Source organism: Actinomyces timonensis DSM 23838 (assembly GCF_000295095.1).
Lineage (GTDB): Bacteria > Actinomycetota > Actinomycetes > Actinomycetales > Actinomycetaceae > Actinomyces > Actinomyces timonensis.
The window spans coordinates 586,233-701,575 of record NZ_JH806632.1; the positions used below are offsets into that span (position 1 = coordinate 586,233).

General features: G+C 71.5%; 90 protein-coding genes and 1 tRNA gene (1 of these 91 only partly in view). 41 read left to right on the forward strand and 50 right to left on the reverse strand.

Features of this window, described 5'->3' with window-relative positions:
* Nucleotides 1-787: 787 nt before the first annotated feature.
* On the reverse strand, nt 788-1,723 hold the full coding sequence (locus A1QA_RS0102685) for an HhH-GPD family protein (RefSeq protein WP_017177387.1): 936 nt from the start codon (nt 1,721-1,723) through the stop codon (nt 788-790).
* A gap of 410 nt (nt 1,724-2,133) precedes the next feature.
* Here A1QA_RS0102685 and A1QA_RS13150 point away from each other — a divergent pair, with 410 nt between their 5' ends.
* Both A1QA_RS13150 and A1QA_RS0102695 read left to right on the forward strand, forming a co-directional pair.
* Complete coding sequence (locus tag A1QA_RS13150) at nt 2,134-3,219, forward strand: sensor histidine kinase (RefSeq protein WP_017177388.1); 1,086 nt, start codon at nt 2,134-2,136, stop codon at nt 3,217-3,219.
* Nucleotides 3,207-3,866, forward strand: a complete 660-nt coding sequence (locus tag A1QA_RS0102695) for a response regulator transcription factor (protein WP_017177389.1) — start codon at nt 3,207-3,209, stop codon at nt 3,864-3,866. The genes A1QA_RS13150 and A1QA_RS0102695 overlap by 13 nt, the downstream gene beginning before the upstream one ends.
* 24 nt (nt 3,867-3,890) lie before the next feature.
* On the opposite strand, the gene A1QA_RS0102700 is transcribed toward A1QA_RS0102695, so the two are convergent.
* The 8 genes from A1QA_RS0102700 to A1QA_RS0102735 all read right to left on the reverse strand — a co-directional run bounded on the left by A1QA_RS0102700 (nt 3,891) and on the right by A1QA_RS0102735 (nt 13,021).
* Nucleotides 3,891-4,487 carry an amino-acid N-acetyltransferase gene (locus A1QA_RS0102700; RefSeq protein ID WP_017177390.1) on the reverse strand — a complete coding sequence of 199 codons (597 nt, stop codon included), beginning with the start codon at nt 4,485-4,487 and terminating at the stop codon, nt 3,891-3,893.
* Between the two features lie 81 nt (nt 4,488-4,568).
* A complete protein-coding gene (locus A1QA_RS0102705; RefSeq protein ID WP_017177391.1) occupies nt 4,569-5,510 on the reverse strand; it encodes a sugar-binding transcriptional regulator in 942 nt (313 codons plus the stop codon).
* Nucleotides 5,511-5,654: 144 nt separating this feature from the next.
* Nucleotides 5,655-7,373, reverse strand: a complete 1,719-nt coding sequence (locus tag A1QA_RS0102710; RefSeq protein ID WP_017177392.1) for a ribulokinase — start codon at nt 7,371-7,373, stop codon at nt 5,655-5,657.
* 92 nt (nt 7,374-7,465) lie between these two features.
* Nucleotides 7,466-8,854 (reverse strand): sn-glycerol-1-phosphate dehydrogenase, encoded by a 1,389-nt coding sequence (locus A1QA_RS0102715; RefSeq protein ID WP_017177393.1) that lies wholly within the window; start codon nt 8,852-8,854, stop codon nt 7,466-7,468.
* Between the two features lie 33 nt (nt 8,855-8,887).
* Nucleotides 8,888-10,450 carry an FGGY-family carbohydrate kinase gene (locus A1QA_RS0102720; protein WP_017177394.1) on the reverse strand — a complete coding sequence of 521 codons (1,563 nt, stop codon included), beginning with the start codon at nt 10,448-10,450 and terminating at the stop codon, nt 8,888-8,890.
* A 76-nt stretch (nt 10,451-10,526) separates the two neighbouring features.
* Nucleotides 10,527-11,420 (reverse strand): HAD-IIA family hydrolase, encoded by an 894-nt coding sequence (locus A1QA_RS0102725; RefSeq protein ID WP_017177395.1) that lies wholly within the window; start codon nt 11,418-11,420, stop codon nt 10,527-10,529.
* A 107-nt stretch (nt 11,421-11,527) separates the two neighbouring features.
* Nucleotides 11,528-12,493, reverse strand: coding sequence for a DUF7973 family transport facilitator (locus tag A1QA_RS0102730; RefSeq protein WP_026048634.1), 966 nt, complete (start codon nt 12,491-12,493; stop codon nt 11,528-11,530).
* A gap of 69 nt (nt 12,494-12,562) precedes the next feature.
* The gene (locus A1QA_RS0102735; protein ID WP_017177397.1) at nt 12,563-13,021 is read right to left on the reverse strand and encodes a ribose-5-phosphate isomerase; all 459 of its coding nucleotides are present in this window, start codon (nt 13,019-13,021) and stop codon (nt 12,563-12,565) included.
* A 337-nt stretch (nt 13,022-13,358) separates the two neighbouring features.
* Here A1QA_RS0102735 and tkt point away from each other — a divergent pair, with 337 nt between their 5' ends.
* Nucleotides 13,359-15,449 carry a transketolase gene (gene tkt, locus A1QA_RS0102740; protein WP_017177398.1) on the forward strand — a complete coding sequence of 697 codons (2,091 nt, stop codon included), beginning with the start codon at nt 13,359-13,361 and terminating at the stop codon, nt 15,447-15,449.
* A gap of 138 nt (nt 15,450-15,587) precedes the next feature.
* Here the strand turns inward: tkt and A1QA_RS0102745 are convergent, their stop codons facing one another.
* Complete coding sequence (locus A1QA_RS0102745; RefSeq protein ID WP_017177399.1) at nt 15,588-16,709, reverse strand: sugar-binding domain-containing protein; 1,122 nt, start codon at nt 16,707-16,709, stop codon at nt 15,588-15,590.
* 238 nt (nt 16,710-16,947) lie between these two features.
* Between A1QA_RS0102745 and A1QA_RS0102750 the strand changes: the two genes are divergently transcribed.
* The 17 genes from A1QA_RS0102750 to A1QA_RS0102830 all read left to right on the forward strand — a co-directional run bounded on the left by A1QA_RS0102750 (nt 16,948) and on the right by A1QA_RS0102830 (nt 37,697).
* Nucleotides 16,948-18,720 carry a glycerol-3-phosphate dehydrogenase/oxidase gene (locus A1QA_RS0102750; RefSeq protein ID WP_017177400.1) on the forward strand — a complete coding sequence of 591 codons (1,773 nt, stop codon included), beginning with the start codon at nt 16,948-16,950 and terminating at the stop codon, nt 18,718-18,720.
* A 100-nt stretch (nt 18,721-18,820) separates the two neighbouring features.
* Nucleotides 18,821-19,585, forward strand: coding sequence for an MIP/aquaporin family protein (locus tag A1QA_RS0102755; RefSeq protein ID WP_017177401.1), 765 nt, complete (start codon nt 18,821-18,823; stop codon nt 19,583-19,585).
* 72 nt (nt 19,586-19,657) lie between these two features.
* Entirely contained in the window at nt 19,658-21,184 is a 1,527-nt protein-coding gene (gene glpK / locus A1QA_RS0102760; protein ID WP_017177402.1) for a glycerol kinase GlpK, read from the forward strand.
* A 248-nt stretch (nt 21,185-21,432) separates the two neighbouring features.
* Nucleotides 21,433-21,837, forward strand: a complete 405-nt coding sequence (locus tag A1QA_RS0102765) for an ArsR/SmtB family transcription factor (protein WP_244266052.1) — start codon at nt 21,433-21,435, stop codon at nt 21,835-21,837.
* Nucleotides 21,830-23,821, forward strand: coding sequence for a heavy metal translocating P-type ATPase (locus tag A1QA_RS0102770; RefSeq protein ID WP_017177404.1), 1,992 nt, complete (start codon nt 21,830-21,832; stop codon nt 23,819-23,821). Before A1QA_RS0102765 ends, A1QA_RS0102770 begins: the two co-directional genes overlap by 8 nt.
* A gap of 228 nt (nt 23,822-24,049) precedes the next feature.
* Nucleotides 24,050-25,744 (forward strand): L-lactate permease, encoded by a 1,695-nt coding sequence (locus tag A1QA_RS0102775; RefSeq protein WP_017177405.1) that lies wholly within the window; start codon nt 24,050-24,052, stop codon nt 25,742-25,744.
* Nucleotides 25,745-26,187: 443 nt separating this feature from the next.
* On the forward strand, nt 26,188-26,505 hold the full coding sequence (locus tag A1QA_RS0102780; RefSeq protein WP_341858219.1) for an ankyrin repeat domain-containing protein: 318 nt from the start codon (nt 26,188-26,190) through the stop codon (nt 26,503-26,505).
* Nucleotides 26,486-26,824 (forward strand): DUF2185 domain-containing protein, encoded by a 339-nt coding sequence (locus tag A1QA_RS0102785; protein WP_017177407.1) that lies wholly within the window; start codon nt 26,486-26,488, stop codon nt 26,822-26,824. Before A1QA_RS0102780 ends, A1QA_RS0102785 begins: the two co-directional genes overlap by 20 nt.
* Before the next feature lie 336 nt (nt 26,825-27,160).
* Nucleotides 27,161-27,958 (forward strand): (Fe-S)-binding protein, encoded by a 798-nt coding sequence (locus tag A1QA_RS0102790; RefSeq protein ID WP_017177408.1) that lies wholly within the window; start codon nt 27,161-27,163, stop codon nt 27,956-27,958.
* A complete protein-coding gene (locus A1QA_RS13155; protein WP_017177409.1) occupies nt 27,955-29,508 on the forward strand; it encodes a LutB/LldF family L-lactate oxidation iron-sulfur protein in 1,554 nt (517 codons plus the stop codon). Before A1QA_RS0102790 ends, A1QA_RS13155 begins: the two co-directional genes overlap by 4 nt.
* Nucleotides 29,508-30,158 (forward strand): LutC/YkgG family protein, encoded by a 651-nt coding sequence (locus A1QA_RS0102800; protein WP_017177410.1) that lies wholly within the window; start codon nt 29,508-29,510, stop codon nt 30,156-30,158. The genes A1QA_RS13155 and A1QA_RS0102800 overlap by 1 nt, the downstream gene beginning before the upstream one ends.
* A 164-nt stretch (nt 30,159-30,322) precedes the next feature.
* Complete coding sequence (locus tag A1QA_RS0102805) at nt 30,323-31,174, forward strand: DeoR/GlpR family DNA-binding transcription regulator (RefSeq protein ID WP_017177411.1); 852 nt, start codon at nt 30,323-30,325, stop codon at nt 31,172-31,174.
* Nucleotides 31,175-31,521: 347 nt separating this feature from the next.
* Entirely contained in the window at nt 31,522-33,000 is a 1,479-nt protein-coding gene (locus A1QA_RS0102810; RefSeq protein WP_017177412.1) for a mannitol dehydrogenase family protein, read from the forward strand.
* A gap of 256 nt (nt 33,001-33,256) precedes the next feature.
* Nucleotides 33,257-34,525, forward strand: a complete 1,269-nt coding sequence (locus A1QA_RS0102815; RefSeq protein ID WP_017177413.1) for an alpha-hydroxy acid oxidase — start codon at nt 33,257-33,259, stop codon at nt 34,523-34,525.
* A 292-nt stretch (nt 34,526-34,817) separates the two neighbouring features.
* The gene (locus A1QA_RS0102820; RefSeq protein ID WP_017177414.1) at nt 34,818-36,386 is read left to right on the forward strand and encodes a peptide MFS transporter; all 1,569 of its coding nucleotides are present in this window, start codon (nt 34,818-34,820) and stop codon (nt 36,384-36,386) included.
* Between the two features lie 182 nt (nt 36,387-36,568).
* Nucleotides 36,569-36,907, forward strand: a complete 339-nt coding sequence (locus A1QA_RS0102825) for a DivIVA domain-containing protein (protein ID WP_017177415.1) — start codon at nt 36,569-36,571, stop codon at nt 36,905-36,907.
* A 115-nt stretch (nt 36,908-37,022) separates the two neighbouring features.
* Nucleotides 37,023-37,697, forward strand: coding sequence for a pentapeptide repeat-containing protein (locus A1QA_RS0102830; RefSeq protein WP_017177416.1), 675 nt, complete (start codon nt 37,023-37,025; stop codon nt 37,695-37,697).
* A gap of 71 nt (nt 37,698-37,768) precedes the next feature.
* On the opposite strand, the gene A1QA_RS0102835 is transcribed toward A1QA_RS0102830, so the two are convergent.
* The 9 genes from A1QA_RS0102835 to folP form a co-directional block, all read right to left on the reverse strand.
* Nucleotides 37,769-39,460: a lysine--tRNA ligase gene (locus tag A1QA_RS0102835; RefSeq protein ID WP_017177417.1), complete on the reverse strand. Its 1,692-nt coding sequence runs from the start codon at nt 39,458-39,460 to the stop codon at nt 37,769-37,771.
* Between the two features lie 197 nt (nt 39,461-39,657).
* Nucleotides 39,658-40,113: an aspartate 1-decarboxylase gene (gene panD / locus A1QA_RS0102840; protein WP_026048639.1), complete on the reverse strand. Its 456-nt coding sequence runs from the start codon at nt 40,111-40,113 to the stop codon at nt 39,658-39,660.
* Nucleotides 40,114-40,196: 83 nt separating this feature from the next.
* Entirely contained in the window at nt 40,197-41,150 is a 954-nt protein-coding gene (panC, locus tag A1QA_RS0102845; RefSeq protein WP_017177419.1) for a pantoate--beta-alanine ligase, read from the reverse strand.
* 111 nt (nt 41,151-41,261) lie between these two features.
* A complete protein-coding gene (locus A1QA_RS0102850) occupies nt 41,262-42,260 on the reverse strand; it encodes a Rossmann-like and DUF2520 domain-containing protein (protein ID WP_020372760.1) in 999 nt (332 codons plus the stop codon).
* Nucleotides 42,261-42,335: 75 nt separating this feature from the next.
* Entirely contained in the window at nt 42,336-44,108 is a 1,773-nt protein-coding gene (locus A1QA_RS0102855; protein WP_017177420.1) for a PH domain-containing protein, read from the reverse strand.
* Complete coding sequence (locus A1QA_RS0102860) at nt 44,105-44,674, reverse strand: PH domain-containing protein (protein WP_017177421.1); 570 nt, start codon at nt 44,672-44,674, stop codon at nt 44,105-44,107. The genes A1QA_RS0102855 and A1QA_RS0102860 overlap by 4 nt, the downstream gene beginning before the upstream one ends.
* Nucleotides 44,675-44,792: 118 nt before the next feature.
* On the reverse strand, nt 44,793-45,299 hold the full coding sequence (locus tag A1QA_RS0102865; RefSeq protein ID WP_017177422.1) for a DUF3180 family protein: 507 nt from the start codon (nt 45,297-45,299) through the stop codon (nt 44,793-44,795).
* Nucleotides 45,299-47,770 carry a 2-amino-4-hydroxy-6-hydroxymethyldihydropteridine diphosphokinase gene (folK, locus tag A1QA_RS16410; RefSeq protein WP_017177423.1) on the reverse strand — a complete coding sequence of 824 codons (2,472 nt, stop codon included), beginning with the start codon at nt 47,768-47,770 and terminating at the stop codon, nt 45,299-45,301. Before folK ends, A1QA_RS0102865 begins: the two co-directional genes overlap by 1 nt.
* Nucleotides 47,767-48,645 carry a dihydropteroate synthase gene (folP, locus tag A1QA_RS0102875; RefSeq protein WP_017177424.1) on the reverse strand — a complete coding sequence of 293 codons (879 nt, stop codon included), beginning with the start codon at nt 48,643-48,645 and terminating at the stop codon, nt 47,767-47,769. The genes folK and folP overlap by 4 nt, the downstream gene beginning before the upstream one ends.
* Before the next feature lie 220 nt (nt 48,646-48,865).
* On the opposite strand from folP, the gene A1QA_RS0102880 reads away from it, so the two are divergent.
* On the forward strand, nt 48,866-49,624 hold the full coding sequence (locus A1QA_RS0102880) for an ABC transporter ATP-binding protein (protein ID WP_017177425.1): 759 nt from the start codon (nt 48,866-48,868) through the stop codon (nt 49,622-49,624).
* Complete coding sequence (locus tag A1QA_RS0102885) at nt 49,624-52,131, forward strand: FtsX-like permease family protein (protein ID WP_017177426.1); 2,508 nt, start codon at nt 49,624-49,626, stop codon at nt 52,129-52,131. Before A1QA_RS0102880 ends, A1QA_RS0102885 begins: the two co-directional genes overlap by 1 nt.
* A gap of 84 nt (nt 52,132-52,215) precedes the next feature.
* Here A1QA_RS0102885 and A1QA_RS0102890 read toward each other — a convergent pair whose 3' ends face one another.
* Nucleotides 52,216-52,887: a response regulator gene (locus A1QA_RS0102890; protein ID WP_017177427.1), complete on the reverse strand. Its 672-nt coding sequence runs from the start codon at nt 52,885-52,887 to the stop codon at nt 52,216-52,218.
* Nucleotides 52,888-52,935: 48 nt separating this feature from the next.
* Between A1QA_RS0102890 and A1QA_RS0102895 the strand changes: the two genes are divergently transcribed.
* The gene (locus tag A1QA_RS0102895; protein ID WP_017177428.1) at nt 52,936-54,264 is read left to right on the forward strand and encodes a sensor histidine kinase; all 1,329 of its coding nucleotides are present in this window, start codon (nt 52,936-52,938) and stop codon (nt 54,262-54,264) included.
* 273 nt (nt 54,265-54,537) lie between these two features.
* Here the strand turns inward: A1QA_RS0102895 and folE are convergent, their stop codons facing one another.
* Nucleotides 54,538-55,110 (reverse strand): GTP cyclohydrolase I FolE, encoded by a 573-nt coding sequence (folE, locus tag A1QA_RS0102900; protein ID WP_017177429.1) that lies wholly within the window; start codon nt 55,108-55,110, stop codon nt 54,538-54,540.
* Entirely contained in the window at nt 55,107-57,236 is a 2,130-nt protein-coding gene (ftsH, locus tag A1QA_RS13165) for an ATP-dependent zinc metalloprotease FtsH (RefSeq protein ID WP_017177430.1), read from the reverse strand. Before ftsH ends, folE begins: the two co-directional genes overlap by 4 nt.
* Before the next feature lie 1,008 nt (nt 57,237-58,244).
* Between ftsH and A1QA_RS0102910 the strand changes: the two genes are divergently transcribed.
* Nucleotides 58,245-58,757 (forward strand): transposase family protein, encoded by a 513-nt coding sequence (locus A1QA_RS0102910; RefSeq protein ID WP_017177431.1) that lies wholly within the window; start codon nt 58,245-58,247, stop codon nt 58,755-58,757.
* Nucleotides 58,758-59,025: 268 nt separating this feature from the next.
* Here A1QA_RS0102910 and hpt read toward each other — a convergent pair whose 3' ends face one another.
* The 3 genes from hpt to dacB are packed head-to-tail and all read right to left on the reverse strand — an operon-like array spanning nt 59,026 to nt 62,262.
* Nucleotides 59,026-59,580: a hypoxanthine phosphoribosyltransferase gene (hpt, locus tag A1QA_RS0102915; RefSeq protein ID WP_017177432.1), complete on the reverse strand. Its 555-nt coding sequence runs from the start codon at nt 59,578-59,580 to the stop codon at nt 59,026-59,028.
* Nucleotides 59,581-59,584: 4 nt separating this feature from the next.
* Nucleotides 59,585-60,862 (reverse strand): zinc-dependent metalloprotease, encoded by a 1,278-nt coding sequence (locus A1QA_RS13170; protein WP_017177433.1) that lies wholly within the window; start codon nt 60,860-60,862, stop codon nt 59,585-59,587.
* A complete protein-coding gene (gene dacB / locus A1QA_RS0102925; RefSeq protein ID WP_026048641.1) occupies nt 60,862-62,262 on the reverse strand; it encodes a D-alanyl-D-alanine carboxypeptidase/D-alanyl-D-alanine endopeptidase in 1,401 nt (466 codons plus the stop codon). The genes A1QA_RS13170 and dacB overlap by 1 nt, the downstream gene beginning before the upstream one ends.
* A gap of 206 nt (nt 62,263-62,468) precedes the next feature.
* Between dacB and A1QA_RS0102930 the strand changes: the two genes are divergently transcribed.
* Nucleotides 62,469-62,960, forward strand: a complete 492-nt coding sequence (locus tag A1QA_RS0102930) for an inorganic diphosphatase (protein WP_017177435.1) — start codon at nt 62,469-62,471, stop codon at nt 62,958-62,960.
* Between the two features lie 162 nt (nt 62,961-63,122).
* On the opposite strand, the gene A1QA_RS0102935 is transcribed toward A1QA_RS0102930, so the two are convergent.
* Entirely contained in the window at nt 63,123-64,565 is a 1,443-nt protein-coding gene (locus A1QA_RS0102935; protein WP_017177436.1) for a C40 family peptidase, read from the reverse strand.
* 489 nt (nt 64,566-65,054) lie between these two features.
* On the opposite strand from A1QA_RS0102935, the gene A1QA_RS0102940 reads away from it, so the two are divergent.
* The 4 genes from A1QA_RS0102940 to A1QA_RS0102955 all read left to right on the forward strand — a co-directional run bounded on the left by A1QA_RS0102940 (nt 65,055) and on the right by A1QA_RS0102955 (nt 70,391).
* Entirely contained in the window at nt 65,055-66,395 is a 1,341-nt protein-coding gene (locus tag A1QA_RS0102940; protein WP_017177437.1) for an O-acetylhomoserine aminocarboxypropyltransferase/cysteine synthase family protein, read from the forward strand.
* Nucleotides 66,396-66,423: 28 nt separating this feature from the next.
* On the forward strand, nt 66,424-67,713 hold the full coding sequence (gene metX / locus A1QA_RS0102945; RefSeq protein ID WP_017177438.1) for a homoserine O-acetyltransferase MetX: 1,290 nt from the start codon (nt 66,424-66,426) through the stop codon (nt 67,711-67,713).
* 153 nt (nt 67,714-67,866) lie between these two features.
* Nucleotides 67,867-69,333, forward strand: coding sequence for a hypothetical protein (locus A1QA_RS0102950; RefSeq protein WP_017177439.1), 1,467 nt, complete (start codon nt 67,867-67,869; stop codon nt 69,331-69,333).
* The gene (locus tag A1QA_RS0102955; RefSeq protein ID WP_017177440.1) at nt 69,330-70,391 is read left to right on the forward strand and encodes an alpha/beta fold hydrolase; all 1,062 of its coding nucleotides are present in this window, start codon (nt 69,330-69,332) and stop codon (nt 70,389-70,391) included. The genes A1QA_RS0102950 and A1QA_RS0102955 overlap by 4 nt, the downstream gene beginning before the upstream one ends.
* Nucleotides 70,392-70,568: 177 nt before the next feature.
* Here the strand turns inward: A1QA_RS0102955 and A1QA_RS0102960 are convergent, their stop codons facing one another.
* From A1QA_RS0102960 to A1QA_RS0103005, 10 genes are all read right to left on the reverse strand, one after another.
* A complete protein-coding gene (locus A1QA_RS0102960) occupies nt 70,569-71,126 on the reverse strand; it encodes a hypothetical protein (protein ID WP_017177441.1) in 558 nt (185 codons plus the stop codon).
* A 278-nt stretch (nt 71,127-71,404) separates the two neighbouring features.
* Entirely contained in the window at nt 71,405-71,956 is a 552-nt protein-coding gene (locus A1QA_RS13175) for a DUF6318 family protein (protein WP_154652206.1), read from the reverse strand.
* A 499-nt stretch (nt 71,957-72,455) separates the two neighbouring features.
* Nucleotides 72,456-75,023, reverse strand: coding sequence for a transglutaminase TgpA family protein (locus tag A1QA_RS0102970; RefSeq protein ID WP_154652207.1), 2,568 nt, complete (start codon nt 75,021-75,023; stop codon nt 72,456-72,458).
* Nucleotides 75,020-76,258, reverse strand: a complete 1,239-nt coding sequence (locus A1QA_RS0102975) for a DUF58 domain-containing protein (RefSeq protein ID WP_017177444.1) — start codon at nt 76,256-76,258, stop codon at nt 75,020-75,022. The genes A1QA_RS0102970 and A1QA_RS0102975 overlap by 4 nt, the downstream gene beginning before the upstream one ends.
* 74 nt (nt 76,259-76,332) lie before the next feature.
* Nucleotides 76,333-77,514, reverse strand: a complete 1,182-nt coding sequence (locus tag A1QA_RS0102980; protein ID WP_167320635.1) for an AAA family ATPase — start codon at nt 77,512-77,514, stop codon at nt 76,333-76,335.
* A 157-nt stretch (nt 77,515-77,671) separates the two neighbouring features.
* On the reverse strand, nt 77,672-80,386 hold the full coding sequence (gene ppdK, locus A1QA_RS0102985) for a pyruvate, phosphate dikinase (RefSeq protein ID WP_017177446.1): 2,715 nt from the start codon (nt 80,384-80,386) through the stop codon (nt 77,672-77,674).
* A gap of 166 nt (nt 80,387-80,552) precedes the next feature.
* Nucleotides 80,553-82,391, reverse strand: coding sequence for an MFS transporter (locus tag A1QA_RS13180; RefSeq protein ID WP_017177447.1), 1,839 nt, complete (start codon nt 82,389-82,391; stop codon nt 80,553-80,555).
* Between the two features lie 297 nt (nt 82,392-82,688).
* The gene (locus tag A1QA_RS0102995; protein WP_017177448.1) at nt 82,689-83,144 is read right to left on the reverse strand and encodes a universal stress protein; all 456 of its coding nucleotides are present in this window, start codon (nt 83,142-83,144) and stop codon (nt 82,689-82,691) included.
* Between the two features lie 28 nt (nt 83,145-83,172).
* On the reverse strand, nt 83,173-84,585 hold the full coding sequence (locus tag A1QA_RS0103000; RefSeq protein ID WP_017177449.1) for an MFS transporter: 1,413 nt from the start codon (nt 84,583-84,585) through the stop codon (nt 83,173-83,175).
* A 478-nt stretch (nt 84,586-85,063) separates the two neighbouring features.
* Entirely contained in the window at nt 85,064-87,625 is a 2,562-nt protein-coding gene (locus A1QA_RS0103005) for an ATP-dependent Clp protease ATP-binding subunit (protein ID WP_017177450.1), read from the reverse strand.
* A gap of 782 nt (nt 87,626-88,407) precedes the next feature.
* On the opposite strand from A1QA_RS0103005, the gene A1QA_RS0103010 reads away from it, so the two are divergent.
* The 4 genes from A1QA_RS0103010 (at nt 88,408) to A1QA_RS14835 (ending at nt 92,418) form a co-directional block, all read left to right on the forward strand.
* Nucleotides 88,408-89,586 (forward strand): ABC transporter substrate-binding protein, encoded by a 1,179-nt coding sequence (locus A1QA_RS0103010; protein ID WP_017177451.1) that lies wholly within the window; start codon nt 88,408-88,410, stop codon nt 89,584-89,586.
* Nucleotides 89,583-90,641, forward strand: coding sequence for an ABC transporter permease (locus tag A1QA_RS0103015; RefSeq protein WP_017177452.1), 1,059 nt, complete (start codon nt 89,583-89,585; stop codon nt 90,639-90,641). Before A1QA_RS0103010 ends, A1QA_RS0103015 begins: the two co-directional genes overlap by 4 nt.
* Before the next feature lie 6 nt (nt 90,642-90,647).
* Nucleotides 90,648-91,550: an ABC transporter ATP-binding protein gene (locus A1QA_RS0103020; protein WP_017177453.1), complete on the forward strand. Its 903-nt coding sequence runs from the start codon at nt 90,648-90,650 to the stop codon at nt 91,548-91,550.
* Between the two features lie 238 nt (nt 91,551-91,788).
* Nucleotides 91,789-92,418, forward strand: a complete 630-nt coding sequence (locus A1QA_RS14835; protein WP_017177454.1) for a CPBP family intramembrane glutamic endopeptidase — start codon at nt 91,789-91,791, stop codon at nt 92,416-92,418.
* 66 nt (nt 92,419-92,484) lie between these two features.
* On the opposite strand, the gene A1QA_RS13190 is transcribed toward A1QA_RS14835, so the two are convergent.
* From A1QA_RS13190 to A1QA_RS0103060, 7 genes are all read right to left on the reverse strand, one after another.
* Entirely contained in the window at nt 92,485-94,755 is a 2,271-nt protein-coding gene (locus A1QA_RS13190) for an ABC transporter permease (protein ID WP_017177455.1), read from the reverse strand.
* A complete protein-coding gene (locus A1QA_RS0103035) occupies nt 94,749-95,447 on the reverse strand; it encodes an ABC transporter ATP-binding protein (RefSeq protein ID WP_017177456.1) in 699 nt (232 codons plus the stop codon). Before A1QA_RS0103035 ends, A1QA_RS13190 begins: the two co-directional genes overlap by 7 nt.
* Nucleotides 95,448-95,565: 118 nt before the next feature.
* Nucleotides 95,566-95,991: a D-aminoacyl-tRNA deacylase gene (gene dtd / locus A1QA_RS0103040; protein ID WP_017177457.1), complete on the reverse strand. Its 426-nt coding sequence runs from the start codon at nt 95,989-95,991 to the stop codon at nt 95,566-95,568.
* Complete coding sequence (locus A1QA_RS0103045; RefSeq protein ID WP_017177458.1) at nt 95,991-96,353, reverse strand: DUF2516 family protein; 363 nt, start codon at nt 96,351-96,353, stop codon at nt 95,991-95,993. The genes dtd and A1QA_RS0103045 overlap by 1 nt, the downstream gene beginning before the upstream one ends.
* 127 nt (nt 96,354-96,480) lie before the next feature.
* Nucleotides 96,481-97,842 carry a CAF17-like 4Fe-4S cluster assembly/insertion protein YgfZ gene (gene ygfZ, locus A1QA_RS0103050; RefSeq protein ID WP_017177459.1) on the reverse strand — a complete coding sequence of 454 codons (1,362 nt, stop codon included), beginning with the start codon at nt 97,840-97,842 and terminating at the stop codon, nt 96,481-96,483.
* Nucleotides 97,842-98,534, reverse strand: coding sequence for a heme-binding beta-barrel domain-containing protein (locus A1QA_RS0103055; RefSeq protein WP_017177460.1), 693 nt, complete (start codon nt 98,532-98,534; stop codon nt 97,842-97,844). The genes ygfZ and A1QA_RS0103055 overlap by 1 nt, the downstream gene beginning before the upstream one ends.
* A 159-nt stretch (nt 98,535-98,693) precedes the next feature.
* Entirely contained in the window at nt 98,694-99,596 is a 903-nt protein-coding gene (locus A1QA_RS0103060; RefSeq protein ID WP_244266053.1) for a tellurium resistance protein TerC, read from the reverse strand.
* A 143-nt stretch (nt 99,597-99,739) separates the two neighbouring features.
* Between A1QA_RS0103060 and A1QA_RS0103065 the strand changes: the two genes are divergently transcribed.
* From A1QA_RS0103065 to A1QA_RS0103075, 3 genes are all read left to right on the forward strand, one after another.
* Complete coding sequence (locus A1QA_RS0103065) at nt 99,740-100,411, forward strand: winged helix-turn-helix domain-containing protein (protein ID WP_017177462.1); 672 nt, start codon at nt 99,740-99,742, stop codon at nt 100,409-100,411.
* A gap of 465 nt (nt 100,412-100,876) precedes the next feature.
* On the forward strand, nt 100,877-101,497 hold the full coding sequence (locus A1QA_RS0103070; RefSeq protein WP_017177463.1) for a DUF47 domain-containing protein: 621 nt from the start codon (nt 100,877-100,879) through the stop codon (nt 101,495-101,497).
* 15 nt (nt 101,498-101,512) lie between these two features.
* Nucleotides 101,513-102,526, forward strand: a complete 1,014-nt coding sequence (locus A1QA_RS0103075; RefSeq protein ID WP_017177464.1) for an inorganic phosphate transporter — start codon at nt 101,513-101,515, stop codon at nt 102,524-102,526.
* A 67-nt stretch (nt 102,527-102,593) separates the two neighbouring features.
* Here the strand turns inward: A1QA_RS0103075 and A1QA_RS0103080 are convergent, their stop codons facing one another.
* From A1QA_RS0103080 to A1QA_RS0103090, 3 genes are all read right to left on the reverse strand, one after another.
* Nucleotides 102,594-104,456, reverse strand: a complete 1,863-nt coding sequence (locus A1QA_RS0103080; protein ID WP_154652208.1) for a variant leucine-rich repeat-containing protein — start codon at nt 104,454-104,456, stop codon at nt 102,594-102,596.
* A gap of 126 nt (nt 104,457-104,582) precedes the next feature.
* A complete protein-coding gene (locus A1QA_RS0103085) occupies nt 104,583-106,037 on the reverse strand; it encodes a hypothetical protein (RefSeq protein WP_017177465.1) in 1,455 nt (484 codons plus the stop codon).
* Nucleotides 106,038-106,187: 150 nt separating this feature from the next.
* The gene (locus tag A1QA_RS0103090; protein WP_017177466.1) at nt 106,188-106,850 is read right to left on the reverse strand and encodes a hypothetical protein; all 663 of its coding nucleotides are present in this window, start codon (nt 106,848-106,850) and stop codon (nt 106,188-106,190) included.
* A 111-nt stretch (nt 106,851-106,961) separates the two neighbouring features.
* On the opposite strand from A1QA_RS0103090, the gene A1QA_RS0103095 reads away from it, so the two are divergent.
* Nucleotides 106,962-107,038 (forward strand) — tRNA-Lys (locus tag A1QA_RS0103095).
* A gap of 666 nt (nt 107,039-107,704) precedes the next feature.
* Here A1QA_RS0103095 and A1QA_RS0103105 read toward each other — a convergent pair.
* The gene (locus A1QA_RS0103105; protein WP_154652209.1) at nt 107,705-108,433 is read right to left on the reverse strand and encodes a TetR/AcrR family transcriptional regulator; all 729 of its coding nucleotides are present in this window, start codon (nt 108,431-108,433) and stop codon (nt 107,705-107,707) included.
* A 92-nt stretch (nt 108,434-108,525) separates the two neighbouring features.
* Between A1QA_RS0103105 and A1QA_RS0103110 the strand changes: the two genes are divergently transcribed.
* The 4 genes from A1QA_RS0103110 (at nt 108,526) to A1QA_RS0103125 (ending at nt 112,294) form a co-directional block, all read left to right on the forward strand.
* A complete protein-coding gene (locus A1QA_RS0103110) occupies nt 108,526-109,542 on the forward strand; it encodes an ABC transporter ATP-binding protein (protein WP_017177469.1) in 1,017 nt (338 codons plus the stop codon).
* Nucleotides 109,539-110,360: an ABC transporter permease gene (locus A1QA_RS0103115; RefSeq protein WP_017177470.1), complete on the forward strand. Its 822-nt coding sequence runs from the start codon at nt 109,539-109,541 to the stop codon at nt 110,358-110,360. Before A1QA_RS0103110 ends, A1QA_RS0103115 begins: the two co-directional genes overlap by 4 nt.
* A 119-nt stretch (nt 110,361-110,479) precedes the next feature.
* A complete protein-coding gene (locus A1QA_RS0103120; protein WP_017177471.1) occupies nt 110,480-111,139 on the forward strand; it encodes an NAD(P)H-dependent oxidoreductase in 660 nt (219 codons plus the stop codon).
* Between the two features lie 189 nt (nt 111,140-111,328).
* On the forward strand, nt 111,329-112,294 hold the full coding sequence (locus A1QA_RS0103125; protein WP_017177472.1) for a CAP domain-containing protein: 966 nt from the start codon (nt 111,329-111,331) through the stop codon (nt 112,292-112,294).
* Here the strand turns inward: A1QA_RS0103125 and A1QA_RS0103130 are convergent.
* From A1QA_RS0103130 to A1QA_RS0103140, 3 genes are all read right to left on the reverse strand, one after another.
* Nucleotides 112,259-113,911: a DEAD/DEAH box helicase gene (locus tag A1QA_RS0103130; RefSeq protein WP_017177473.1), complete on the reverse strand. Its 1,653-nt coding sequence runs from the start codon at nt 113,909-113,911 to the stop codon at nt 112,259-112,261. The genes A1QA_RS0103125 and A1QA_RS0103130 overlap by 36 nt on opposite strands.
* A gap of 315 nt (nt 113,912-114,226) precedes the next feature.
* The gene (locus A1QA_RS0103135; RefSeq protein ID WP_017177474.1) at nt 114,227-115,132 is read right to left on the reverse strand and encodes an EamA family transporter; all 906 of its coding nucleotides are present in this window, start codon (nt 115,130-115,132) and stop codon (nt 114,227-114,229) included.
* 91 nt (nt 115,133-115,223) lie between these two features.
* A protein-coding gene (locus tag A1QA_RS0103140) for an AEC family transporter (protein ID WP_017177475.1) crosses the window boundary here: on the reverse strand, nt 115,224-115,343 show its end. It continues 837 nt past the right edge of the window; the window shows 120 of its 957 coding nt (coding positions 838-957); the start codon falls outside the window, past its right edge; its stop codon occupies nt 115,224-115,226.

The window sequence follows — 115,343 nt, forward strand, 5'->3', positions numbered from 1 at the left end:
CGCGCCGGGGCACTGGAACGCGGCGACGCTGCGGAGCGCGGCGCCGAGGCACGCGAGGAGATGGGGGTGGAGGCCTTCCGATCCTTGGAGCGGGAGGCGAGGGCGGCGAGGGCTCCCCTCACGGCGCCCATGGCCCCTCCGCGCGGGTGGCGCTGAGTGCTCAAGGCATTGGCGGTGCGGTCCAATCGCCCGCGGCGATTCCCCCGGGAACCCATTCCAGGCGCGGTGCCGCTCCCCCGCGCTTGTCGCCCGGCGCTCCCCTTGCCCTGGGAGGACGTCTTCTTGGCGCGCTGGGCCCCGACGCGCGGATCCCCGCCCTTCTTGGCGGAGCCCTTCGCACCCCCAGAGGCCCGTGAGCGGGACGAGGCGCCGGACGCTCGCCCTTGGGAGGCTCCTCGACCGGAGGCGTGCGGGGAGCCCGCGGGACGTGGCTGGTCCTTCCCCCGGCCCTTGGCCGAGCGACCGCTGCTCCCACTGCCCCCTCTGCGTCCCTGTGCCATGCGGCCGACTGTACCGCCCGGGCCTCGCACTCCCCGTGAGCGCCCCGCCTTGCCGGTGGCGTGTCCTGAGGCTCCTCGCGCGGGTCGATCGACAACGCCGCCCGTTCACGTTTGCTAGGTTCGACCGCTCACGTTTGCTAGGTTCGACCGCTCACGTTTGCTAGGTTCGACCGCTCACGTTTGCTGTATTCAGCTTCCTGACCAGGAGATATCAACCCGAGTAACCGGACCTGAGACGACGGCGGCCTCCGCGCGCCCCGTGGCTCATCACGGCAAGCGCTTTCCCGTCACGGCAGGCGGTAGGTGGTGCCGGCGTCGTCGGTGGCGATGAGGCCGTCGGCCAGGAGGCCCGCAAGGGCCCGGGCGGGCTGGCCGGGATCGGCGTCGCCCCGCTTCGCCGCGCCCGCGGCAGCGGCGAGCAGCGCCTCGGCGAGGACGCCGCGCCCGTCGTCGGCCTTCCGCAGGACCGTCATGATGAGACCTCGCGCCTGGCGGTCCGTGCCCGCCCAGGCCTGGGTCCTGCGCCTGCCCGCGTGCTCATCAGCAGGGCGCCCCACCGCCAGCCAGGCGCAGCGCCGGCGCCAGGGGCAGGCGCCGCAGTCCGGCTCGCGGGCCACGCAGACCAGCGCCCCGAGCTCCATGACAGCCACGGACCACTGGGCCGCCGTCGCGTCATCGTCGGGCAGGAGGGACTCGGCGCGCTCCCGCTCGGCGCGGCCCAGGTGGGGCGCGGGCAGCGCCTGGCCGCCCACGGCACGGGCAAGGACCCGGCGCACGTTCGTGTCCAACGCGAGAGCGCGGCGCCCGTGGGCGAAGGCCAGCACAGCCCCGGCCGTGTACTCCCCCACGCCGGGCAGGGCGAGGAGCGGCTCGCGCTCGGCGGGCAGCACGCCGTCGTGCTCGGCGACGACGACGGCGGCGCACTCCTTCAGGCGCAGGGCCCGGCGGGGGTAGCCCAGGCGGCCCCAGGCGCGCAGGACGTCGGCGGTGGGGGCGGCGGCGAGATCAGCGGGACCCGGCCAGCGGCGCTGCCAGTCCTCCCAGGCCGGGATCACGCGGGCCACAGGCGTCTGCTGGCTCATGACCTCGGACACGAGGATCGCCCAGGGCGAGGTCCCGGGACGGCGCCAGGGCAGGTCGCGGGCGTGGAGGCGGTACCAGGAGACGATCTGCGAGACCGCGGCGTCGTCGCTCCCGCGCCCCGCCGTGCTCACCGTGCCCACCGGGCCTTGTCCGTCCACATCCGCCTCCTCGGCCCGCATCGTACAGGCGGGGCAGGGCACCACTGCGGGCGGCTCGTGTCCGGCTAGCCCCACCCCGCTTGGCCCGGCAGCCGGATACCGGCAGGATGAGCGCGCGAACCAGGATGGAGCTATGACCACGACGACAGCGCCTCTGAGCGTCCCAGACAGTCCCAGCGCCCCGACCCGTCCCTCTCGGGCAACAGCGCGCCGAACCGCCGCCTATGCCGCCTACCTCTTCCTCGCATGGCCCGTCCACCTCCTTCTCTTCATCACCGTCGTCGTGATGACCACCACGGGGGCCTCTCTCGCGTTCCTGGGCGGGATCGGCCTGCTCGGCCTCATCGGAGGCCATCTTCATCGCCCGGCTCGGGGCGGCGGCGCAGCGCCAGGTGGGCACCAGCCTGACCGGGCGCGAGGCACCAAGCCTCATCTACTCCCAGCCCAACCCGGGCGACTCGACGCTGCGCCGCCTCCTCACCCCGCTGCGCGACCCGCAGTCCTGGCGTGACGTGGCCTGGGCCATCGTCAGCTTCCCGATCTCCTTGTTCACCTGGGCGATCACCGTCGTCTGGTGCGCCCTGATCGCCGTCGCCCCTGTCTCCCCGATCCTGGAGTACATCGAGTACCGGGTCGAGGAGCGCTGGCCGGGGGAACACGACATCGAGCTCGGCCCCTCCGTGCTGGGCGAGCTGCTCGACCTGCCCCACCCGCATATCGCCGACGTCGTCATCACCATCATCGTCGGCGCGATCTGCCTGAGGAGCGCCCCTGCTGTCCTCGGCGGACTGGCCCGCATGCAGCTCGGCCACGCCGACCACATGCTCTCCCACTACGCGCGCGAGCATGAGCATGTCCTGCGCCTGCGGGAGTCGCGCCAGGCTGCGCACTCCGCCGAGGCGGCATCCCTGCGCCGCCTGGAGCGCGACCTCCACGACGGCCCCCAGCAGCGCCTCGTCCGCCTCAACATGGACCTCGCCCGTGCCAAGCGGCATGCCGGCAGCGACCCTGCCAGGGCCCAGGAGCTCCTCGACGCCGCGATGGCGCAGGCCCAGGACACCCTCCTGGAACTGCGCCAGCTCTCGAGGGGAATCGCCCCGCCGATCCTCGTGGACCGCGGGCTCGAGGCCGCCATCATGGAGGCCGCGACGCGCTCAACGGTCCCCGTCACGGTGAGGGCCGACCTGCCCGCGCTGCCGATGACCGCGGCCACCGCCGCCTACTACGTGGTCGCCGAGTCCCTGGCCAATATCAACAAGCACTCCGGGGCGAGCCAGGCGGCCGTCACCGCTGAGGCCGACGGCGGGCTCCTGCGGGTGATCATCACCGACGACGGCGTGGGAGGGGCCTCGACGGCCAAGGGCCATGGACTGGCGGGGCTGGAGCAGCGCCTGGCCGGTGTTGATGGCACACTGGGCATCTCCTCCCCCACTGGGGGCCCCACGATGATCGAGGCGGTGATCCCGTGCGAGTCCTGATCGCCGACGATTCGATCCTCCTGCGCGAGGGCCTGGCGATGATCCTCGCCGACGAGGGCCACGAGGTGATCGCCAGCGTCGGCACCGGGGACGAGCTCGTGGCCCAGTGCCTGGCGCTGCGCCCGGACCTGACGATCAGCGACATCCGCATGCCCCCCTCGCATACCGACGAGGGTCTGCGCGCGGCCCAGCGCATCCGCGCCGAATGGCCCGAGGCCCCGATCCTCCTGCTGAGCCAGTACATCGTGCTCAGCTACGCCTCCGAGCTCCTGTCCAGTGGCACGGGGCCCATCGGCTACCTGCTCAAGGACCGTGTCTCGGATATCGACTCCTTCATCAACGCCGTGGAGCGAGTGGCCGGGGGCGGCATGGTCCTCGACTCCGAGGTGGTGGCCCAGATCATGGGCCGGGGCCGGGCGAACGACCCCGTCGCCACCCTGACGCCCCGGGAGCGGGAGGTTCTCGAGCTCATGGCCGAGGGCCGCACCAACGCGGGGATCGCGGAGGCCATGGTGGTCACGGAGGGCGCGGTGGAGAAGCACATCCAGCGGATCTTCGCCAAGCTCGGGCTGCACGCCGACGGCGGGGTCCACCGCCGCGTCGCGGCTGTCCTGGCCCTCCTGGGCCCTGGGTCGCCGGGGCGCTAGGCGCCGACCACGCGCCGGGTGGCCTCAGAGCTCCAGGAGCATCCGGGTGTTGCCCAGGGTGTTGGGCTTGGCACGGGCAAGGTCGAGGAACTCGGCGACGCCGTCGTCGTGGGAGCGGACGATCTCGGCGAAGGCGTCCGTGCCCACCGGCATCCCGGAGATCTCCTGGAAGCCGTGCCGTTTGAAGAAGCCGACCTCGAAGGTCAGGCAGAACAGGCGCTGGAGGTCGAGGGACCGGGCCCGGATGATGAGGGAGCGCAGCAGCGCCGAGCCGACGCCGCGGCCGCCCAGACGGGGATCCACGGCCAGGGTGCGGATCTCCGCGATGTCGTCCCACATGACATGCAGCGCGCCGCAGCCCACGATCCGCCCCGGCTCGATCCCCGTGGGGCGCTCGGCCCCAGGCGCCGGCGGGAGCTCGGCGACGGTGAACTCCTGGACATCCTCGAAATAGGCGATGAGGTCCTTGGAGACGAGGATCCGCCTCTCGGCGAACGGTCGGACGAGCTCGGCGATCGCGCGCACATCCGCGGGCCGGGCCGGCCGCAGGATCGGCAGGTCCCTTGCGGCGGCGACAGCCGGACTGGTGGCGGCGGGCTGGTCATCAGGGGCGGAACTCATCGCCCCACCCTACTCAGGACGGCCCAGTGGCCCAGATGAGGCCACTGGCTCTTCGCCCAGGCCGCGCGGCGCCGCTTCGCCTCAGCCAGCGAGGATGGCGGCGGCCGTGCGCGAATCGGTGACGACGGCGCTGGCGTACCCGGCGCCCAGGGCCACGCGCATCGGCAGCGCCTTGTCCTGGCCGTGGCCCACGAGGACGCGCCGGCCCGGGCCGGTGAGCGCCTCCAGGCCGATGGCGATGACGCGGTCCTCCACCTCGGGGATGACGGGCGCGCCGTGGGCGTCAACGAAGTGCGAGAAGAAGTCCGCCACGGCGCCCTTGGCGCGCAGCTGCTCCATCAGCCCCTCCTTGAGGTAGCCCGAGCGCACGAGGATGGAGTCGTCACGGATGGCGCCTGGCGAGTAGAGGATCGTGTCAGCGCTGGCGGCGTCGCGGAGGGTCTGGGCGATGGCCGGCTCCTGGCGCAGGCGCCGGGCCAGGTCGACGTCGCGCACGAGGGCGGGGGCCGGCAGGAGGCTGCCCATCCCCTGGCCCTTGCGGGCGATGAGGCTGATCGAGCGCATGACGACGTCGTCGTCATCGGAGCGGATGAGCCCGCCGAAGGCCTGGTAGACCTTGAGACCGCTCGTCCAGCGGTCGGGCATCGCCTGGGCGACCGCGGCGATCGTGCGCCCCCAGGCCACGCCGAGGCTCGTCGGGCGGGGGCGCAGCCCGGTGAGGTAGTCGCCGGCCGCCGAGGCGACGACGGACCCGGCGGCGCCCGCCTCCTCCGGCGAGGCCACCACGATGGCGTCGACGACGTCGAAGGCGCCCCGGATCTGGTTCTCCAGGGAACGGTCGCGGGCATGCGGGTGGTTGATCGAGATGGTGATCATCCCGCAGTCGCGGGCCTCCTCCAGCAGCCGCCCGACGGTCCAGCGCGAGCACATGAGCCGATCGGCGATGGCGGCCTGCGTGAGGCGCTCGTAGTAGTAGAGCTCGGCGGCCCTCAGCATGAGGGCATCGCGCTCGGCGTCGCTCATCGTCTTCCTCCCCAGGCGCTCGGGCGCTGCGCGGCCCGGCCTCACCGGTGCCGCGCAGCGCCCTCAGCATCTCCGCAGTGCCGCTGCGATATGACTGCGATCTCAGTGCGATCTGACTGCGATCTCACTGGCCGCCGGCCGGCGTCACTCGTCGCCGGCCCCCTCGGCCCGACGGCGCAGGGCGTCGGCGCGCAGCGCCTTGAGGGCGTGCATCGTCTCGTCTCCCCGCCCGAACAGGCCGTGCAGGTGGCGGTAGATCTCGTAGAGGCGATCGTACTGAACGGCCGCCTTCTCGTTGGGCTCGTAGACCTTCTCCGAGACACCTCCCATGGCGGTCGCCGCGGACGGCAGGTCCGGGTAGGCGCCCGCGGCGACGGCGGCGAAGATCGACGAGCCGTGGGCCCCCGCCTGGATCGTGGAGGCGGTCAGCAGGCGCAGCCGCGTGATGTCGGCGTACATCTGCATGAGGAACTCGTCCTTGATGAGGCCGCCGGCCACGCGCACCTCGGTGACGGGCACGCCGTAGGCCTCGAAGTTCTCGATGATGACGCGCGCGCCGAAGGCGGTGGACTCCAGAAGCGCCCGGTACTGGTCCTCGGGGCGGGTCACGAGCGTCTGGCCGATCATGAGGCCGGTCAGCTGGGAGTCGACCAGCGGGGAGCGGTTGCCGTTCCACCAGTCGAGGGCCACCAGGCCGTGCTCACCGACCTCCTGGTCCGCGGCCAGGCGGGCGAGGAGGGCGAAGATCGAGATGCCCTCGGACTCGGCCTGGATGAAGTAGGAGCGCGGCACGTTGTTGTCGATGAACCAGGCGAAGGAGTCGCCCACGGCGGACTGCCCGGCCTCGTAGCCCCAGGTGCCCTCGGAGATGCCGCCGTCGACGACGCCGAAGACGCCCGGGACCTCCACGCACTCCTCGGCGGGCAGGACCCAGCAGGTCGAGGTGCCCAGGATCCCGGTGAGCTGGCCGGGGCGCACGGCGTTGACGGAGGCGGCGTGGACGTGGGCGTCGATGTTGCCCGCGGCCACGGGGGTGCCCTCGCGCAGCCCGAAGGCCTGGGCGTACTCGGCGGTGAGCCCGCCGACGGCCGATCCCAGGGCGGCGATCGGGTGGTTCATGCGGGTGGAGTAGACGTCGGCGAAGTCGGGGTTGAGGGCGCCCAGGAACTCCTCGGTCGGGTAGACGCCGTCCTGAAGCATCCGCTTGTAGCCGGAGTCGGAGGCCGAGTAGGCCAGGGTGCCGGTGAGCCGCCAGGTGAGCCAGTCGAGCATGTCGACGATCTCGCCGGTGGCGGCGTAGACGTCCGGGGCCTTCTCGAGGGTCTCCAGGGCCTTGGGCAGGAGCATCTCGGCGGACAGGATGCCGCCGTAGCGGGGCAGCCAGGCCTCGCCGCGCTTCTTGGCGAGCTCGACGATGCGGTCGGCCTGGCTCTGCGCGCCGTGGTGCTTCCACAGCTTGACGTAAGCGTGCGGGTTGTTCGCGAACTCCGGCTTCTCACACATGGGCACGCCGTCGGAGTCGGTGACGACGACGGTGGCGGAAGTGACGTCGAGCCCCACACCGATGATGTCGGCCCCGCGCACCCCGGAGGCGCGCACGGCGGCGGCGCTGGCGGCGCACATGGACTCCAGGTAGTCGCCGGGCACCTGGAGGGCGAACTCCGGGGGAAGCTCCCGGTTGTCCCCGGCGGTCAGGCGCCGGTCCATGATCGGGGTGGCGTACTCGCTCACGGCGTCGGCGAGGATCTCGCCGTCGGAGACCCGGGTGACGACGGCGCGCACGGACAGCGTGCCGAAGTCGAGGCCCAGGGTGTAGGTGCCCTCGGTGGCCGGGGCGGGGGGCGGGGTGTCGGTGGTCGTCATCGTCGTCGTGCTCCTTCGCATACAGGGTCTGTGGTTCGGGTGGAGGGGCCCGGCGCGGCCCCGCGGGGTCGCGCCGGGCCGGGCGGGACGCGTCAGTCCTGCTCCTTGTGGGGGTGGCGCCCCCAGTAGCCGTCCGCGCTGAAGAGGGCGTCGACGACGTCGTCGAGCAGCCCGAGGTCGGTCAGGGCGTCGAGGATCGTGTAGCGGGGCCGGATCATCTGCGCCTTGACGTGGGTGGCGCGGAAGCGGTCCATGTCGATCCCGATCATCTCGGGGTGGTAGGGGGCGCCCACGGCCTTGAGGCGGTCGGCCACCTCCTCGGGGGTCATGAGCAGCGGGCGGACCCGCTCGACGACGCGCGGCCAGGCCTTCTTGATGAGGGCGATGCGCTCGCGCAGGGCGTCGCCGGTGAGGTTCTTGCCGACGGCGTGGCCGACGGCCTCCTGCGCGATGCGCGGGATGAGGGCCTCGCGCACGGCCGCCTCGATCTGCTCGTCGGTGCGGGCGCGCGCCACGACGTCGTCGGCGTCGATGGACTCCACGAAGTCGAGGCCGCGGTCGAGGATCTCCTGCCACATGGCGCACGAGGCGATGGTGCCGATCCCGACCTTCATGCCGTGCGACAGCGGAGGCTCCCAGTCCAGGCCGTGGCCCTCCATCTCCCACACGTGGGAGAACTGGTGGCCGGCGCCGGAGGCGGGGCGGGAGGACTGGGCGGCCTGCATGGCCAGGCCGGACATGATGTTGCCCTCGGCCAGGCCGCTGATCGCCTCGGCGTCGCCCGCGCCGATGCGCTCGGGGTCGGACAGGGCGTCGCGCAGCGGGCCCTGGACCAGGCCCCAGACGTAGTCGTCGATGGGCTCGATGCCGAGCTCGTCGGCGAGCACCCAGTCGGCGCCGGCGGGGACCTTCTCGATGAGGTCGCCGTAGCCGGTGGCGGTCAGGCGCTTGGGGGCGGCGGCGATGACGCCGAGGTCCGCCACGAGGCCCGCGGGCGCCGGGCAGTTGCGGGTGATCTTGAAGCCGTCCTTGGAGATCGAGGCGCCGAAGGACGCGTAGCCGTCCACGGAGGCGGCGGTGCACACGTTCATGTACGGCCGCTCGAGCTCACCCGAGGCCAGCTTGGCGATGTCGTTGAGCGTGCCCGAGGCGATGGAGCACACGATCGTGTCCTCCAGGGGCCGGATGTGCTCGCGCAGGATCTCGACGTTCTCGTAGCCGGCGTAGAGGGTGGGCGTGCCCGGGAAGATGTAGGGCTCGACGGCCTCCACCCCGGCGGCGGCCAGGGAGTCCACCACGGGCTGGCCCGCGGCGGCGAAGGTGTTCCCATCGGCGACGACGATGACGCGCTTGCCGGGGAAGAGGCGGGCGAAGAGGGGGCCCGCCTGGCCCAGGACGTCGTGGCCGAAGGCGATCTCCTTGGTGTCGGTCGCGGTGGCCAGGGCCTGGGTGATGAGGTCGGTGCCTGAGGGCTGTGTCATGGTTGCTGCTTCCTTCCTGGGGTGCTCAGGAGTTCAGGCGAGGTGGTCGACCATCTCGTGGGAGAGGTCCCGCAGGCGCGGGTAGGTCTCCATGTACTTGTCGAGGTAGAACTGGTACTCCTCGTGGACCTCGGGGCGCGGCTCGATGCGGTCGGTCTCGCGCACCATGTTGCGGGCGGCGTCCTGGATGGAGTGGTACTGCCCGGAGCCGACGGCGGCGAGCATGCACGAGCCCAGGACGACGGCGTCGCCGACCTCGGTCAGGGTGACGGGGACGCCGGTGACGTCGGCGTGCATCTGCATCCAGTCGCGGGACTTCGTGGCACCGCCGCAGGCGACGAGCTCGGTGGAGGCGAAGCCGGCGTCCTTGAAGGCCTTGAGCACGTGGGCGGTGCCGTAGCAGACGGATTCCTGGATCGCGCGGTAGAACTCCTCAGGCGTCGTGCCCAGGGTCAGGCCCCACACGATGCCGCGCGCCTTGGAGTCGGTGTACGGGGTGCGGTTGCCCTGGAAGTACTCGTTGATGATGAGGCCGTTGGAGCCGACGGGCACGTTCGCGCTGCGCTCGTCGAGGATCTTGTAGGGGTTGTAGCCCAGGCGCTCGGCGGCGGCGGTGACGTCGCCGGCGAAGTTGTCCTTGAACCACTTGAGCACGGAGCCCGAGGAGACCAGCCCGCCCTCGCAGGTGTACTGGCCGGGGATGACGCCGTCGGTGTAGCCGCCGAAGAAGCCCTTGCCGTGCAGGGGGTTGGGCGACTGGCCGGTGATGACGTGGGAGGAGCCGGTGATGACGGCGGTCTTGCCGGGCTCGACGACGCCCAGGCCGATCTGGCCCGCCCAGGCGTCCGGGCAGCCCTGCGCCACCGGGGTGCCGGGCAGCAGGCCGAGGTCCTTGGCGGCGGCGGTGGTCAGTCCGCCGACGGGCTCGCCGAGGTCGAGGATCCTCTCGGGGATCTTGTCGAAGACGTCGCCGCAGCCGATGTGCTCGTAGAACTCCACCGGCCAGCCGCCCTTGTCGCGGTTGTAGTACATGCGCAGCGCGGCGGAGTTGATGTTGAGAGTCCACTCGCCGGTGAGCTTGTAGTTGAGCCACTCGGGGGCGTCGACGAGCCGGTGCGCGGCCTTGTAGACCTCGGGCTCGTTCTCCTTGAGCCAGGCGGCCTTGAAGGGGTACCACTCCGCGGTGGCGCCCATGGTGCCGCCGCCGTTGTAGAGGCGGGCCCACTGGTCGATGGTCTCGGCTCGGGCGGCCTGCTCGGTGGCGCGCACGTCCATCCACATGATGGCAGGGCGCAGCTCGCGGCCATGGGCGTCCATGGCGACCACTGTCATGGTGGTGGCGTCGTACGAGATGCCGGCGATGTGGCGACCGGGGATCCCGGTCTCGTTGAGGACCCGGTAGACGGAGGCCTTGAGGGCGTCCCACCAGTCCTCGGGGCTCTGCTCGGCCTGGCCGGGGCGGGGGTGGGTGGTGGTGTACGGGGTGGCGGCGAAGGCGATCGGGCGACCGGCGAGGTCGAAGATCGCGGCGCGGCAGGACTCCGTTCCGTAGTCGATGCCGAGCAGGTAGGGGCCTTCGTATCCGGGGCTGACCATCGTTGGTCTCCGTTCTGTGTCGTGCCTATGTCGTGGCGGTGGTGCGGTCGTGGTGGTGTGGGAGAGTCATGGGGAATCAGGAGACGGGGTCGTTGTCCTCGCTCCAGCCGAGCTCGTCCCACAGCGCTGCGGGGATGAGGCGGTCGACGCGGTCGAGGATGAAGGTGGGCCGATCGGCGGGGTCGAGGGCCTGGGCCTCGGCGAGGGTGGACTCGCCGGTCAGGGGCATCGCCGAGCGCATGCCGGTGCGCACGGCCATCTGGATGTCGGTGCCGAGGCGGTCGCCGACCATCATGCAGCGCTCGGGGCGCACATCGAGGTCGCCGATGGCTGCCTGGAGCATCGAGGCGTTGGGCTTGCCGATGACGGTGCGGCAGGTGATGCCGGTGCAGGCCTCGATGGCGGCGATGATGGAAGCGCAGTCGGGCTCCCCGCGCCCTCCGGGGAAGGGGCAGAAGCGGTCGGGGTTGGTGGCGATGAGGAAGGCCCGCTTGTGGAACCAGATGGCGTCGAAGGCGATCTGGAGCTTGCGGTACTCGAAGGTGCGGTCGTAGGAGGCGATGACGATGTCGATCTCCTCGGGGTCCTCGCTCTGGGCGATGCCGGCCTCGGCCAGGGCCCGCTTGAGGGGCTCCTCGGCGATGGCGAAGACGGTGGCATCGGGGTGGTTGGCCTTGAGCCAGCGCACGGTCGTGACCACCGTGTTGGCGATCTCCCCCACCGGTGTCGGCAGGCCGAGGCGCGCGAGCTTCTCGGCGTACTGGTCGGGGTCCTTGGTGGGGTTGTTGGACAGGAAGCGCACGGGGATGCCCCGGCGTCGGAGCTCGTTGATGAGGCGCTTCGCCCCGGGCAGGAAGTGATCACCGAGGTAGATGGTGCCGTCCATGTCGAAGACGTAGGCGTCGTAGAGCTCGGTCGGCCAGTCCTGGGCGGGCTCGGGGGCGGTGAGCGTGGGGCTCGTGGAACTCATGCGGGGCTTCCTGGAGTGTGCGGGCGGTTGGCGGATTGCGACGGCGGCGCGTGGGGGGCTTGGGGGTTGGGGGGACGGAGCGGGCCGTCCCCCAACCGGGGCCGCGCTCAGACGGCGAGCAGGGCGATGTGGATGAGGGTGGTCATGATCCAGATCGTCCCGGCCGGCGGGTCGATGTGGGTGTCGCCGTAGTAGTAGGTCAGGCGCGCGATGACGAACTCGGCGACGAAGCCGGACATGATGCCGAAGACGATGCCGACCACCAGGGCGAGCCAGGCGTTGTCGGTGGCGAGCCAGAACTGGACGGCCGCCAGAGCGGCGATGATGGTGATGTGGTGGGTGACGTTGACCTTCTGGCCGGCCACGAGCAGGAAGATGCACAGGGCGGAGAAGGCGAAGGGCAGGGCCTGGGCGCTGTTGACCACCGCCGTCGCCGCCGTCTCGGGCAGGTTGGCCTTGGCGTAGGAGGCCAGGACGATCCCCACGCCGGAGGCCATGAAGGCGGCGCCGAAGGCGACGGTGCCGAGCTGACCCGGCGTCTCCTGGTGGTCGAGCCAGCGGTGCGTGCCCTCGGGGGCGGTCGGGCCGTGGAAGATGCCGGTGGAGCCGAAGGCCAGGCGGGCGACGCAGCCGGAGATGAAGACGGTCAGGGCCACGGAGTCGGTGTGGGAGCCGAACCACGGGATGAGGGCGATGAGGCGCTGGACGACCATGCCGGCCACGCCGAATCCGGCGGCGAGCCACAGGACCGTCGGGTCCTTGAGGCTGCCGAGCGGGGTATCGATATCCCGCCCTGTGGCGAGTAATCCCTTCTTGGCGGAGTAGGCCGAGGCGGCGGCCGCCCCGGCGAAGGCGACGTGCGGGCCGAAGGCCGGGCCGAAGGCGACGTAGTCGAAGAAGAAGGTGCTGCCGGTGGTGGCGGCGATGCCGAAGCCGGTCAGGATCATCACGCCGGTGAAGCCGAAGGCGTTGTTCGGGCCCACGATGGCGCCGATGATGCCTCCCACGCAGGCTGCCAGGAGCCAGAACAGGTCCAGGTTGTCCAGCAGCGGCATTGTCATGTCAGGTGTCATGCTTCGTCCTTGAAGTGTTGGGTGGTTGGGCTGCGCTGTGTCAGAGCGCTCGGGAGGGTGGTTGAGGGGTCAGGCGCCGGTCTCGTAGGACTCCAGGGCGGCCACCTTGCGGGCCGAGGGCGACGAGGTGTCGAAGGTGTAGCCGAGCCACTCGCGCACGAGCCTGCGGGCGAGCTCGATGCCGATGACCCGCTGCCCGAGGGTGAGGACCTGCGCGTTGTTGGACTTGATGAGGCGCTCGACGGAGAAGGAGTCGTGGGCGACGCTGGCGCGGATACCGGGGACCTTGTTCGCGCAGATCGCCATGCCCATGCCGGTGCCGCAGAAGAAGAGGCCGCGGTCGGCGCCGCCGTCGGCGATGATGCGCGCGCCCTTGATGGCCACGTGGGGGTAGTCGGTGTGCTCGTCGGCGGAGACCCCGACGTCGATGACCTCGTCGACCCGGGGGTCTGCCTCGAGGTCCTTCTTCAGCGTCTCCTTGTAGTCGACGGCGGCGTCGTCACAGGCGACGACGATCCTGTATCCCATATGCGGCCTCCTTGCTCGCCCGCGCCGTTCCCTGGGGTGCGTGCCGCGGTTCGGCGCGCGCAAGGGGACGCGGTGGTTCCATGCGTGTTTCTTATTCTGCTGAACGACGGCGCATTTGACGATCGCCTGCACACATGAGCAGTTGCCTCGTGAGCCCTGCCACAGAACGGCGGACCAGTGCTATCGTGCTCCGCCTCACATCCACGCCGACTCCCCTCGGCCCTACGCACATATGAGCATCGAGGCGCTGGCGCTCTGCGCCGTGACGCGCTTCGTTAGTGTGTGACAGACAAGCAACACCGCCCCAGCCCACGGACCGCCGTCCTAGGAGGATCGCATGACCACACACGCGCTGCTGACCGACCTCGATCACAAGGCCATCGCCGTGTCCAAGGCCCTGGCGGCCGACGCCGTCGAGAAGGCCGGCTCCGGGCACCCCGGAACCCCCATCTCCCTGGCAGGCGTCGCCTACCTGCTCTACCAGAAGGAGATGGCCTGCGACCCCGCCGACTCCAACTGGCTGGGCCGCGACCGCTTCGTGCTCTCCATCGGGCACGCCTCCCTCCTGCAGTACATCCAGCTGGCCCTGGCCGGCTACGGACTGGAGATCTCGGATATCGCCGCGCTGCGCACCTGGGGCTCCCTGACCCCGGGCCACCCCGAGTTCGGGCACACCGCCGGCGTCGAGACCACCACCGGCCCGCTGGGCGCCGGCATCTCGAACGCGGTGGGCATGGCCATGGCCGCGCGCCGTGAGCACGGCCTCTTCGACGCCGCCACCCCGGCAGGCGAGTCCGTCTTCGACCACTACGTCTACACGATCGTGGGCGACGGCTGCCTCCAGGAGGGCGTCGCCTCCGAGGCCGCCTCGCTCGCGGGCACCCAGCAGCTGGGCAACCTCATCGCCATCTACGACGACAACGACATCTCCATCGAGGGCAACACGGACATCGCCTTCACCGAGGACCCCTCGGCACGCTTCGCCGCCTACGGCTGGCAGGTGCTCGACGTCGACTGGAAGGCCGGCGGCCAGTACCACGAGGACTACGACGCCCTGCACGCCGCCCTCGTCGAGGCGCGCGCCGACACCACCCGGCCCACCCTCATCCGCCTGCGCACGATCATCGCCTGGCCCTCCCCCACCAAGCAGGGCGACGAGTCCTCGCACGGCGCCAAGCTCGGCGCCGAGGAGGTCGCCGGGCTCAAGAAGGCCCTCGGGCTCGACCCGGAGGCCGACTTCCAGGTGCCCGCCGAGGTCCTGGAGCACACCCGCTCCCAGGCCGCCGAGCGCGCGGCCGCCCTGCGCGCCGACTGGGACGCCCGCTTCGCCGCCTGGAGCGCCGCCGCCCCGGAGGGCGCCGCGCTGCTGGAGCGCCTGCGCGCCGGCGAGCTGCCCGAGGGCCTCGATGCCGCGCTCCCGCGCTGGGAGCTCGGCGACGCCGTCGCCACCCGATCCGCCTCCGGCAAGACGCTCACCGCCCTGGCGCCCGTGGTGCCCGAGCTGTGGGGCGGCTCGGCGGACCTGGCCGGGTCGAACAACACGACGATGGCCGGGGAGCCGTCCTTCCTGCCCGCCTCCCTTGCGGTGGGCGAGGGCGACGGCCCCTATGGGCGGACCATCCACTTCGGCGTGCGCGAGCACGCGATGGGCTCGATCCTCAACGGCATCGCCCTGGACGGCCTGACCCGCCCCTACGGCGGCACCTTCATGGTGTTCTCCGACTACATGCGCCCCGCCGTGCGCCTCGCGGCGCTCATGGGGGTCGGCTCGGTGTTCGTCTGGACGCACGACTCCATCGGCGTGGGTGAGGACGGCCCCACCCACCAGCCCATCGAGCACCTGGCAGCGCTGCGCGCCATTCCGGGACTGGCCGTGGTGCGGCCCGGCGACGCCAACGAGACCGCCGCGGCCTGGGCGGAGATCCTGCGCCGTCGCCGCGAGCCGGCGGGCATCATCCTGTCGCGCCAGAACCTCACGGTCAACGCCTCCCCCGAGGCGGCCGCCGAGGGCGTGCGCCGGGGGGCCTACGTGCTCGCCGACGCCGTCGACGCCTCCGGGGCGAAGGCGGCCCCCGCCGTCGTCATCATCGCCACCGGATCCGAGGTGGGCGTGGCCATGGCCGCGCGCGAGCGCCTGGGCGCGGCGGGGACGCCGACCCGCGTCGTCTCGGCGCCCTGCCTGGAGTGGTTCGCCGAGCAGGACGAGGCCTACCGCGCCTCCGCGCTTCCCGAGGGCGCCGTGCGGGTCTCCGTGGAGGCCGGCATCGCGATGGGCTGGCGCGAGATCGTGGGCGACTCCGGGGCGATCGTCTCCCTCGAGCACTTCGGCGCCTCCGCGTCCGGGGCGCGCCTGTTCGAGGAGTACGGCTTCACCGGCGAGCACGTCGCCGAGGTCGCCTCCCAGGCCCTGGCCCGCGCCCGCGCCTGACCCTCCCCTCCGCCCCCTCCCATCGAGACCGGGCGAACAGCACCGCGAGACCGGGCGAACAGCACCGCGAGATGCGAAACCACGCGGCGATTCAGAATCTCGCGGTGCTGTTCGCCCGGTCTCGGATATAGGGGAGGGTTATGGGGTGGAGGCGAGCTCGAGAACGGCGCGGGCGGTGGCGTCGTCGACGACGAGATCCGTGGCCACCCGCGCCCGCAGCGCCGCCAGCAGGGCGGGGGCCTTCGCCCTGCCCGCCACCACGCACAGGCGCCTCGGGATGCGGGCGAGCTGGGCGGGGGTGGGCCCGGTGGCCCGCGCGTTGAGGGCGATATCGCTCCACGAGCCATCGGCGCGCAGGAGCACCGTGCACACGTCGCCCACCACCCGCTCGCGGCGCAGCGCCACACGGTCGGCGCGGCTGACGTGCCCGCCCTCGTAGACCTGCGAGGGCAGGACGCCCTGGACCACCGACCCGACACCGAAGACCGCCAGGTCGGCGCTGCGCGCCAGCGCCAGCACCCGGCGCACGGAGCGCTCGGACCACATCGCCTCGCGCGTGGCCACATGGTCGAAGAAGGCCGGGACGGGGAAGGCCACCACGCGCGCGCCCAGCGCCTCGCCGACCCTCGAGAGCACCTCGCCGGCGCTGGGCCCCATCTCCATCGGGTCCGTGGCGCCGTTGAGCTGGACCACCGTCAGCCCCGGCACGGGCCGCGCGGGCAGGGCCGCGCTCACCTCTGACATGGTGGTGCCCCAGGCCACGCCGACGACGACGCCCCGGCCGCCCGCGCTCAGCGCGCCGCTCTGGTCGCTCGGGACGGCTGAGCCACCGGAGCCATCCGGGCCGCCCGGAGCGCCCGAGTCCCTCGGGCCGGCGGCCCCCGCGGAGCCGGCCTCCCCGGGCCCGCCGTCCCCGACCCCCTCAGCGCCGCCCCCGACGCCCGGGGCACCCGGCGCCTCGGCGGCCCGGCGCTCGGCCAGATCGGCGGCGAGCTCGACCATCCGGGCCGCGGCGACACCCGCCACCTGCTGGAGCCGATGGATCTCCGTGGCGCCCTCGCGCACGGGAACGATCTGGGCGCGCACCCCGAACAGGGACGCGAAGCGCCCCTCGATGGAGCCGGCGCCGCCGGGCTGGGTGAGCTCGATGCGCACGATGCCGGTGGCGCGGGCGCGCTCGAGGAGCCGGGAGACGGTCGAGCGCGACACCCCCAGGTGGTGGGCGATCACCTCCATGGTCTCGCCCTGCACGTAGTACATCGACGCCGCCTCATACGCCCTGAGCAGCGCGGAATTCTCGCCCGAACCGTTGGGATTCCGCGGAGAATCGTCACTCCGAGTGGTCATGTTCCTCCGCCTCGCGCACCGATTCTGCACGTTCGTGCAGACTGCTTGCCCATCCTCTCACAACCCTCAACGATGTGTCGTAGGGAACAACCGCCACCCTGACAGCCGCGCCCGAGACGCAGCCGCTCACCGTCGAGACCGAGGAGCCACCATGGCAAGCCCAGCCCCCGCACCCACACCACTGCGATCCACAGCCCTCAACCGGGAGCAGCGCGCCGAGGCGCTCGCCGCCCTGTCCGCGAACGGCCCCACGGACGAGCCGCTCGACGTCCTGGTCATCGGCGGTGGCGTCACCGGCGCCGGCATCGCCGTCGACGCCGCCTCCCGCGGCCTGCGCACCGGCATCGTCGAGATGGGCGACTGGGCCTCCGGCACGTCGTCGTGGTCCTCCAAGCTCGTCCACGGAGGCCTGCGCTACCTCTACCAGGCCAACTTCGCCCTCGTCCACGAGGCCCTCACCGAGCGCGGCCGCCTCCTGACCAACAACGCGCCCCACCTCGTCAAGGCCCAGCCCTTCCTGTGGCCGCTCAAGCACCACTACGAGCGCACCTACTCCGCCGTCGGCGTGGGCATGTACGACGCCCTGGCCGTGGTCGGCGCCCGCGGGCACAAGACCGTGCCCATCCAGAAGCACCTGGGCAAGAAGGGCACCGCCGCCCTGGCCCCCGCCCTGGACACCAGCCACCTGGCCGGCTCCATCCGCTTCTACGACGCCCGCGTGGACGACTCGCGCCTCGTCATCGACCTGGTCCGCACCGCCGTCGGCCTGGGCGCTCACGCCGCCAACCGCACCCGTGTCACCGGCTTCCTCAAGGACGACGAGGGCCGCGTCACCGGTGTGGCCGCCACCGACCTCGCCAGCGGCAAGGAGATCGAGATCCGCGCCGCCCGCACCATCAACGCCACCGGCGTGTGGACCGAGGAGGTCCAGGACATGGCCACCACCGAGGGCGGCCTCAAGGTCCTGGCGTCCAAGGGCATCCACATCGTCGTGCCCAAGACCGCCATCGACGCCGAGTCCGGCATCTTCCTGCGCACCGAGAAGTCCGTCCTCTTCATCATCCCGTGGCCCGAGTACTGGGTCATCGGCACCACGGACACCCCGTGGGAGGAGGACGTCGCCAAGCCGGTGGCCACCAGCGCGGACATCGACTACGTCCTGGAGCACGCCAACTCCGTGCTCACCCGCCCGATCCGCCGCGAGGACATCATCGGCGTCTACGCGGGCCTGCGCCCCCTGCTCCAGCCCCGCCTCAAGCCGGGCGCCGAGGCGGCCTCCACGAAGGTCTCCCGCGAGCACACCGTCACCCGCGTGGCCCCCGGCCTGACCGCCATCGCAGGCGGCAAGCTGACCACCTACCGCGTCATGGGCGTCGACGCCGTCGACCACGCGCTGGGCGAGGCCCTCGCCTACGCCCACCCCAGCCGCACCGAGAACCTGCCCCTCGTGGGCGCCGAGGGCTATGAGGAGATGGCCGGCCGCGCCGCCCAGCTCGCGGCGGAGCGCGACTGGACACTGGCGCGCATCACGCACCTGCTGGACCGCTACGGCGACGAGACCGCCGACATCCTCGGGCTCATCGACGCCGACGCCGAGGCCAAGGACTCCCAGCGCCTGGGCGAGCCCCTGGCCGAGGCGCCCACCTACCTGCGCGCCGAGGTCGCCTGGGCCGTCACGCACGAGGGCGCCGAGCACCTTGAGGACGTCCTGCTGCACCGCGTGCGCCTGGACCTGTCCCACCGAGACCGCGGGCTGTCCGCCGCCAAGGAGATCCTGGGGATCATGGCCCCGCTCCTCCATTGGTCTGACAACGACGCCGCGAAGGAGCTAGCCTCCTACACCGAGAGGGTCGAGCAGATCGCCGCCGCCGAGGCCGAGGCCACCGACGCCGACGCGGTCGCGAAGGTCACCCGACCCATCTGATCAGCGCGTGCGCCTGCTCAACCGAGCAGGCGCACGCCCCTCTCCCCGCCCCTGATAACCCTCACATGGCACGTTGACGTGCAGAAAGCGATTCCCTCCCATGAGCCTGGCTCACATCTTCTTCTCGGAGTTCCTCGGAACTGCGATTCTCCTCCTCCTCGGTGCTGGCGTCGTCGCCACGAACCTCCTGCCCAAGTCCAAGGGCAAGGGCGGCGGCTGGCTGCTCATCAACTGGGGATGGGGCCTGGCGGTGTTCGCCGGCGTCTACGTCGCCTACGACACCGGTGGCCACCTCAACCCCGCGGTGACCATCGCCAAGGTCGTCGGCCACATGTTCGACTCCGGCGTCACCCTCAACGGCCCGGCCCTGGATAACGGCGGCATCGCGGTGAGCGGCACCAACGTGCTCGTCTACATCGTCGCCCAGTTCCTGGGAGCCTTCGTCGGAGCCGTCCTGTGCTGGCTGACCTTCAAGCAGCACTTCGATGAGGACTGTGACCCGGCCCTCAAGCTCGGCGTCTTCTCCACCGCCCCCGAGATCCGCTCCTACGGCTGGAACACACTGACCGAGGCCATCGGCACCGCCGTCCTCATCATCTGGGTCTTCGTCTCCGGGCACACCCAGAGCGCCATCGGCCCGCTCGGCGTGGCCCTCATCATCGTGGTCATCGGCACCTCGCTGGGCGGCCCCACCGGGTACGCCATCAACCCCGCCCGTGACCTCGGCCCGCGCGTCGCCCACGCCGTGCTCCCCATCAAGGGCAAGGGCGGCTCCGACTGGGCCTACTCCTGGGTCCCGGTGGTCGGCCCGATCCTGGGCGCCATCGCCGGTACGGTGATCGTCTTCGCGGGCGGCCTCGCCTGATCCTCGCCGGGGCGGCCCCGCCCGGGGCCGCCCCGCACCCCACCCCCTCACAAAGAAGTGAAAGGAAATCTCATGACCGAGAAGAAGTACGTCCTCGCCATCGACCAGGGCACGACGTCGTCGCGCGCCATCCTGTTCAACCACTCCGGCGAGATCGTCTCCGTGGGCCAGAAGGAGTTCACGCAGATCTTCCCCAACCCCGGCTGGGTCGAGCACGACCCCGTGGAGATCTGGAAGTCCGTGCGCTCCGTCGTCGCCGACGCCCTGCAGAAGGCCGATACGAACCGCCACGAGATCGCCGCCGTCGGTATCACCAACCAGCGCGAGACCACCATCGTGTGGGACAAGAACACGGGCGAGCCCGTCTACAACGCCCTCGTGTGGCAGGACGTGCGCACCGGTGACATCGTCCGCGAGATCGCCGACGGCGACCCGGCCGGCACCGAGCGCTACCGCCAGATCACTGGCGAGAACGTCTCCACCTACCCCTCGGCCACGAAGATCAAGTGGATCCTCGACAACGTCGAGGGCGCCCGCGAGCGCGCCGAGGCCGGCGACCTGCTCTTCGGCACCCCGGACACGTGGGTCCTGTGGAACCTCACGGGCGGCGTCAACGGCGGCGTTCACGCCACCGACGTCACCAACGCCTCGCGCACCCTCCTCATGGACGTGCGCACCTTGACGTGGCGCGAGGACATCTGCGCCGACTTCGGCATCCCGGTCTCCATGCTCCCCGAGATCAAGTCCTCCTCCGAGGTCTACGGCCACGGCCGCAAGAATGGCCTCCTCGTGGACACCCCGATCTCCGGCATCCTGGGCGACCAGCAGGCGGCGACCTTCGGTCAGGCCTGCTTCGAGAAGGGCATGGCGAAGAACACCTACGGCACCGGCTGCTTCACGCTCATGAACACCGGCACCGAGCCGGTCTTCTCCACCAACGGACTGCTGACCACCGTGCTCTACAAGCTCGGCGACGAGGCCCCGGTCTACGCCCTGGAGGGCTCGGTGGCCGTGGCCGGCTCGCTGGTCCAGTGGCTGCGCGACAACCTCGGCATGATCGTGAAGTCCTCGGACATCGGCGAGCTCGCCGCGAGCGTGGAGGACAACGGCGGTGTGTACTTCGTCCCGGCGTTCTCCGGCCTGTTCGCCCCCTACTGGCGTGACGACGCCCGTGGCGCGATCGTGGGCCTGACCCGCTACGTCACCAAGGCGCACATCGCCCGCGCGGTGGAGGAGTCGACGGCCTTCCAGTCGGCCGAGCTCATCGAGGCGATGAACGCCGACGCCGGTGTTCCGCTCAAGGAGCTCAAGGTCGACGGCGGCATGACGGTGGACGACCTCGTCATGCAGTTCCAGGCTGACATCTCCGGCGTGGACGTCATCCGCCCGGTCGTCGCCGAGACCACCGCCCTGGGTGTCGCTTACGCGGCCGGCCTCGCGGTGGGCTTCTGGGCCTCCACCGACGATGTCATCGCCAACTGGCAGGAGGGCAAGCGCTGGACTCCGTCCATGGACGCCGCTGAGCGCGACCGCACCTACCGCCTGTGGAAGAAGGCCGTGACCCGGACCTTCGACTGGGTGGACGAGGACGTGAAGTAACCGCTCCTCCCCTGATCGGCCGGCCCTGCTGTCCCTGCCGGCCCACTGAGGCCCCCGGCGCCCGCGCGCCGGGGGCCTCCTCGCGCCCTCAGCCCCGCCCTGCCGTCTCGGCCCGCTCCCGCGCCCTCATCCTCGCAGTTCGAGGGCGCGGGAGCGGGCTGGGGGAGCGGGAGCGGGCTGGGGGAGCGGGAGCAGCAACAGGCAGAGGCCCTCTTGCGAACTCGGCGTCACCTCCCTACGATTTAAGCGTGAACGCAAACGCTAAACTTTCGCTCGTGCGAGACGGGGGCGCCACCCCGCTCTCCGCGATGAGCGACGCCGAGACGCTGGAGACCGCCGAGCTCGCCGCCGAGGTCTTCTCCCTGCTCGCCGATGCCACCCGCATCCGCATCATCGCCCTGCTCGAGGAGGAGGGCGAGCTCTCCTCCGGTGTCCTGGCCGAGCGCACCGGCCGCAGCGCAGCCGCCGTCTCCCAGCACCTGGCCAAGCTCCGCCTCGGGCACATCGTCGCCTCGCGCAACGAGGGCTCCCGCGTCTACTACCGGCTCATCGACGAGCACGCGCGCATCCTCGTGCGCCAGGCCGTCTTCCAGGCCCAGCACGTCACCGGCAACCTGCCCGCCGACCACCGGATCGGAGTCGACCATGATTAACACAGCGCCCGAGCTCGTTGAGCCCACGCCAGTCGCGCTGAATGCGACGACGCCCTCCGCCGGACCCTCGCCCTCCGCCGCGCCCGCGCCGGCAGGCCATCCAGCGCCGACCGAGGCCCACAGGCCTCTCCTGGAGCGCATCGAGGCCGCCGACGCCGCCCGCATCGCCCTCGTCGCCGTCGGGGCCCTCGCCGCCTGGATCACCCGACTGGCGGGCGCGCCGGGATGGACGGTCGCGGCGATCGGCACGGCCACGCTGCTGGCCAGCTGCTGGCCCATCGTCGTCGAGGCCTGGGGGGACCTGCGCGAGCGGCGCATGAGCATGGAGCTGTCCATGCTGCTGGCCATCGTCGCGGCGGCCGCCATCGGGCAGTGGGGCTCGGCCCTGCTCATCGCCCTGTTCGTGCTCGTCGCCGAGGTCCTGGAGGACATGTGCATGGAGCGGGGGCGCGACGCCCTCACCGGCCTCATGAGCTTCCTGCCGAGCACTGCCCGTGTCATCATCGACGGCGAGGAGCGGGAGATCCCCCTCGACGACCTCGTCCCGGGCCAGGTCATCGCCCTGCGCCCGGGCGGTCGGGTGCCGGCCGATGGCGTCGTGCGCCGGGGCAGCGCCGACATCGACCAGTCCCGCATCACCGGCGAGTCCATGCCGGTGACCGTGGGGACGGGCGACCACGTCCCCGCCGGCTCGATCACCCAGGGGACCCTGGAGCTCGAGGTCACCAGGGCGGGCGAGGACTCCTCCTTCGGCCGGATCATCGCCGCCGTGCGCACCGCGCAGGACAGCCGCGCCCCCGTCCACCGCCTGGCGGACGTGCTGGCCGCCCGCATCATCTACCTGGCGCTCGGACTGGCGCTCATCACCCTCCTCGTCACGCGGGACGCCCAGGCGACGATCTCCGTCGTCATCGCCGCAGGGGCCTGCGGCGTCGCGGCGGGCACGCCCCTGGCCGTCCTGGCAGCCATCGCCCGGGGCGCGCGCACCGGCGCCTTCGTCAAGGACGGCGCGCACCTGGAGATCCTGTCCGCCGTCGACACGGTGGTGCTGGACAAGACCGGCACGCTCACCACCGGCGCGCCGCGCGTCGTCGGGCTGCGCCCCGCGAGCGGCGGCGCGGGCGCGGAGGACTCACTGCTGCGCCTGGCCGCGGCCGCGGAGTGGAACACAGAGCACCCCATCGGGCAGGCGATCGTCGAGCGGGCCCGCGAGCGCGCGCTGGACATCCCCTCCCCCGCCTCCAGCCGCTACACCCCGGGCATGGGCGTCGAGGCACTCGTCGAGGGGCGGCTTGTGAGGGTCGGCCGCCTCGACGCCGACCAGGCGGCCCAGGTCGCGAACAGCCTCTCCTCGCCCACCGGCGCGGCCGGCCTGCCCGCCGGGACCACCGCCGTCCAGGTCATCGTCGACGGCCGCGCGGCGGGCATCATCCTCGTGGCCGACGAACTGCGCGAGGGATCGGCCCTCATGCTGTCCCAGATCCGGGACATGGGCCTCGATGTCCTCATGCTCACCGGCGACGCGCCGTCGACGGCCGCGCGGATCGGCGCCGAGCTGGGCCTGGCCCCCGAGCAGATCCGCGCGGGCCTGCTGCCGCAGGACAAGGACGCGATCGTCGGCGAGCTGCGGGCGGCGGGTTACCGGGTGGCCATGGTCGGCGACGGCGTCAACGACGCCCCGGCCCTGTCCGCCGCGGACGTCGGCATCGCCATGGGATCGGGCACGGATGTGGCCCGCGAGGCGGGCGACATCGTCCTCGTGAGCTCCGACCCGCTGTCCCTGGCACGCACGATCCGCATCGCCCGCCGGGCGCGGGGCATCATCATGGCGAACTTCATCGGGACGATCGCCGTCGACGCCGTCGCGATGGGACTGGCCGCGCTGGGCCTGCTCGGGCCGATCGCCGCCGCGCTCGTGCACGTGGGCTCTGAGACCGCCTTCATCCTCAACTCGGCGCGCCTGGCCCCCGCTCCCCGGAGCTGAGACGCCCGCGACCGCGCCTGCCCCCGCGCGGGCCCGCCCGACCCCGGCGCCCCCGGAGCGCACCGCGCGCCGGGGATGTCGGGTACCCTCGTCTAGGACGTTCGTCCACTTGCCGCGCCCGGGCGACTCGGCGCGGCGCGATCCCCAGGCCCGCGGGGGCGCTCGGCGCAGCGCTCGCGCCCCTTTCCCCGGGCCCACTACTGACCAGCAACGACGCCGGAGGTCCTCATGGCACCCGCCTTCCCCGCCAGCGCTGTCCCAGCGGTTCTCGCGACGGGCTTCACGCCGTCGACGAGCGCCGTCGGGAACAGCGTCTACCTCACCGCCCTCGTGGGACTCGTGCCCCTGGCGGCCTTCTTCATCCTCATGGGGGTGTTCAAGGTCAAGACCCACTGGTGCGCGCTCATCTCGCTGGCGATCTCCATGGCCATCGCCCTCTTCTTCGGGATGCCGGCGGGCCTGACGATCATGAGCGCCACCCAGGGCGCGGTTTTCGGCCTCATGCCGATCGTCTACATCATCATCGCGGCAGTCTGGCTCTACAACCTCACCGAGTCCTCCGGGCGCAGCGCCGATCTCAAAGCGATCTTCAACGTCATCGGCAAGGGCGACCAGCGCGCCCAGGCGCTCATCATCGCCTTCTCCTTCTGCGGCCTCATGGAGGGCCTGGCGGGCTTCGGCGCGCCCGTGGCCATCACCTGCGCGCTGCTCGTGAGCCTGGGGGTGCCCAAGATCAAGGCGGCCGTGGCCACGATCGTCGGCAACGCGATCAACGTCGGCTTCGGCGCCATGGCCATCCCTGTGACCACCGCCGCCACCCTCGGCGGGCAGGACTCCGTGGAAGTCGCCACCCGGATGGGCCACCTCACCTGGATCTTCGCGACCTTCATCCCCCTGATCCTCCTGCAGATCCTCGACGGGATGCGCGGGATCAAGCAGCTGTGGCCGCTGGCGATCGCGATCGGCCTGGCCACCGGCGCCGGCCACTTCCTCGTCTCCTCGAGCTCCTACGAGCTCACCGCCGTGGCGGCCTCCCTGCTCGGCCTGGCCGCCGGTTATGTCTTCCTACTCGTGTGGTCGCCGACGACGCCCGAGGAGCTGCGCACCTCCGTGGCCGAGGAGGACAAGCCCGACGGGTCCCGTGTGGCGCTCGCCCTGCTGCCCTACGTGCTCGTCGTCGTCATCATCGCCATCTCCAAGCTGTGGAAGCTCGGCGTGGACCTGCCCGCCCTGTTCAAGTCCAAGGACCTGCCGATCCACTGGCCCGGCGTCCACGGCCAGCTGCTGGCCGCTGACGGCAGCGCCTCGCCCTCGGGCACCTACACCCTCCAGATCCTGTCCAACCCGGGCACCTGGATCTTCGTCACCGGAATCATCGTGGCGATCGTCTACGGCACCATCTCCTCCGACGGGCGCTACCGCACCTCCGTGGGCGCCATGTTCGCCGTCCTGCCCAAGACGATCCACAACCTGCGCCTGGCGATCCTCACGATCGCCTCCGTCATGGCGCTGGCCTACGTCATGAACTTCTCCGGGCAGACCACCGCGATCGGCGCGGCTCTGGCGAACACTGGGGCGCTCTTCGCATTCCTCGCCCCGATCCTGGGCTGGGTGGGCACCGCGGTGGCGGGCTCCGCGACCTCCGCGGGCGCCCTGTTCGCCAAACTGCAGGCGACCGCCGCGCAGGGCGCCGCCCTCGACCCGCGCATCCTGCTGGCCGCCAACACCATCGGCGGCGGGCTGGGCAAGATCGTCTCCCCGCAGAACCTGGCGATCGCGTCGACCGCCATCGACGAGCCCGGCTCGGACGCGGAGATCCTCAAGAAGGTCGCCCCGTACTCGATCGGCCTTCTCCTGCTCCTGTGCGCCCTGGTGTTCATCGGATCCCAGGGCTGGATGGGCGCCTACATGCCGATCAACTGAGGCCCCCAAAGCGCGCCATCGGCGCCACCCGCCCCGCCTCCCCAGCCGTCCCCTCGCGCCGCCCGGCGCGAGGGGACGGCACTTCTTCAGCACACCGAGGGCTGCCGCAGCGGAGGACGGCATCCAATCCACAACGCCTCGACATGCGAGTCTCCTGGCCTGCCCCCGCGCCCAATCCGCCCTGGCCAGCAACTACCAATCACACGCGCACCCTCACCCTGAGAAGGAATCATGAACACATTCCTCACCGCGAGGATGAAGCACTCCCCGGAGGAGTTCTTCGCCATATATCAGTCCGGCGATGAGCACGAACTCTTCAACGGGAGGTCTTTGCTTCTGTACGCCTTAGGCAACGGCGACGCCCACACCCGCTACACCATCGCGGAGTTCCTCATCGGCCGAGACTGTCTCATCGGCCCCCTGGACCGCAGGGGCACACTTCCCTGCACGTCCTCTTCAGCCACTATGATCGCGACCTCAGCCGCGACCTGGAGATCGCCCGCTGGCTCATCGACCACGGCGTGGACGTCAACGCGCGCGACTACCGGGGGACGGTCGCCTTCTGCGAGCTCCTCATCAACGGCGGGACGGACGAGGAGCTCTCCGACCTCTACGACCTCCTCCTTTCACAACCCAACCTCGACCTGACCACACCCAACGTCTTCGGCTACACACCCATCGACCTCGCCGAATGCCGACCTCATCGCGCCACCCTCACCGCGCGCATGAAGGAGTACGTCCATGACCACCCCCACGCCTGAGTTCATCCACAACGCCGGAGGCTGCCTCGTCTCACGCAACATCCTCGAGAGCCGCGGCCACATCAAGTGGGCCATCCGCGAGCCCTCCGCCAACCCCGTCGACAACGGCTGGCGCATCCTGTCCGACGCCGACACCGATGACTTCCTCGCCAACCCGGACAACCTCGTCGTCGTCGACTTCAACACCGTCTGCGCCATCGAGCCCGCCCTCATCGGCATCTACACCCTGCCGGTGGGCGCGGACGTCCAGCTCGTCGTCCAGGACAACCGGCGCCGCTGGTATGACAACACGACAGGGCAGGAGATCCCCCTCCCCTGACAGCGCCCAAGCGGCGCTCCTGCTCCCCGTCCCCTTGCGCCGCCCGGCGCGAGGGGACAGTCTCATTGAGGGCCGTCCCAGGAAAACCACACGACACGCGTTCGTAATACCCGCGCGGGAGGCACCGCCGTCGGCACCCGCAGCCCCCTGCCGCTGCCGGTTCTCACCCCGGGTTCGCGCCGGATTTCCGCAGCACAGCAAGCCTCCCGCCCTCACTGCCGACCGCCCGGACCCGAAGCCCGGCCATCGCGGTCACAGGGCAGGGACGAAGGCCCTAGGGTGGGGGCAACATCGGACAACGACGCCGCGAGTACAGAAGACAGGGAGGTCCTCATCGTGCGTATCGCGCTCTTCGCGACCTGCATCGCGGACACCATGTTCCCGCAGGCGCCGCAAGCGACCGTCACACTCCTGGAGAGGCTCGGCCATGAGGTCGTCTTTCCCGAGGGGCAGGTCTGCTGCGGCCAGATGCATGCGAACACCGGGTATTTCAAGCAGGGCGCCAAGCTCATCCGCAACCATGTCAAGACCTTCGAGCCCGTGCTCGACGGCGAGTGGGACGCCATCGTCGTCCCCTCCGGATCCTGCACCGGGGCCACCCGGCACGAGCAGGCGCTCGTGGCCGAGCACGTCGGGGACCACGACCTGGCCACGCGGGCGGACGCCGTCGCCAAGCGGACCTACGACCTATCCGAGCTGCTCGTCGACGTCCTGGGACTGACCGACGTCGGGGCCTACTTCCCCCACCGCGTCACCTACCACCCCACCTGTCACTCGATGCGCATCGCGAAGGTCGGGGACCGCCCCTACGCGCTGCTGCGCGCCGTCGAGGGCATCGACCTCGTCGACCTGCCCGACGCGAATGTCTGCTGCGGGTTCGGCGGCACCTTCTCGATGAAGAACCATGAGACCTCCACGGCGATGCTCACCGAGAAGGTCGCCAATGTGAAGGCCACCAAGGCCGAGATCCTGTGCGCGGGCGACTACTCCTGCCTCATGCACATCGGCGGCGGGCTGTCCCGCCTGAACTCCGGGGTGCGGATCATGCACCTCGCGGAGATCCTCGCCTCGACGAAGGACGCCCCCTTCATCGGCAACGTGGCTTTCCAGGCGGATGCGGAGGTGGCCCGATGAGCCAGACATTCCTGGGCATGCCCGCGGGCGCGGGCCAGCAGCCTGAGAACCGCCCTCACACAGGGGGCTGGGTGACCACCGTCGACGTCCCCTCGGACCCGCTGCGCTGGGGCACCACCTTCACCAAGGGCGCCCACCGCACGCTCCAGAACACGCAGATGCGCCGCAACCTCGGCCACGCCACCCGCACGATCCGAAACAAGCGCGCCATGCGCGTGGAGGAGATGCCGGACTGGGAGGACCTGCGCGACGCCGCCTCCGCCGTCAAGAACGAGGTGATGAGCAACCTGCCCGAGCTCCTCGAGCAGTTCGAGGCCAACGTGACCGCCCGGGGCGGGATCGTCCACTGGGCGCGCGACGCCGCCGAGGCCAACGCCATCGTCACCGAGATCATCAAGTCCAAGGGCGTCGACGAGATCGTCAAGATCAAGTCGATGGCCACCCAGGAGACCAACCTCAACGAGCACCTCAAGGCCGAGGGGATTTTCGCCAACGAGACCGACCTGGCCGAGATGATCGTCCAGCTCGCCGACGACATGCCCTCCCACGTCGTCGTCCCGGCGATCCACCGCAACCGCTCCGAGGTCCGCGGCATCTTCCTGGACCGCATGGGCGATGCCCCGGAGGACCTGTCCGACGACCCCAAGGAGCTCACGTCCGCCGCCCGCGCCCACCTGCGCAAGAAGTTCCTCCACGCCAAGGTCGCCGTCTCCGGCACGAACATGGGTGTGGCGGAGACCGGGACCGTCTCCGTGTTCGAGTCCGAGGGCAATGGGCGCATGTGCCTCACCCTGCCGGACACGCTCATCACCCTCATGGGCATCGAGAAGCTCGTCCCCCGTTTCCAGGACGTCGAGATCTTCTCCCAGCTCCTGCCCCGCTCGGCCACCGGAGAGCGCATGAACCCCTACACCTCCATGTGGACGGGTGTCACCGAGGGCGACGGCCCCCAGGAGTTCCACCTCGTCCTCATGGACAACGGCCGTACCAAGGTCCTGACCGACCCGATCGGGCGCGAGGCCCTCCACTGCATCCGCTGCGGCTCGTGCATGAACATCTGCCCCGTCTACCAGCACACGGGCGGCCACGCCTACAACTCGGTCTACCCCGGGCCCATCGGCGCGATCCTCACCCCCCAGTTGACCCAGGGCCTGGCCGACGACGATCCGGTCCACACCCTGCCCTACGCCTCCACCCTGTGCGGGGCCTGCGGCGAGGTGTGCCCCGTCAAGATCGACATCCCGACGATCCTCGTCCACCTGCGCGCCAGGACCGTCGACGTCAAGCGCAAGATCCTCCCCGACATGTGGGACGTGGCCATGGGGGCCACCACCCCGGTCATGAAGAGCGGCAAGGTCTGGGCCACGGCGACGAAGGCCATCAAGGCGACGCGCCTCATCGACCGCGACGGCAAGATCGGCTCCCTGCCCTTCCCCGCCTCGATGTGGACGGGCACCCGCGATGTGCCCGCCGCCCCGGCGGAGAGCTTCCGCGAATGGTGGAAGCGCACGCACCCGACGTCGACCGCGAGCAGCAAGGAGGCCAAGTGATGGACGCCCGCAGCGTGATCCTCTCGCGCGCCCGGGAGGCGATCTCCCGATCCCAGACCGCTCCGGCGGCCCCCGTCCCGCGCGCCTACACGCGCGTGGGCGCCAACCCTCCCGGCTCCGAGCCCGTCGTCGCCGAGATGGTGGAGAAGCTGGAGGACTACAACGCCACCGTGCGCGTGGAGGCGAAGGACGCCGGCATCCTCGACGCCATCGACGCCCTCCTCGCCGACGCGACAACAGTCGTGGTCCCCGCGGGGCTCCCGGAGGCCTACAAGGAGGTCGCGGCGCGCAACGGCCGCACCGTCCGTGAGGACTCCCGCCAGGCCCCGATCCCCACGCTCGAGCTCGACGGGATCGACGCCGTCGTCACCTGCTCGCGCACCGCGATCTCGCTGTCGGGCACGATCTGCCTCGACGGCGAGCCCGACCAGGGGCGCCGCGCCATCTCCCTCGTGCCGGACCGCCACGTCATCATCCTGGAGCGCGAGTCGATCCAGCCGACGGTGCCGCAGGCCGTCGACATCCTGGGCAAGAACCCGACCCGCCCGACCACCTGGGTCGCAGGGCCGTCGGCCACCAGCGATATCGAGCTCATCCGCGTCAACGGGGTCCACGGGCCCCGCAACCTGGGGGTCGTCATCGCGCACTGACCCACCCATGGCCCCGCCGGCCGGGATGAGATTCCTCGGCTGGCGGTGATACCGGAGGCCCTGGCGCTCATCCCTGTCCCAGAGGGTGCCAGGGCCTCCGCATGTTCCTCGCGCCGCATCCTCCCCCTCCCGCGATCCGCCTGTGACATGCCACGATGGAGGGCATGGGCAGCCAGATCACAGCCGATCCCCCGCCCGGGGAGGGCCAGGAGCCTCCCCCGCAGGGAGGGACGGCCGGCGAGTGGCGCGGGGAACTGGGAGTGCCCGAGCGGCGCAAGGCGATCCTCGACCACCTCCGATCCAGCGGCGAGGCCGAGGTCTCCTCGCTCCCGGCGCTCTTCGGCGTCTCCCTGGAGACGATCCGGCGCGACCTGCGCGAGCTCGAGTCCACCCATGCGATCACCCGCACCTACGGGCATGTCGCCCTCGCCGAGGCGGGCAGCTTCGAGACCGGCCTGGAGTTCCGGCTCACCAACCTCACCGATGAGAAGAAGCGGATCGCGCGGGCCGCCGTCGAGAGGCTCGGAGGGGCGGACACGGTCTTCCTCGACGAGGGGTTCCAGCCGCTCCTCGTGGGCCGGGCCCTGCCGACGGACCACGACCTGACGATCATCACCGCCTCCCTGCACACAGCCCTGGAGATGGCCCGCAGACCCCGCACGACGGTCATCTCGATCGGCGGGCGCATCCGCCCGCTGACCATGGCCACCGTCGAGAGGTGGGCCACCGCCATGCTCCGCGACATGCAGCCCGATCTGGCGATCATCGGGGCCAACGGCGTGAGCCTCGACGGCTGGATGACAACGCCCGACCCCTCCGTGGCGGAGATGAAGGAGACCGCGCTGTCCGTCTCCTCCAGGGCGCTGTTCGTGGGCAGCCACACGAAGTTCGACAGCTCCACCCTGTGCCGCTTCGCGCATGCGCGCGCCTTCGAGCGCGTCATCACCGGCACCGAGCTCGGCCGGCCCGCCGCGCGCCGCCTCATCTCCGCCGGGGCAAGACTGGTCCGGGCCTGACGCTGAGGCCGGTCCGGACGCCAAGGGCGGCCCGACGCCGCGGGTGCGCCCGACGCCGCGGACTCGCCTGCCCGCCCACCGCCCTGGAACCGTTCACCCCACCGGCGCGAAACAGTCACCGGCGCGGCGCGCTCGCGCCCGAGCACAGCGGGCCCTATCTGCGACTCTGCCGATCCAGGAGCGAGCGGCGCCGTCGAACCGTTCAGCCGATTCGGCGAACCGGGCACCGATACTCCCGGCCGCCTGCGTCATCCTGGACGTGACCGATCATCCGGACCGACAACGACATCCTGCCCCTCAGCCGGCAGCACCAGCCATGATCCGCGAACTCCACTGGAGGAGACACCATGACCAATGAGACCGAGCAGACTGGGCCCACGACATCCCTCGCCGAGTCGCCCCTGGCCCCCACCTACGACCGCTCCGCGATCACGACCGGCATCGTCCACTTCGGCGTCGGGGGATTCCACCGCGCTCACCACGCCATGTACATGGATCGGCTCATGCGCGAGGGCAAGGCGCTGGACTGGGGGATCTGCGGGGTTGGGCTGCTTCCCGGCGACGCCGCCATGCGCGACGCCCTCACCAGCCAGGACACGCTCTACTCGCTCACGCTCAAGCACCCCGATGGCCACCTCGAGCCCGCGATCATCGGCTCGATCCACCGCTACCTGTTCGCCCCCGAGGCCCGCGACGAGGTGCTCGACGTGCTGACCGCGCCGACCACGCGGATCGTCTCCCTGACCGTCACGGAGGGCGGCTACAACATCGACGACGCCACCGGCGTCTTCCGCGCCGACGCCGAGGGGGCGGTCCACGACGCCGAGAACCCTCATGAGCCGGTGACGGCCTTCGGCTACATCGTCGAGGCGCTGCGGCGCCGCCGTGAGGAGGGCGTCGCCCCGTTCACGGTCATGAGCTGCGACAACCTGCCGGGCAACGGGAAGGTGGCCCGCACCGCCGTCGTCTCCCAGGCGCGCCTGAGCGACCCCGAGCTGGCCGACTGGATCGACGCCAACGTCGCCTTCCCCAACTGCATGGTGGACAGGATCACGCCCCGCACCACCGACGAGGACATCGCCCTAGTCCGCTCCGAGCTCGGCGTCGACGACGCCTGGCCGGTGGTCGCCGAGCCCTTCACCCAGTGGGTGCTGGAGGATGAGTTCCCCGCCGGGCGCCCGCCCTACGAGGAGGTCGGCGTGCAGATGGTCGACGACGTCGTGCCCTACGAGCTCATGAAGCTCCGCCTGCTCAACGCCTCCCACCAGGCGCTCGCGCACTGGGGGCGGCCCCTGGGGATGACTTACGGCCACGAGGCGGCCGCCGATCCGCAGATCGCCGCGTGGACCCGCGCCTACCTGGAGCGCGAGGCCCTGCCGACACTGCGCCCGGTGCCGGGCATCGACCTGCCCGCCTACGTGGACTCGCTGTTCGAGCGCTTCACGAACGCCGCGATCGCCGACACCCTGGCCCGCCTGGCCTTCTTCGGCCCCTCGGGCATGCCGAAGTTCGTGCTGCCCACGATCAGGGAGAACCTGGAGGCAGGGCGCTCGATCCGCCTGGGCGCTGCGCTGTGCGCGGCATGGGCCTGGTGCGCCGAGGGCGTCGACGAGGCCGGCCATCCGATCCCCGACGCCCAGGACCACCTGGAGGACTACGGACAGCGCCAGCGCGACGGCGAGGAGGACGCGTTCCTCACCAACGAGGAGATCTTCTCCGGCCTGGGCTCCGACGAGCGATTCCGCTCCGCATTCCTCGCCGAGCTCGCCGCCATCAAGACCCAGGGCGTGCGCGCCCGGATGGAGGCCACCCTCAACGAGAGCTGAAACGCGCTGGCGAGGGGGCTTGTCCTCAACCGTGAGGCAGCCGACGCCCTGGCACCTGCCGTTGTCGCGGCGGGGCCAGGGCGCCCGCGTCCCCCCTCAACGACAGGATGCATAGGTAAGCCTTCCCTTGCTTTTTGAGGAGTCGGGGGAGCATACTTCGGCGTGCGCCAGGCCTAGACCAAGGTCCCAGCATCGTCCGATCGCCGCAGCGGTAGCCGCCAGCCGCGGCACCATCACCCGACAAAGAGGTAGCCCCGTGGTGAAGCGCCAGTTCCCCCGACCGTCCGAGATCTTCGACCTCCTGCAGTTCAAGTCCCCCGACTTCAACGCGCGCCGTCGGCGCCTCGCCGCCGCACAGACGATCTGGGACCTTCGCACCATCGCCAAACGCAGCACACCCGCCGCCGCCTTCGACTACACCGACGGCTCCGCCGACGAGGAGATCTCCCTGCGCCGAGCCCGCCAGGCCTTCCGGGACATCGAATGGCACCCGGACATCCTGCGCCCCGCGCCGGAGACGGACACCTCCTGCGAGATCCTCGGAGGCCGCTCCTCCCTCCCCTTCGGCATCGCACCCACCGGTTTCACCCGTCTCATGCAGACCGAGGGCGAGATCGCCGGCGCCACCTCCGCGGGCGCCGCCGGCATTCCCTTCAGCCTGTCCACCCTGGGAACCACATCCATGGAGGATGTCGCTGCGGCCAATCCCGCCGGGCGCAACTGGTTCCAGCTCTACGTGACCCGCCAGCGCGACATCTGCTACGGCCTGGTCGAGCGCGCGCAGAAGGCCGGTTTCGACACCCTCATGTTCACCGTGGACGTGCCCACCGCTGGCGCCCGCCTGCGGGACAAGCGCAACGGGTTCTCCATCCCACCGCAGATCACTGCGGGGACCGTCCTCAACACGGCGATGTACCCGCGCTGGTGGTTCGACTTCCTGACCACCCCGAAGCTCGAGTTCGCGTCCCTGTCCTCCACCGGCGGCACGGTGGGCGAGCTGCTCGACTCCGTCATGGACCCCACGATCTCCGATGACGACCTGTCGGTCATCCGCTCGATGTGGAAGGGCAAGATCATCGTCAAGGGAGTCCAGAACGTGCAGGACTCCAAGCGGCTCGTCGACCTCGGCGTCGACGGCATCCTGCTGTCCAACCACGGCGGGCGCCAGATGGACCGCGCCCCCGTCCCCTTCCGCCTCCTGCCCGAGGTCCTGCGCGAGGTGGGCAAGGACACCACCGTCATGATCGATACCGGCATCATGCATGGCCAGGACATCGTCGCAGCCGCCGCGCTCGGCGCCAAGTTCTCACTGGTGGGGCGGGCCTACCTGTACGGGCTCATGGCCGGCGGCCGCGCGGGCGTCGATCGCATGATCGAGATCCTGGACGATCAGATCGTGCGCACCATGCGCCTGCTCGGCGTGGCCACCATCGAGGAGCTGGAGCCCCGCCACGTCACCCAGCTCACCCGCCTCGTCCCCGTGCGCGCCCAGGTGGCCGCGGCGGAGGCCTCTCTCAGTCGCTGAGAGACCCATCGGCTGCGAACCATCCCGGGGCCACCGAGGCCCCGGGCCAGCGCCATCGCCCGTTCTTTCTCACGCCAACATATCGGGAAACGAATTCGTTACTCCCCCAGGGGTACCGTACTTGAGGCACTCGAGCAGCCCTCGCCGATCGGCATCCTGGCAACGACCCGGTTGAGAACGCCTCGCTCGAGGCCGGGCCGCTGGAACATCAGCGGTCCGACGTCGCAGCGCGGCGACTCTTGCCCACAAGGCGGGAGCCACCGCGCCGTCTCACCCCCTCGAGGAGACAACCATGACGACCGAGACCACCGCCTCGGCGACAGAGGGCCGGGCGCCCATCGCATCCCGATGGACGCCGTCGACCCTGCGCACCGGCCCGTCCCGGGAGGACCGCGGCATCTTCTTCGGCCACCCCCACGGACTGCCGTGGATGCTGAACGTCGAGATGTGGGAGCGCTTCTCCTACTACGGGATGCGCGCCATCCTGCTCTACTTCATCACCGATACCCTCGCCAACGGCGGCCTCGGCCTGAGCGACAACACCGGCCAGGTCATCCTCGCCGCCTACGGCGCCGCCGTCTATCTCCTGGCGATCCCCGGCGGCATCTTCGCCGACCGTGTCATCGGCCCGTGGCTGTCCACCCTCTACGGCGGCCTCATCATCATGGCCGGCCACATCTGCCTGTCGATCCCCGTGGCGCCCCTGGCGTGGGTCGGGATCGTCTGCGTCGCCGTCGGGACGGGGTTCATCAAGCCGAACCTGTCCACGATCGTCGGCGGCCTCTACGACGATGACGACCCGCGGCGCGACGGCGGCTTCCAGCTGTTCTACATGTCCGTGAACGTCGGCTCCTTCTTCTCCCCGCTGGTGACCGGATGGCTCAAGGACCACTACGGCTACCACGCCGGCTTCGCGGCGGCCGCCGTCGGCATGGCCCTGGCCCTCGTGGCCTTCGTCTACGGGAGGCACAAGCTCTCGGCTTTCGCCTTCGACGTGCCCAACCCGATCCGGGGCTCAGCCCTCAACCGCCTCCTCGTGGGCTGCGCGGGCGCGGTGATCGGCTTCATCGCGCTGGCGGGCCTCATCTTCGCGATCACCCAGAACCTGTCCACGGCGATCGCCTACACGCTCTTCCTCGTGGCGACCGGCTCCTCGATCGCCTACTTCGTCGTCATGTTCCGCTCCTCCAAGGTCAGCGCCGCCGAGCGCGTGCACCTGCGGGCCTACGTTCCCCTGTGGATCGGCGCCGTCCTGTTCTGGATGATCTTCGAGCAGGCCTCCGGGAAGATGGCGACCTTCGCCGACTCGAACACGGACGGGCAGACGCCGTTCTTCGGCTTGGCCTTCACCGCCGAGGCCTACCAGTCGGTCAACCCGCTGACCATCGTCATCCTGGCGCCTGTGGCGGGGTGGATCTTCACCCGCAGGGCTGGCAAGTTCCCCTCGACAGCTGTCAAGTTCGCCTCCGCAGTGCTGCTCGTCGGCGTCTCGGCGCTCCTCATGGGGTTCGGCTTCGCCACCTGGCCGGGCGACGGGAAGCTGTCGCCCTGGTGGTTCCTCGCCTTCGTGTTCATCGTCCAGACCATCGGCGAACTGTGCCTGTCCCCCGTGGGCCTGTCCACGACGACGGCGCTCGCCCCCAAGGCTTTCGCCTCCCAGGCGATGGCGCTGTGGCTGCTGGCGTCCTCCACGGGCCAGGGCGTCGCCGCCGTCGTCATCGAGCGCACCTCGGGGATCTCCGACTCGACGTACTACTACGGCCTAGGCGCCATCACGATCCTCGTCTCGCTCGCCCTCTACGCGCTGGCCCCTTGGACGCAGCGCCGCATGGACGACCTCCACATCGCCACGCGCGACTAGCAGACTGCGCGGAGCCCGCGAGGCCTAGCGCCCCGACGGATTGCCCCAGTCTTGGCTGCTCCCGGCCCCGGCCCCGGCCCCGATCATTGGTCCCACGGACAGGATCGGGGCCGGGGTCCGTTCAAACGCCCGGCCCTATACTCGTGGGCGTCCGATCCCCTCCCTACCCGATTAGCCCCCTGATGACTCCCTCCCCCACCAGTGACGACGTCGCACAGACGGCTTTCAAGAAGATCTGCCTCGGCGAGCGCTACGACGTCGACGATGTCGATGACGCCATGTCGCGGGCGACGGCGGCACTGCGCGCATGGGAGGCGAGGCACGCGCCGACCATCATGGCCTCGATGAGCGCCGCCACTGCCGGGAGGAGCATCCTGACCTCCCGCGAGCTGGTGAACATGCGCTTCGGCATCGTGCGCGTCCCCATGCGAGCGGGGTACGACGGGGAAGAGGTCGATGAGTTCCTCGACGAGGTGGCCGTGGCGCTCAAGGGGTGGGAATCCGAGGCTCCGCGCCTCTGACTGGCGCGGGTGCCCATCGCCGGGATGACTGCCCGGCTGCTGCCGAAGCGGCCACTGCCGCCCCCCCTCGCTGATCCGGGGCGCGCTTGTCACGGGGCCGCGATAGCGTCGGGCCATGCCACGCCGCGCTCCCGCGGGGCCCCGCCCGCCGATCGTCCCACCCCTCTCCCTGCCGAGCCTTGAGCCCCGCAGCGCCACCGACCTGCGGGCGGAGGCCTACCTGGACCTCGTCCGCATCACCGGCGCCCAGCTGGCGGGAGCCGACCTCCACAAACTCGAGCTCGACGCCTGCGAGCTCGCCGATGTCACCGCTGATGACGCACGGCTGACCGACTGGCGCGCCAGCGAGACCCGCCTGAGCCGCCTGCGCGCCTCCGGGCTCACGGCGCAGCGCAGCACCTGGCGCGAGGTCGAACTGGTGGATTCCCGTATCGGGGCGCTCACCATGTTCGACTCGGAGCTCCGGTCCTCGCGCATCGCCGACTGCCGCATCAGCTTCCTCAACCTCTCGGGCGCCACCCTGCTCGACGTCGTCGTGGCTGGCTGCCGCATCGATGAGCTCGACCTCACCGAGGCCTCGCTCATCCGGGTGCGACTGGAGGACTGCCGGATCGGGGTGCTCCGGCTGCGCGGGGCGCGGCTCGCCGACGTCGACCTGCGAGGCCTCGACATCGCGGCGCTGACGGAGATCGACGACGCGGCCGCCCTGCGGGGAGCGACCATCGAGCCCGGCCAGCTACCGCTGCTCGCCCCGGCTCTGGCCAGCGCCGTCGGGCTGCGCGTGGTCTGAGGCGGGGCGGCTACTGGCGTGTGATCCCGCCCCAGGCATTGGCCCGGGGCGGGATCAGACGCGCGCCGGGCTCAGCCGCGCTTGACGATCGGGAAGGTGATCGTCTCGCGGATCCCCTGGCCGGTGAGGGCCATGAGGAGGCGGTCGATGCCCATGCCCATGCCGCCGCAGGGCGGGAAGCCCTGCTCCATGGCGACGAGGAAGTCCTCGTCGAGGACCATGGCCTCCGGGTCGCCGTTGGCGGCGGCGAGGGCCTGCGCCTCGAAGCGCTCGCGCTGGATCACGGGGTCGGCCAGCTCGGAGTAGGCGGTGCCGAGCTCGAAGCCGCGCACGTACAGGTCCCACTTCTCCGTCAGGCCCGGCTTGGAGCGGTGGTAGCGGGTCAGGGGCGAGGTGTCCTCGGGGAAGTCGTAGACGAAGGTGGGTGCCCACAGGGAGTCGCCGACGGTCACCTCGAAGATGTCCTCGGCGATCTTGCCGGCCACCGCGTAGTCGTCGATCTCCAGGTCGAGCTTCTCGGCGATGCGGACGAGCTCGGCGCGGGGGGTGCCCACGGTGATCTCCTCGCCGACGGCCTCGGAGATGGAGGTGTAGAGGTCGATCTTCGCCCACTCGCCGGACAGGTCGTACTCGGTGCCGTCAGCGAGGGTGACGATCTCCCCGCCCTCGGGCAGGTCGAAGGCGTCGCGGGCGGCCTGCTGGACGAGGTTGCGGGTCAGGTCCGCCATGCCGTTGTAGTCCGAGTAGGCCTCGTAGGCCTCCAGGGCGGCGAACTCCGGGGAGTGGGAGGAGTCGGCGCCCTCGTTGCGGAAGTTGCGGTTGATCTCGAAGACCCGGTCCACACCGCCCACGACGGCGCGCTTGAGGTAGATCTCGGTTGCGATGCGCAGGTAGAGATCCATGTCGAAGGCGTTCATGTGGGTGATGAACGGGCGCGCGGCGGCGCCGCCATGGATGACCTGGAGCATCGGGGTCTCCAGCTCCACGTAGTCACGGCGGTGGAAGTTCTCGCGCAGGGAGCGCACGACGGCGGCGCGGATGCGCACCATGTCGCGGGCCGCCGGGCGGGTGAGGAGGTCGAGCTCGCGGCGGCGCACCCGCTGCTCCTCGGAGAGCGTGACGGCCTCCCCGGCCTCATTGGTCCAGGTCTTGGGCAGGGGGCGCAGGGCCTTCGAGGCAATGCGCCAGGCGGGGACCTCGAGGGCGTCGTCACCAGCGGAGGCGAGGTCGGCGGCGTCGTGGCCCTCGCACAGGACTGGCTCGGCGAAGACGGAGAGCTCACCGCGGCGGGAGGTGCCCACGTGCCCGTGAACGAAGAGGTGGTCGCCGAGGTCCACGTCCGCCTTGAAGGCGGCGAGCGAGGAGTGGCCCTCGCCGGGCAGGGACTTGGCGGACAGCATCGCCTGCAGGGTGGTGCCGGCGCCGTCGGCCAGCGTGACGAAGCAGAGCTTGCCGGTGTTGCGCAGGAAGACGACGCGGCCGGCCACGCCCACGACGTCCTCGGTCTCCTCGCCGGTGGCCAGATCCGCGTACTTCTCGCGGACAGCGGCGATCGTGGTGGTGATGGGGAGCTGGACGGGGTAGGGGTCCCAGCCCTCGGAGCGCAGGCGCTCACGCTTGCCCGCGCGGATGGCGAACTGCTCGCCGGGGCTCGGCTCGGCCTTGGGCTGCTTCGACTTGCCCGACGCGGAGGGCTCGGCGGGGGTCGCAGGGGCGTCGGCCAGGGGGGATGCCTCGGGGGCAGTGGGGTTCTCGTCGATCACGGCCCGAGTCTACGGCCCCGCCACGCGCGCTGGACCTGCCCACGGCGTGATCCGCGTCGGAGACAGGCCTCAGTGATCACCGACGGCGACATCGTCCACCGACAGGTGCGCTCAGCACCGACAGGTGCGGTGAGAACGCAGCCGTCGGTGTTCGGCGCACCTGTCGGGGCTGAAGGCACCTGTCGGAAGAGAGGGGCTCAGGCGCGGGCGGTGGCCAGGGAGATGCCGGAGGGGCGCAGGCCCTGGAGACGGGCGGCCTCGGAGTCCACGGGCACGCCGCCGGGCTCGGCGGAGCGCTCGACGATCCGGTTCTGGGCGTCGACGAAGACGACACGCGGCTGGTAGGCACGGGCCTCCTCATCGCTCATCTGCCCGTAGGCGATGAGGATGACGACATCGCCGGGGCTGACCAGGTGGGCGGCGGCGCCGTTGACGCAGATCTCGCCGCTGCCGCGCTCACCAGGGATGACGTAGGTCGAGAGGCGGTTGCCGTTGGTGCAGTCGCAGATGTCCACCCGCTCGCCGGGCAGGAGATCAGCGGCCTCGAGGAGCGCGGAATCCACGGTGATCGAGCCGACGTAGTCGAGGTCGGCCTGGGTCACGGTGGCGCGGTGGATCTTGGACGTCATCATCGTCCGGGTGCGGGTGCTCATCGTGAATCAGCCTAGACGCCGGCGCGCGCGGGACCAGACCCCAAACGAGAGGTCTATACCACTATCGTCCGCGAGCGCGGGTGTCAACGCGCGAGGGGAACGAGGGTGTTGTCGATGAGGCGGGTGGAGCCCACACGGGCCGCGAGCGCGAGCAGGCCCTGGTGGGGCTCCCCCGATCCCCGCCCATCCGCGCCCTCGGGCAGCCCCAGCCCAGTGCCCGCCAGGTCCACGAAGGTCTCCGGATCAACGAGCGCGACGTAGTCGATCTCGACGCCGGGCGCGGCCTCCAGGTGGGACAGCGCCGCCTCGCGGATACGCGCCGCGCTCGCCCCCGCCGCGGCCGCAACGCGGCCGGCCTCCAGGGCAGCGGACAGGGCGAGCGCCTGCTGGCGCTGCTCGGCGCTCAAGTAGGCGTTGCGCGAGCTCATGGCGAGGCCGTCGGGCTCGCGGCGGATGTCCACCGGCACGATCTCGATCGGCATGGCGAGGTCGCGGACCATGGCGCTGACAATGGCGAGCTGCTGGGCATCCTTGCGCCCGAAGAGCGCCCACCGGGGGGCGGTGAGGTGCATGAGGGCGAGCACCACCTGGCACACGCCGCCGAAGTGCGTGGGCCGGGTGCGCCCCTCCAGCACGGTCGCGATGGGGCCGGGGTCGATGCGCACCTGCGGCTCGCCTCCCGGGTACATGACCTCGGGCGTGGGCGCGAAGACGACGAGCCTGCCCACGCGCAGGGCGCCGCCCTCCCCCGTGAGCGCGCGGGTGAGCCCGGCGACGTCGGCCTCGAGGGTGCGCGGGTAGGCGTCGAGGTCCTCCCCGGGCGCGAACTGGAGGGGGTTGACGAAGATGGTGACGACGACGGTCCCGGCCTCCCCCACACGGCGGGCGGCCTCGGCGACGAGGTCGAAGTGCCCCTGGTGGAGGGCGCCCATGGTCATGACGACGGCGCGGGGCGCGGTATCGCCCTCGAGGGCGGCGGCGAGCTCGGCGCGGGTGCGGGCGAGGAGGGCAGGGGACGGTGCGGCGGTGCCAGTCATGGCACTCACACTACTGCGCGGCGGTGCACCGGCCCGCGCCGCCCTCCCCGCCGGCGCCGGGCCGCTCGCCAGCGGGCCAGCGCCCGACCTGGTCAATCGGACCGGCGCGGGCTACTCGTCCCCGGCCTGGCCAGCGACTCCCGAGGTTCCCGGAGCGCCCTCATCCAGCGCGCTCCGGATCGCAGTGGCCGGCTCGGCGCCGAGCATCCCCGTGGCCTCGCGGCGCTCCGTCGTGGCGCGGGCCAGCGCGCGGTAGGTGTCGGTGACGTCGTCGAGCGCGCTGCCCGTCTCATCGCGCAGAGCGCCGAGGGCGGCGAGGTGGCGGGTGATCGTGCCCGCGTCCCCCCGCGCGATGGGGCCGGTGAGGGAGGACTCCCCCTCGTGGAGGGCGCCGTCGAGGGCGGCGGTGAGCAGCGGGCGGAGGGTGGCGGCGCCGTCGGGGACGCCCGCGGCCTCCAGGGCGCGCACGGCCTGGGTGACGAGGGTGACGAGGTGGTTGGCGCCGTGCGCGAGGGCGGCGTGGTAGGCGGGGCGGGCGGCCTCCTCCAGGACGAAGGGCTCGCCGCCGAGCTCAACGGCGAGGGCCTGGGCGATCGGCAGGACGGCGGCGGGCGCGGTGACCGCCATGGGGCAGCCGGTGAGGCGGGCGACATCCGTGGACCAGCCGCCGAAGGTCATGGCGGGGTGGATGGCCAGGGGGATCGCCCCGCACAGGCGGGCGGGCTCGAGGATGGCGATTCCGTGCGTGCCGGAGGTGTGGACGACGAGCTGGCCGGGCTGCCAGCGGCGCAGGTCGGCCAGGCCCTGGACGAGGGGGCCGAGGGCGTCGTCGGGGACGGCGAGGAGGACGAGCTCCGCGCGCTCGACGATCTGCTCGACCTCCAGGACGGGGACGCCGGGCAGGAGCATCTCGGCGCGCTCGCGCGAGGCCTGGGAGACGGCGTGGACGCCGATGATCTGGTGCTCGACGGCGCGCAGCGCGGAGCCGAGGACCGCGCCGACGCGCCCGGCGCTGATGATCCCCACTCCGAGGCGGCCCGGGCGGGCGGCTCCCCCGCCCGGGGAGATGGGGGCCGGATCGGGGGCGTCGTGCGCTGATGCGTCGCTCATGGCCTGGATCGTCTCACGGCCGGCGGCGCCCCGCGCTCAAGCCGTGGGCCCGGGCCGTGCGCATAGCCCCCGCGCTCAGGCCACGCCCTCGGTGACGCGCGCGAGCCAGCGGTCGAGGTGCTCGTCGCGGCCCCGCCTCGCCGCCCGCGCGGCGATGAGTCCCGAGATCTCGGCGGTCGCGGCGGCGTCGAGGTTCGAGATGCGGATGGGGAAGAGGATGTCGACCGTGTCGAAGCGCAGGGTTGCCAGGCCTCGGCGCCGCGCGAGTGGGCCGGCGGTGACGCGGTAGGACTGGATGCGCTCGTAGGGGATGACGTTGACCCGCCGTGACCAGCGGTTGAGTCGCAGGATGACACAGGTGTCGGTCAGGGCGATCGCCTTGCGGCGCCAGGCGATCGGGTTGAAGAGGCGCGCGCGGCGCGGCACGCTGATGAACCCCCGCTCCGGGGCGCCGATGGGCGCGGCGGCGGGCCCGGCGCCGCCGTCGTCGATGCCGGTCAGGGCCGAGTCCAGGAGCCGATCCGGATCGGGGACGCCGAGGTCCGGGATGACGAGCCACAGGGCGCGCAGGGCCTGATCGCGCGCGCCGACGGGCAGGAGGCGGGTGAGGCGCTTGGTGGGATTGCCCTGCGCGGCCTCGGACTTGCTGAGGGCGCGGCCGGCGAGGGCGGCGTCCGCACGCCACCAGTCCTTGCGCCGCCACAGCAGGGACTGGGAGATCCCGACAGCGTGAACGCGCCCGGGGGGCAGGGTCATCGACGTGGCGTCGGTGAGGCCGTAGCGCATGCGGATGCCGGCGGGGGTCGCGGCGGCCCGGAATCCCCAGCCCTGGCTGAGGGTGTTCCAGACGACCGGCACCAGGGCGAGGGGGATGGCGATCGCCGTGGGGAGGAGGTCGAGAGCCGCGTCGGTCCCGGCGTGCCAGGCCAGGGCGATGAGCAGCCCGGCGTACAGCGGTACCGCGATGAGGAGGAGGATGACGGGCCCGGAGCGCAGGAGGGAGCGGATGAGGATCCCCGTGTCGACGACGTAGAGGGGGTGCTCGGCCTCCTCCAGGGTGCCCTCGGCGATACGGGGCGCGCCGACGATGTCCTCGAAGCCCTTGATCTCTGTGGGCCCTCCTGCGGGCCCGCTGGCGCCCGCTCCGACGCCCGTCGCGCCGTCGCCGGGCAGGGCGCCCGACGACGCCGAGGTGGTGGCGCCAGCGGCGAGTTCGAGGATCTCCCGGCGCAGCGCGCCCAGCTGGCGGGTGCGCAGGTAGCCGATGAGGACCTTGGAGTCGGAGCCGCCGGCGACCTCGACGGAGAGCTGCCCCAGGCCGACGATCCGCCCGAGCAGCGGGTGGGTGATGTCGAGGCTCTGGATGCGCGGCAGGCGGGCGATCCGCAGCTGCTTAGCGAGGATCCCCGTGCGCAGGTAGACGGCGTCGGCGTCGACGGCGTAGGTCATCGCGCGCCAGGACAGGAACGGGATCGTGAGGATCGCGAGGACGATGAGGCCCAGGACGATCCCGGCGCCGATGAGCCAGGTGGTGGGGTCGCCGCCGGAGGCCTCGGTGGCCCAGGCCTGCACGGTCTCGCTGTACTGGGCGGGGTCGACCTCGCGCAACTGGCGGTAGAGCTCGATGGCATGCTTGATGTCGTCCACCGCCTGCCAGGCGATGATGGCGAAGACGGTGGCGACGACCCTCCACCCGCGGGCGAGCGGGGTGATGGGGTGGACGTGGCGCCAGTGGAGGCCGGCGGGAAGACTCATCGAGCGCTGGCGGGAGCCCTTCGGCGCCCTCGCGGCCGCGCGCGAGGGACGGCGGGCGCGCCCGGGGCGGCTGGCCCTGGCGGCCCCGCTCACAGGCCCGCCATCCTCTCCTCGCCGCGCTCGGCCAGGATCTGGCGCAGGCGCTCGGCCTCGGCCACGGGCAGGCCGTTGATGGTGGCATCGGTGGTGGCGCTTGCGGTGTGGAGCTTGACCTCGGCGATGCCCATGCGTCGCGCGATGGGGCCCTGGGACGTGTCGACGAACTGCATGCGGCCGTAAGGGATGACCGACATGCGGCGCCACATGATCCCCTTGCGCCACAGGAGGTGCTCGCCCGCCAGGGCGTAGCCCATCGCCCGCACCTGGCGGGGGATCAGCCACGCCAGCCAGGCCAGGAGGAGGATCGCGACGCCGGTCCCCGCCCAGAACCAGGGGCTCACGAGGATCGCGGGGACGGCGAAGCCCCCGGCGAGCAGGAGCAGGAGCGGGACGACGGCCATGAGCCGGGCGGTGGCCAGGGAGGGCGAGACCGGGGAGAAGGAGATGCCGCGGGGGCTGAAGGGCCCGCCGGCGCCGGAGACGGCGTCGGTCAGGCGCGAGGGCCTGGGAGCGGCGGCCCGGCGCGGATCGGCCGGGCCCGGGATCGGTTGGGCGGTCATGGATCTCCTCATGCTCACAAGAATCCTCATCATGCCCGAGGGGCGTCGGCGCGCCCCTCATCCCGCAGGAGGAATGAGGCGGATCACGGCGGCGCCCACGGGCTGGCAGGCGCGACGGTCAGGCGGTGGCCCCGGGCGTGGTGGTTCCCCCTCCTCGTATGGAGGCGGAGGGGTGGTCATCGTCGTCGTCGGAGGAGTCGATGGCGCACCAGTGCTCCACAAGGAGTCCGACGCCGCACCACGCCACGCAGGCGGCCAGGCAGAGCCCGCTGGTGAGGGCCAGGTCACTCATCGCGGGAGAGGCCGGGGCGAGAAGCGCGCAGGCGAGCCCCCCGGCGTAGACGCCGCCGATGCACGAGCCCGCGAGCGCGGAGGCCTGGGCGCCCGCGGCGGTGGCGGCGGCGCCGGTGGGGGTGATCCAGGTGGCCTGCCTGGCGCGCAGGCGCCTCACCGCGAGCCCGGCGATGAGGATGACGACGGCGATGATGAGGCCCGTCGCCGCGCCCCACGAGGTGACGGCGGGGACCCAGCCGCGGCTGCGCAGGGTGAGATCGAAGGCGACCAGGGAGAGGACGGTCGTCGTGGCGAAGCACGCGAGGACCACCGTCCAGCGCGTGCGGCGCATCAGACCCCCTGCCCGCCCTGGCCGAGGACGTCCTCCCAGCCGGGCGAGGCCGACCATGTGTGGTCATCGGAGCGATGGGCGCCCTGGGCGGGCTGGCCGTCCTGGGCGGGCTGGCCGTCCTGGGCGGGCTGGCCACCCTGGCCCGGCACCTCCTCGATGATCGGCTCGGCGACCTGGGGCGCCTGGTCGGCGAAGGGGCTGGGGGCGGGCGGGGCGGGCGGCACCGGCGCGGAGGCGGACGAGGAGACCGGCACAGAGGGCGCTCCGGGCATCCCGGGGACGAAGGGCGCGGAGCCGGCGACCGAGGGGTCGGCGGCGAGGGCGTCCTTGACCATGGAGGCGGGGACGGTCTCGCTGAAGGGCTCCTCCTCGTCCGCGACGAGGGCGGCCGAGGGGGCGGACAGGAAGTCGGGGACGTCCTGCGACTGCGAGGCCTGCTCGCCATCGCCGTCATCCTGCGAGGAGTCGGCAAGGGCTTCAGCGGGCACGTACTGGCCGGTGGGGAGCTTGGGCAGGGCGTCGGAGTCGATCCAGTCCAGGGCGAGCCAGCGGATGCCGTCGCGGTCCGGGGCCTGGTCGGCGAGGGCGGCGACGCTCTGGCCGTCGATCTCGGCGAAGGCGTCCGCCTGGGACCAGGGCAGCAGCACGAAGGAGCGGCTGGCGGCGCGCGGGTGCGGGAGGGTGAGCTCGGGGTCGGCCGAGCGCAGGTCGGAGTAGGTGATGACGTCGGCGTCGAGGGTGCGCGGGCCCTTCGGCTCGAGGCGCACGCGCCCGGCGTCGGACTCCAGGCGCTGGCAGACGGCCAGGACATCCCTCGCGGACAGGGTCGTGTGGGCGAGGACCACCGTGTTGAGGTAGTCGGGCTGCTCGGCGGCGCCGGGCTCGATGACGGCGGCCGTGCGTGCCAGGGGGGCGATGGCCGTGACCTCGATGCCCTCGGCGCTCTGGAGGGTCTGGACGGCGCGGCGCAGGCTGGGGACGACCTCGCCGAGGTTGCCGCCCAGTCCGATGACCACGGGCACGGGGGCCGTGGGCGCCTCGGCGAGGGGGTCGACGGCGGGAACAGCCGGGATGGGGGCCTCCCCCACGACCGCCGCGTAGCCGGGCTCGGCAGCGGCGGGAGCGTAGCCGTGCCCGGCGTCCTCGGGCTGGGGCGCGGCGGAGGAGGAGTAATCGGCGCCGAGCGGGTAGCCCGCGCCCTCGCTGCCCTCACTGCCCTCACCGCCCTCGCTGCCGTAGCCGCCCTCACCGCCGACGGCGAGGGCCGGGGAGCCGATGGGGCCCCCGCCGGGCTGGGCGGGAGTGCCTGTGCCGATCCCGAACGGGGCCGGCACGGCAGAGTCGCCGACGAGGGCGGCGGCCTCGGGGGCGCTGGCGTCGTAGGAGGCGCCGTCATGGGTGTCATGAATGGGGGCGGCGCCGTCGAAGCCGGTCTCCTCTGCCCAGGTCTCCTGGGAGTCCTCGGGAAGAGCACCGCCGACGGGTTCGGCGGGGTTGAAAGGGGCGGCGTCCCAGGGCTGGTCCGCGGAACCGGACTGGAGGGGGGCGGGCTCGCCCGGCTCGCCCCAAGGGGCGTCGGTTGCCTCCGCATGGCCGGCGGAGGAGCCCACGGGGGCGAACGGCGCGGCCTCGCCGAAGGCGCCATCAGCGGAGGAGGAGAGGGCCTGGCCGAACTCGTCGGCCGCGCCAGCGCCCATGCCAGGGTCGGCGACGGGCGGGGCGGGGGCCTCGAACTGCTCGGGGACGCTGGAGTCCTGGGCGATCGGTGCCTCGGAGGCGCTGGCCCAGGAGTCGCCGACGGCGTCGAGCCTGCCGGCGAAGGCGCCCGGGAACGGAGGCGCGGCGCTGGCCGGCTCGGCGGCGTGGGCGCCGGTACCGGCCGAGGAGACGGAGGGCGCGGACGGCAGCGGGAGCCCCGTGGGCAGCGGGGGCTCCGAGGCGATGGCAGCGGCCGCGTAGGGGGCCGCCGATGGGGCGGATGCCACGACGGGAGCGGATCCCACGACGGGCGCGCTGGCCACAGCCGGGGCCGAGGAGACGGCTGGGGCGCTCGTCGCCGAGGAGAGCACGGAGGCCGCCGCCTCGGACAGGCGCGTGATGGTGACCGAGACGTCGTCGAAGGCGACCTCGAGGGGCGCGTTGGGCTTGTGGATCGTCACCTCGACGGCCATGACGCGCGGGAAGGCGAGGACTGTCTCGCTCACGCGCTCGGCGAGGGTCTCCAGGAGGGCCACCGGCTCCCCCTCGATGAGGGTGACCACCGCGTTGGCGACCGCCGAGTAGTCGACGGCGTCGTTGAGGGAGTCGGTCACCGCGGCGACGGCGGTGCCGCGCGGGCCGAGGTCGAGGGTGACGTCGGCGGTGAAGATCTGCCCCTCGGAGCGCTCGAAGGGGAGGACTCCGTGGTAACCGCGGGCGGACAGGCCGGTCAGGCGGATCCTGTCGGTCGAGGTGGAGGTGACGGTGCTCATCGAGGGTCCTTCCAGAGGGAGGCGGTGCGGATGGCGTCCCGGTTGGCCGGGATCTCGTGGACTCTGACGGCCCACGCGCCGGCTGCGGCGGCGAGGGCGGTGGTGGCGGCAGTGGCGGCGTCGCGCCCGGTGGCCTCGGCCCCGCCCGGGGCTGCGGCGGCGAGGAAGCGCTTGCGGGAGGAGCCGATGAGGACGGGCAGGCCCAGGTCCTCGCGCAGGCGGGCGGTGGCGGCCAGGAGCTCCCAGGACTGCGGGTGGGTCTTGGCGAAGCCCAGCCCGGGGTCGACGACGATCTGCGACTCGCGCGCGCCCGCGGCCTCCAGTGAGTCGAGGCGCTGGCGCAGCTCGGCCTCCACGCCCTCGACGACGCCGCCCGGGTAGGCGGAGTAGTCGGTCAGGTCGTTCATGGTCTCCGGGGTGCCTCGCCAGTGCTGGCAGATGTAGACGGCGCCGGAGGAGGCCACGAGGGGGTGCATGGCGGGATCGGCGAGCCCGCCGGAGACGTCGTTGATGATGAGGGCACCGGCTTCGAGGGCGGCCGCGGCAGTGGAGGCGTGGATCGTGTCAACGGAGACGACCGCGCCCTCGTCCGCGAGCGCCCGGATGACGGGCAGGACGCGCGTGGCCTCATCGGCCGGGGTGATGGGGGCGGCGCCGGGCCGGGTGGACTCCCCGCCGATGTCGAGGATGTCCGCGCCGTCGGCGATCATCTCGCGGCCGTGGGCGATGGCGGCCTCGGGGGCGAGCCAGCGGCCGCCGTCGGAGAAGGAGTCCGGGGTGACGTTGACGATACCCATGAGGAGGCACCGGCCGACGGCGAGCGCGGCGGGCAGCGGCTCGGGCCCGAGTCGGGGGGCGTCCTGATGGTCGGTCACCGCCCCAGGCTAACGGTTCTCAGGCCAGATGGGCTGTTTCACGGGCCACTGTGAGCGCCGGCTCCCCCACGGGGGCGCTCCGGGCGGCGCCGCGCGGGCATCCATCGAAAGGCTGAGACGGGCCAGTCAGACCCCTCATTCGCAGCATTCCCACGGATCACGCGCGCTTCTAGCGTGAGAAACAGCCGATCACCCACCGATCCGAGGAGTTGAGCGCCCCATGAGCGTTACCGAATCGCAGCACATCACCGCGCCAGCGGGCCCCGTCGTCGAGGCCCGGGGCGTGACGAAGGTATACGGCCAGGGCGATGCCCGGGTCGTCGCCCTCGACGGCGTCAGCCTGGCCATCCGCCCAGGCGAGTTCGCCGCCATCATGGGCCCCTCCGGCTCCGGCAAGTCCACCCTCCTGCACTGCCTCGCCGGCCTGGACACCCCCACCGCCGGCCAGATCCTCATCACCGGGGACGATCTGGCCGCCATGAACGACAAGCGGCTCACCCGAGTGCGCCGCGACAAGCTCGGCTTCATCTTCCAGTCCTTCAACCTGCTGCCCACGCTGAGCGCGCAGGACAACATCCTGCTGCCCCTGCGGTTGGCCCACCGCAAGCCGGACAAGGCCTGGTACGACGCCGTCATCACCACCCTGGGCATCGGCGACCGCCTGACGCACCGCCCCACTGAGCTCTCCGGTGGCCAGCAGCAGCGCGTCGCGGTGGCCCGGGCCCTCGTGGGCCGGCCCGACGTCATCTTCGCCGACGAGCCCACCGGCGCCCTGGACACCGCCTCGGCCGCCAACCTGCTCGAGACCCTCGTGCGCATGTGCGAGACCCTGGGCCAGACCATCGTCATGGTCACCCACGACGAAGAGGCCGCGGCGACCACCAGCCGCATCATCCGCCTGCGCGACGGCCGCATCATCGACGACGCCCCCGTGCCCCGCCGCGGCGGCACCCACGCCCTGGGACGGGAGGCCCGCTGATGCCCTCGATCCTCGATCTGCGGCGCACCGCCGCCGCCCTGCTCTCGGTGATCCTGTCCACCGCCCTCATCGCCGCCACCCTCGTCATCTCGGCCAGCTACACCGCCCAGTTGCGCTCCGCCGCCGCCCTGAGCCTGCGGGGAGCGGGCGTCGTCGTCTCTTCCGGGGGCGGCATCAACGCGCCCGGCCACCGCCCCTTCGATGACGCTCTGCGCGACCAGCTCGCCCAGATCGACGGCGTCGCCCAGGCCCGGGGCGAGCGCGCCCTGGAGGTCCTCTCCCTCGACGTGGCCGCCGCCCTCCAGGGCGCGACAGGCACGCAGGTCAACCTCGCCGACTCCCCCGAGCTCTCCGCGTACACGCGGCTGACCTCAGGGCGTCTTCCCACCGAGGCGGGCGAGACCGCGATCTCCTCCTCGCTGGCCGAGCAGAATGGGCTGGCCGTGGGGGACACCCTCAAACTGGCGGCCTTCAAGAGCGACCCGGGGACCAAGGCGTCCCTGAGGGTCGTGGGCGTGCTGGAGGTGGGGCCCGACGCGACGAGCGAGACCGGCCTGCACACCGCTTTCGTGGCGCCCCAGCAGTTCGACGCCCTCGGCATCGCCACGGAGTACAAGCACATCTACCTCACCCTGGCCCCCGGGGCCGACGCCGACGCCGTCATGCGCTCCGCTGAGGCGGAGGCCCGCGCCTACCAAGACAGCGCGATCGTGCGCTCGGCCGAGAAGACGATCACCGACCGCACCGCGGCGAGGGGCCAGGGGAGCAACCTCGCCCTCAAGACGCTGACCATCCTCAGCCCCCTGTGCGCGCTGGTGGCCGGGATCGTCATCATGACGGTTTTCACCACGCTCGTGGCGCGCCAGACCCGCTACATCGGGCTCCTGCGCGCGGTGGGCGCCGGCCGTCGCCAGGTGATGATCGCGGTGCTGCGCACCGGTAGCGCGATCGGCCTTGCCGGTGCCCTCATCGGATGCGCTGTGGGCGCCGGGGCGGCGGCCGGGCTCATCGCCTCCGGAGCGCTCGGCGCCATCTCACCGGACAACCTCGCGATCCCGCCGGTTTCCCTGACCCTGGCGACAGCGCTCGGAGTGGGCGTCACCCTCGTGGCGCTCCTGCGCCCCGCGCGGCGGGCCGCCCGCGTCTCGCCGCTCGTTGCGCTCACCGGCGCGCCGGTCTCCCAGGAGCGGGCAACACGGGCGCGCCGGGCAGTGGCTGCCCTCGGCATCGTCGTCCTGGCACTCGGCGCGGGAGCCACGGCCCTGGGTGTGGCGAGCGGCAATCTGTACACGACCGCGGCTGGGGGCGCTCTCATGCTCCTCGGCGTCCTCGCGGGCCTGCCGCTGCTGCTCACCGCCATCGGCGCAGTGCTGACCAAGCTGATCCCCGTGGACAGGCTCCCCCTGATGCGCCTCGCGGCCCAGGGCATCCGGGCCGAGCCGCAGCGGGCGGCCGCCTCCGCAACGGCCCTGCTGGTCAGTGTGCTCGCCGGAGCCGTCCTCCTGACTGGTCTGGCCTCCTCGCGGTCCACATTCGACCGCATCAACGCGGAGCAGTCCCCCACGGATATCGAGGTCTACGGCGTCACCCCCGAGACGGACACGGCGGCCCTCACCCGGGCGGTGGACTCGACGGACGGGATCGAGGCCTCGGTCCTCGTCCCGGTGCTCACCCTGGGCGCGACCACTGAGGGCGGGACCGACGACGACCGCGACACCCTCACCGTGGAGGTCATCGACACTGCCGCCATCGCGCCAGTGACGCGCTCGACCCGCGGCCTGGAGGACCTGGCTGATGAGACCCTCATCGTCGGCGGGATCTACCAGATCCCCGATGGCTCGCGGGTCACCCTCACCGGCAGCGCCGGCAGCGTGACTCTCACCGCCCGGGTCCGCGAGGGATGGGGCGCCGTCATCAGCCCCGGTGCTGCCTCGGAACTGATCGGGGACGCCCCGCGCGACTCCGTGCTGTGGGCGCGAACCCATGGCGACGGCTCGGACACCGCCCCTGGGGCGGCCCTGAGAGCCGCGCTCCGATCAGGCGCCTACGGGGAGCTCATGGTGCAGGACGCCGCCCTGGCCAGGAGCAAGACCCTCGAGTTCGTGGGCGACTTCACCGCAGTGGTTGGCGGCGTGTTCCTCCTGTCGCTGGTCATCACCCTGGTGGGGCTGGCCAGCACCACGGAGGTCTCCGTGCTGGAGCGCACCCGGCAGATCGGCGTCATGCGGGCGCTGGGCTCGCCCGCCTCCCAGGTACGGGGCCTCATCCTGGCCGAGAACCTGCTGCTCGCCCTCGTGGCGGGGCTCATCGGCGCGGGTCTGGGCACCGTGCTCGGGGGCGCTGCCACGGCTACCGTCTTCAAGGAGACCGAGGCCCACGTGACGGTGAGCCTCCTGCCCATGGCGGGTGTGCTCGCCCTGGCCGTCGCGGTCGGGGCGCTGGCCTCCATGCGACCCGCGTCCAAGGCGTGCGAGGTGGCGCCTGTCGCCGCTCTCGCCGAGGACTGAGGGCGATCCGGCTGGGCGCGCGGCGCCGTCGTCCTGCTCGATCCCGGTGGGCCCCGTCAAGCGGCGGGGCCCACCGGGACGGCCTCAGCGGGCGGCGTCGCGGGCCTGGTGGACGGCGACGACGAGCTTGAGCCGCGAGGCCACCTGGAACTTCTTCATGAGGTGGGAGACATGCGTTTTGACCGTCGCCTCGGAGATCACGAGGCGGGAGGCGATCTCCGCGTTCGAGTAGCCCTCGCACAGCAGGTCGAGCACCGCCTGCTCGGCGGCGGTGACGCCGGGCAGGGGCGGCGGGGCGGGCCGCATGTGGTGGGCGACGAGCCGGGAGGCGGTGGCCGGGGAGATCGTGGTGCCGCCGTCGGCCGCGGCGAGGACGGCCCTGATGATCTCCTCGGGGGCGCTGTCCTTGAGGAGGAAGCCGTTGGCGCTGGCGGACAGGGCGGTGAGCATGGCCTGGTCGTCGTCGAAGGAGGTCAGGACGACGACGGCGATGCCGGGGCGCTCCTGGCGGACCCGGCCGAGCAGTTCCAGGCCGTCCATGCCGGGCATGCGCACGTCGGTGAGGAGGACGTCCACCGGGACGTCGCGCAGGAAGGCGAGGGCGTCGGCGGCGCGGGTGAAGGTGGAGGCGACCTCGATGCCCTCGTGGGTGGACAGGTAGGAGCGCAGGGCGGTGAGAACGAAGGGGTCGTCGTCGACGAGGGCGACTCGGACCACTGGGGAGCGGGGAGAGGCCTCCGGGGCGCGCGCGGTCATGGCAGGATGCTAACGGCCTGTGAGCAGGCCGATGGGCAGGAGGAGCCGATGAGCAGGACGGATGCGCGCAGCGGGGGCGCTGCGCGCCCCGCTGGCGAGGTGGGCGCGGCGCGCGCCGCGCGCGCGCTGGGAGGCGCGCGCGCCACTGCCGACGGAACACTGGCCGCCGCCCTGCGCCGCTTCCTCGCCCCCACGCGGCTGACCACCTGGGCGCCCAGACGGCGCACGCATCTGCTGTGCCTGGCCTGCGCGGGCCTGATCACGCTCGTCGAACTGGTGACTCTCTCTGGTCTCTCCAGCATCCCGGGCGGCCCGGGCCCTTGGCGCCCGCTCCTCGTGGTCGCCAGCGGCGTCGGCCTCGCGCTGGTCTCGCCCTGGCCCCTGCTGGGGTCAGCGCTCGCCCTGCTCTCGGTGGGCGTGGACTCCGCGGTTATCCCCGTCACCGTGTCGACGCTCGACCCGCTCCTCCCGCTCAAGGTGTGGCTGTGCGCCTCGGTCCTGGTCAGCAGGGGATTCAACCGGGTGGTGGCCTACGGCATGGTGGTGATCGGCTCCTTGATGGCCGTCATCCCCGCGTGGCCGCGTCCCGGTGAGCCCTCGGCGCTGAGCCAGCACGTCTACGCCGGCATTCTCGGGGCCGCCTGCCTGGTGGTCGCCGAGCTCCTGCGCCAGCCGCGCATGCAGGCCGAGGCCGCGTCCCAGCGCTATGAGGAGGACTTGGAGCGCCAGCGCCTCCTCGTCATCTCCGAGCTGCATGACACGGTGGTGCGCGACCTCACGCAGGCGGTCATGGTGGCTGAGCAGGCGCGCCTCGCACGGGGGCCCGGGGCGCCCATGGACCCCGAGCTGGCGGCGATGACGGCCTCGGTCCGCGCCGCCGTCGAGCAGCTGCGATCGAGCCTGAGGGCCCTGGGGTCGGCTGGGGGCGGCTCGGGGCTGGATGTTCTGGCCTCCTCGGCGCCGCGCCCGCTGGCCGAGGTGGTGGCCGATGCCAGGCGGCTCCTCGCGGCGCGCGGGATCGTCTTGGAGACGGCGGGGCTGGAAGCCTTGGAGGACTCGGCGCTCAGTCCGGGGCTGCGCCAGCAGTTGGCACGGGTGCTGGGCGAGTTGGTGGCCAATATGGCTAAGCACGCGGCGCCGGGGCCCGCGCGCCTCGTCGTCGAGCGCGATCGGCGGAGCCTGGAGGCGATGGCCTCCAACGCGGCGCTCCCCGCGGACGCGGCAGATGGCGGCGCTGGCGGGGCGATGGGCCCGGCGGTCTCCTCCGGCCTGGGGCTCGTGGGGGCGCGGCGGCGCGTGGAGGCCCTGGGCGGGACGCTGGACGTGTCCCGCACCCGGGATCGCTTCACCGCCGTCCTCTCCGTGCCGCTGGTGTAGACGCGCCCTCAGCCCGCAGCCGCTACCTCGGCCCGCAGCCGCCGCCTCGGCCCGCCCTTGCGCCCTCAAACTGCGAGGATGAGGGCGCAAGGCGGGGGTGAGACAGCGGGACGGGGGGTGGGACGGTTTCTGCGGGCCGAGGGCGCAAGAGCGGCACCACGGGGCCTCCCCGCCAGTCAGGGCGCTTCGCAACAAGCCCTCAGCTCTATTGGAACTGGATAAAGCCGAGTAAGAACACTAACCCCTTCATCGGCAACGCGCGCGCCTACGCGATCAGTGCCTCCCGCCCTGGATGAGGCTCATGGCCTCGGCGCGGGTGGCGGCGTTGCGCAGCTGGCCGCGCACGGCGGAGGTGACGGTGTTCGAGCCGGGCTTGCGCACACCCCGCATGGACATGCACAGGTGCTCGGCCTCGACGACGACGAGCACCCCGGAGCACTCCAGGCGCTCGACGAGCGCGTCGGCGATCTGGGCGGTCAGCCGCTCCTGGACCTGGGGGCGGCGCGCGTAGCCCTCGACGAGCCGCGCGAGCTTCGACAGGCCGGTGACCCTCCCCAGCTCGCCGGGCAGGTAGGCCACGTGGGCGACGCCGTGGAAGGGCAGGAGGTGGTGCTCGCACACGGAGTACATGGGGATGTCGCGCACGAGGACCATCTCGTGGTGGCCGACCTCGAAGACCCGCTCGACGTGCTTGCCCGGGTCCTCATCGAGGCCGGCGAAGAGCTCGGCGTAGGCGCGAGCCATCCTCTCGGGGGTGTCGCGCAGGCCCTCGCGGTCCGGGTCCTCGCCGACGGCGGCCAGGAGGTCGCGCACGGCGCGGCGCACGCCCTCGGCGTCGTAGGTCATGCGAGGGGGCCCTCGGAGCCAGCCGCATCCGTGCCCATCGCCGTGCCCTCCGCTGTGTCCGCCCCGGCGGCGGGGCGGCGCGGGAGGCGCGATCCGGCGAAGGAACCGGCGACGCCGTCGGGAAGGACGAGGCTGTCATCAGCGGACCACAGGGGCCGCTCGGGCTGCTTGACGACGGGGGCGAAGATCGCCTCCAGGTCCTTCTCCAGGAGGGTCTCCTTCTCCAGGAGCTGGGTGGCCAGGTTCTCCAGGACGTCGCGGTTGCGGGTGAGGATCTCCCAGGCCTCGCGGTGGGCGGCGTCGAGGAGCTCGCGGACCTCGGCGTCGACCTGCGCGGCGACGGCCTCGGAGAAGTCCCGGTTGGTGGCGGACAGGCCCAGGACGGTCTCGTTCTCGGTGGTGCCGAGCTTGACGGCGCCGACGCTGCGGGTCATGCCGAAGTCGGTGACCATGCGGCGGGCGGTGCCGGTGGCCTTCTCGATGTCGTTGGAGGCGCCGGTGGTGGGGTCGCGGAAGACGATCTCCTCGGCGGCGCGCCCGCCCATGGCGTAGACGAGCTGATCGAGGAGCTCGTTGCGGGTGGTGGAGTACTTGTCGTCCGCGGGCATGACCATGGTGTAGCCCAGGGCCTTGCCGCGCGGGAGGATCGTCACCTTGGTGACGGGGTCGGAGTAGGCGCCGGCGGCGGCGCACAGGGCGTGGCCGGCCTCGTGGTAGGCGGTGACGGCCTTCTCGTGGTCGTTCATGACGCGGGTGCGCTTCTGGGGGCCGGCGATGACGCGGTCGATGGCCTCGTCGAGGGCGCGGTTGTCGATGAGCTGCGCGTTGGAGCGGGCGGTGAGGAGCGCCGCCTCGTTGAGGACGTTGGCGAGGTCCGCGCCGGTGAAGCCGGGCGTGCGCTTGGCGACCTGGTCGAGGTCGACGTCGCGGGTCATGGGCTTGCCCTTGGCGTGGACCTTGAGGATGGCAGCGCGGCCGGCCATGTCGGGAGCCTCCACGGAGACCTGGCGGTCGAAGCGGCCGGGGCGCAGGAGCGCGGGGTCGAGGACGTCGGGCCGGTTGGTGGCGGCGATGAGGATGACGTTGGTGGTGGCGTCGAATCCGTCCATCTCGACGAGGAGCTGGTTGAGGGTCTGCTCGCGCTCGTCGTGGCCGCCGCCCATGCCGGAGCCACGGTGGCGCCCGACGGCGTCGATCTCGTCGACGAAGATGATGGCGGGGGCGTTCTCCTTGGCCTGCTCGAAGAGGTCGCGCACGCGGGAGGCGCCGACGCCGACGAACATCTCGACGAACTCCGAGCCGCTCATGGAGAAGAAGGGCACGCCCGCCTCGCCGGCGACGGCCTTGGCCAGGAGGGTCTTGCCGGTTCCGGGAGGGCCGTAGAGGAGGACGCCCTTGGGGATCTTGGCGCCGACGGCCTTGAACTTCTCAGGCTCGGAGAGGAACTCGCGGATCTCCTCGAGCTCCTCGACGGCCTCGTCCTCGCCGGCGACGTCGTCGAAGGTGACGTCGGGCATCTCCTTGGAGCCGATCTTGGCCTTGGACTTGCCGAAGCCGAGGGGGCCGGACGACCCGCCGGAGACGCGGCTCATGAGGAACCAGAGCAGGCCCAGGAAGAAGAGCATGGGCAGCGTGATCTGGAGCAGGGAGCTCCACCAGGAGCTCGTGGGGACCACGGAGTTGAAGCCGCCGACGGGCGCGGCCTTCTGGACGAGGTCGTCGACCTGCGCGGCCTGGGCGTCGGTGAAGGTGAACTGGACCTTGTCCCCGACCTTCCGGTCCTCCTGGTCGGGGAGCTTCGCCTTGGCGGTGTAGGGGGCGGCGAGGTCGAGCTCGACGCGGTTGGTGCCGTCAACGACGGTGATCGACTTGATGGTGGTGCCGTCGCTGAGGATGGTCAGGCCGTCGGAGGTGTCGATGGAACGGTAGCCGCTGAGCGAGGAGTACAGCGCCCAGATGAGGAGCCCGACGAGCACGATGGGGGCCGCCCACACGAAGGGGCTGCCGAGGGCGCCCTTGCGCTTGCGGTTCTTCTTGTCCCCGCGCCCGGAGGGGTCGCGGCGGTCGCTGCTGCCGCCCCGGCCCCCGGAGGGGGTGGGCTTGGGGGTCTGGCCAGGCTTCTTCATCGGCGGTGGGTCCCTTCGACGTACCCGAGTCGTCATTCTGGTCCGACGCTATCCCATGGGCGCGCGGATCACCTCACCCGGGGCGATCCCGTTCGCGCCGGGCGTGCGCGGGAAGCCGGAGGGAGGGGTGGGATGGGACAAGAGGGGGACGGGGCGGGCCGGGCCGGAGGTGTGGGCGGCGCGCGGGCGGCTTGCGGGCGATGACACGCTCAGGGCGGGGCCCGGCGTGCGAAACGTTGGAATGGCGCGGGCAGGGTGCGGGCCGTGAAGCCTCGTATGTGCATCGACGGGCCGTGTGCACACGGGAGCCCACGGGCGGGGAACGGGCCGACGTGATTCCAAGGAGAAGTCGGTCCCGCCGCGCGCCGAGCGTGCCGCTCGGCGCGCGGCGGGAGGAGGGCGCGAGCTGGCGGCGAATGCGCCTTCTGGCGCGCGGAGCCTGCTGACGAGTCGGGGGGCGACGATAGCCGAGAGGTTCCGGATGTCTTAATGCACCTTCTGGCGCGTGGCGCCTTCTGCCCCCACCCCTCCGCCCCCCTGCTGACCAGGGTCGATGCGACGGATCGCGCAGGCGGCACCCGGGTAGCGCGAACGCCGGGCCCTATGTCGACACAGGGAGGCTTATTCATAGGGGTGTTTAGGGTGTTTTGTTGGTAATAGCGTGTCGCTAAGCAGGGTCGCGGCTTGCTCTTGAGAGAATCTTTGGCGCTTAAGCCAATCCAACCAAGAAGCAAACCGCCATGACGAATAGTAGCACGAGAATCCCTCGGTGTGAGGTTATGGGCCTGTGCGAGGCCATTTTCGCCGAGAACCCCGATCTGCCGGTCTTCGGGGCGAGGGTGCTGGGGCTGTTCCTGTGCGTGCGCCTGACCCTGATCCTGGCTGCGGCACAACCTGCCCCAGGAGCTGCTCGCCGAGCTCTGCGGCGTCTGGCAGGCCACCGTCTTTCGCGTCATCAGCGCCTGCACGCCCCTGATTGCCGCATGCCTGAACGGCAGTGCTCCAACGGTGGAGGACCTGGATGCCACGGCCCAGCTGATCATCGACGGCGCCCTGCCTCAGTGCTGGTCCTGGAAGGACCACTGCGAGCTGTACTCCGGTGAGCACAAGACCACGGGGCTGAGCGTCCAGGTGGCCTGCGCCCTGTCAGGGGCCCTGGCCTGGGTGTCCGACCCCCAGGACGGATGCGCGCACGACGCTCAGGCCCTGCGCCGCGGCGGCCTGCTCGACGTGCCCGCCACCGACCTGCCCGACGGGGCGTCACCACCCAGGCGTATTGGCGACAAGGGGCGCATCGGACTGGGCGTGATCACCCCGAGAAGAAAACCCGCGAGACTTCCCCCCCGCCCAGACGACAAGGCCTGCAACCGGGCCGTCAACCAGATTCGCCACAAGATCGAACGAGTCATCGCCAACATCAAGACCTGGAGAGTCCTGCGCACCGGCTGCAGAAGACCACCGGAAACCTTCCCGGAAACCATCACCGCAGTCCTCGGACTCATATTCACCTACACCCTATGAATAAGCCTCCTTGGCTCCGGAAAGCTTCACATTGCCTTACGACCCCAATATGATTCAGTGGGATGACTACACTCAGGAGTCATATGGATATAACCGTCACGACCGCGCGGCTACGGCGGCGGACAATACTTCCGCAACCAGCCCGGTCAGGCGGAGAGGGCCGCGCCGCCGATAGCCTCCCTGCCGAATCTCACGGCTCTTCGAGCCGCGTCACCATCGACCCTCGCCGTCGACGCCACCGGGCCGATGCCGCGAGGGTCTGTCTGCCTCAGCCCCCGTAGACCTCGGGGCGGAGGGTCGCGATGAAGGGAAGGTTGCGGTAGCTCTCGGCGTAGTCGAGGCCGTAGCCGACGACGAACTCGTTGGGGATGTCGAAGCCCACGTAGGTCACGTCGACCTCCACCTTCACCGCCTCCGGCTTGCGCAGGAGAGTCGCGATCCTCACGCTCGCCGCACCCCGGGAGGTGAGGTTCCCCAGCAGCCAGGACAGGGTGAGCCCGGAGTCGATGATGTCCTCCACGATGAGCACGTGCCGGCCGGTCAGATCCGTGTCGAGATCCTTGAGGATGCGCACCACACCGGAGGACTTCGTGCCCGAGCCGTAGGACGAGACGGCCATCCAGTCCATCGGCGCGCTGCGGCGCAGGCGCCGCGACAGGTCCGCCATGACGTACACGGCGCCCTTGAGCACGCCCACGAGCAGCAGGTCCTTGCCCGTGTAGTCGGCGTCGATCTTCTCGGCCATGTCATCCAGACGGCTCTCGATCTCCTCGCGCGAGATCAGCACCTGCTGGAGGTCGGTTCCCATGTCGGCAGCATCCATGCCCTTATCCTCCCTCATTCACGCCCGCTGCGCTTGACCCGCCCCCGACCCGCTCCAGCCAGGCCTCGGGGCTGGCCAGCTCGGCCGCCGTCGGCAGCGCCCACGGCGACGCCCAGGCCCGGTTGAGTCCCTCGTGGCCCGCGAGCGCGACGACGCCCCGCGCGAATCGCGCCGCTTGCGCGCCGTGGAGGAGCCGCCCGCGGGCCAGCGCAGCGAAGGGGCCCCTTCCACCGCCCTGTCCACTGGCCCGCTCGGGCGGCAGAGCGGCGTCGGCGTCGAGCACCGCCCGGAGCAGGTGCGCCGAGGGGATGCGGGCGGGGGTGACGCCGTCGAGGGCGGCCTGGGCATGGCCCTCCAGGAAGGCGAGAGTGGAGCGCAGCTCCGCCAGGCCCGCGACCTCGGCGATCCCCCTCGTCTCCCCCAGCCCAGCGGCGCCGGCGATCGCGGCGATCCGAGCCAGTCCCCCGCCCCCGGGCTGGGCCCCGACGACGGCGCCCAGTACCTCGCGCGCCCGCGCCACGAGGTAATCGGCCAGCCAGGGCGCGGCGGCGAGCTGGACGGTATGAACGGTCTCGTGCATCGCCACCCAGGTGGCCAGGTCGGCGAGGTCGAGGCCGTGGCGGCGCTGGAGGGAGAGGACATTCGGGGCCACGAGGAGGAGGCGCGGGCGCGACCCCGGGGCGGCGGCACCAGTGGGATCGCCAGAAGCGGCGGTGACGCGGGTGTCGGTACCAGTGACACGGGTTTCGGCGTCAGCGTCGTCGTCGGTATCGGCGGGGGCGGCAGGATCGGCGCTGATCGTCGCGGCCGGAACCGCGGGCAGCACCTGCCCCAGCAATCGGGTGGAGAGCGCGCCGAGCGCCGCGCCCACCTCCCAGGCAGCGGCCGCGCGCGCCGCGCCACCAGCGGCAGGTGCGGGCACGCCGTCGAGAAGGCGCTCCAGGAACCCAGCGGTGGCGCGCACGAGGCCCGCGCGGTCCACGACGAGCACCTGAACGGCGGCCGCCTCCCGGGCCGCCCGGCCAAGGCCCGTCATCTCGCCGACCCGCCCCGGGGCCTCCGCAGCGCCGCGCCGCAGGAGCTCCACCACGGCGCTGCGGGCGGCCCGGGGCACCCGCGGCCCAGCGGCAGGGATCACGGTCCGGGCGGCGGCCTCCACGCGGCTCCAGTCCACGAGGCCCCGCGCCGTCGACGGCTCGCCAGCGGCCCTGGGACTGCCAGCGCTCCTGAGCCCGCCGGCGGCCCCGGAGGCCTCGCGCCGCGCCCGCGGCCCAGGGGCCATCAGCTGCCGGCCAGCTTCACCACGAAGTCCTCATCCATCGCGGCGCGGGCGTTGCCCAGGCCCCCGGAGGCGAAGCCGTCGATGATGACGGAAAAGACGAGGAGGCGGCCGTTGGACGTCACCATGATCCCGGCGAGGGAGGACGTCTGGTCGAGCGATCCGGTCTTGGCGCGCACGGTCCCGGCGCCCGCCTGGGAGACGAGGCGGTCGTTGAGCGTGCCGTCAAGGGCGCCCACGGGGAGGTCGGCGATGAGGGTGCGCCCGGCCGTCCCGCCGTCGGGGCCCGCGGCCTTGAGGAGGATGGAGGTGAGCAGGCTGGCGGGGATCTTGTTGCCCTTGGCCAGGCCGGAGCAGTCAAGGAGGGTGACGCCGTCGACCGGGAACCCGTCGGCGGACAACTGCGCCTTGACCGCCTCGGCAGCGCCCGCGAAGGTGGTCGGCTTGCCCGCGGCGGCGGCGACGAGCCTGCCCTCGACCTCGGTCATCGTGTTGTCCGAGGCCTTGAGGGAGACGCTCAGGATGTCCGCCAGCGGCGCGGAGGAGACCGAGGCGAGGTCGGTGGCGCCGTCGGCGGCCTGCCCCCGGCTCACGCCCGAGACGGTGATGCCGGCCTCCTGGAGGTGCTTGGAGAAGGCCTGGGCGGCGTCGTTCGCGGGGTCCGCGGGGTAGGCGTGGGAGTCGTGGTAGGCGCTGACGTCGACCATGATCGGCTGGATCGGCGCGACGAAGGACTCGTTGCCGGCCTCCCAGTCGCTGGACCACTTCTGGTCCTCGGGGAAGAGGGTGTCATCGAGGGTGACCGCCACGGAGGTGATGCCCTGGGCCTTGAGGCTCTCAGCCGTGGAGCGGGCGAGGTCCCCCAGTCCCGCGCGCCCGACGACGGCGTTCGGGTCGCCCTTGTCATCAGCCATGAGGACATCCCCACTGCCGATGAGCGTGACGGTGGGTGATGAGGAAGAAGCGCCCGAGAGGACTGCGCGGGTGCTCAGGGTGTGGTCCGCGCCGAGGGTGCGCAGCGCCGCCCAGGCGGTGAGGAGCTTGTTCGTGGAGGCCGGGGTAAGGGGGGTGTCCTGGCTGGCGCCCGCGATCTGCTGCCCGGAGGCGACGTCGACGACGCTCACGGCGGTGGTGGCGCCGGCCACGCGGGAGTCCCCGGCCAGGGTGGAGGCGTAGCCGGCCACGGCGGAGCCGTCGGGCATGGGAGCGGAGGAGTCGTAGGGGGCGACGGTCGCGCCAGCGGCGCCGTCGAGGGAGGCGGCGGTGGGGAAGGCCGCCGGGCGGCCCGCGCCGGTGACGGTCAGGGGCCCGGGCACGATGTCGAGGGCGTCGGCGACGCCGTAGTAGCCGCCGACGACGAGGAGCGTCGCGGCGGTGAGGGCGGCGGTCGTGATGCGGCGCACGGCGCCTCCGATCTGTTGCCAGCTGGTGTGCTCGATCAGGCCGGCGCCAGGCAGTCCGCCGGGATGCGGACGGGAGACGCCGTCGTAGTCCACACTAGTGCCATCGTGGCCAGCCCTCCCAGAGCTGCGCCGCCCCGTCCGCAGCCGCGGGGAGTGCCGGTCTTGCCCGGGATTCCATCGGATCGCACGAGAGTCAGGAGCACAGCGTGGAGTTCGACGTCACCATCGAGATCCCCAAGGGGAACCGGAACAAGTACGAGATCGACCACGAGACCGGCCGCATCCGCCTCGACCGGATGCTCTTCACCTCCACCCGCTACCCGGACGACTACGGCTTCATCGACGAGACCCTCGGCGAGGACGGCGACCCGCTCGACGCGCTCGTCCTCCTGGAGGAACCTACCTTCCCCGGCTGCGTCATCCGCTGCCGCGCACTGGGCATGTTCCGCATGCGCGACGAGAAGGGCGGCGATGACAAGGTCCTGTGCGTGCCCGCGGCGGACCAGCGTGCGTCCTGGCGCACGGATATCGAGGACGTCAGCGAGTTCCACCGTCTGGAGATCCAGCACTTCTTCGAGGTGTACAAGGATCTGGAGCCGGGCAAGAGCGTGGAGGGCGCCCACTGGGTGGGGCGAGACGAGGCCGAGGCGGAGATCCGCCGCTCCTACGAGCGCGAGCAAGAGCACCGCGCCCACTGAGTGCTCCTCTGAGCGCCCACTAATTCGCCTCTCTTATCACCGAGACCGGGCGATCAGCACCGCGAGACCGGGTGGTTTTCCACAGATCGGAATCTCGCCGTGCTGTTCGCCCGGTTTCGGCGTGCTGTTCGCCCGGTCTCGGTTATAGGGGAGGGCGATCGATTAGAAGCGGACGACGTAGGGCATGACGCCGGAGTAGCGCATGCCGGTCACGCGCACGGGGACGCCGAAGGTCGGGGCCTCGATCATCTGGTCGTCGCCGAGGTAGATCGCCACGTGGTAGATCCCCTCCTGCGTCCCATCCGAGGACCAGAAGACGAGGTCGCCGGGCTGGGCCTCATCGATGGGCACCTGGGTCCCCTCGCCGTACTGCACCCGCGAGGAGTGCGTGAGGTAGACGCCCGCGGCCTGGTAGGACAGCATCGCCAGGCCGGAGCAGTCGACGCCGTCGTAGCTCTCGCCGCCCCAGACGTAGGGCACGCCGAGGAAGGTGTACGAGGTGTCGATCGCCGTCTGGGCGACGTTGATGGAGGGAGCGGGCGGCTCCGGCGCGGGCGCGGGCTCCGGCTCAGGAGCGGGCGGCTCCGGCGCGGGAGCGGGCTCCGGCTCAGGAGCGGGGGCCGCCTCAGTGGTCTCCGGCGCCGCCTCGGTCTCAGGAGTCGGGGCGGGCGCGGCCTCGGTCGTCTCCGGCGCGGCCTCGGTCGTGGGCGCCGCCTCCGTTGTCGTCGGGGCCGCCTCGGTGGTGGCGGGCGCCGTCGTCGCCTCGGGAGTGGGAGTCGGCGTCGCCGAGGGGGACTGGCTCGGCGAAGCGCTGGGCGTCGGCGGCGCGGTCGGCGCGGGAGAGGCGGAGGCCTGGGCCCGCTTCTCCTCCTCGGCCTTGCGCGCGGCCTCCTCGGCAGCGGTCTTGGCCGCGGCCTCCTCGCGCGCCTGGCGCTCGGCCTCGAGGCGGTCCTGGTACTGGGTCTCCAGCTCGACGGTGGTGTTGCGCTGCGTGGCCAGCTGGGAGATGAGGCTCTCGCGCTTGGTCTTCGCGTCGCTGACGGCCTTGGAGGCGTTGCTCACCTCGGTGTCGGCCGTGGCCTTGAGGTTCTTCGCATTGGTGGCGGCGGTCTCCTTCTCCGTCACCTTCTGCTGGGCGATGGTCCGCATGTTCTCGGCCACGGCCTGGTGCGCCTCGAAGTTCTGCAGGTCAGCGCTGCGGTTCTCGCCCACACGGGTGAGCGCCACGGAGGTGTCGGTCATGTCGGCCAGCGACTCGGACGACAGGTACGGGGTGAGCGCGTCGAGGGGGTTGCCGCCGTCCTGGTAGGTCTCGACGACGGTGGCGCCCAGGCTGGTACGCGCGGTCTCGGTGGCCGCGGCGGCGTTGTCGGCAGCGGTCTGGGCGTCGGCCGCGGCGGTGGTGGCGGTCTTCAGCTCGGCCGCGGCCTCGAGGTAGTCCTCGTTGGCGGAGGCCGCCTTGATCTGCGAGGTCTGGAGGTCGGACTTCAGCTGTGCGAGCTGCACCTCGAGGTCGGCGATCGACGACGACGTCTGGCTCTCCGCCTTCTTCGCCTCGTCGATGTCGTCCTGGTCGACGGTGTCGGCAAGGGCGCTGGGAACCATCGCGACAGCCAGTGCGGTAGCGGCGGCGAAGGCTCGTGCCGCTCGGAACGAACGGTGTCTAGAGCTCACGGATCCTCCAGGGTTTGACATTCCCGTGCCATGGGTCGCACGGCGATACACCCGCAACACTAGTCATCACACGCCCCGTTGAGAACAGCGACCACTGATTTCACATTGGTAACACCTCCCCCATGCGCCCCATAAGTCGTGGAATCCCGCGGATCGGACCGCACTCCGCCACTCCGGTGACCTCTCTCACAACCGCATGTCGTTACCTCATCGTGACCCACAACGATCCGCCCGCTTCCGGGATCCGGACGCGCTTGCGGTCCACCGCGCCGCCGTGGCACCTTTCGGGGCATGTCCTGCCGCCTCACCCGCCGAATGCAACGCTGACGCGCACGCCGCCGCGCCGCCGTCGGCCCACGTGCGCGTCCCGCCCCACGAGGGCGCGAACCGAAACGCACAGGCACCACTGAAGGACATCCGATGAGCAACGCAGCGACCACCCCCGACACCCTCGCCTCCTGGCAGTTCGAGACCCTCCAGGTCCAGGCGGGCCACACCCCCGATTCGGACACCGGCGCCCGCGCCCTGCCGATCTACCAGACCTCCTCCTTCGTCTTCCCCAGCGCCGCCGAGGCCGCGGATCGCTTCTCCCTGGCCTCGCTCGGCCCCATCTACACCCGCCTCGACAACCCGACGAACGCCTCCGTCGCCCAGCGGATCTGCGCCCTGCACGGCGGAACCGGCGCCCACCTCGTGGCCTCGGGCAGCGCCGCGACGACGCTGACGATCCTCACCCTGGGCGGCGCGGGATCGAGCGTCGTCGCCTCGCCGTCGCTCTACGGCGGCACGGTCAACCTGCTGACCACCGCGCTGCCCCGCCTGGGCATCACCACCCGCTTCGTCGAGGACCCCTCCGACGCCGCCGCCTGGGAGGCCCTGGCCGATGACACCACCGTGTGCTTCCTCGGCGAGTCGATCCCCAACCCCAAGGGCGACATCCTCGACATCGAGCCCATCGCCGCCGCCGCGCACCGCGTGGGGGTGCCGCTCGTCGTCGACAACACGGTGGCCTCCCCGTATCTCACCCGGCCCTTCGAGTGGGGGGCGGATATCGTCGTCGAGTCCGCCACGAAGTTCCTGGACGGGCACGGCTCCTCGATCGCCGGCGTCATCGTCGACGGCGGGAGCTTCGACTACGCCGCCCACGCCGAGCGCTTCCCCGGCTTCAACGAGCCCGACCCGTCCTACAACGGCGTCGTCTTCGCCCGCGACCTCGGGGTGGGCTCGCCGCTGGGCAACGTGGCCTTCGTCCTCAAGGCGCACACGCAGGGCCAGCGGGACTTCGGCTTCGCGGCGAGCCCCCTCAACGCCTTCCTCATCGCCCAGGGAGTGGAGACCCTCTCCCTGCGCATGGAGCGGCATGTGGACAACGCCCTCGCCGTCGCCCGCCACCTGGAGTCCCACCCCGCTGTGAGCCAGGTGCGCTACTCCGGCCTGGAGTCGAGCCCCTACTACGAGCTGCACCGCAAGTACTGCCCGCGTGGCGCCGGGTCGATCCTCACCTTCGACCTCGCCGGCGGGCGCGAGGCCGGGAGCGCCTTCATCGACGCCCTCCAGCTGTTCTCCAACGTCGCCAATATCGGGGACGTGCGCTCCCTGGCCATCCACCCGGCGACGACGACGCACTCGCAGCTCGACGACGCAGGCCTGGCCGCGGCGGGGATCGGCGCGGGAACGGTGCGCCTGAGCATCGGCATCGAGCACATCGACGACATCATCGCCGATCTTGATCGCGGCCTGGCGGCCCTGGGCCAGCGCTGAGCGCCGGCCCCGCCCCGAGGAGAGCGCCATGAGCCAGTCGGCATCGCCCGGCCTCGGTCTGCCCGCTTCCGGCCCGTCCGCGGCTGGCCTGCCCGAGCCCGGTCTGCCGGGGTCCGGCGCGTCCGCGCCCACGCCGTCGGAGCCCATCACGGCGGGTGTGGGGACGGCCGCCTCCAAGCTCGTCGACCGCGCGGCGGGCTCCCCCACCGGCGCGTGGCGCACCGGGGACGATCCCGGGCACCGCCGCTTCCTGGAGATCGGGGACCTGCCCCTGGAATCCGGCGAGACACTGCCGGACACGGTGCTGGCCTTCGAGACCTGGGGGGAGCTGAGCGAGGCGCGCGACAACGCCGTCCTCGTCCTGCACGCCCTGACCGGGGACTCCCACGTCACCGGCGAGCCCGGCCCCGGCCACCCCACCCCCGGCTGGTGGGACAGCCTCGTGGGGCCGGGCCGCGCGATCGACACCGAGCGGTACTTCGTCGTCGCCGCCAATATCCTCGGCGGCTGCCAGGGCTCCACCGGCCCCTCCTCGCTGGCCCCGGACGGGCGGCCCTGGGGCTCGCGGTTCCCGTGGCTGACCACGCGCGACGCCGTCGCCGCCGAGGCCCGGCTCGCCGACGCCCTGGGGATCGACGTCTTCCACCTGGTCATCGGGACATCGCTGGGCGGTCACCGCGCCATCGAGTGGGGGGTGGGCCATCCTGAGCGGGTGCGCAACCTCGCGCTCGTGGCCACCGGCGCCTCGACGACGGCGGACCAGCTCGCCTGGTGCCACCTCCAGGAGCTCGCCATCGTCGGGGATCCCTACTTCTTCGACGGCGACTACTACTCCCATCCGGTGGGGCCGGTGCGCGGGCTGGCGCTGGCGCGGGCGATCGCCCACACCACCTACCGCAGCGCCGCCGAGCTCGACACCCGCTTCGGACGGGCGCACCAGGGGGCCGAGGACCCCGCCGTCGGCGGGCGCTACCAGGTGGAGTCCTACCTCGACCACCACTCGGGCAAGCTGCTGGCCCGGTTCGACGCCAACACCTACCTCATCGTCACCCACTCGATGATGGTCCACGACGTCGGCACCGGGCGCGGCGGGATCCCGGCGGCCCTGGCCGGGGTCAGCGCCCGCACCCTGGTGGTGGACGTCTCCTCCGATCGGCTCTTCCCGACCTGGCAGGCTGACGAGCTCACTGATGGCATCCCGGGCGCGCGGCGCGCGACCATCGACTCGCTGCACGGCCACGACGGCTTCCTCATCGAGGCCGATCAGATGGACGCCGTGCTGCGCGACTTCCTGGCCGACGACGAGCCCGGGCGCTGAGAGGAAGGCGCGGCGCCCGGGGGACGGAGGCGCCGGAGCGCTGAGAGGAAGGCGCGGCGGCAGGGAGGCGGCGGCGAGGCGGTGGGCCTCGGGCTCTGTAAGAGAGTCGAGGAACCCGCCCTGACGGGGCGCTTCTTCGGCTAGGTTCATCCCATGAGCCAGTCCCCGTCCAGCGCCGGACCCGGCGGCCCGGCGCCCGAGAGCGACGACGACGTCGACTACCTGGCCACGCCGGCCGGCCAACTGCCCCTCGACGACTCCTACGCGCCCACGCAGGCCCTGGCCGCCGGCTCCCCGCCCGCTCAGTACTCCCAGGCCCCATCCCCTCAGGCCTCGTACGCGCAGGCCCCCTACGCCCCGGGCGGGTACGCCCCGGAAGCCACCATCCCCGGCGCCTATGGCCAGGTGGTGCCTCCCAAGTGGCGCCGGACCGGTCTCATCGTGGCGGCGGTTCTCGCCGTCGTGCTCGTGCTGGCGGGAGGCGGCATCGCCGGCTACCTGCTGTGGGAGAAGGACGACACAGCCCCTGCGTCGGCCGCTGATCCGCTCGCCCCCGATCCCGCCTGGGCCGAGGGCGGTCACGAGCTGTGGCACGAGGAGTTCTCCGATGCGGACGATGTCATCCCCGCGGGCACCTCGTTCCTCACCGTGAAGAGGAAGGGCGCGGGCGCCACGATCACCAGCTACCCCATCACGGACTCCGAGCCGGCACAGCAATGGCGGGCGGAGATCACGAAATACGCGCCCTACTCGGGCGGGGTGCGGGGCACGTACTTCCTGACCGGGGAGCAGCTCATCGATCTCACGACCGGCGAGGTGAGCGACACCCCCTGGGATTCCGCGATGGATGTCATCGGTGTTGTCGACAACGTCATGATCGTGTGCTCCTCTTCCCAATGCGATGGATACGCCGAGGACCTGACGCAGAAATGGACAGGAGCGAGATTCAACAAGAGCCTCGAATCCTCACTCCGCCCCGATCTGGTCCTCCCAGGATCGCCGTCGTTCATCACTCCTGATGGGCACACCATCATCAACGTCGAGACCGGTGAGACTCATAAGGTGAAGACCACCAGGCACCTCAACGCCATGGCTGACGGATGGGCGACCTATGACACGGCGAGAAAAAAGACGATCCTCTACTCCCCCACTGGGGAGGAGGAGGACGCCGTGAGCGCGGATAATCTGAACAGGATGGCGACCACGCAGCGGTTCGCCCCCACCACCGGTCAGATGCGGCCCTCCAAGGAGCAGATCAAGACCTGGGCGAACAACAGCGATATCTCATGGGCCGTCGCCACCACTGACGACAAGCACAAGGGCTATGACTGCTTCACGGTCACGTTGACCGAGAGCGGCTCCACCATCGAGTTGGTCACCGATGGCGCATGCGTGACCGACGACGTCTACGCGCTCGCTACCAGCGGCTCGGCCGCTTTCGGGCTCGTCGGCTCACCGGACCGGGGGTTCCAGATCGCGGGCATGTGGAACACCGCCACCGGGCAGGAGATCTCGCTGCCGAGCAGCACGCGTCGCACCCCGTACTATTTCGTCTCCCCCGGGCGCCTCATCACGGTGAAGAGCAATGAGGTCACTCTTTACGCGGCGGGCGCGAAATGACCGGGGAGGGAGCCGCCCCCGTTGGCGCCTGGGGCCCGGACCACCTCGGCCCGGGATTCCAGGCGCGCACCCTGGAGCTGCTGCCGGATGAGGAGGCCGACGGCGCCGTCGCCACCCTCGTGCGGCATGTGCCCGCGGAGGATCCCGGGGCCCTGCCCGGCACGCCCAGCGCGCCGACTTTCGCCTGGCTCTATCTGCACGGCTGGAACGACTACTTCTTCCACACGCACCTCGCCCGGGAGGTCTCCCGGCTGGGCGGGGCCTTCTACGCCCTCGACCTGCGCCGCTATGGGAGGTCCCTGCGCGAGGGGCAGATGCTCGGCTGGGTGACGTCCTTGGACGACTACGACGAGGAGATCGGCCAGGCCCTCGGCGTCATCCACGCTGAGCACGGGGAAGGGATCGACGTCGTCGGCTATGGGCACTCGACCGGCGGCCTCGTGGCCTCCCTGTGGGCGGATCGCCACCCGGGGGCGCTGGGCTCGCTCATCCTGGCCTCCCCGTGGCTGGAGATCCAGGGAGCCTCGCCGGTGAGGCTCCTCGGGCAGCCGGTGCTGCGGGCCCTCGCCCGCCGTGATCCGCGCAGGCCACTGCCGACGCCGAGCTTCCCGCCGGAGAAGCGCTTCCGCGTCACCGACGGCTGGGACGAGCGCGACGGCGAGCCGAACCCGGCATGGGCGGATGACCCGTGGGTGCGTGGCTGGGATGTCAACGACGAGTGGGTCCACTGGCCCGGAGCGCCGATTTGGCCCGGGTGGCTGCAGGCGATCCTCGCTGGCCAGACGCGGGTGGCGGCGGGGCTCGACATCCGCTGCCCGGTGCTATCGATGGGCTCGGCGCGATCGCGCCTGGGGGTCACGTGGACGCCGGACTCGCGGTCGACGGACACGGTGATCGACGCCGATGCCACGGCCCAGCGCGCCGTCTGCCTGGGCTCACTCGTCACCGTGGCGCGCTTCGACGGCGCCGTGCACGACCTCGTGCTCTCCGCGCCTCCCGTGCGCGAGCAAGTGCTGGGCGCTATGCGCCGCTGGATGACCGCCTACGTCCTGCGCTGAGGCTGAATCGCCCGCCCCGCATCGAGACCGGGCGAACAGCACGGCGAAACCGGGCGAACAGCACGGCGAGATTCTGTTCTTGTGGGCGCGGGCATGATCGGGGCGCGCCTTCATGACGAGACCGAGCGAAATGAGGAGCGAGACCGGTGGCGGGTTCGGGGCGGTGTGTGGTGGGGGTTAGTGGCCTTGGTGCTCTTCAGCGTCGTCGGACAGGTAGGGGATGAGTCGGCGGATGTTGAAGGGTGGGGCTGTTTGGGTGGTGGTGACGTAGCCGTCGACGGGCTGCCAGTCGGTGGCGCCTGCGGGTTTGAATCTCGCGGTCCAGGTGGTGGTCAGGGTGACGGTGACGTTGTCGGCTGTGGTGGCGTACAGGTGGGTGACGGTCTGGTTGGGGTAGGGGTTGCCGGGGTCGGTGGTGGAGAAGGTGGTTCCGTCTCCCCAGTTCCAGGTGTAGGTGGCGGGGGTGACTTCGACGTCGACACTGGTGCCGCCGACGTTGGTGGTGAGTGTTCTGGTGGCGGGGTTGGTGTAGGCGATCAGCGGCATGTGGAGCAGGATGGTGCCGGTGGGCGGCTGGATGAAGACGCCGGAGCCGTCGACGATGAGGGTGGCCACATCATGCGACGTGAGGACGATGGGTGCGGGGGCCGGGGCAGCGGGCGCCGCAGCGGCGGGAGTGTCGTCGGCCACCAGGGCGCAGTGCCCCTTCTTGTCGAGATCACTGATCTCTTCCACCCAGCAGTTCCAGCGTCCCCCAGCTGGGTTGTCTTGAGGTGATGCCGCTGATACTGCGACAGCGCTGGATGAACCTTCTGGCGGATTTGCTGAGTCCCCTGATGGCGGACCTCCCTGGACTGGGACCTCCTCGTACACCGACGACGCCATCGAGACTTCATTGCCAGATGCTCGACCACTGTAGCCTCGTTGATCTTCCGGGGATGAAATATCGCCCGTAGGAATGGAAAAAAATGTCGATTGCATGACAAACACGCCGACAACAACAGTGAGGCGCATCATTTTGTCGACACCTCCCCGATGCGCCAGCCGTCATCGTGGTAACGAAGGGTTAAAAAGAGGTTTGAGTCCGTCGCCTCGTTCCTGATCGCCTCACCTTGCCGATTGATTGTCGTCGACCCGCTCGATGATACCGCGATCTTGATGCCGCAATATTCTTTTCCGCTCCCAGGTGGAATGTATTCGACATTTTGGACCTCATCAACCCAAGGATTAGCCCATCCTCCACCTTCGTGGAGTTTTGCAGCATCGTCGATGGTGGATTTGCAGAAGACGCACCCCTCCTCGCTCATGGCGGCCAAGTCGGCGGTGTCGCCGGTGATGAAGGCGTAGCGGTAGAGCTGAAGGAAGTAGAAGGCGGCGTTGACAGCGCCTTCTTCTGTATATTGCCTGGCCTCCGGAGGTTTGATGGGCTTGGGTTCGGCCAGGGCGGTGGCGCGCTGCGCCGCCAGTTCCGGGCTGAGGGACGGCAGGGCGCTGGCGGTGGGGGTCGCGTCCGCGCTGGCGTCGGGGGTGGAGAAGAAGCGCGTGGGCAGGGTCCCGTAGGTCACGGGCGAGGGCTCGTCTTTGGCACAGGCGGTCAGCAGCGTCAGGCTCGCGGCGCAGCAGGCCGCCAGAACGAGGGCGATCGGGTGAGCCCACCGCCCGGACGCCACCGCCGCGAGACGGTTGCGTTGTCGGCGCCGGCCTGCTGGCCGAGGGACGACGCTTGGGCGCCGTCGAGATCCTGTCGCGCCGAAGGCGAGGGGCGGGGTGTGGGGAGGCGTGGGGGCCATGGGTCTGGGGCCTTCCAAGCGGGAAGCGGACGGGCGGATATGGACCAGGGGAAGGATCCGAGGCCCCAGGTCGGCCCCAGTGACGGCGGCCTCGCCGTCGGCTCCCAACCTTAGAGGCCCGCGCCGTCCGCGCGCCAGGCCCTCTCGCGGATCTGTGGATAACTCGCCAACACCGCCCCGACCAGCAGCGGCCTGTGGATACGGAACCGGTCTCGCCGTGCTGTTCGCCCGGTTTCGCCGTGCTGTTCGCCCGGTCTCGGCGAGGGGGTGGGGGTCAGATGCGGAGGGGGCGGAGGAGGCTCGTGGGCAGGAGCGTCGCGCGGAGGCGGCGGAGCCAGCCGGCCTGCTCGCGCATGGCCCTCACGCATGATCCCAGCGCCTCTTCCAGGCCGCGTTCCGCGGCACCAGATCCGACGCCGTCGCCGTCCTTCTCGATATCGGCGCTGTAGCGCTCCCGGACGACCGCGCTCTCCAACGCGCCCAGGGACTCCCCCGCGGCGCTGGCACCAGCACCGAGGGCTTCCGCCAGGCGCGCCACCACGGCGCCGGGCGTGCGCGAGGGCAGGGGTGTCCCCTGACCGATGAGCCCAAGGTCGACGGCGCAGTCCAGCAGCTCAGCCCACGCGGCCTCGGCGGGCCCGTCCCCGCCTCGTCCGCCACCCCGCATCACCGCAGTGCGGCGACGCCGCCTCACCACCCTGGCGAGCGCGGGCGCGCCCACCACAGCCAGCGCAGCCAGCGCGCCCAGCGTGGCGCCCCCTGTCGCGAGCCCGCCCAGTCCCGCAGCGGGGCCGCCCTCCCCCGGGTCCTCGCCCTTCTCGCTGTCTCCGGCGGACTGATCGGCATCGCCCGCCGTCGGTGCCGCCGCGCTCGGCGTGGGCCCGGCAGTGGCGGAGGCGCTCGGCTCCGGGGAGGGGGTCGTCGTCGGGGCCGGGGTGGCCTCCGCGGGCGTCGCCTTGTTGGCGCGCGCGCCGGCCCCGCCGGGCGTGGGCTCGAAGGCCACCCATCCCGCGCCGTCGATCCACACCTCGGGCCAGGCGTGCAGGTCCTCGGCCCGGACCTGTGTCTGCCCCGCGTTCTGGCCGGGGGCGGGGCTGTGGGAGGCGTAGCCGATGGCGATGCGGGTGGGCAGCCCCATGTCCCTGGCCATGAGGGTGAAGGCCGCGGAGTAGTGGATGCAGTAGCCGGATCGCTCGGTCAGGAAGGCCTCCACCGTCCCCACCGGGCTCGCGGAGCCGCCACCCGCTCCCGCGCCGTCGAAGCTGCCCGGGGCGGACTCGTCGTAGACGAAGCCGTTGCCGTGGAACCAGGCGGCCAGGGCGGCGGCGCGCACGGGCGCGGGCGAGGAGGGATCGAGTCCCGCCGCGGCCAGCGCCTGAGCCCCGGCCTCGTGGATCGCGCTGGAGCCACCAGCGTCCCCCCGGCTCACCCCGGCGGGCAGCGCTAGGTAGGGGGCCAGTTCCTCGGCGGCGGGTGCGGGCGCGGGGTAGGGCGGCGCGATCATCGGCTGTCCGTCGAGCCCGGCGACGGCGCTCCAACCGTAGGCCCGGTACATCTCGCCACTGGCCGTGGTGTCGCGCCAGGAGCGGGCGGTGGAGGTCCCGGGGATCCAGCGCCAGGACGCCGGGTCGAGCGCGGTGCCGCCCCACGAGCCCGTCACCTCATCATCCGCCGAGTCGACGACGAGGGTGGATTGGAGCGTGGGCAGCCGGTCGGTGACGAGGTCGTCCACCCGCATGACGACGGCGCGCAGCCCCGGCACGTCGGCACCACTCCCGGCCTGGCCCCCGGAGGCCTCGAGGGCGGAGATCGGGGTGAGGGCGGCGCCGTCGAGCCCCGTCGGCGGCTCGCTGATGGTCCGGGCGTTGTCGGGGACGCTGATCGGCTCCCAGGTGCTGCCGTCGAGGTCGCGGACGACGGCGAGGGTGAAGCGCAGGGACTCTCCCCCCTCAGAGCCCTCGGCCTGGTAGGAGAACGCGGTTCCACTGCCGTGGACGAGGTCGCTGCCCAGCGTCAGACTGGTCTCGGGCACGCTCTTCTCCCGGCCGACGATGCGGTCGAGAAAACCGTCCTGCCCCCGCACCGGCATCCCGCCGCCAACCCCGGCGGCCAGGACGAGCGCGAGGATGAGCACCGCGATCCGGGTCCCGGCCAGGCCCAGCCGTGCGCGCAGGCCCGCCAGCCCTCCGCGCACGGCGGGCATCACGGGCACGGCGGAGCCGATGAGCAGGAGGATGCCCGCGGCGAAGCCCAGGACCATCCGTCCCGGCGGGGTCCAGTCGGTCAGCAGTCCCGCCACGAGCATGGAGGAGGCGGGGACGACGGCGGTCACCCCGACCCGGTCCCCGCCGGTGGTGGAGATGAGCGCGCACCACCAGGCGATGAGGAGAGTGAGGGCGGCGAGCACGAGGGAGAGGCTGTCGCTGACCGGCATGGGCGGGTCGGTGGCCCGGACCTGTTGGCCGACGGCGGCGAGCTCGGAGGCCGGGCTCGCCGTCCAAGCGCTCAGTGCCGGGCTGGTGAGGACCTGGACGGCGAGGATCGCGCTGCCGACGGCGAGCGCGAGGAGGCAGGGCAGGACGGGGCGCTTGGGCCACAGGGCCCGGCCGCCGCCGGTGACGAGCAGGACGGCGGCCGCGATGAGGAGGGCGCGCGATTGCCAGGGCCCAGGGAGGAGGACCTGTTCGAGGACCCTCAGCCCCGCCCACCACAGAGCGGTGACGATGAGCGCCCCCCACAGGGGCTGGAGCCGGGGCGCCTCGCCGGAGGGCCGGGGCTCGCGGGACCAGCGCAGTCTGCTCTGCCGGACCAATCCGCCCGCGCGCTGACTCGACCGGCTCATCGGTTGCCTCCCGCAGGTGGGTCGGTGTGGAGGCGGGCGGCGCCGTCGTCGCCGATGAGGATGATCGCCGAGGCCTCGGGGAGCTCGCGGCCCGCGCGGGCGGCGAGCGCCGCCGAGTCGGTGACGAGCGCGTCGGGAGCGGCGGTGCCGCGCGTCCCCCAGTGCTCGACGGCGTTCACCCGAGCATCGGCGGGACCCAGCGCGGCGAGCCGGCGCAGGAGGGCGACGCGATCGCTGGCGCCGCCGGAAGCGGAACCGCTCGCGTCGTCGGGCCCGCCATCCCCCTGGCCGCCCAGATCGAGGCCGACGGCGCAGCCCTGCTCGTCCCACGCGGCGATGAGGGCGGCGACGACGCTGATCGCCCGCTCCGCCCGCTCCGCAGCCTCCCCAGCCCCGGCGGAGCCGGCGCGCTCAGCAGCGCTCCGCCCGGCGCGCTCACCGCTGCCGCGCCCCGCGCCCGCGGCCTCCGCCGAGAGCCGGAGGGCGAGCGAGCGGCGGGGATGCGGCACCCGGTCCCTCTCGGCGACGATGAGCCCGCCCTGGCGCGCGGACTGGCGCCAGTGGATGGAGGCCAGCGCATCACCGGGGCGGTAGTCGCGCAGGCGGGAGATCTGCTCGCCGCCGCGCTCAGCCGATCCGCGCTCCCGGGGGACGCTCCGGCCCCAGGGGGCCGAGCCAGAGCCCGCGACGACGCCGTCGGGCAGGGGGGCGGGCGTGGGCAGGACGAGCACGTGGGCGGTGGCGCGGATCGGCACGCGGGCGCTCGCCAGGCCGAAGGGCTCATGGATGAGGAGGCCCCTGGCCTCCAGTCGCAGCGCCCCCCGCTCGGCGCCGGTGACCGTCAGGGCCGAGGCGAGGGCCCCGCCGCCCGCGCGCAGGGGCCCGGTGAAGCGCCGCTCGCCGTAGGGCGCGACCCCGCCGCCAGCCCCAGCAGAGTGCGGATGGTGCTCGATATCCCAGCGCGCCCAGGCGGGCAGGACGCTGAAGAGCCTGGCGCGGCCGTCGATGGCCCAGGCGCCGGACTGCCCGGCGGTGATCTCCTCCGGGCCGAGGAGGCGCGCCCGCGGCCGGGCGAGCAGCCCCAGCCCCAGCGCCATGAGCAGGCACAGGACCATGAGGGCGATCAGGAGCACACCGGCGCCCATGAGCAGGGGCAGGCGCACGGCCCACCCGGCGAGAAGGAGGAACAGCGCGAGGGCCAGCATCTCCCAGCCGTGGGACGTCGGCACGGCCATCGGGAGCCGCGCCGGCAGCCCCCGTCGCGCCCGCGGCCCCCGCCCCGCGCGCTGGCCGGGCGCCCGGCGAGCCATCAGGACCTCGGCGCCGGGGTGCGGGCGATGATCCCGGCGAGCACCGACTCGGCGGCCTGGCGCTCGTGGGCGGAAGAGGCGAAGCGCCCGGCGGGCGCGATCCGATGGCCGAGGACGGCGGGAGCGGCCGACGCGATGTCGTCGGGCGTCACGAAGCCGCGCCCGTCCATGGCGGCACCGGCCCGGCCCATGGCCACGAGGTGGAGGGCGGCCCGGGGGCTGGCCCCCAGCACGAGCTCGCTGGTGTCACGGGTGGCGGCCGCGAGCGCGACGGCGTAGCGGGCCACCGGCTTGGCGACCTTGATGGCGGCGACGGCGGAGCGCGCCCTCCTGGCCCCGGCCTCGGTGGCCACGGGGGTGAGGGAGGTCAAGGGGTCGGCGCCGCCACGGGCGAGCACCATGGCGGTCTCCGCCTCTGGGTCGGGGTAGCCCAGGGACAGGCGCGTCATGAAGCGGTCGCGCTGCGCCTCGGGCAGGGGGAAGGTGCCCTCCATGTCGAGGGGGTTCTGGGTGCCGACAGTCATGAAAGGGTCGGGCAGGGGGCGCGCGTGCCCCTCGACGCTCACATGCCCCTCCCCCATGGCCTCCAGGAGGGCGGACTGGGTGCGGGGCGTGGCGCGGTTGATCTCATCGGCGATGAGGATGCCCGTGAAGACGGGCCCGGGGTGGAAGCGGAAGGTGCGGGCCGCCTGGTCGTAGATGGACACGCCGGTGACGTCGGCGGGCAGGAGGTCGGCGGTGAACTGGATGCGGGCCGAGCGCAGGTCGAGGCAGCGCGCCAGGGCGAGGGCGAGCGTGGTCTTGCCGACGCCGGGGACGTCCTCGATGAGGAGGTGCCCGCCGGCGAGGAAGGTGGCGACGGCGGTGCGCACCTCGTCCTCCTTGCCGAGCACGACGGCGCAGATGCGCTTGGTCAGGCGCGCGGTGAGGGTGGCGAGCTCGTCGGCGCCCATGGGCGCCGTAGGGGTCCCTAGGCTCTCTGCTCGCTCGGGCGAGTCGGTGGCGCCCTTGGCCGGCGTCGGCTTCCGCGCTCCCGGGGCGATGCCGTACCCGCTGCCCGTGGCCGACCCGGGCGGGGCCGGGGGGATCGCCGAGGGCGCGGCTGCGGCGGCAGCTCCGGCCGTGGCGCCGGGCGCACCGGTGCCACGGGCTTCAGGGATACGGGCCGTCGGAAGGCTCATGCGGCGATTCTCGCACGGCCCGGGCCGCGGCCGGGATGCCCCGAGATGTGGGACGGCGCCCACTGCCCGCTGGGGCGGTGGGCGCCGTCGTGCCGGTGGCCTGGCCCGCGGCCCTGAAGGGGCGCGGCGGCCGGTCTGCCCGGCCTACTGATGGGCGCTACTGCTGGCCCTCCTCCGGGGCGAGGACGGCGGCGCGGCCGGCCTCGAGGCGCGCCACGGGGACGCGGAACGGGGAGCAGGACACGTAGTTGAGTCCCGCGGTGTGGAAGAAGGCGATGGAGTCGGGGTCACCGCCGTGCTCGCCGCACACGCCCATCTTCATCTCCGGCTTGGTGGAGCGCCCGCCCTCGACGCCCAGGCGGACCATGGCGCCCACGCCGTCGGCGTCGAGGGACTCGAACGGCGAGGTGCCGAAGATCGCCTCGTCGATGTAGCGCCCCACGAAGGAGGTCTCGACGTCGTCGCGGGAGAAGCCCCAGGTGGTCTGGGTCAGGTCGTTCGTGCCGAAGGAGAAGAAGTCGGCCTCCTCGGCCACGTGGGCGCTGGTGACGGCGGCGCGCGGCAGCTCGATCATGCAGCCGATCGGGAAGGAGAGGTCGTAGCCGGACTCGGCGCCGACCTCGGCCAGGACGGCCTCGGCGCGCTCGCGGGCGATCTGGAGCTCCCGGACGGACCCGATGAGCGGGATCATGATCTCGGGGTGCGGGTCTCCCCCGGCGCGCAGGCGCTCGACGGCGGCCTCGGCGATGGCGCGCACCTGGAGCTCGATGAGGCCGGGCATGGTCAGCAGGAGGCGGGCGCCGCGCAGGCCGAGCATGGGGTTGGACTCGTGGCTCTTGCGCACGACGGCGAGCAGTTCCTCGTCGGCGGGGTCGAGCACGCCCTTCTCCCGGTCCACGGCCACCTTGACGCTCAGCTCGGTGAGGTCGGGGAGGAACTCGTGCAGGGGCGGGTCGATGAGGCGCACCGTCATGGGCTTGCCGTTCATCGTCGCGAACATCTGCACGAAGTCGTCCTTCTGCAGGGGCAGGAGGGCGGCGAGGGCGGCCTCGCGCTCGGCGTCGGTGGCGGCCAGGATGAGGTTCTGGACGAACTTCTTGCGCTCGCCGAGGAACATGTGCTCGGTGCGGCACAGGCCCACGCCCTCGGCGCCGCGGTGGATGGCGTGGCGGGCGTCGTCGGGGGTGTCGGCGTTGGCGCGCACCGCGAGGCGGCGGACCTTGTCGGCGTGGCGCATGAGGCGGTCGACGCTCGTGATGAGCTCGCGGTTGTCGACGTCGCCGGCGCTGTCCAGGGCGGTCTCCAGGCCGCGGCGCAGGTAGGTCATGACAGGCGAGTCGGCGACCTCCACCGAGCCGAGGAAGACCTCGCCGGTGGTGCCGTCGATGGCGATGATGTCCTCACTGGTGAGCACCTCGTCCCTGCCAGCCAGGCGCACGGTCTTGGCCGCGGCGTCGACCTCGAGGGCCTCGGCCCCGCACACGCAGGTCTTGCCCATGCCGCGTGCGACGACGGCGGCGTGGGAGGTCTTGCCGCCGCGCGCGGTGAGAACGCCGGAGGCGGCGACCATGCCGGGCAGGTCGTCGGGGTTGGTCTCGCGGCGCACGAGGATGACGGACTCGCCGGCCTCGGCGCGGGCGGTGGCCTCAGCGTTGTCGAAGGCGATGAAGCCGACGGCGGCGCCGGGCGAGGCGGGCATGGCCTTGGTGAGCAGGTCGCGCTCCCCGGCGGTGGAGAACTGCGGGAACATGAGCTGGGTGAGCTGGTCCCCGGTGACGCGGGTGAGGGCCTCGTCGGTGGTGATGAGCTTCTCGTCGACGAGCTGCGTGGCCACGCGGAAGGCCGCGGCGGCGGTGCGCTTGCCCACGCGGGTCTGGAGGAGCCAGAGCTTGCCGCGCTCGATGGTGAACTCGATGTCGCACAGGTCCCGGTAGTGGGTCTCGAGCTTGCGCATGGCGGCGCGCAGGTCCTTGTAGGACTCCGGGTCGAGGGACTTCAGGTCCGCCAGGGACAGGGTGTTGCGGATGCCGGCGACGACGTCCTCGCCCTGGGCGTTGACGAGGTAGTCCCCGTAGACGCCGGAGCGGCCGGTGGACGGGTCGCGGGTGAAGCAGACGCCGGTGCCGGAGGTCTGCCCCATGTTGCCGAAGACCATCGTGCACACGTTGACGGCGGTGCCCAGGTCGTGGGGGATCTTCTCGCGGCGCCGGTAGATGTGGGCGCGCTCGGTGTTCCAGGAGCGGAAGACGGCCTCGGTGGCCATGTCGAGCTGGCTGCGGGGGTCCTGGGGGAAGTCGATGCCGGCCTGCTCATGGACGATGGCCTTGTACTCCTCGACGAGCTCGCGCAGGGCGTCGACGTCGAGCTCGTAGTCGAGGGTGACGCCGCGGGAGGCCTTCTTGGCGTCGAGGGCGTCGGAGAAGTGATCGCCGTCGATGTCCAGGACGGTCTTGCCGAACATCTGGATGAGGCGGCGGTAGGAGTCCCAGGCGAAGCGCGCGTCCCCGCTGGCCTCGGCCAGGCCCGTGACGGAGGCGTCGTTGAGGCCGATGTTGAGGACGGTCTCCATCATGCCGGGCATGGAGAACTTGGCGCCCGAGCGCACGGAGACGAGGAGGGGATCCTCGGGGGCCCCGAGCTCGCGGCCGAGCTCCTCCTCGACCTCGCGCAGGGCTGTGGTCACCTGGACGGCGAGCTCGTCGGGGACCGCGCCGTCGGCGAGGTAGGCCCGGCAGGCGTCAGTGGTGATCGTGAAGCCGGGGGGAACGGGCAGTCCGAGCCGGGTCATCTCGGCGAGGTTCGCGCCCTTGCCGCCCAGGAGGTCCTTCTGGTCCTTGTCTCCCTCGCTGAAGCGGTACACGTACTTGGGCATCGTCGCCTCTTTCACTCGTGGATCGCGCGGCATCGCGCTGGTCGGATCGCCCCCACTCTAATGTGACCTCGGTCCTACGCTCAAACCGCGCCGCTCCTCCCAAGGTCGCCCGAAAGGCCCGGCGCGCCCGGAGGCGCCCCCGGAGGCGTTCCCGCCGCGCACCCGATCAGCCCCGCTCGTCCCCGGAATGGCTCCCCGGGGACTGCGCGCCCGAGTCGTCAGAGTCGTCAGCATCGTCAGAGTTGTCCGGGAAGGCGCTCTCGCGCTCACGGGCCTCATCGAGAACCCGGAGGGCGTCAGTGGTGGCGCGGGTCGCCCGGGCGAGCTTGGCCCGGGCCCTGTCCTCCCAGGCCTGCGCCACCTCGACCTCGGCGAGGGCCTCCACAACGGTCGGCTCGGTGTCGACGAGGTGGGCCGGGGCGATCGCGAAGATCTCGGAGACATCCAGGTCGGGGTTCTCCTCCTGCGTCTCGACGAGCTCGGCGACCTCCTCCTGGCTGGCCACGGCCGGCATGGAGCCGGGCAGGGGGCGGCGGGCGGTCTCCTTGAGCCCGAAGATCGCCAGGAGGGCCGCTGTGGAGGTCCCCAGCAGCCAGAAGGCGGGCGCCAGGTGGCTGCCGGTGGAGGCCACGAGCGCCTCCATGATGAAGGCGGCTGTGCCACCGAAGAGGGCGACGGCGACGTTGTAGGCGATGCCCATGCCGCCGTAGCGCGAGCGGGTGGGGAAGATCGCGGGAAGGGAGGCGGCCAGGTTGCCGACGTAGGCAGCCGTCGGATAGGCGAGGAGGGTCAGGCCGAGCAGCACCGACCAGACCTCCTTGTGCTCCAGCAGGAGGAAGACGGGGACCGCCAGGATGATCGTGCTGATCGCCGCGGACAGGAGGACGGGCCTGCGCCCCACATGGTCCGAGAGCCGACCGCAGGCGGGGACGAGGAAGGCAACGAGGACGAGGATCGGCAGGGTGAGCAGGGGGCCGTGCTCGGCGTCGAGGTTGAGCGTGGTGGTAAGGTAGGTCGGCATGTAGGAGGTGAGGGTGTAGCCCACCGTGTTGGCACCGGCCACGAGGATGATGGCGATTCCCAGTTCGCGCCAGTAGGTGCGCACCATCTCCTTGAAGCCGAGGGGGCCCTCCTCCGGTTTCATGATCTCGGTCTCGACGGCCGCCAGATCCGCGGGCTCCTCGTCGTCGGCCTCCGCCTGGGCACCGCGGAAGGCCGGGGTGTCCTCGATCCGGGTTCGCAGGTAGAGGGCGATGGCGCCCATGGGCAGGGCGAGGAGGAAGGGGATGCGCCAGCCCCAGGTGGCCATGAAGTCCTTGGGAAGGGTGAGCATGAGCGCGGTGACGAAGCCCGCGCCCAGCGCGTTGCCGATGTAGGAGCCCCAGTCGAGCATGGCGGCGTAGAAGCCGCGGCGCTTGTCCGGGGCGTACTCGGTGACGAAGGTGGTGGCGCCGGCGTACTCGCCGCCGGTGGAGAAACCCTGGACCAGCTTGAGGCCAATGAGGAGGATCGGCGCCCACATGCCCAGGACGCTGGCAGGCGGCAGGATGCCGATGCCGAAGGTCGCCAGCGCTATCATCATGAGGGTGAAGGCCAAGACCTCCTTGCGGCCGAGGCGGTCCCCGAGCTGGCCGAGGATGACGCCACCCAGCGGCCGAGCGACGAAGGTGACGGCGAAGACCCCCAATGAGAAGAGGTTCTGCGCGGTGCCGCTGGCATTGGGGAGGAAGGCCTGCCCCACGAGCACGGCGACATAGGCGAACACGCCGACGTCGTACCACTCCATGATGTTGCCGACCACCGAGCCGAGGATCGCCTTGCGCAGCGCGGACTCCTCGACGACGGTGACGTCGTCGGCGCGCAGCCGGCGCCGCCGCCGCATGTACGCCAGTCTTCGCTGCTCCCGGCGGATCCTCTCCACCTTGCGCTCCGCGCGCGCCAGCCCCATGTCGTGGGAGGGGCGGGTGTCAGTATGTTCATCCTGCGTTGTGGCCATATAGTCCATGGCATTCCGATCCTTGCGCGGCCCCTCGGGTCAGGACCGCTCGTGATTCGGCGTCCGCCGACGCCGTGGAGCCGGGCAGCGCAACGGGCGACAGGGACCGAGAGGCTCAGGGAACGTCCGGCGCGCCGCCTTCCGGAGCGGGCCGGCACGCACCCGGCAGACCGGGCACGCACCGCCTCACTGCAGATCCGGCACGACTCCAGATCACACGAGGGTACAACAGCTGGTCAAAATGCCGCAGCGGGCGTCCGCCCCGGGAAAGGGAGGACGCCCGCCGGTGAGACAGGTCGGTGGCGGTCAGGGCACGACGACGAGGACGTCGCACTGCGACTTGCGCAGGACCTGGACGGAGACCGCGCCGAAGATGCGGCCGAGCAGGGAGTCCACGCCCTTGGAGCCGACGACGACGAGATCCGCCTCGGCCTCCAGGGTGACCAGGGTGACGGCGGAGACCGCCGTCCCCTCGACGACGACGCCCTGGGCGAGGCCGACGCCGCGCTCGATGGCGATGTCGCGCGCCTTCTCGACGACGGCGTAGGCCTCGTCCTCGGTCAGCTGGACCTCGTTCACTCGCACGTCGGCGACCTGCGCGGTGTCGGCGACTCGGGCTTTATCCCGGGCCGAGACGGGATCGAATCCGGCCACGAGGAGCAGGGTGGCGTCGCACAGGCGCGCCATCTCACAGGCTCGGTCGATGACGTGGGTGTTCTCCTCAAGGTTGCCGACTCCGGCGACGATAGTGGTATAGGTCACGGATGTCATCCTCTCGTGTGGCGCCCGGTCAGGCGACGGCGGTCTCGGTGGTAGCCACAGCGGCGGCGCGCACCCTCGGGTCGGCGTCCTTGTCGGTGTCGATCCACTCGATGAGCAGGCCGGCGATGACGAGGAAGACTGCGACGAAGAGCAGGGCGTTGACAGGGTGGTTGCCGAGCAGGTTCTTGTAGATGAAGCCGAAGGTGAGGGTCTGAAGGAGCTGGGGGACGACGATCATCATGTTGACGACGCCCATGTAGACGCCCCGGCGCTCCTTGCGGATCATCTCGGTGACCATAACGTAGGGTACGCCCACGATTGAGGCCCAGGCCACACCAATGCCGATCATGGGCAGGTAGAGGACCGTCGTGTTCTCGGGGCTGCCGATGTGGGTCAGCAGGTAGAGGCAGATGGCGGCCAGGAAGAGGGCCGCGGTGTGGACGTGCTTGGGCCCGACCTTGTTGGCCAGCCGCGCCAGGAAGAGCGCCACGATCGTGCAGGAGATGTAGTAGACGACCATGAGGCCGGTGGCGAAGCCCGAGGCGTCGCTGAAGGCATCGGTCTTGGCGTAGTTCGGGTCGCTCAGGTTGACGCCGAAGTAGGCGATGGCGCACATGAGCCCGAGGTACTGCCAGAAGACGTTCATGGCGTACCACTGGAAGAGGTAGACGAGGGCCATCTTCTTCAGGCCGCGGGGCATCTCGACAATGGCGACGCCGACGTCCTTGACGAAGCCGAAGGGGCCCTCCTCCCTCTTCTTGCGCTCGAGCTCGGCGCGGCCCTCCGGCGTGGGCGGCAGCTCCTTGGTGGAGAGCACCGAGATGAGCACGGAGCCGATGGAGCACACCGAGCCCACCATGAAGGCCCCGAACACCCAGTAGGGGATGCCCGCGGCGGTGGCGCCCCTGAGGATCTTCTCCAGAACCGCCAGCGTGCCGGCGGCCAGGGCCGAGCCGGCGCCGATGAACAGGGCCTGGGTGAGGAAGCCCTTGGCGAACTGCTTGGAGGGCAGGCGGTCGGCGATGAAGGCCCGGTAGGGCTCCATGGCCGTGTTGTTCGAGGCGTCCAGCAGCCACAGGCACAGCACCGCCATCCACACGGCGGTCACGAAGGGCATGAGGAACAGGAAGATGGAGCAGCCGACGGCGCCGATGAGGAAGAAGGGCTTACGGCGGCCCCACTTGTCGCTCCAGGTCCGGTCCGACAGCGCCCCGATGAGGGGCTGGATGAGCAGGCCGGTGACGGGTCCGGCCAGGTTGAGGATGGGCAGCTCGTCGGGGGAGGCCCCGAGGAACTGGTAGATGGGCGACATGACGTTCTGCTGCATGCCGAAGGAGTACTGAATGCCGAAGAAGCCGACGTTCATCAGCAGGATCTGGCCCGTACTCATCATGGGCTTGTGCGCGAGATCCACCGCGCCGTTCTGGGAGGTCTGTGCCATAGGTCGTCCTTGTCCTGGGCCCTGCGGTTGTCGGCGCCATCCGAAGCGGATGCCGTGCCTCCCGTCCGAGAGAGCGCTGTGCGGGACGGCGGGGAGTCTCAGGGGGTGGCAAGGCAATGATCTACCCAACATGGCTAACGTTTGACATGCCTTTAGTCTTACATTGGGTCGATCTGGGCATGGTTCAGGCGCACGATCCGATTATTCCACGGTATGTCTCGTGGAGCACTTTCAAATCCGAAGAGCCGTCGTCGTGCCTCCGACCCCGGCTCCCGCGGGCCCGCAGAACACAGGGGTGCCGCGCCCCGACGGGACGCGGCACCCCAAGAAAACTGCGTCGTGCTGAGAAGGCGGGAGCCCTGGTGCCGTGCCGCGGGCCCCGGCGTCGAACCCTCAGCGCGGCGCAGCAGCGCTCACGCGCGGCGGCAGGCCTCCGCCCTCCTCGCGCCCTCCTCGCCTCGCGGCCGGCTCGCGCGGCTCACTCCCCCGCGCCGCGGGCGTCCGCACCCACGGCAGCGTCGACAATGGCCTTGGCCTCCTCCTGGGCGGCGACCTCGGCGCTGAGCGGGTCCGAGGCGATCTTGGGGTCCCAGGGCTCGCCGCGGAAGGTGAACTCGCCCAGGATCCCCTCTCCCTCGGCATCAACAATGACCTTCTGGCCGCGCTCGATCTCCCCGAAGAGGATCTTCTCGCTCAGGGCGTCCTCGATGTCGCGCTGGATGGCGCGGCGCAGCGGGCGGGCGCCGAGCACCGGGTCGAAGCCGCGCTCGGCGAGCAGCTCCTTGGCGGCGTCGGTGAGCTCGATCGTCATGTCCTGCTCGCTCATGCGCTTGTCGAGTCGGGCGATCATGAGGTCGACGATCTCGCGGACCTCGGTCTTCGTCAGCTGCGGGAAGACGATGAGGTCGTCCACGCGGTTGAGGAACTCGGGCCGGAACTGCTGCTTGAGCTCGCGGTTGACGTGGGCCTTCATCTCCTCGTAGTCCATGGCGCCGGACTCGGTGGACTGGAAGCCCGTGGCCACGGACTTGCCGATGTCCTTGGAGCCGAGGTTCGTCGTCATGATGATGACGGTGTTCTTGAAGTCCACCTCGCGGCCCTGCGCGTCGGACAGGTGCCCGTCCTCCAGGATCTGCAGGAGCGAGTTGAAGATGTCCGGGTGGGCCTTCTCCACCTCGTCGAAGAGGACGACGGAGAAGGGCCGGCGGCGGACCTTCTCGGTGAGCTGGCCGCCCTCGTCGTAGCCGACGTAGCCCGGAGGGGCGCCGAAGAGGCGGGAGACGGTGTGCTTCTCGGCGAACTCGGACATGTCGAGCTGGATGAGGGCGTCCTCGTCGTCGAAGAGGAACTCGGCCAGGGCCTTGGCCAGCTCGGTCTTTCCCACGCCCGTGGGGCCGGCGAAGATGAAGGAGCCTCCGGGGCGCTTGGGGTCCTTCAGGCCGGCGCGGGTGCGGCGGATGGACTTGGAGATCGCCTCGATGGCCTTGTTCTGGCCGACGATGCGCTTGTGGAGCTCGGCCTCCATGTTGAGCAGCTTGGAGGACTCCGCCTCGGTCAGCTTGACCACGGGGATGCCGGTGGACATCGCCAGGACCTCGGCGATGAGGTTCTCATCGACCTCGGCCACCTGGTCCAGGTCCCCGTCCTTCCAGGCCTTCTCCTTGGCGGTGCGCTCCTCGGCCAGGCGGCGCTCGTCGTCGCGCAGGGCGGCGGCGCGCTCGAAGTCCTGGTCGTCGATCGCGGACTCCTTCTCGCGCTTGACCTCGGCGATCCGCTCATCGATGTCGCGAAGCTCCTGGGGGGCGGTCATGCGGCGGATGCGCAGGCGGGCGCCGGCCTCGTCGACCAGGTCGATGGCCTTGTCCGGCAGGAAGCGGTCGTTGATGTAGCGGTCGGCGAGCTTGGCGGCGGCCTCGATGGCCTCGTCGGTGATGACGACGCGGTGGAAGGCCTCGTAGCGGTCGCGCAGGCCGGTGAGGATGCCGATGGTCTCCTCGATACTGGGCTGGTCCACGGTCACCGGCTGGAAGCGGCGCTCCAGGGCGGCGTCCTTCTCGATCTTGCGGTACTCCTCCAGGGTGGTGGCGCCGATGGTCTGGAGCTCGCCGCGGGCGAGCATCGGCTTGAGGATGGAGGCGGCGTCCACGGCGCCCTCGGCGGCGCCGGCGCCCACGAGCGTGTGGATCTCGTCGATGAACAGGACGATGTCGCCGCGGGTGCGGACCTCCTTGAGGACCTTCTTGAGGCGCTCCTCGAAGTCGCCGCGGTAGCGCGAGCCCGCCACGAGGCTGCCCATGTCGAGGGAGTAGAGCTGCTTGTCGCGCAGGGTCTCGGGGACGTCGCCGTGGACGATGGCCTGGCTGAGGCCCTCGACGACGGCGGTCTTGCCCACGCCGGGCTCGCCGATGAGGACGGGGTTGTTCTTGGTGCGCCGGGAGAGGACCTGCATGACCCTCTCCATCTCCTTGTGGCGGCCGATGACCGGGTCGAGCTTGCCCTCGCGCGCGGCGGCGGTGAGGTTGCGGCCGAACTGGTCGAGGATGGCGCTGCCCGACGGTGTGCCCTCCTTGGAGGGGCCGCCGGCGGTGACGGTCTCCTTGCCCTCGTAGCCCGAGAGCATCTGCATGACGGTCTGGCGCACGGAGGACAGGTCCGCGCCGAGCTTGATGAGCACCTGGGCGGCCGTGCCCTCGCCCTCGCGCAGCAGGCCGAGCAGGATGTGCTCGGTGCCGATGTAGTTGTGTCCCAGTTGCAGGGCCTCGCGCAGTGAGAGCTCCAGGACTTTCTTGGCGCGGGGGGTGAAGGGGATGTGGCCGCTGGGCGCCGCCTGCCCCTCGCCGATGACCTCGACGACCTGGGCGCGCACGGCGTCCAGGGAGATCTGCATCGACTCCAGGGCCTTGGCGGCCACGCCCTCGCCCTCGTGGATGAGGCCGAGAAGGAGGTGCTCCGTGCCGATGTAGTTGTGGTTGAGCGCCCGCGCCTCGTCCTGGGCAAGGACGACGACGCGGCGGGCGCGGTCGGTGAAGCGTTCGAACATCGCGGGTTATCTCCTCGGCACGTGCGGTCGGTTGGGGGCGCGGGGGCCGCGCGCCCGATGAGGGCGACGGGCCCAGCGCGGGCACGTGCTGCCAAGGCTAACGGCGCGGCATGGGGGCCCATGCCCCTGTTCGCGGTAGGCGTGAGTCAAGGTTGAGTCGATCCCGCTCAGGAATGGCTGGGGATCGCGCAGAGCCTGCGCGGTTTTGGTCCAGTGCCGACCCACTGCCGACCCACTGCCGGTGCGGAGACCCACTGAGCCCCACTGAGGAGGTCCACCGTCCGCATGGCGGTCGCCGTCATGACATCGCGCCAGGCCAGTGCGTAGGGTGCGCCGCATGGAACACATCTCGCGCATCCTTGCCGGCCACGACGCCCCCGCGTCGTCGGCGATGATCGGCCGCGCGCGGATGATGCGCTGTTGTCGCTGTTCCAGCGCCCGCTGCCAGGCCTGTTGATCCTTCCAGGCCCAGTCCGTCCAACCCTCGCCGCCCAGTGATGGGCCAGCGGCGATAGCTGGTTCGCGCGAGCGGAGCCACTGGCGGTTCCCGCGTCGAAAGCACCCCCAGATCCACTGGAGCACCCCAGAGCGCCCGAAGCACCCCGCTACGGGATGCTTCCAGCGTCTTGCAGATGCCCCAGACGGTCCCCGGATGCTCGGGGCGGCGCGGTAATGCCGAGCACGCTCCCGATGCGCAGGCCCCCGACCGCCTCCGCGGGCCCGCGCCAGCACCCTCATCAGGCCCGCGCCACCCCAACACCGTCATTCCACAGGAGACCACCATGACCGCTTCCCCATCCGCCCCCTCCCCCGCTGAGGCTCCCTCAGCGGCCCCCACCCCCGCGGCCGAGGGGGCGCCCACCGCGCAGGCGCCCGCCGATGCCCCCGTCACCTCCGATAACGCGGCCGATATCCTCGCCGCCGATGACAGCGCCGACGAGCTCGCCGCCGTCGCCAAGCGCTCGACCACGCGCCGGGGCCTCCTCATCGGCGGCTCGGTGGCCGCGGCCGCCCTCGTGGCCGGGGGCGCCTGGCTCACACTGCGCCGCACGAACCAGGGCGTCGTCGGCGCCGCCGAGGAGATCCCCCTCGTCATCGGCGGGGACATCTGCGCCGCCCCGCTCTACGCCGCCTACCACCAGGGCTACTTCGATGACGCCGGGCTCAACGTCACCCTCGTGCGCACCCAGCAGACCGAGGACACGAAGGACGGCGTCGGCGCTGGCAAGTACATCGGCGCCCCGGGCATCTTCTTCTCCTGGCTCGAGCCGATCTACAACGGCCTCAACGCCCGCCTGACAGCGGGCCTCCACGCCGGCTGCCTGCGGGTGGTGGCGCCCGAGGGCTCGTCCTACTCCTCGCTGGCCGACCTCAAGGGCGCCTCGATCGGCGTGCCCTCCCTGTCCTCCTCCGCCTTCGCCTACTTCTCCATCGGCCTGTCCGACGCCGGTATCAACCCCGATCCCTCGGCCGGGGACATCAGCTGGCGCACCATCGACTCCGACTCCCTCGGCCAGTCGCTGACCTCGGGGGATGTCGACGTCATCATGGGCTCCGACCCCGGCGTCCTCCTGCCGGTCCTGGCGGGCACCGGCCACGAGATCGCCAACAACGACGCCGAGCAGTTCTGCTGCTCCGTCGTCCTCAACGGCGACTTCGTCTCCAAGCAGCCCGAGAGGGCCAAGGCCCTCACCGAGGCATGGCTCAAGGGCTCGGCCTACGTGCCCGACCACATCGAGGAGATCGCCAAGCTCGAGGTGGACAACGAGTACGTGGCCACTGAGCAGGACGTCGTCCAGAAGGTGCTGCGCACCTACGGCTTCGACGCCTCCGCGACCCGCTTCCGGGCGGCCATCGAGCCGGGCATCGAGCGCTTCAAGAAGACCGGCTTCATCTCGGCCGATGTCGAGGCGGGCAAACTCGCCGACGCCGTCTACGCCGACCTGGGGATCAGCCAGTGAGCGCCGCGGCACGCGAACCCCAGACCGAGCGCCACGACAGCCCCGCCAGCGCTGCCTCCCCCACCGGCGCTGCGGGGACGGCGGCGCTGGAGTCCCGCCGCCGGGCCCTCGTCCGCGGCGGATCCCTCGCCCTGGCGCTGTGGGCGGCGCACCTCGTGGTCGTCGTCGCCATGCCGGATACCGCGCTGCGCACGGCTAGCCACCAGCCCCTCCTCATCGTCGTCGGGGCCTGGATCGCCGTCCTGGCGGTCTGGCTCGCCTGGGCTCTGGCCCGCCCCGCCTCCTCCGCGGCGGGGGCCCTGGCCCACCGTCTGCCGTGGATCGCGCTGGGCGGCGCGTGGATGATCCTGTGGCAGGTGACGACGGCGAAACTGGACTGGCTCTCACCGCCCTACTTCACCTCCCCGGAGGTCCTCATCGACGCCTTCCGCGGGGACCTCGACCTCATCGCCTCCAGCCTGGGGGCCTCCGCCCTGCTGTTCCTTGCCGGCTACGCGCTGGGCTCCGTGACGGGCTTCATCACCGGGCTGCTCATGGGTTGGTCGCGGCGGGCCGACTACTGGCTCCACCCGCTCCTGCAGACCATCGGCCCGGTCCCGGCCGCCTCGCTGCTGCCGCTGGCGCTGCTCGTCGCGCCGTCGACCTTCGCCTCCGCCGTCCTCATCATCGCCTTCGGGGCCTGGTTCCCCATGGCGACGATGACCCGCGCCGGCGTCCACGCCGTACCCCGCAGCTATATCGACGCCGCCCGCACGCTCGGCGCGAGCGAGGCCTTCCTCGTGGGCCGCGTGGCGATCCCCGCCGCCCTGCCCGACATGCTCACCGGCCTGTTCACGGGCCTGGGGACCTCCCTCGCCGCGCTCATGACGGCTGAGCTCGTCGGCGTCGACCGAGGCCTGGCCTGGTACATCAACTGGGTCAAAGGGTGGGCGGACTACCCCCGCATGTACGTGGGGCTCGTCGTCCTCGTCGTCTTCTGCCGCGCCCTCATGATCCTGCTCTTCAAGCTCCGCTCCTCGCTGCTCGCCTGGCAGCACGACCTCGTCCGGTGGTGACCCACGATGACCAAGAACGCGACCAGCGCCCCCGCGGCGCCCGACCCCGGGAGCACGACGAGCACCGCTGAGCGCCCGCGCGGCGCCGAGGTGGCGCTCACCGGCGTCACCCACCGCTACCCGCTGCACCACGAGCTCGACCACGGCTGGGTCCCCTGGGCGATCCGCCAGGTCTCGCCGGCCGCCCGCGCCCGCTACGAGGCCGAGGCCGCCAAGGGCTCCTCCCTCCACGTGCTCGACGACGTGACGCTCACGATCCCGCCCGGGCAGTTCGTCGCCGTCGTCGGGCAGTCCGGCTGCGGGAAGTCCACGATCCTCCGGCTCCTCGCCGGGCTGGAGACGCCCAGCCAGGGCAGTGTCGTCGTCGACGGCGAGCGGATCACCCGCCCGGCACCAGAGCGCGCCATGGCCTTCCAGGATGCCACCCTCCTGCCGTGGAGGACCGTGAGGGACAACGTGGCGCTCGGGCCGCAGGCGCGAGGGCGCCTGGCCATCGACCAGCGGCGCATCGACGCCGCCCTGGAGATCGTGGGGCTGCGCGACTTCGCCGGCGCCTACCCCTCGACGCTCTCCGGCGGCATGGCGCAGCGCGCCGCGCTGGCCCGGGCGCTGGTCAACCGGCCCCGGCTCTTCCTCCTGGACGAGCCCTTCGGCAAGCTCGACGCCCTGACCCGCTTGGGCCTCCAGGACGAGTTCGCGCGCCTGTGGTCCTCCCAGGCCTTCACCGCGATCCTCGTGACGCACGACGTCGACGAGGCTCTGCGCCTGGCCGAGCGCGTCGTCGTCCTCTCGGAGCGGCCCGCCCACGTGGTGGCCGACCTCGAGGTGCCCGCCGCGCTGGCCGACGCCCCCGCCTCCACCGAGTACCAGGACCTCAAAGCGCGCATCCTCGCTCTCCTGGGCCGGTGAGCGGCGCCCGCGCGGGGGCGGGGCCGGGCTGACATGCCAGCCTTGGTTGTCTGATATCCGTCGGTTAGAGTCCCCTGCCCGGGCCGGGCCCGGCTCCGCGCGGCGACAGCACAGCGCGTGAGCAAACCAGGAGGACACCACCAACATGCCGACGACGGGACTCGCCAAGAGGATCACCCGCCTCAACCGCACTTGAACCAATGACCCCCGGATCGCCCTGACCATCCCCCTCTTCCTCGTGCTCGTGGCCCTCAGCCTCGCCCTGCCCTACGCCCTCGTGGAACTGCCCGGCATCTCCAGCCTGCCGGAGAAGGAGGGCGCCGCCGTCGGGATCCTCGCCTCCGAGGTCACCTGCGCGCTGGGCGGATGGGGGCTCCTCCACCTGCTCGGCTACCGCTTCTCCGAGGCCTCGCCCCTGCGCTCCACGCGGTTCTGGCTGGTGGTGGTACTGGGTTGCCTCGCCGTGCCGCTGAGTGATGAGATCGTCGGGAGGATCGGGGACCTCGTCGAGGGCGCCGGCTACGCCGCGGGCAGCCAGGAGGAGCACGCCGACTCGATCCTCAGCAGCCCCCTGTGGCACACCTTCTTCTCGATCAACGTGCTCGGCCCGATCTTCGAGGAGATCACCTTCCGCGGGCTGCTCCTCAAGTACGTCTTCACCCGGCACGCGGTGATCGGGGTCGTGGCCTCCACGCTCCTCTTCGCCTTCATCCACTCCCCCGCCACCGCCGTGGACTGGCTGTACTACGTCATCCCGGGCGCGATCTTCGCCGTCGCCTACTACGCGACCCGCCGCCTGGAGGCGTCGATCCTCATCCACGCCCTGACGAACCTGTACATCTACGCCAGCGTCCTCGTGGAGGGCTGAGCGCGATGCCCGGCGGAAGGCTGAGCCACAGGCAGTGAGCCCGCGCGGCCGGCCCAGCCACCGCCCCTACTCGCGGTCCTTGAGGGCCTCGCCCAGGTCCACCCCCGCCAGGCGCCGCGCGCCCATGAACCGGGCCAGCGCGTAGCAGGCGAGGACCAGGGCGACGATGATCGCGACCGATGCCGGGTCCAGGGCGAAGCGGAAGGCGGTGGGCTGGGTGGAGATCATGCGCAGCCAGATCGGCCGCATGACGAGGTAGGACAGGGGGATGCCCAGCGCCAGGGAGGCGAGGATGACGACGAGGTAGTTGCCCAGGTAGAGCCGCCCGACCTCGCGCTCGTCGTAGCCCAGCGCCTTCATGAGGGAGATGGCGTAGGCCTCCTTGTCCACCACCATGCGCATGAGGAGCACGACGACGAGGATCGTCATGATCGTCGAGGCGCCGAGCAGGGTGGTCATGTGGGGGCCGAGCGCGTCGGTGAGCGCGTCGATGTCCTCCTCCATCCCCGCCCGGCTGATGACCTGGGCGCTGACGGCGTCGAGCTCGGGGCTGGGGGCGCTCGCCATGACGGCGTTCGTGGCCGTGGCCGGCTGGCCCGCCAGGGCGTTGGCGGTGTCGAGACTGGACATGAGGGCGGGCTGCGGGTAATCGACGACGCCCGCGACCACCGCGCTCCGACTCTCGCCTCCCGGGCCGCGCAGGGTAAGGGGGTCACCGTCGTCGAGGCCCTCGCGCAGGGCCGTGGCCGAGGAGACGTAGATCCGCCCGTCGCTCAAGTCGAGGCCCTGGCCGAGGTAGGGGTCCGCCTCCTCCAGCCCGAGGAGCACGGCGTTACTCCCGCTTCCCTGACTCCCCTGCGCGGTCTCGAGGCTGACTGGGCGAACCGCGAGCGCCTGGGCGCCCTCCGGCAGCGCCCCCGGGGGCTCCTGCCCGGGGGTGAGAACATAGAGGTGGGAGAAGGGGATCGTGTCATGCACCGAGTCGGCGAAGGACTCGATGCTGTCGCGCATGCCGAGGCCGAGCACCATGAAGAGCACGGCCAGCACGACGCCGACGAGCATGACGGCGCTGGTTCGCCATTCACGGATCGCCCCGCGGAGCCGGAAGCGCGTGGGGAAGGAGAACCTGGTCAGTCGGGCGCCTGCCCGCCTCCCGGTGCCCAGTTCGCGACGCAGGAGGGCCAGCGGCTCCTTGGTGAGCCTGCGGCGCAGCACGAGCGCCCCGATGGCCAGGACGATGAGCACGGGCGCCCCGACGCCGAAGACAACCGCCCGCCCCGTCAGCCCGATCGAGATCTCGGGGAGGGAGTAGTAGGCGGCGTCCGAGGCCAGGTACGGCGCGAGCAGCAGTCCCGTCCCGGTGCCCGCGCAGGAGCAGACGACCGCCAGGGCCACCGGCAGTGTGAGGTAGTGACGGATCAGCTCGCCGGGAGTGAGCCCGAGGGCGTAGAAGGTCCCGATGACGGGGGACTCCTGCCGGATGTCCTCGGCCACCATGACCGCCAGGAGGTAGGCGATGACCACCAGCGCGAGGATGCCGGCGATGTATGAGGAGCTCTCTGTCAGTGCCAGGTCATTCGCTCCCGTGGTGATCCGCCCGTTGGAGTCCGCATCGAGGACGGAGACCACCACGACGCCGGAGGGCGCGCCAGCCCGCATGACGAGGGCGGCGGCCTCCTGAATGCTCATGCCGGAGGCGCCCAGGTCCACGGCATATCCGTGGATGGGCGCGAGCTCGCCAGCGGGCCAGGCGCTCATCGTGCCGGGCGCCACGAAGGCGGTCCCGAAGGCGCGCGAGTCGACGGCGAAGTCGGAGGCGCGGGGCACGACGGTGGTGTAGTCCGGGCTGGAGCCGATGCCCGTCACCCGGAGCTGGCGGCCTCCGGCCTCGATCGCATCGCCGACGCCGATGGCGTGCTGGGCCGCGTAGTGCTTCTCGACGACGGCCTCGCCGTCGGCGGTGGGCAGCGACCCGGCGTCGAGGTTGATCCGGTCGACGCGTGAGCGGGACTCGAAGAAGCGCAGGGTCGAGCCCTGCGGTCCCGCGACGTCCGCGTAGGTCGTGTCCTCCAGGACGACGCCAGTGGCCTCGACGGCCGCGATCTGGTCGGCGCCCAGGGCGCCGGTGGTCTCGATGGCGCCATCCTCGAGGTTGGCGGCCGCCCGTCCGTCGCGCAGGGCGCTCAGGGAGGCCTGGCTGGCGGAGGCGCTCCCGATGGCCGCCGCGATACCGACAACGATGAGCGCTGCCAGGAGGGCATACCTCGTCTTCTTGGACCACAGGTCGCGCGGCAGCTGGTGGCGAAGCACCGGCAGGGGCCCGCGAGACCTCACCATGACAGGGCCTCCGCGCGCACCGGCGCCTGGGTGGCGGAGGACTCCCGCACCTGGCCGTCGCGCACGACGATGCGCCGGTGCGCCATGCGGGAGATGGCCTCGTTGTGGGTGACGATGACGATGGTGGTCCCCAGGTCCTCATTGACCCTCTGGAGGAGGGCGAGCATCTCCTTGGAGGTGGAGTAGTCGAGCGCGCCCGTGGGCTCATCGCACAGCAGTACCTCGGGGCGCTTGGCCAGTGCCCGTGCGATGGCGCAGCGCTGCTGCTGGCCCCCGGAGAGCTGGGAGGGGAACTTGTTCTTGTGCTCGCTCAGCCCCAGCGTGTCCACCAACTCGCCGATGGGCATGGGGTTGTCGGCCAGGTGCTCGCAGACCTCGATGTTCTCCAGCACGGTCAGGTTGGGGACGAGGTTGTAGAACTGGAAGACGAAGCCGACGCTCTCGCGCCGGAAACGGGTGAGGGCCTTCGGGCGCAGGCCGGTAATGCTCTGTCCATTGACGGTGATGGAGCCATCATCCGGGCGGTCCAGTCCGCCGATGCAGTTGAGGAGAGTGGATTTTCCCGATCCACTCGCGCCCACGACGACGCAGATCTCCCGGTCCTCCACGTGGCAGCTGAGGTCGCGCAGGACCTCGACCCTCCCATCGCCCTGGCCGAAGGACTTGCTGATCGACTCGACGACGATGGACATCCTCATCCTCCTGCGCAGCGACATTTCATCGTTGGCGCGTACGCCAAAACGATAGACAGATCGGAAGCCCCTGACAAGAGTCCTCGCAGAGCATAGACCCTCTGGCCTCCGGCGAGGCTCAGGCCTCCAGCAGGATCGTCACAGGGCCGTCGGCCTCCATCTCAATGCGCATGTCAGCCCCGAAGCGGCCCGTCGCCACCTCCAGGCCGCGCCCGCGCAGGTCCTCCACGACGGCGTCGACGAGGGGCTCGGCCACGGGGCCGGGGGCCGCCGCGTTCCAGGTCGGGCGCCTCCCCTTGCGCGCATCGCCGTAGAGCGTGAACTGGGAGACGACGAGCACGGGCGCGCCCGCGTCAGTCACGGAGAGCTCGCCGTCGAGGAGGCGCAGATCGGCGATCTTGCGGGCGATCGTCGCCACCTGCGCGGGGCCGTCGTCGTGCGTGGCTCCCACGAGCACCATGAGGCCCGGGCGCGAGATCTCCCCGACGACGTCGCCGTCGACCCGCACCGCCGCGCGGGTGACCCGCTGGAGGACAGCGCGCATCAGCGGCGCCAGCCCTTCGAGCCACCATTGCCCGGACGCCGGATCGTCGAGCGCACCCGGACCGGCCGGTACATCCGGAGGGCCGGGCGCACATCGGCGAGGTAGACGGCGTTGGCCACCATCCCCAGCAGCCCGAACAGGGACATCTGCCCCATGAGCAGGACCACCGCGAGGCCAGCGGCGTTGACGCCCACCCAGAAGCCCTTGCTGCGCTTGCCAGCGGCGATGTAGTGATCGGGCTGACGGACGAGGGAGTCGACCAGCGCCCAGACGCCGATGATCATCCCAGCCGCGAAGAATGCCCACTGCAGGTAGAAGAGGGTGTAGTAGAGGGCTGTCGCGATGCCGATCAGAATGCTCACGCCTCCACCCTAACGGCTCACCGCCATCGGGCTAAGGGCCGCCGCGCCCGGGCAGAAGCGGCGCGAGGGGATGTCAAGGCCCCAATCGACATCAACATCGGCAGCCAGTGGACCGGCGCGCCACCGCTCACGCGGAGCGCGGTCCGCTGGCCAGGCCGCCCGCGGTCCCGCCATTGCCGAGCCCGATACCGCGGCCGCCCGCGCGCAGTCCCGCACCCGGGCGCTGCGCTGGGCTCGCCTGCGCGCGCCCCTCGGGACTCACCAGCGGCTCCTGGGCGGCGTCCACCGCGCCGGCCCTGTTGGCAGTACCTGCGTCAACCGCGGCCGCCGCAGACGCCGCCCCAGTGGCGGGACCCACGGCGCCGTCGTCGTCTGGATCAGCCACATCCACCAGGAGCGCCGCGTCCGCGGGCACGCCCCGGCGCAGGAGGGCGAGGGCGATCGGGCCGAGCTCGTGGTGACGGGCGACGCTCGTCACCACGCCCACCACCCGCTCCCCCAGGCGCACGGCGGCGCCCGGAAGGGGCGCCTCGCCCGTGAGGCCGTCGAGCTGCAGGAGGGTGAGGCGGCGGGGCGGGCGCCCGAGGTTGAGGGTGCGGGCCACCGTCTCCTGGCCCGGGTAGCAGCCCTTGTCGAGGTGGACCGCGGTGCGCAGCCAGTCGAGCTCGTGCGGGATGGCGCGCTCGTCGGCCTCACGGGCCCAGCGGGGGCGCCCCGCCTCAACGCGCAGCGCCTCCCAGGCCAAGGACCCGGCCAAGCGGCGCCCCTCGCCCCCGTCGAGGAAGGCATGGGCGATCGCGGGGACGCGCTCAGCGGGGACGAGCACAGCGGCGGCGCGGTAGCCCTTCCCGGGGTGTCGGGCGGCCTCGAGGCCGACGTCGTAGCTCGTCCCGCCGTCGACGACGCCGGGCCAGGGATCGCGCCAGGTCACAGGCAGGCTCGGGAGGGGCTGGGCTGCGGCTCCGGCCTCGGGCTCGGCTCCCGGGCCGGTGGTGGGCCCGCCATCCTCGGGGCTGGCGGCGCGCGCCGCCTCCTCCAGGGCGGCGATGCCCGCGCCCATCGCGCCGAGGATGGCGACGTCGTCGCGCGGCGCCACCTCGACGCGCAGCATGAAGCGCATCCGCTCCAGGTGCTCGGCGAGCGCCGGCCCATCGCCCGCGTCGACGACGATCCAGGCGGTGGCGCCGTCGTCGACGACCGCCAGGGCGTGGGAGATCCGCCCGTGGGCGTCCAGGATGAGGGCCTCCGCGCCGCCGTCGCCCGGGAGCAGGCCCGTGAGGACCTGGCTGGTCAGCGTGGTGAGCCAGGAGAGGCGATCCGGCCCGCTCACGGCCACGACATCCCTGGCCAGGGCGGTGATCGCCTGCCCCTCGGCCAGGGCGGACTGCTCGCGCAGGGGGTTGCCGTAGTGCGCGGGGACGGCGGCGTCGGGGCTCGCGGCGTCCTCGGCGATGGCGCCGGGAGAGCCCAGCAGGGCGGAGCAGCGCATCAGCGGGAGGCCTCGCCGTCGTCGGGGCCCTCAGGAGGCTCGGGGTGCTCGGCGGGCTCGGGAAGGAGCGCGCCCGGCTGGGTGGCGGGGTCGTCGGGGTCCTCGACCCGCCCGAGGCGGCCGGAGGCGTAGCTCTGGAGCTCCTGTCCGAAGGCGGCCATGTCCTGCGCCCACATGAGGTCCCCGCCGACGAGCCCGACAACGCGGGTCATCTCGGTCATGGGCGCGCTGGTGCGGGTGCGCCCCACGGCCTGGGTGCCGATCTGGGCGCGGGGGCCCTGGATCCAGCCCTCCCAGACGCCGACCTGCCCGGCCGGGTCGGCCGAGACCACTTCGAGGCGGGTGATCGGGGTGCGGGTGTCGGCGTCATCGGCGTCGGGCTGCTCCTGGCCGACGGGGCGCCAGTAGGCCGTCTCCGTGGACCAGATCTGGGCCGGCGCGATGCGCGTGGCGCCCTCGAGGCCGGGGACCTCGAAGTCGAGGTCCTCCGAGCGCGTGGCGTCCAGGGTCCACACGGTGGTGATCTGGCGAAGGTAGGGGCCGCCGTCGTGCTCGAAGACGATCTCCTGGTAGACCGCCTGCTCGGGAATGGTCTCGCCGTAGGTGAGGATGCCGTAGCCGCGCCAGGTGCCGACCAGCCAGGCGAGCGGGTAGAGCTCGGGGGCCAGGTCCTCGGGGAGGGAGAAAGTCATGCCCCCACCCTAAGCCGCCACCCCGCCCCCTCCATCGAGACCGGGCGAACAGCACGGCGAGACCGGGCGAACAGCACGGCGAGATGCGAAACCACGCGGCAATCCACAATCTCGCGGTGCTGTTCGCCCGGTCTCGCTCATAGGGGGAAGCGATGAGTGCTAGCCGGCGACGAAGCTGCCCATGAGACGGGCGATGGCGTAGGACGGCGCCCCGACGGCGAGGATCGGCACGATGGCGCTGGCGATCGCGGCCCGCCCGCCGGGGACCCACTGGTGCGTCCACAGCACCCGGTTGGCGGCCGCCATGAGAACACCGGCGGTGAAGCCCACGATGAGGCAGGCCGCTCCGGACTGGGCGGCCTCGCTGAGCCCCGTGTGCGCCGGGCCGAAGAAGCCGACGACGGCGAGCAGCCCCCCTACGGCGCCCGAGATGATCGCCGGCAGCGTCATGGTGAGCATCTCCAGCACCCGGGCGCGCACCTCCAGCGTCGTCAGCAGCGCGCCGACGAACAGCGCCAGGCTGCACGGGACGATGACGGCGGGGTCGGCCACGCCGGGCTCCAGCGCGCACCACGCGGCGCCGGCGATCGCCACGAGGCCGCCGGAGATCGTGGAGGACAGACTCTCGAGCAGGCTCGCCCTCTCGCCCTTGCGCAGCATCTGCGCGACGAAGGCGATGAGGATCGACAGGGCCATGACGACGCCCGCGGCGCCGTAGTCCTGCCGCCAGGCCACCGCCAGCGCTCCTGCGACCCCGGTCAGCGCGATGACCGCCGTCGAGCCGGCGTCGTGGCGGGCCCGCACGAGCGCCGGCCACCCCTGCGCCATGGCCAGGACGAGGACGAGGACGAGAACCATGCGCACCCACACCGCCATGGGGGCCGAGGCGGCGAGGAGGACGGGGATAAGCCCGGCCACCGCCAGGCGGGTCCAGGCGGGGTCCACGATGCCGGCCTCTTTCGGCACGGCGCTGCCGCGCCGGGTGCCGTATCCGGGGCGGGAGGCGGCTGGGGTGGGCGCTGAGCGCCCTGGACCGCTCTTGGGATTGGCAGGGGTATCCACATCTCGTATCGTCGCACACCCCAGCGCGGTTCCATGACGTGTGCTTGACTTGGGGCGGCCCGCCGGGGCGCCCGGGCACGCCCCCGCGCCGCCCAGGGGCGGCCAGTCCGGCAGTGCCCAGGAGATCCGATGGGAGGGATCGCGTGCGCGTCGTCATGTTCACCCACGCGGCCGATCCCGCGGACGCGCTACCGGCGATGTCGTTCCTCGACGCGGCGGTGGCCTGCCTGCCCCCGCTGCCCTCGAACTACAGCGCGGTCGACGACGCCGACGCGATCCTCATCGACACGCGCGCGGACCTGACCCGGGCCCGCGCCCTGTGCCAGCTCCTGAGCGGCCCGATGGAGTGCGGTCCGATCCTGCTCGTCGTCGACGACGGCGGGGCCGCGGCCGTCCAGGACGACTGGGGCGCCTCGGACTTCGTCATGGCCGGCGCCTCCCCCGCCGAGCTCGGCGCGAGGCTGCGGATGCTGCGCCGCGCCGCGCCCGTCTCGAGCGCGCCCCGGGAGGATCGCTTGGAAGTCGGGGACCTCGTCATCGACGTCACCGCCTACACCGCCAGGATCCATGGGGAGATCCTCGATCTCACCTACAAGGAGTTCGAGCTCCTCAAGTTCATGGCGATCAACCAGGGCCGCGTCCTGACCCGGGAGATCCTCCTGGACGAGGTCTGGGGCCAGGACTACATCGGAGGGGCGCGGACGGTGGACGTCCATGTGCGCCGCCTGCGCGCGAAGCTCGGCACGGAGTACGACCAGCTCATCGGGACGGTCCGCAATGTGGGCTACCGCCTCGACGCACCGGGGAGCATGTAGGGGCGAGCCGGGAGCATGGCAGCGTCACTCAGTGCCAGGCAGGGCCGCCTCATGCCGGCCAGTGCGAGTCCGCGACAGCCCCCTCCAGCAGCATCGCCATTCCCCCTGTTCCTTCTTTGGCGCGCGTGCTGCGCTGCTGCTACCTTGAAGCCGACGCCGGGTCGCGACGGGCCCCGGGCTCCACCTTGCGCCGCCACGAGCGGCATTCGCGCCGACTGGCGCTCTTGCGGCCCGGCGTCCTTGACCACGATTCCTTCTCGAGAACGATTCCGACACCGCAGCCGAGAACACGCACCACATCTGAGTATCCCGACCACCTTCACTCACCTGAATCGACTCTTCCCCGAGGCGGCCCGCCCCCAACCGGCCGACCGCCCCCGGGACCCGCCCCGGGAACGCACCGGGGCCGCGCATTCATGACAGGCGCGGCCATACGAGCCGCCCAGACCAGCAAGGAGCCATTCCGTGCGCATCCACCCCCGCAACAATGACGAGGCGCTCTTCGACCTTCTCTCGCGGTCCGCGCGTCATCTCGTCATCGCCTGCGATGTCCTCGAGCAGATCGTCGCCGCCGACCGCGAGGAGCGCATCGGCCTTCGCGAGACCCTCCACGCCGAGGAGCACGCGGCTGACGACTCGCACCACGAGTTCCAGCGCCTCATCAATGCCACCTTCGTCACCCCCCTGGACCGCGAGGACCTCCACCTGCTCGGCTCGACCATGGATGACTGCATGGACCTCGTCGACGAGGCCGGTGACTGCATCGTCCTCTACCACGTCGGGGTCCTGCCCCAGGCCTGCCACGAGCTGGTCGACATCCTCAAGCAGTGCGCCGAGCTCACCGCGCAGGCCATGCCGCGCCTGAAGTCGCTCAAGGACCTCGAGAGCTACTGGGTGAAGATCAACGAGCTGGAGAACCACGGCGACCAGACCTACCGCGCTGGCATCGGCCGGCTCTTCGAGGAGGAGATGGACCCGATCAGCCTCATCAAGCGCAAGGAGATCATCGAGCGCATGGAGGCCGCCATCGACGCCTTCGAGTCCCTGGCGAACACGGTCGAGTCGATCGCCGTCCGCGAGTCCTGACGGATCGGCACTGCCATGATGACAGCACTGGTCATCGCGATCCTCATCGTCGCGCTCATCTTCAACTTCACCAATGGTTTCCACGACGCCGCGAACGCCATCGCGACGTCGGTGTCGACGCGCGCGCTGTCCATGCGCTCCGCCCTGCTCATGGCCGCCGTCATGAACATCGTCGGCGCGCTGCTGGGCACCTCGGTGGCCCACACGATCGGCTCCGACATCGTGTCGATCAGCTATGGGACGGATGAGGGCAACATGATCGCCCTCATCGTCGTCTTCGCGGCGCTGTTCTCCGCGATCGCCTGGAACCTCATCACCTGGTGGTTCGGCCTGCCGTCGTCCTCCTCGCACGCGCTCATCGGGGGGCTTGCGGGCGCCGGCCTGGCCTGCGGTCTGATGGTCCACTGGACCTCGATCCTCGACAAGGTCGTCATCCCGATGATCGTCTCACCGCTGGGCGGATTCATCGTGGCGTACATCGCCATGATCATCGTTCTGCGCCTGTGCGCGGCCCTGCCCTACCACCGCACGATGCGGCGCTTCCGCTGGGCCCAGACGGTCTCGGCAGCGGCTATGGCGCTGGGGCACGGCCTCCAGGACGCCCAGAAGACGATGGGCGTCATGCTCATCGCGCTGACGGCGGGCGGCTTCCACTCCTTCGAGCACGGCGTGCCCGCGTGGGTGAAGATCACCGCGGCGCTGACGATCTCCATCGGCACCTACTTCGGCGGCACCCGGATCATGGCGACCCTCGGCTCGAAGGTCATCGACCTCGACCCGGCCCACGGCTTCGTCGCCGAGAGCGTCGCCGCCGGGTTCCTGTACGTGGCCGCCATGGGCTTCGGCGCCCCCGTCTCGACGACGCACACGATCACCACCTCCATCATGGGCGTGGGCGCCACGAAGCGCCTGAGCGCTGTGCGCTGGGGCGTGGCCGGGGACATCGTCGTGGCCTGGGTGATGACCCTTCCCGCCGCGGCGGCCATCGCCGCCGTCGTCGCCCTCCTCCTCCGGGTGGCGCTCCTCTAAGAGGGCGGCGCAGTCCCGCCGAGTCGGAGAGCCCGCGCGCCCTGGTGGCGCGGGGGCTCTCCCGCTCTCAGGAGACCCGGCGCAGTTCCAGAGTCCTGAGATCGTCGTCAGAGGCCTCACTGGTCTCGGTCAGGATCGTCTTGGGGGCGACCACGCGAACCAAACGGCTGTCCTTCATCGACCACTTCACCTCTCCGGTGGCGGCATCGTGGACGCTGGTCGCCTGAACACGGAGATCAACGCCGTCCCACCACCGGATCATGACGAGGGAGCCGTCCCCCACCACGCCTTCCATGCTCGGCGCGGCGCTTGAACCGACATCAGCGGGCCGCTCGAGGTCATGCCCGTCGATCTTCGGGGAGCTGCTCGTGCTACTCGTCACCGAGTGAACAGCACCGGAGGAGTCCAGCGCGTAGGTGTCATCCTTGAAGCCGGATGTGGCGGTGCCGGCCATGTCGGCGCCCGCCTTCTTGAGCGCCTCGGCGCTGACCTCCGGCGACGCGCCGATATAGGGCCCGTCCCACGTATCGAAGGGGGTGGTCTGCCCGTTCTTGTACGCCGATACCTCGCAGTTCTGGGAGGCGGAATCAGCGCAGAAGTACAGGGCGACTCCGTCGGCGATCGGCCGCGCCCTGAGGTACTTCACCTTTCCACCGCCCAGCGCCGTGCCGGTCGCTATGTCGACGACGCTCTCTTCCACCTCGTTCTTGTCGGAGTCATACCTGTAGACCTGGGCAGTCGACGCCGAGGAGCGCCATCCGTAGGACACCTCGTGGTCAGAGAAGCGCCATTTCTCGGCACCATCGGCACTGACCCCGACCACCCTCCCATCCCGTGAGGACCGGTCCCCCTTTGTCTTGATGGCGACCGCGATGTCTCCCGCGCCCGCGACGAACTTCGATTCGTCGTCGAGCCAGTCGAGCGTGGTCTGCTCACCTGTGGTGTCGTTGACCCTGACGTTGCCGATGACGGCGTCCTGGTCCCAGAATCCGTGGCCCTTCGTGGCGTCCGCCCCCTCGCCGCTCGCGATGCTCCGGGGCTCGTCCCCCTCGAGGCTGAAGAGCTCCCAGGAGGCGTAGGACAAGTCGGGGGTCGTCGAGCGGGACGATGAGCGAGGGGGCGACGGCGGGGCGCTGCTGGCCCCGTTGGGGTCGCCCACCGTGAGCATCCTCGTGCCGTCCTCGGAGAAGAAGGCCAGATTCGCCTGGCGAGACCAGACGATGTCCGGCTCCTTGGAGAACTCGGTGGACATCTCGGTGGTGCCGAGGAGCCGTCCGCTTTTCGCCCCCGCCGACTCATCGCGGTGCAGCCACCACCAGGCTCCTCCGGCGCCTCCCGCCCCCAGGACGAGGACGAGGACGACGACGGCCGCGATCAGCCCGCCCCGGCGCTTGCGCGGTGCCCCAGCGGTGGCGAATGGAGTCGCGGCACCAGCGACACCGCCGACATAGGGCGCAGGCATCATCGGCGGCTGAGCGCCATAGACGGGAGCGACGGCGGGGGCTGCCGGGGCGCTGCGCATCGCGAGACCCGCCTGGTAACCCACCTGATATCCCGCTGGCACCGGGGCGCCCTGCGGGCCGGACTGCGGGGGCCATCCTCTCTGCCCCGCTGGGCCGGCCTGGATGGCTGGCCCGACCTGGGGCCCCGGCCCCTGGGCCAGGGCGGCCGACGGCGCTGAGGAGGCGGTCGCCCCGGAGGGCTTGCCCCGATGGAACACGGCGGACTTCGCGTCGGCGGTGCCGAAGCGCATGATGAAGTCGAGGACGCCGGGAGTCGCGGCGGGGTTGGCCGCGATGGCCGCCTGGAGGTCGGGGCGCGCCGAGACGATTCTCGCGAGCTCCACCGACGGCGTCGTCGGGTCCGCTGCCGCTGCGGCGTCGGGATCATCACGGCGTGGGGGCGCTGGGGTGTTCGCATCCGTGCTCATGGTCGTATTCCAGCCGATCGCCGTCCCTAACGTCCATGGGGAGGTGGGGCCGGCCCGCCCGCTCCTGAGGCTCCGCCCCCGGCCGCGCGTGATGGCGGCCGGAGGCGGAATGAGCTCGTCGCCCGCTCAGGCGGCCCGGTAGAGGGAGACCGATTCGAGGTCGCCCCTGTCATCGCGCTTGGGGATGAGGAGTGTCTGGGAGTCGACGCCGATCGGGTAGTCGCCCCCATCGATGGACCACAGCTTCTCCCCTGTCGCGGAGTCGTAGATGCCCAGGTCCGGGGAGCCCATCGGATCCTCCCAGACGACAACGCCCAGGGCGCCTTTCGCCGCGACGAAGGCCGTATCGGGAGTGAAGACGCCTTTTGTCCCGATCCCCGCGGGCTCCAAGCGGTGCCCGTCAAGGCCGAGATCGCCGTCCTCCTTCGTGAAGGTGTAGAGCTTGCCGTTCCCATCGACGACGCGGGCGACGACGTGATCCTTGGAGCTATCCGCCTCCTGCGCCGCGCTCTTCAGGGAGGCGGCGCTCATTGGCGCGGTGGGCACCAGGAGGGTGCCGGTCTCCCAACTGTCGACGGGGGTCGTCTCCCCTTTGTGGAGCACCGCGACATCCCAGGAGTCGCTGTCCAGCAGGAGGGAGGAGAGGGCGATGTCGCCGCCGTCGAGCAGGTCGACGTGGACCTGCTTGGCGCCTCCGACCAGTTCCGCGCCGGTCGCGATGTCCAGGGCGACCGCCGTCGACTCGGACGTCTCCGTGGAGGGTCCGGTGGTCCTTGTCGAGATTCCCTCGAGCCTGACCACTCCGGCACCGGTGTAGACCATCCCGGAGGAGTAGTCCTCCGTGGAGCTCCACACCTCGGTGCCGTCTTGCCGGATGCCCTTCGCCTTGCCCCTCTTGCCCGAGGAGCCGAGGTCGATGACGACGGCGGTGTCGCCCGCCGCCCCCATGAAGAAGTAGTTGTCGTCCACCCAGTCCAGGGCGCTTGTCGCCCCCGTGTCCCCATTGATGAGGGTGCTGCCGCAGAGGAGGTCGTGGCCCCACATGCCGACGGCGTTGCCGCAGTGCTCCGTTCCGGACCAGATCTCGGTGGGGGTGCCACCCTCAAGGCTGTAGAGGGTGAGGCTGTTGGAGTCCTTCGAGGACTCGGTATCGACGTACATCCGCTTCCCGTCGTCAGAGATGTCGTAATCCTCAGCAGGGCTCGACCACTCCTCGGTGGGCTGGGCGCGGAAACTGTCCGAGGCATCGCCGAGGCGGTAATCCGGCCATTGATCCTTCACGGATTCGGCGGCTTGCCCACGATCGCGGTGGGTCCACCACCAGGCGCCGCCGCCCGCTCCGGCGGCCAGGGCGAGCACGACGACGAGCACGGCGACGATGAGGCCGCGTCTGCGCTTGCGCGGCGGGGCGGCCAGCGGCGCCTGGTCATAGATGCCGGGCCCGTAGCCCGGGAGGGAGGCTGCGGGCGGCTGCTGGGAGGGCTGACCGGGATCGCCCATCGGCTGCGGGCCGTCAGCCGCGGTGCGACCCGCGGAGGGCCACGCGCCATTGACATCGTTGTCCTGGGAGAAATCACTCATAGGTCTATTGCAGCGATGACGCCCGCTCTTGTCCACCACTGGCCGCACTGGCGCGATCCGCCGATTTTCCCCAATATCACGCCGCTTTCGCCTGCGATAGTGCGACTCCCCGGTGACCGCTCCCCATGCCCGCTCGGGGCGGCCGGCGCGTCAGTCGAGCAGACCTGCTTGGGCTCGAGCGGCGGCGTCGGCGAGCTCGTCGGCGGTGGCCAGGAGGGCGGAGTCGCGTCGGGTGACGCGGTCGGCGAGGGGGTCGGCGTCGTCGTCGATCCACTGGGGGGCCGAGCCCGCGGCGAGGGCGCCCAGGAAGGAGGAGGTGGTGGCGAGCAGCGGGGCGAGTGCCGGGACGGAGCCCTCCAGCGCGCCGGCGAGGGCGGAGTCGAGGCGCTCGCGCAGCTCCTCGGGGGCGATGGCAGGGCGGCCCTGCGCCAGGGCGGCGTCGAGGCGGGAGGCGAGGGCGCCGTCGTCGTCCGGGCCGGTGAGGTCGACGACGGTGGCGTAACGGCGTTCGACGAGCGCGGGGTCGCGCCGGATCCACTCGCGCACGAGGAACAGGCGCCACAGGGCGCCGGGCAGGGTGGTGGCGGGCGAGTCGGCCCAGAGCTCGGCGACGTCGTCAACCCCCTGCCCGGCGACGACAGCGATGACGCCCTCGCGGGTGATGGGGTCGTCCGGGGTGGTGGGGAAGCCGCCGACGAGGGCCTGGGCGGCGCGGTGGGCGAGCTCGGAGGCGACGGCGGTGTCCACGCCGCCCTCGATGGACTCGGCGGCCTCGGGGTCGAGCCGGGCGGGGCGGTGGAACTGGCGTGCCATGGCGGTCTCCTTCGGTGGCGGGGCGGGCCCATTGTCTCGCACGCCCGGCACGGCATGCCCTGCTCGCCCAGGTCCGGCTATGCTGCTCGTGGTGCTGGGCCCCAGCGCCGCGCCCCCTTAGCTCAGTTGGTCAGAGCTGCGGACTTTTAATCCGAAGGTCGTGGGTTCGAGCCCCACAGGGGGTACCACCGCCCTCTTCGCCGAGACCGGGCGATCAGCACGGCGAAACCGGGCGAACAGCACCGCGAGATTCAGAACGGCGAGATTCAGATCTGTGGACAACGGGCCTGCGGGAGGTCCGGGGCAGGTCCGACGGGCGCTCCCAGCACCGACGGTTGCCGTCAGCACTGGTGGTTGCGCGGAGCACCTTCGGCTGCGTTCCCACCGCACCCCACGGTGCTCGAGGCAACCACCGGTGCAGGACGCACCCCACGAGGCCCATGACCAGGCCCCAATCACGTCACCTCCGCCGCCTACGTTGGTGCCGCCTTCTCCGGCACCTCCTCCCGGAACACGTCCGTGTCCTTGCCGGGGAAGGAGGCAGCCAGGGAGGAGGTGAGGGCCGTGACCCGACCGAGAGGCCGGCACGCCAAAGTCCACGAGGACAAGGAAACGGCCCGGCAGGTGAGCGAAATACTTAACTCCATCGCTCGCCCGATCCGGGCCGTCGGTGTCCTTGTGGATGCCCTCGGTCGATGGATCAACTGAGCCATCGGCCTCGGGGACCCATCCGGGATGCAGCCGGGTGGGTCCCCACCATTGTGCCCCGGCCTCACGACGCTGTCCACATCGCGGTGGGGCATTGAGCCGCGACGGCGGCACACAGAGGCGCGGTCCCTGCCTCTCGCCGCGCATCAATCGCCCGCAGCGCCCGTGTCGCCGGCGCGCCGGACGATCTCGACCCCGACCAGCCGCTCGCGGATCGCCGGGTCCCTCATCACCTCGGAGCGCACCACCTCCATATCCTCATCAGAGAGGCGGTGCGGCTGGAGCAGACGAGCCATTCCCGCTTGGAGGAGCTCGGGATCCAGCGCCCGACTCCCCGCGAGAGCCAAAGCCGCCGCCCCCTGGTCGAAAGCCGCCAGCAGGGCTCCCACTTGCTCAGCAGTGAGATCGTCAGTCAGGGCCACGCCGCGCTCAGCCCGCGCGGCACGCGTGGCCTCGACGGCGGCGCCGTAGACCTGTAGCAAGAGCCCGATCCGCCGCGCCACCTCTGAGCGCAGGGCCCCATCCCTGGCAGCGTAGGCCACGAACTCCAGGGTCGCCAGGGCGAAACCCCTGATCGATGCCGTGAGCTCGTCGTCAGCGTTGAGGTCGACGGGCCTGCGCTCGAAGAGATCCCAGCCACCACCGGCCATGGACTCATCGATGTTGGCATCCATGACCGCTAGGAAGAGCTCGGCCTTGGACGAGAAGTTGGAATACACCGCCCCCTTGGAGAAGCCGGCCGCACGGGCGATCTCATCGAGTCGCGCGCCGTGGTAGCCGTCGCGCGCGAAGGACGCCCGAGCGGCGAGAACAACAGCCTCGCGGGTCTGCCGCTGCCGGTCCCTGCGGCTGATCGGGTCAGGAAGATCTGTCACCCCGCCGATGCTAGTCGTCACACGCCCTTGCCCTCAGGGGTCAATTCAGATACTCTCGGTATGCAAATACCACGAGTATCCGAAAGGCGATCATGTCCAGTCCCAGCCTGAGCATCACCGGGCTGACGCGTCGCTTCGGCACCGTCACCGCCAACGACAGCATCGACCTGAGAGTCGACCCCGGCAGCGTCGTCGGCCTCCTGGGGCACAACGGCGCGGGCAAGACGACGCTCGTCTCCCAGGTGGTCGGGCTGCTGCGCCCTGACGCTGGCAGCATTCACGTCGGGAGCATCGACGCCGTCGCGGACCCCGGGGCCGCTCGGCGGGCGGTGGCGATCCAGCCCCAGTCCCAGGCTCCTATCGACGGGTTGACCCCGCGCGACGCCGTGGAGATCGCAGCCCGGCTGCGCGGCCTGTCCGCCCGCGACGCCCGCGCCGCCTCGCTGGCCATGGCCGAGGAGCTCGGCTACGGCCCCTGGCTGACCCGCCGCGCCCTGCCCGAGGGCGGCGGGCTCTCGGGCGGGATCCGTAGGCTCGTCGGCTTCGCCATGGCCGCGGTCGTCCCCATGCCTCTGCTCGTCCTCGACGAGCCGACCAACGACGTCGACGCCGCCCGGCGCCGCCTCCTGTGGGAGGCCGTCCGGCGCCGCGCGGATGCCGGGACAGGGGTCCTGCTGGTGACCCACAACGTGATTGAGGCCGAGCAAATGCTCGACGAGCTCGTCATCCTCGACCGGGGCCACGTCGTCGCCAGCGGCACTCCCGCGAGCCTGCGAGGGACCGACGGCGCTCTGCGGCTGGAACTGCAGCTGTCGCCCGGAGCAGCCTCCCCGCTCGAGGAGCAGGGGCAGTCGCCGCAGCAGCATCACCACTCCGCCACGCCCGCCCTGCCGGCGCCCGCGCTGCGGGTTGTGCGCACCGGCCGTCGCCTGCTCATCACAATCCCTGCCCCCGCGGCTGCCGCCTGCGTCGACTGGGCGGCCGGATTGCACGAGTCGGGCGACATCGAGACCTATGCCCTGAGTCCCAGCACTCTCGAAGACGCCTACCTCGCCCTGACCGAGGCGTCCGAGACCGACCACGACGAGAACGAGGAGATCACCGCATGACCGCCATGACCCGCTCAGCGACCACGCCCACCCCTGCGCCCTCCTCCGCAGCCACCCACCGCCCGGAGCCCGGCAGCCCGAGCCCCTGGTCCGTCTACCGGGCCATGCTCCGCTGGCGCTTCTACTCCATCGGCCCCACCCTCCCGATCTTCGTCATCGTGCAGGCCCTCATGGCAGCAGGCATCATCGTCGGCTTCGGGCTTCTCATCCCGGGCATCGATTCCATGCCCTCCACTGCCCTGCTCATGTCCACCGGGGCGCCGACAGCCCTGCTCATGACGGTCGGCCTCGTCGTGGTCCCCCAGGTGGTGGCGCAGGCGAGGGCCAACGGGGCCTTCGCCTACATGCGCGCCCTGCCGGTCCCGCGTCCGACGCTGCTCGTCACCGACCTCAGTCTGTGGACACTGATCGCGCTGCCGGGGATCGCGGTAGCCGTGGGAGTCGCATGGCTGCGCTTCGACATACCCCTGGATGCCGACTGGCCACTGCTCGTGACCGCATCACTCCTCGCCACAGTCATGGCCACGTCCGTCGGCTACGCGATCGCCGTGAGCCTTCAGCCCATGGTCGCGCAGGCGCTCACCCAGGTGCTCGTCTTCTTCATCCTCCTGTTCTCGCCCGTCACCTTCCCGGCCTCCCAACTGCCGCGCTGGTTCCAGTCCGTCCACGACTGGCTGCCCATCCGCCCAGCGGCAGACCTCCTGCGCGCGGGGCTCGCGCAGGACGCCTACGCCTGGCACGGCAGGGACCTCGCCATCCTCCTGGCCTGGATGCTCGTGAGCCTGGGGGTCTGCCTGCGGGCGCTCTCGCGGCGCTGATCCCCGCGACGTCGGGGAGCCAGACGAGCCATGCCAGCGCTGCGGGGCCAGGGATCCGGGGCGCCCCGGGGACGCCCGGGCCCTGGCTCCGCCGTCGGCCCGATGGATAGCCTGGAGGCATGAGCCCTGATCCCCATGGAAGCAGTCGGACCGGCCCCTTCGACCCGCCCAGCGCCTCGAGCGGCCCGCGCATCCTCGTCGTCGCCGGGCACCCGGACGCGAAGAGCTTCTCGCACGCCCAGGCGCAGGCCTACGCCGCGCAGGCCGAGGACGCGGGGGCGCAGGTGACCCTCCTGGACCTCGCCGCTGAGCGATTCGATCCAGTGCTGAGGTTCGGCTACCGCGAGCACATGCCCGACGACGCCTTCATCAACCGCTCCCAGGAGGCGCTCATCGACTGCGACCACCTCACCCTGGTCTTCCCGACCTGGTGGTCCGCCGAGCCCTCCCTCCTCAAGGGCTGGTTCGACCGCGTTCTCACCCCGGGTATCGCCTACCGCTACCGCACTGGGAAGCTGTCGCCGGAGAAGCTCCTCGCGGGCCGTACCGCCACGATCATCACCACCTCCCACGGCCCGGCGGCATGGACGCGCTCGCCGGGGATGTCAGTGTGGAGGGTGAGCCGCGCCGTGCTGGGTTACTGCGGCATCAAGACGACCCAGCGCCTGGTCCTGGGCGGCATGGAGGGCGAGAAGGACACGCCCGCCCGCCGCATGGCCTTCCTGGAGCAGGTGGCGACGGCGGCCCGCAAGGACGCGGCGGTGGCCCGCACACGCTGAGGGCGCCAGCGCGGGGACCAAGGGGGACGGTCGCGGGGCGGGCGTGGCCATCGCCACCTCGGGATATGCGGAGAGCGGATACCGCGGGCTCTCGATCACGATCCCGCCACGGCCGCGAGCAGGACGGCTAGGGTTGCCGGCGCACCGCGCACCCGATGCAAGGAGAATCCTGTGACGACTACCTGCGCAATGACCACCTCACGACGCGACGCCCTCAAGGTCGGCGGCCTGGTGGCCGCCAGCGGCGCGGCGATCCTCGGCGGCTCCGCCGTCATCGCCCCGAGCGCCGCCGCCTCCAGCCGGTTGGACACCGGCGTGCAGTTGGGCTCGGGCAGTGTGGGGACGCGCGCCGTGGTCCTGGACCAGCCATCGGTCCACTCCGAGGCCATGGCGACCGTGCGCCAGCTGCGCCTGGACATGTGGGCCAAGAACCCGCCGCTGCTCAGCGTCGACGGCTCAACAGGCGGCACCGTTCAGAGCTACGCCCAGGCCCAGGGGTACACGAGCGCCGAGGCCTACGCGAATGCCCTCGTCTGGGACCAGGACATGGAGCGCATCTCAGTGCAGCGCCTCGTGGAGTGCCTGGAGATGGGGAAGATCGAGCACAGCCGCCCCAACGGCGAGTCCTACAACACGGCCAAGGTCGGGGACGTGACCAACGGGACCTTCGAGATCCTGGCGGCGACGACGGACCAGTCGGCCACGATCTCCTCCGGGATCGGGATCTGGGCCGCCGAGTACGACAAGCTCGTCGCCGCCGGCGGCGCCTGGAACCACGAGACCGGGCACCTGCACACCCTGCTCAACCCGACGATCACGAATATCGCCTTCGCGGCCTCAGCCGGGTACTTCACCGGTGAGGGCCTGTGGGCCCGCTCGGCGTCGGCCGAGTCGGTGGGATGGTCCGGGATCTACGACGTCACCCTGGCCAACGGTGGCGGCTCGGCCTCCTCCGTGCCCGCGGGCTACCGGGCCCCGGCGCCCGCCACGTCCGAGCCGCCCAGCGCGCCTGCGTCGGCAGCACCGGCCGCCGCGGATTCGACGGCGGCGCCGAGCACCCCCGGCTCAGCCAGCACCGCGCCGCAGGCCCCCTCCTCGGAGTCCCCCCTGGAGTCGATCCTACGCGGACTGCGCGCCCTCCTCGGCGCCAAATAGGAGTCGGGGGCGGCGGGCATCGGTCGCCCTGACTCGTCGAGGCGTGTGGGCCACCCGGGACAGGTTCTCGGGTGGCCCACACGCCTCATTGATGCGGGATCGGGATGGAGCCGGCTCAGCGGCCCGAGCGGCGGGGCGGTGCGAGGCCCGCTTCTGGCCCTGGCGCCCGGCCCCCGCTCGGCGCCCGCCGTGCGGGCCGCCACGGCGCCCCTCCTGATGCCCGCCGCGACGCCCCTCCTGATGCGCAGTCTGGCGGGAGCCCTCCCCCGCCCTGCGGCCGTGCGCGCCGCGGGCCGGCGCCTGGGCGCCAGCGCCGGTGGGGCGGCCGCCCTTGATTGCGACGCCGTCGGGCATGTCCTCGGCGGCGACGCGCTCGGCCTGCTCTCCCACGAGGGCGGCGACGGCGTCGTCGTCGGGACGCACGCGCTCCATCTCGGCCTTGATGCGGGCCTTCTTGAGGAGCACCTGAACGTCCTTGCGCTGCTCGGGCAGGACGAGGGTGACCACGGTGCCCGAGGCGCCCGCGCGCGCGGTGCGGCCCGAGCGGTGCAGGTAGGCCTTGTGCTCGGCGGGCGGGTCGACGTGGACGACGAGCTCGACACCGGAGACGTCGATCCCGCGGGCGGCGATGTCGGTGGCGACCATGACGCGCACGGCCCCCGAGGTGAACGCGCTCATGGCCCGCTGGCGGGCGCCCTGGCTCATATTGCCCTGGAGCTCGACGGCGGGGATGCCCGCGCCCACGAGCTTGCGGGCCAGGCGGCGGGCGAGGTGCTTGGTGCGGGTGAAAAGGATGCGCTGGCCGGTCCCGGAGGCCAGACGCGTGACGACGCCGTCCTTGGCGGTCTTGTCCGCCAGCAGCCAGACGCGGTGGTCCATATCCGTCACCGGGGAGGAAGCGGGGTCGACGGCGTGCTGGAGGGGCTTGTGGAGGAACTCGCGGACGATGGCGTCCACACCGTTGTCGAGGGTGGCGGAGAAGAGCATCCGCTGGCCGTCGGCGGGGGTGGCGCGCAGGATGCGGCGCACGCTGGGCAGGAAGCCGAGGTCGGCCATGTGGTCGGCCTCGTCGATGACGGTGATGCTCACCTCGTCCAGGTTGCAGTGGCCCTGGGCGATGAGGTCGAGGAGGCGCCCGGGACAGGCGACGACGATGTCCACGCCCGCGCGCAGGGCTTTGACCTGCGGGTTCTGGTTGACGCCGCCGAAGATCGTCGTGACGGTCAGGTCGAGGGCGGCGGCCAGCGGTGTGATGGTCTCGGCGATCTGGAGGGCGAGCTCGCGGGTGGGGGCCAGGACGAGGCCGATGGGGTGGCTGGCGCGGGCGCAGTCCTCGTCGGCGAGGCGCTGGACGAGGGGCAGGGAGAAGGCGAGGGTCTTGCCGCTGCCGGTGCGGCCCCGGCCGAGGACGTCGCGCCCGGCGAGGGTGTCGCGGAGGGTGGCGGACTGGATGGGGAAGGGAGTGGTGAATCCGCGCGCGGCGAGGTCGGCGACGAGATCGGGGTCGACGCCGAGGCTGGCGAAGTTTGGGGCGGGGGCCTTCCGACCGGCGGAGGAGGCCGGGGAGGCGGATGCGGAGGAAGCGGGCGCGCTGGGGCGCTTGCGGGTGGCGGGCACGAGGGGTCCTGTCTGGATTGGGGCGGCGCCGCGCCGGTGGGCGGGCGCAGCGCTGCGGGGTGCCGGCATCGGGGCTCGACGGCGTCGCCCGCCCTCACGGGGCCTGGGACGATCCGGAGCCGGGGCACCAGCCTGGCCGCGGCATGCCGCCGGGCCGGCCGCCATCCTCTCAGGCTGGGGCCCACCCCGCCATGACCCGCGCCGTCCTGCGGCCAACGACGCGTGTGACCCCCGTCGCGCCCGCGATGACGGCGGCGCGACATTCTCTCACAGGCCAAGAATGTGCTTGCACCCCAGGACGGCCATCGGCCCTTCTCAGGACCTCCCGGCGAGGGCGACGGCGAAGCTGACGAGGATGAGGCCGGCGAGCTCACCGAAATTGGGCATCTGGCGCAGCATGACGATTCCCACCACCATCGAGGTCGCCGGCATGAGGGATGCCAGGAGGCTGAAGGTGTCAGCGCTCAAGCGCCCGAGGTTGATCTGGTCGAGGGCGTAGGGGATGACCGTGGAGAGCACCGCGACTCCGAGCACCGCCAGGGCCGTCCCCGCGGAGGAGAAGGCCCCGGACGCGGTCGTCGCCGCCAGGGGTGTGTAGAACAGCGCGCCTGCCGCCGTCCCCACGGCGAGCGCGTCCATTCCCGCCCCGCCGGTGGCGACCTTGCGCCCCAGGAGGATGTACCCGGCCCAGGAGGACCCCGCCCCGATGGCCAGGATCATGCCCATGCGATGCGCGGGATCGGAGAGGTCGAGCCCCACACCGGAGATCGAGGCGACGCCAGCCATGGCGAGCCCTGCCGCGACCCTTGGCCGCCAGCCCCTGCCGGTGACGACGGCGACGATGACCGGCCCCAGGAACTCCAGGGAGACGGCCGTTCCCATGGGCAGGTAGGAGATCGAGGCGTAGAAGAGGACGTTCATCGTCGCTGTGGCGACCCCGAAGGCCGCGGACACCCCCAGCACCCGACGCGTCCAGGCGCGCCCGTCCTTCCTCGGTCTCCATGGCCGGCGCCAGGCGAGCAGCACGAGTGTGCCGATGGTCACGCGCCACCAGGCGACCGTGGCCGGGGGCATGACGCCGAACAGGCCCACCGCGAATCCGGCGCCCATGTAGGTGGACACGGCTGTGGCGATGAAGATGCCCGGGGCGGGAACGGCCGTCAGCGCAGCACCGATCCGGCTGGCCTGACGGCCGCGCTGACGGGGTGGGGGCGGGAGCACGGGCCCATTGTCTCGCTCGTGCTGGCCGCCCCGACCGCGGTCTCCCTGAGCGCGCGCCCTCCTCTGGTGCCTGGTGGCTCACCCGCGACCCTCAGCCCAGGAGGGCAGCGGCGAAGAGGACGACGGGGGCGAATCCCGCCGTCGTGATGAGGACCGTGTCCCGGGCGAGGCCGGTGGCCCGCTCGTAGCGGGAGGCGTACATGAAGATGTT

Bases quoted from the DNA above. Each gene is read 5' to 3' on its own strand.
- A1QA_RS0102700 (WP_017177390.1), bottom strand. From the start codon at position 4,487: ATGAGTTCCGCCCCTGATGACCAGCCCGCCGCCACCAGTCCGGCTGTC.
- A1QA_RS0102705 (WP_017177391.1), bottom strand. From the start codon at position 5,510: ATGAGCGACGCCGAGCGCGATGCCCTCATGCTGAGGGCCGCCGAGCTC.
- A1QA_RS0102710 (WP_017177392.1), bottom strand. From the start codon at position 7,373: ATGACGACCACCGACACCCCGCCCCCCGCCCCGGCCACCGAGGGCACC.
- A1QA_RS0102715 (WP_017177393.1), bottom strand. From the start codon at position 8,854: ATGACACAGCCCTCAGGCACCGACCTCATCACCCAGGCCCTGGCCACC.
- A1QA_RS0102720 (WP_017177394.1), bottom strand. From the start codon at position 10,450: ATGGTCAGCCCCGGATACGAAGGCCCCTACCTGCTCGGCATCGACTAC.
- A1QA_RS0102725 (WP_017177395.1), bottom strand. From the start codon at position 11,420: ATGAGTTCCACGAGCCCCACGCTCACCGCCCCCGAGCCCGCCCAGGAC.
- A1QA_RS0102730 (WP_026048634.1), bottom strand. From the start codon at position 12,493: ATGACACCTGACATGACAATGCCGCTGCTGGACAACCTGGACCTGTTC.
- A1QA_RS0102735 (WP_017177397.1), bottom strand. From the start codon at position 13,021: ATGGGATACAGGATCGTCGTCGCCTGTGACGACGCCGCCGTCGACTAC.
- tkt (WP_017177398.1), top strand. From the start codon at position 13,359: ATGACCACACACGCGCTGCTGACCGACCTCGATCACAAGGCCATCGCC.
- A1QA_RS0102745 (WP_017177399.1), bottom strand. From the start codon at position 16,709: ATGTACTACGTGCAGGGCGAGACCATGGAGGTGATCGCCCACCACCTG.
- A1QA_RS0102750 (WP_017177400.1), top strand. From the start codon at position 16,948: ATGGCAAGCCCAGCCCCCGCACCCACACCACTGCGATCCACAGCCCTC.
- A1QA_RS0102755 (WP_017177401.1), top strand. From the start codon at position 18,821: ATGAGCCTGGCTCACATCTTCTTCTCGGAGTTCCTCGGAACTGCGATT.
- glpK (WP_017177402.1), top strand. From the start codon at position 19,658: ATGACCGAGAAGAAGTACGTCCTCGCCATCGACCAGGGCACGACGTCG.
- A1QA_RS0102770 (WP_017177404.1), top strand. From the start codon at position 21,830: ATGATTAACACAGCGCCCGAGCTCGTTGAGCCCACGCCAGTCGCGCTG.
- A1QA_RS0102775 (WP_017177405.1), top strand. From the start codon at position 24,050: ATGGCACCCGCCTTCCCCGCCAGCGCTGTCCCAGCGGTTCTCGCGACG.
- A1QA_RS0102785 (WP_017177407.1), top strand. From the start codon at position 26,486: ATGACCACCCCCACGCCTGAGTTCATCCACAACGCCGGAGGCTGCCTC.
- A1QA_RS13155 (WP_017177409.1), top strand. From the start codon at position 27,955: ATGAGCCAGACATTCCTGGGCATGCCCGCGGGCGCGGGCCAGCAGCCT.
- A1QA_RS0102800 (WP_017177410.1), top strand. From the start codon at position 29,508: ATGGACGCCCGCAGCGTGATCCTCTCGCGCGCCCGGGAGGCGATCTCC.
- A1QA_RS0102805 (WP_017177411.1), top strand. From the start codon at position 30,323: ATGGGCAGCCAGATCACAGCCGATCCCCCGCCCGGGGAGGGCCAGGAG.
- A1QA_RS0102810 (WP_017177412.1), top strand. From the start codon at position 31,522: ATGACCAATGAGACCGAGCAGACTGGGCCCACGACATCCCTCGCCGAG.
- A1QA_RS0102820 (WP_017177414.1), top strand. From the start codon at position 34,818: ATGACGACCGAGACCACCGCCTCGGCGACAGAGGGCCGGGCGCCCATC.
- A1QA_RS0102825 (WP_017177415.1), top strand. From the start codon at position 36,569: ATGACTCCCTCCCCCACCAGTGACGACGTCGCACAGACGGCTTTCAAG.
- A1QA_RS0102830 (WP_017177416.1), top strand. From the start codon at position 37,023: ATGCCACGCCGCGCTCCCGCGGGGCCCCGCCCGCCGATCGTCCCACCC.
- panD (WP_026048639.1), bottom strand. From the start codon at position 40,113: ATGAGCACCCGCACCCGGACGATGATGACGTCCAAGATCCACCGCGCC.
- panC (WP_017177419.1), bottom strand. From the start codon at position 41,150: ATGACTGGCACCGCCGCACCGTCCCCTGCCCTCCTCGCCCGCACCCGC.
- A1QA_RS0102850 (WP_020372760.1), bottom strand. From the start codon at position 42,260: ATGAGCGACGCATCAGCGCACGACGCCCCCGATCCGGCCCCCATCTCC.
- A1QA_RS0102860 (WP_017177421.1), bottom strand. From the start codon at position 44,674: ATGACCGCCCAACCGATCCCGGGCCCGGCCGATCCGCGCCGGGCCGCC.
- A1QA_RS0102865 (WP_017177422.1), bottom strand. From the start codon at position 45,299: ATGCGCCGCACGCGCTGGACGGTGGTCCTCGCGTGCTTCGCCACGACG.
- folK (WP_017177423.1), bottom strand. From the start codon at position 47,770: ATGAGCACCGTCACCTCCACCTCGACCGACAGGATCCGCCTGACCGGC.
- A1QA_RS0102880 (WP_017177425.1), top strand. From the start codon at position 48,866: ATGAGCGTTACCGAATCGCAGCACATCACCGCGCCAGCGGGCCCCGTC.
- A1QA_RS0102885 (WP_017177426.1), top strand. From the start codon at position 49,624: ATGCCCTCGATCCTCGATCTGCGGCGCACCGCCGCCGCCCTGCTCTCG.
- A1QA_RS0102890 (WP_017177427.1), bottom strand. From the start codon at position 52,887: ATGACCGCGCGCGCCCCGGAGGCCTCTCCCCGCTCCCCAGTGGTCCGA.
- A1QA_RS0102895 (WP_017177428.1), top strand. From the start codon at position 52,936: ATGAGCAGGACGGATGCGCGCAGCGGGGGCGCTGCGCGCCCCGCTGGC.
- folE (WP_017177429.1), bottom strand. From the start codon at position 55,110: ATGACCTACGACGCCGAGGGCGTGCGCCGCGCCGTGCGCGACCTCCTG.
- ftsH (WP_017177430.1), bottom strand. From the start codon at position 57,236: ATGAAGAAGCCTGGCCAGACCCCCAAGCCCACCCCCTCCGGGGGCCGG.
- hpt (WP_017177432.1), bottom strand. From the start codon at position 59,580: ATGGATGCTGCCGACATGGGAACCGACCTCCAGCAGGTGCTGATCTCG.
- A1QA_RS13170 (WP_017177433.1), bottom strand. From the start codon at position 60,862: ATGGCCCCTGGGCCGCGGGCGCGGCGCGAGGCCTCCGGGGCCGCCGGC.
- A1QA_RS0102935 (WP_017177436.1), bottom strand. From the start codon at position 64,565: ATGGTTCCCAGCGCCCTTGCCGACACCGTCGACCAGGACGACATCGAC.
- A1QA_RS0102940 (WP_017177437.1), top strand. From the start codon at position 65,055: ATGAGCAACGCAGCGACCACCCCCGACACCCTCGCCTCCTGGCAGTTC.
- metX (WP_017177438.1), top strand. From the start codon at position 66,424: ATGAGCCAGTCGGCATCGCCCGGCCTCGGTCTGCCCGCTTCCGGCCCG.
- A1QA_RS0102950 (WP_017177439.1), top strand. From the start codon at position 67,867: ATGAGCCAGTCCCCGTCCAGCGCCGGACCCGGCGGCCCGGCGCCCGAG.
- A1QA_RS0102955 (WP_017177440.1), top strand. From the start codon at position 69,330: ATGACCGGGGAGGGAGCCGCCCCCGTTGGCGCCTGGGGCCCGGACCAC.
- A1QA_RS0102970 (WP_154652207.1), bottom strand. From the start codon at position 75,023: ATGAGCCGGTCGAGTCAGCGCGCGGGCGGATTGGTCCGGCAGAGCAGA.
- A1QA_RS0102975 (WP_017177444.1), bottom strand. From the start codon at position 76,258: ATGGCCGTGCCGACGTCCCACGGCTGGGAGATGCTGGCCCTCGCGCTG.
- A1QA_RS0102980 (WP_167320635.1), bottom strand. From the start codon at position 77,514: ATGAGCCTTCCGACGGCCCGTATCCCTGAAGCCCGTGGCACCGGTGCG.
- ppdK (WP_017177446.1), bottom strand. From the start codon at position 80,386: ATGCCCAAGTACGTGTACCGCTTCAGCGAGGGAGACAAGGACCAGAAG.
- A1QA_RS13180 (WP_017177447.1), bottom strand. From the start codon at position 82,391: ATGGACTATATGGCCACAACGCAGGATGAACATACTGACACCCGCCCC.
- A1QA_RS0103000 (WP_017177449.1), bottom strand. From the start codon at position 84,585: ATGGCACAGACCTCCCAGAACGGCGCGGTGGATCTCGCGCACAAGCCC.
- A1QA_RS0103005 (WP_017177450.1), bottom strand. From the start codon at position 87,625: ATGTTCGAACGCTTCACCGACCGCGCCCGCCGCGTCGTCGTCCTTGCC.
- A1QA_RS0103010 (WP_017177451.1), top strand. From the start codon at position 88,408: ATGACCGCTTCCCCATCCGCCCCCTCCCCCGCTGAGGCTCCCTCAGCG.
- A1QA_RS0103020 (WP_017177453.1), top strand. From the start codon at position 90,648: ATGACCAAGAACGCGACCAGCGCCCCCGCGGCGCCCGACCCCGGGAGC.
- A1QA_RS13190 (WP_017177455.1), bottom strand. From the start codon at position 94,755: ATGGTGAGGTCTCGCGGGCCCCTGCCGGTGCTTCGCCACCAGCTGCCG.
- A1QA_RS0103035 (WP_017177456.1), bottom strand. From the start codon at position 95,447: ATGTCCATCGTCGTCGAGTCGATCAGCAAGTCCTTCGGCCAGGGCGAT.
- dtd (WP_017177457.1), bottom strand. From the start codon at position 95,991: ATGCGCGCTGTCCTCCAGCGGGTCACCCGCGCGGCGGTGCGGGTCGAC.
- ygfZ (WP_017177459.1), bottom strand. From the start codon at position 97,842: ATGCGCTGCTCCGCCCTGCTGGGCTCTCCCGGCGCCATCGCCGAGGAC.
- A1QA_RS0103055 (WP_017177460.1), bottom strand. From the start codon at position 98,534: ATGACTTTCTCCCTCCCCGAGGACCTGGCCCCCGAGCTCTACCCGCTC.
- A1QA_RS0103075 (WP_017177464.1), top strand. From the start codon at position 101,513: ATGATGACAGCACTGGTCATCGCGATCCTCATCGTCGCGCTCATCTTC.
- A1QA_RS0103080 (WP_154652208.1), bottom strand. From the start codon at position 104,456: ATGAGCACGGATGCGAACACCCCAGCGCCCCCACGCCGTGATGATCCC.
- A1QA_RS0103085 (WP_017177465.1), bottom strand. From the start codon at position 106,037: ATGAGTGATTTCTCCCAGGACAACGATGTCAATGGCGCGTGGCCCTCC.
- A1QA_RS0103090 (WP_017177466.1), bottom strand. From the start codon at position 106,850: ATGGCACGCCAGTTCCACCGCCCCGCCCGGCTCGACCCCGAGGCCGCC.
- A1QA_RS0103110 (WP_017177469.1), top strand. From the start codon at position 108,526: ATGTCCAGTCCCAGCCTGAGCATCACCGGGCTGACGCGTCGCTTCGGC.
- A1QA_RS0103115 (WP_017177470.1), top strand. From the start codon at position 109,539: ATGACCGCCATGACCCGCTCAGCGACCACGCCCACCCCTGCGCCCTCC.
- A1QA_RS0103120 (WP_017177471.1), top strand. From the start codon at position 110,480: ATGAGCCCTGATCCCCATGGAAGCAGTCGGACCGGCCCCTTCGACCCG.
- A1QA_RS0103125 (WP_017177472.1), top strand. From the start codon at position 111,329: ATGACCACCTCACGACGCGACGCCCTCAAGGTCGGCGGCCTGGTGGCC.